This is a genomic window from Microbacterium sp. (assembly GCF_035556355.1).
Taxonomy (GTDB): Bacteria; Actinomycetota; Actinomycetes; order Actinomycetales; family Microbacteriaceae; genus Microbacterium.
In genome coordinates this window covers 1-115,343 of sequence record NZ_DATMFG010000018.1, presented here as the reverse complement: position 1 = coordinate 115,343, position 115,343 = coordinate 1, and the positions used below count along the sequence as shown (strand labels likewise).

Here is a 115,343-nt window from a genome sequence, read left to right as displayed (position 1 = left end):
GATGGATCGTGTGCGCGAGACCGGTGACGTGGTGACGATGTTCGCCGCGGAGTACTTCGTCACCGTGGACCGGGCCCGCCGCGAGGCGCTGGAGGATGCGGCCCGGTATGGGCGGGAGCTGACCGGGGTGGTGGAGCGGGGCATCCGGTTGGAGTTGGCGGCGGGGATGCGGATCACCGAGCACGCCGCCGGCGACCTGATCCGGCGAGCGGAGGCGCTGGTGCACCGGTACCCGGACGCGTTGGAGTCGCTCAGCAGGGCGCGTATGACGGTGGCGCACGCGGAGTACCTCGTGGACCGGCTCGACGAGCTGGAGCCTGCTGTGCGTGACGGGTTGGTCGCGGAGGCGGTCGCGCTCGCCGAGGAGCTCCCGGTGGGCTCGTTCCGGCGTGCGCTGCGCAAGCTGATCGACACGCACCGGTCGGCGACGCTGGCGGAGCGGCATGAGGCCGCGGTGGTCAAGCGTCGTGTGGTGGTGGAGCACGCGGATGACGGGATGGCGTGGTTGAGCGCGTACCTGCCCGCGGTGGAGGCGCACGCGATCTACGGGCGGCTCACCTCCATCGCGAAGGCCATCAAGACCCACGACGAGGCAGCGGCGACGCCTCGGCAGGACGCCACGAGCCGCGACTGCGACGCGGCGCCGCCGGATGAGGATCGCACGATCGACCAACTCCGCGCCGACGTGTTCAGCGACCTGTTGATCGAGGGTGACACGACCGTGCATCCGGTCGAAGCGCGCGGCATCCGCGCGACGGTCGCGGTCACCGTACCGGCGCTCACCCTGCTCGCCGAGAGTGACTCCGCCCGTGCGGCGGCGGGGCTCGCGCCGGCGGTGGTGGAGGGTGTCGGTCCGATCCCGCTGGATCGTGCCCGGGTGTTGTGTGGGGGTGCGGACGGGTGGATGCGGATCCTCACCCACCCCGAGACCGGAATGGTGCTCTCCGTGGGCCGCACCCAGTACCGGCCTCCGCCGATGTTGCGGAAGCTGGTCAGGTGGCGCGCCGACCGGTGCATGGCTCCCGGATGCGGCATCCCCGCCAGCAGATGTGAGATCGACCACACCGTCGCGTGGGAACACGGCGGGAACACCGCGCTCGACAACCTCGCACCCCTGTGCAAAGGGCATCACACCGTGAAACACCACGGCGGGTGGCAGGTCAGACAACTCCCCGACACCGGGGGTGCCCTCGAATGGACCTCACCCGCAGGGCGACGGTACGTGGTGCAACCCGAACGCCGCGTGCCGGTGTTCCACCCCGCCCACACCAACGACGCCCCCTTCTGACCGCACCCAGCGGCAGTGACGCACGGGGCCCAATATGTCGCGGGCTGAGGCTGGCTACGCCGTGCCGCGGGCCCTGGTCACTGCGGCATCACGCGGCTGTTGCCGGGCGCCGCACGCGCTCGGCGAGGATCGCCCGCCGACGCGAGCCGACGCGCGTGACGAACAGCGTCGCCTCCTCCGGCCCGCGCAGCTTGAGCGCCGTGCGGTAAGCGGCCGGATCGATGTCGACACCGCGCTTCTTGATCTCGAGCTTCCCCACGCCCCGGTCTCGAAGCGCCCGCGAGAGCTCCTTCGTGGCGGCCGGCAGCTCGTCGACCACACGGAACGTCGATACGAAGGGGCTCGTGAGGGCGGCATCCGAGGTCAGGTACGCGATGTGCTCGTCGAGCATCCCCGCATCGAGCGACCGGGCGACCTCGCCGATCAGGCGCGCTCGGATCACCGCCCCGTCGGGCTCGTGCAGGTACGCGCCCAGCGGCCGTACGGGCTCATCCGGGGCATCCGTCGCCGCGGTGAGCTCGTGGGCGGTGTCGTCGCGGATGACGAGCGCGGCGCGCCGCACGCCCTTCCGCGCGAGCGTGCCCGACCACAGGACGAGCTCGATCGTGGAGCCGTCCGCGCTGACCCACTGGGCTTCGACATCGTCGGGGATGACGTCGCGGTCGAGCGCGGGTCCGAGCTTGATGCCGGTCGGCATGCGCGAAGCGAGGTCGAACGCCCAGTCGAGCGGCGGCGACCAGTCCTCGGGGCGTGTGCGCGAAGTCTCTCTGTGCCCCGCGGTACGGCGCGCGGGATCGAGCCACACCGCGTCGACGCCGTCGAGGTCCGCCTCCTCGGCGCGCCCCTGTCGCACCGACACCTGGTCGCCGAAGGGGGCGAGGTTGTACGCGGCGATCGCGGCCGTGATCTCGTCGGCGTCGACCGCCCGCACGTTCAGGCCGAGGGCGGCGAAGCCGAGCGCGTCGCCGCCGATGCCGCATCCGAGGTCTGCCACCGTCTCGACGCCTGCGTCGCGGAAGCGTCCCGCGTGCTTCGCGGCGACAGCCAGCCGCGTCGCCTGCTCCAGCCCCGCCCGTGTGAAGAGCATGCGCTGCGCGAACTCGCCGAACTTCGCCACGGCCCGGTGACGCAGCCGCGTCTGTCCGACGACCGCCGACACGAGATCGGGGGAGTGACCTTCCTTGCGCAGTCGCGTGACGGCGGTCGCGACATCCGCCGTCGACTCGATCGGTTCGAGGCTGTCGAGCAGACGCAGACCCTCGGGGGTCAGCAGCGCGGTGAGCTCGGCGACGTCCATCCGGCCAGCCTACGGCGGCTCGGCGTACGGCATCGTCGGCGGCCGCTTCGGCGATGTCGGGAACTGGCACTCACGTTGCATGAGTGCCAGCGCATCCATAGACTGCTGTTAGCACTCTCAATGTGAGGGTGCTAACGAGTCTTGAGTCTCAAAGGAAAGCAGAGGTAGACCCGTGTCGGTTTCCATCAAGCCGCTCGAGGACCGCATCGTCATCAAGCAGGTCGAGGCCGAGCAGACCACCTCCAGCGGTCTGGTCATCCCTGACACCGCGAAGGAGAAGCCCCAGGAGGGTGAGGTCGTCGCGGTGGGCCCGGGCCGCATCGACGACAACGGCAACCGCATCCCGCTCGACGTCGCCGTCGGCGACCGCGTCATCTACAGCAAGTACGGCGGGACCGAGGTGAAGTTCGGCGCGGACGAGTTCCTCGTTCTCTCGGCTCGCGACGTGCTGGCGGTCGTCGTCCGCTGATGCCGTCGCGCGCGTAGCGCGTTCTGCGAAGAGGGTCGGATGCTGCGGCATCCGACCCTCTCGCTGTCCTCGGACGTTTCGCCTGTGGCCGAGATCGCGCGAGTGACCATTGCCCGGCGCTCGGGTATACGGAGCGCGCAATCTCGGCGGGTGGGCGGGAGGGGCCGACCAGCGGTGCACGCGTCCTAGGCTGGGCCGGTGACCCACGACGTACCCCCGACCCGCGGCGAGGACTCCGCCATGCCGCAGCCGACGGGGAGGGCGGAGACTGCGGGGCCGGAATCGTCGGGCGAGGCATCCGGTGCCGGTCTGACCGACACGGGGGCGATCCGTGCCGCGGAGGCACACGCCGCCCGCGAGCGCACGCTCGGCGGCGTGTACGCGTTCACGGCGTACCTGCTGTGGGGCTTCATGCCCCTGTACTTCCTCGTGCTCGCGCCGACGGGGCCGTGGGAGATCGTCGCGTGGCGAGTGATCCTCTCGCTCGTGTTCTGTGCCCTTCTGCTGACGGTGACCCGCACGTGGGCGCGCCTGTGGCGCATTCTGCGGAACAAGCGGCTCGTGTGGTGGACGGTGCTCGCGGGCGGTCTCATCTACGTCAACTGGCAGGTCTTCCTCATCGCGACGCTCACAGGGCACGTCATCGAGACGAGCCTCGGGTACTTCATCAACCCGCTCGTGACGGTGCTGCTCGGCGTGCTCGTTCTGCGCGAACGCGTCACGGTGACGCAGTGGGTCGCGCTCGGCATCGCGGCCATCGCCGTGATCGTGATCGTCGTCGGGTACGGCTCGTTCCCGTGGATCGCGCTCGCGCTCGCCTTCAGCTTCGGCATCTACGGGCTGGTGAAGAAGCAGATCGGTCCGTCGGTCGACGCGGTGAGCGGCCTCACTCTCGAGTCGCTGTGGCTCACGCCGATCGCGATCGCGCAACTCGTGGTGGTCGGCCTGACGACCGGGATCACGATCGGCCAGGTGAGCGTCGCCCACACTCTGCTGCTCCTGTGCGCGGGGGCTGTCACGGCGACGCCGCTGCTGTTCTTCGCCGCCGGGGCCCGTCGTGCGCCGCTGACGGTGCTGGGCCTCATGCAGTTCGTCGCGCCGGTGATGCAGTTCATCACGGGTGCGTGGCTGCTCGGTGAGCCGATGCCCACGGAGCGGTGGATCGGCTTCGGCCTCGTGTGGGTCGCCCTCATCGTGCTGACGGTGGACTCGCTGCGCAACGCACGCCGGGCTCGTGCGGCCGTGTCGGACGTCGGCGCGATCACCTGACCCGGACACGGCCCCGGGGGCCGGCGGGGTCAGCGCACGAGCCGCGCGATGGCTTCGCTCGCCTCACGGAGCTTGACTTCGGCCTCCTCGCCGCCAGCCTTCGCCGCGTCGACGACGCAGTGCCGCAGGTGGTCGTCGAGCAGTCCGAGCGCGACGGCCTCGAGCGCGCTTGTGAGCGCGCTGACCTGCGTGAGGATGTCGATGCAGTACTTCTCGTCTTCGACCATCTTGTGGATGCCGCGCGCCTGGCCCTCGATGCGCTTGAGGCGGTTGAGGTACTTGGCCTTGTCGCTGATGTAACCGTGGTGGCTGTGCTCGGACGGGGTGGCAGCGGCGGGGACGATGTCGACGGGGCCGATCGTGGTGTCGGTCATCGGGGTGCTCCTTCGGTGCGGTGCGCGAGCGCGGCGGCGGTGCTCGCGGCGGGGGTGATGTCGAGTCGCCGCAGCAGCTGTGCATTGACGGCGACGACGATCGTGGAGAGGGACATGAGGATCGCGCCGACCGACATCGGCAGCACGAAGCCGAACGGTGCGAGCACGCCCGCGGCGAGAGGCACCGAGATGAGGTTGTAACCCGCGGCCCACCACAGGTTCTGCTTCATCTTGCGGTAGCTCGCGCGCGAGAGCTTCATCACCGACAGCACTGCGCGGGGGTCGTCGCCCGCGAGGATGACGCCCGCGGACGCGATCGCGACATCGGTGCCGGCGCCGATGGCGATGCCGACATCGGCCGCCGCGAGGGCGGGAGCGTCGTTGACGCCGTCGCCCACCATCGCGACGCGACGGCCTTCGGCGTGAAGTTCGGCGACCTTGGCGGCTTTGTCTTCGGGCCGGACTCCGGCGAAGAACCGACGGATGCCGAGCTCGGCGGCGACTGCACGGGCGACCGGCTCCGCGTCGCCGGTGATCATGACGACCTCGACTCCGACGGCGTGGAGGGCCGCGACGGCCTCGCGCGACTCGGGGCGGATCTCGTCGTCGAGGCGCAGGGCGCCGATCACCTCGCGGTCGCGGAGGACGTGCAGGACTGTCGCGCCGTCTTCGTGCCACGCGGCGGCCTCCGGCAGCTCGGACGCTCCGTGGTCGGAGAGGAGGCGGGGGCCTCCCACCCGCACTGTCCGGCCGTCGACGCTCGCGCTCACGCCCACCGCTGGGGAGGACGCGAAGTCCGAGGCATCCGGGATCCGCAGACCGCGATCGCCCGCGAAGCGCACGATGGCGCGCGCGAGGGGGTGCTCGCTGTCGGATTCGGCCGCGGCCGCGAGCGCGAGCACGTCGTCCTCACGCGTGTCGTCGGTCGTGGCGATGCCCGTCACAGCGGGCTCGCCCTTCGTGAGGGTGCCCGTCTTGTCGAACAGCACGGCGTCGACGGTGCGCATCGCCTCGAGCGAGAGGCGATCCTTCACGAGGACGCCGCTGCGCGCCGCGCGCTCGGTCGCGATCGCGACGACGAGCGGGATGGCGAGGCCGAGGGCGTGCGGGCAGGCGATCACGAGCACCGTGATGGTGCGCACGACCGCATCGTCGGGCATGCCGATTGCGGTCCACACGACAGCGGTGATGAAGGCGGCGCCGAGGGCGAACCAGAAGAGCCATCCCGCGGCGCGGTCGGCGAGGCGCTGCGCGCGTGACGTCGAGCTCTGTGCCTCGGCGACGAGGCGCTGGATGCCGGCCAGCGCTGTGTCGCCTCCGACCGCGGTGACCTCGACGCGCAGGCCGGAGTCGGTCGCCACGGTGCCCGCCGTCACCTGGTCGCCGACGCCGCGCGCGACGGGGCGCGACTCGCCCGTGATCATGGACTCGTCGACGTCGGCCGTTCCCTCGATGACGCGGCCGTCCGCGGGGATGCTCGCGCCCGGGCGCACGAGGACGACATCGCCGACACGCAGATCGGAGGGGGAGACCGTGACGATCTCGCCGTTCTCGATGCGCTCGGCGACATCGGGAAGGAGCGCCGCGAGCGAGTCGAGTGCGGAAGACGTCTGCGCGAGCGATCGCATCTCGATCCAGTGCCCGAGGAGCATGATCACGATCAGGAGTGCGAGTTCCCACCAGAAGTCGAGCTCGGGGTGGAGCAGGCCGAGGCCGGCGCCGAGAGACGCGAAGAACGCGACCGTGATCGCGAGCCCGACCAGCAGCATCATGCCGGGACGGCGTGCGCGGAGTTCGCTCACGGCACCCACGAGGAACGGCGAACCGCCCCACACGTACATCACGGTGCCGAGGACCGGAGGGATCCACGCGACGATCGCCGCATCGGGCAGCTCGTACCCGAGGATCATCGCGAACACCTGCGAGAACCCGACGACCGGCACGGCAAGCGCGAGCATGATCCAGAACAGGCGCCGGAACTGTGCGACATGGTCGGCGCCGTGGTGCGCGTGGCCGTGGCCCTCGTGGGCGCCGTGGCCCTCGTGGGCGCCGTGACCCTCCTGGGCGCCGTGACCCTCGTGGGCGTCGTGAGCTGAGGCGTGGTGCATGTGCTCGCCGTGCGCCTGCTCGTGCCCTGCGTGTTCGTGCTCCGTCGGCATCGTGTGGTCGGTGTGGCCTGCGTCCGCCGCGTGCACCGCGTGCGCCGAATGCGTCGGGTCGTGCTCGCTCATGCTCACTTCCCCTCGCTCCTGCTGCCGCGGAATCTCCGCAGCCGCAGGCTGTTGCCGACCACGAACAGGCTCGAGAACGCCATCGCCGCGCCCGCGATCATCGGATTGAGGAGCCCGAGCGCCGCGAGCGGGATCGCCGCCACGTTGTACGCGAACGCCCAGAAGAGGTTGCCCTTGATCGTGCCGAGCGTGCGGCGCGCGAGGCGGATCGCCTCGGCGGCACTGCGCAGGTCGCCGCGCACGAGGGTGATGTCGGAGGCCTCGATCGCGGCATCCGTGCCCGTTCCCATCGCGAGGCCCAGGTCGGCCTGCGCGAGCGCGGCGGAGTCGTTCACACCGTCGCCCACCATCGCGACGACACGGCCCTCGCCCTGCAGCCCGCGGACGACCTCCGCCTTCTCGCTCGGCAGCACTTCGGCCACCACCCGGTCGATGCCGACCTCGGCTGCGACACGCTCGGCGGCCGCGCGGTTGTCACCTGTGAGCAGCACAGGCTCGAGGCCGAGGGAGCGCAGCTCCGCGACCGCCGCTGCGCTCGTCGTCTTCACGGTGTCGGAGACGACGAGGATCCCGCGTGCGACGCCGTCCCACGCGACGACGACGGCCGTGCCGCCGGCCGCTTCAGCGGCGGCGTGCGACTCGGCGAGCGTCTCGTCGAGCCTGACGCCCCACTCGCGCAGCAGCGGCGGGCGACCCGCGACGACCTCGTGCCCGTCCACGACGCCGGACACGCCGAGGCCTGGCGTGCTCTGGAAGGCCTCGACGGCGGGCAGGGTGCCCACCTCGTCGGCGGCGGCCGCGGCGATCGCTCGGGCGATCGGGTGCTCCGACGCGGCCTCGAGCGCTCCGGCGAGCCGCAGCAGTTCCTGTCGATCTACGCCCGCAGCGCCTATCACGTCGGTCAGCGCCATGCGCCCGGTCGTCACGGTGCCCGTCTTGTCGAGAACGATCGTATCGGCGCGTCGTGTCGACTCGAGGACCTCCGGACCCTTGATGAGGATGCCGAGCTGTGCGCCGCGACCCGTGCCCACGAGGAGCGCGATCGGGGTGGCGAGGCCCAGCGCGCACGGGCACGCGATGATGAGCACCGCGACGCCCGCGGTGAATGCGCTGCTGACCGGGAAGCCCAGCAGCAGCCACGTCGTGACGGTCGCGACGGCGATCACGAGCACGATCGGGACGAACACGCCCGAGATGCGGTCGGCGAGACGCTGCGCGTGGGCCTTGCCCGACTGGGCCTCCTCGACGAGGCGCGCCATCTGCGCGAGCTGCGTGTCGGCGCCGACGCGCGTGGCGCGCACGACGAGTCGGCCGCCCTCGTTGACCGTCGCACCCAGCACGGAGTCGCCGGGCTCGACCTCGACGGGGACCGCTTCGCCCGTCATCGCGGACGCATCGACCGCAGAAGTCCCCGAGACGACCACGCCGTCCGTCGCGACCTTCTCGCCGGGGCGCACGACGAACTGGTCCCCGACCCGCAGCTCCCCGATCGGGACGCGCACCTCGACGGTCGATCCGCCGTCGCCGCGGAGCACCGCGACGTCTTTGGCACCCAGGTCGAGGAGTGCGCGAAGCGCAGCACCGGCCCGGCGCTTGGAGCGCAGTTCGATGTAGCGCCCCGCGAGCACGAACGTCGTGACCGCCGAGGCGACTTCGAGGTACATCGCCGACTCGGCGGCGCCCGGGCGGATGATCCACTCGAACGACTCGGTCATTCCGGGCATCCCCGCCCCGCCGAGGAACAGGGCGTACAGCGACCACACGAACGCGGCGGAGACACCGAGCGAGATGAGGGTGTCCATCGTCGCGGCGCCGTGTCGCAGGTTGATCCACGCGGCGCGGTGGAACGGCCACGCCGCCCACATGACGACCGGCGCCGCGAGTGCGAGCGACGCCCACTGCCAATACGTGAACTGGAGCGCGGGCACCATCGCGAGCACGACGACCGGCACCGAGAGCACGATCGCGCCGATGAGCCGCTGCCGCAGCGACGACAGTTCGGGGTCGTCGGGCTCGTGTCGATCGCGCTCGTCGGCCGGGGGAGCGGGGACGGATGCCGTGTACCCGGCCTTCTCGACCTCGTCGATGAGCGCGGCCGCGTCGAGCCCGGGAGGGCCCTCGACGACCGCCTTCTCGGTGGCGTAATTGACGCTCGCCACGACGCCGTCGAGGCGGTTGAGCCGCTTCTCGATCCGCGCCGCGCACGACGCGCACGTCATGCCGCCGATCTCGAGCTCGAGACGAGCGTCGGAAGGCCGGACGACGGACATCAGGCGCGGACCGCGGAGTACCCCGCCTCGTCGACGGCGGCGATCACGGCGTCGTCGACGACGGGGGCTGCGGATGTGACGATCAGGCGGCCGCTCGCGGCGCTCACGTCGATCGACTCGACGCCGTCGAGCTTCGAGACCTCGCCGCGCACCGCGTTCTCGCAGTGGCTGCAGCTCATGCCGGTCACCTGGTACTCCGTCGTGATCATGTCTCTCCTCATGGATGCTGTGCCGGCTGTGCGCGGCGGTTGCGATTCCGAATACCCCCTGGGGGTACCTGCGTGGTGCAAGTCTACGTGAGCCTCAGACATTCCCGGGTCGCGGAATCCGCGGCATCCGCGGGGACGATCTCGACACCGTTACACATCGTTAACGAAAGGCAACATTGCCGACGCCGCGGTGCGGTTAGGTTAGGTGAACTGGGGCGGCTTCCCGAGGTCGCCCCGCGTTCATACACAGCAAGGAGCAACATGAGCGGCTTCATTCGTTCGCGCGCGGGGAAGGCGATCGGCGGCATCGCCGCCGTCGGAATCAGCGCGCTCTTCCTCGCCGGCTGCACCGGCACCGGTGGCGGCGGAGACGCCTCGCAGCCGGCGGATCAGGATCGTGACGAGCTCACCCTCAAGATCGGCACGGCTCTGCCCCAGACGGGCAACCTCGCGTTCCTCGGCCCGCCCGAGGAGGCCGGTGTCGCGTACGCGGCCGCGCAGGTCAACGAGGTGTCCGACACCACGGGCCTGACGCTCGAAGTCGTCTACGGCGACTCGGGCGACACCGACAACAAGGCGTACGAGACCGAGATCCCGCGCCTGCTCGGTGAGGACGTCTCGGCCATCATCGGCGCGGCGTCGTCGGGTACGTCGCTCCAGTTCATCGACCAGGTCGTCGGTGCGGGCGTCATCCAGTTCTCGCCCGCCAACACCTCCGACCAGTTCACGACGTACGACGACAACGGCCTGTACTTCCGCACGGCCCCGTCGGACGTTCTGCAGGGCGAGGTGCTCGGCAACCTGATCGCCGAGGACGGCAACCAGACGCTCGGCATGATCGTGCTGAACGACTCGTACGGCACCGGTCTCGCCAAGTACGTCACCGAGGCGTTCGAGGCCGCCGGCGGCGAGGTCGTCGCGGCGCCCACGTACAACACGGGTGACACGACGTTCGACGCCCAGATCTCCGAGGTCCTCGCGGCCGACCCCGACGCGATCGCGCTGATCACGTTCGAGGAGATCACGACGATCCTCCCGAGCCTGTTCGGTCAGTTCCCGGCCGACAAGCTGTACTTCGTCGACGGCAACCTGTCGAACTTCGGCGACGACTTCCCGCCCGGGTCGCTCACGGGTGCGAAGGGCACGCTCCCCGGCCTGTCGATCGACACGATCAGCGACTTCACGAACGCGCTCGACGAGTTCGTCGCGTCCGAGGGTATCGAGCCGCTGACCGAGTACAGCTACGCCGCGGAGTCGTTCGACGCGGTCATCCTGCTCGCGCTCGCCGCGCTCGCTGCCAACTCGACCGACCCGGCCGACATCGCTGCGAAGCTGATCGAGGTCTCGGGCGGCGAGGGCGACGGTGAGAAGTGCACCACCTACGCCGAGTGCGCCGAGATCATCATCGGCGGCGGCGTCGCCGACTACGACGGCGTGTCCGGTCCGATCACGTTCGACGAGGTCGGCGACCCGACCGAGGCGTCGATCGGCATCTACCAGTTCGGTGAGGACAACAACTACGCGGCCTACGAGGGCTGATCCTCTCTGACACACGGCGCCCTCGGGTCTTCGGACCCGGGGGCGCTGTCGTGTGCGCGCTTCGTCTCGCTGCGCTCGCTCAGCGACCGGAGAGAAGTGGAAGCCTCGCTCCTCGCTCAGCGCCGGACACGACGGAGGGGGCGGATGCCGCAGCATCCGCCCCCTCCGTCGTTCGAAGTCTCAGCGCCTCACGTGCCGAGCGTGCCGAGGTAGAGCTCGGTGACCTTTGGGTCGTTGAGCAGGTCGCGTCCGGTGCCCGTGTAGGCGTCGCGGCCCTGGTCGAGGACGTAGCCGCGGTCGCAGATCTGCAGGCAACGACGCGCGTTCTGCTCGACCATGATGCACGTGACGCCGGCCTTGTTGATCTCGGAGACGCGGATGAACGCCTCGTCCTGCCGGACGGGGGACAGACCCGCGGAGGGCTCGTCGAGGAGCAGCACCTTGGGGTCCATCATGAGCGCGCGGCTCATCGCGACCATCTGACGCTCACCGCCCGACAGCGAGCCCGCGCGCTGCTTGAGACGCTTGCCCAGCTCCGAGAAGATGCCCGTCACGAACTCGAGGCGCTCCTTGTAGATGCCCGGCCGCTGATAGAGGCCCATCTGGAGGTTCTCTTCGATCGTGAGACTCGGGAACACGTTGTTGGTCTGCGGGATCATGCCGACGCCGCGTGCGACGAGCTTGTTCGCACGCAGGCCCGTGATGTCTTCGCCCTCGAGCTCGATCGTGCCCTTGCGGACCTGCACCTGGCCGAAGATCGCCTTGAGGAGCGTCGACTTGCCGGCGCCGTTCGGGCCGATGATGCCGATCAGCTCGCCTTCGTAGGCCTCGAGCGAGCAGCCATTGAGGATGTTGACGCCCGGGAGGTATCCGGCGTGCACGTCCCTGATCGCGACGACCGGGGTGCTGGTGGCGGTAGGGGTGCTCACTTGCCCTCCTCCTGCTCTTCTTCTTCGGCGATGCCCTCTTCGACGATCGCGTCGGCGCTCGCGTCGGCGGATGCCTCGGCATCCGTCGTCGGGTCGGCCTGGATCACGTCGATGCGTCCGGTCACGACGCCGAGATCGAGCTCCTGGTGCGCACCGAGGTACGCGTCGACGACCGCGGGGTTGCGCATGACCGAGTACGGATCGCCTTCGGCGACGATGCGACCCTCCGCCATCACGACCACCCAGTCGGCGATGTGGCGGACCATGTGCATGTCGTGCTCGACGAACAGCACCGTCATGCCCTCGTCCTTGAGGTCGAGGATGTGGTCGAGCAGGGACTGCGTCAGCGCGGGGTTGACGCCGGCCATCGGCTCGTCGAGCATCACGAGCGTGGGATCGGTCATGAGCGACCGCGCCATCTCCAGCAGCTTGCGCTGACCGCCCGACAGGCTCGCCGCGAAGTCCTCGGCCTTGGTGTCGAGCTTGAACTTCGCGAGGATGCGCATCGCGCGCTCTTCGAGCTCGGCATCCTGCTTGCGCCATAGCGCCGGGATGAGGCTCGACCAGAAGCGCTCGCCGCGCTGCCCGTTGGCGCCCAGCTTCATGTTGTCGAGCACCGTCAGCAGGCCCAGCGCCTTCGTGAGCTGGAACGTGCGCACCAGGCCCATGCGGGCGACCTTGTAAGCGGGCATTCCCGACAGGGAGTGGCCGTTGAAGCTCCACGTGCCCTCGTCGGGCTTGTCGAAGCCCGTCAGCAGGTTGAAGAGCGTCGTCTTTCCGGCACCGTTCGGACCGATGAGCGCCGTGATCGCACCGCGCGGGATCTCGAGGTGATCGACGTCGACCGCGTTGACGCCGCCGAACGAGCGGCGCACGTTGTCGGCGACGATGATCGGGTCGACCTTCTTGCAGCCGGGCTCGGCGTCGCCGATGTGCAGGCCCGTGGTCTTGGGCCTCGGGATGGGCGAGGTCATCGTCGGCTGGGCGCCGGTCTGCGGGGACTCGGCGCCGACGGGCGTGGCGCCCGTGCCGTTCGGAGTGTCACTTGACAAAGGTCAGCTCCTTCTTGTTGCCGAGGAGGCCTTGCGGCATGAAGATCACCAGCAGCATGAGAGCGACGCCCACGAGGATGAAGCGCAGCGTTCCGGCCTGGATCTGGCTCAGGCCGAACAGCAGCCCCGCCGAGGCGAGCGCCGGGAGCACGTTGCTGAGGAAGGTCTGCAGCGCCCAGAAGATGAGCGAGCCGAGCAGCGGCCCGAACACGGTCGCCGCTCCGCCCAGCAGGAGGGCTGTCCAGACGAAGAACGTGAGCGAGGTCACGTAGACGCCGGGGCTCACGGCGGATGGCAGCGCGTACACGATGCCGCCGGCCGCGGCGAGGACGCCGCCGAGCACGAGTGCCTGGAGCTTGTACGAGAAGACGTTCTTGCCGAGCGAGCGCACGGCGTCCTCGTCCTCACGGATGCCCTTGAGCACGCGGCCCCACGGGCTGTGCGTGAGCATCCACACGACCAGCACCGCGATGCCGATCGTGACGAGGCCCATGATGCGCACCCACCAGCCCGTGTCGTTGTAGGTCCACGGGCCGAAGCCGTAGGTGCCCTCGGGGAGCGGGTTCGACGCGCGGAAGCTCGCGTGGTAGCCGCTCAGGCCGTCGGCCGAGCCCGTCACCTCGTCGAAGGCGGTCGTGAGGAACAGCAGTCGCACCACCTCGGCGGCCGCGATCGTCACGATCGCGAGGTAGTCGCCTCGCAGTCGCAGCGTCGGGATGCCGAGGATCAGTGCGAACACGGCCGCGGCCACGAGGCCGATGATCGCCGCGAGCCACCATTCGAAGCCGAAGGTGAGGATCGAGATCGCGTAGCCGTACGCGCCGATGGCCATGAAGCCCGCGATGCCCATGTTGATGAGGCCCGCGTAGCCGAAGTGCACGGCCAGGCCGAGCGCGGCGAGGGCGTACCCCATCGTCGCCGGACTCAGGATCGACGAGGCGGTGTTGGAGAGGATCTGCAGCCAGTCCATGGGGCGCCCTTAACCTATTCTCTCTCGCCGACCGAGGATGCCCTGTGGTCGGAACAGCAGGATGACGATGAGGATGAACAGTGCGCTCGCGTACTTGAGGTCCGCCGGGATCCACAGCGTCGACACCTCGACGAGGACGCCGACGATGAGCGCGCCGACGAGGGCGCCGAACGCGGTTCCGAGACCACCGAGCACGACAGCCGAGAACATCAGCAGCAGCACCTGCGCGCCCATGTCCCACTTGATGCCGGGTCGGTAGTACGCGTAGAGGATGCCGGCGAGGCCGGCGAGGCCGCCCGCAAGGGTCCACACGACCCGCACGACGAAGTCGACGTCGATTCCGGATGCCGCGGCCAGCGACGGGTTGTCGGAGATCGCCCGCGTGGCCTTGCCCAGCCGGCTGCGGGTGAGCCACAGCGCGAAGGCGACGATCACGACGATCGCGATGCCGATCGAGGCCATGTCGATCACGCTCAGCTGGACCGCACCGAAGAGCGGGATCTTCTGCTCGGACGCGCCGGGAAGCTGTCGCGTGCCGCCGCCGATGAAGATCTGGAAGGTGTAGCGCAGCGCGAGCGAGAGGCCGATGCTCACGATCATGAGCTGCACGAGGCCCACGCGTTTGCGGCGCAGCGGACGCCAGAGTATGACGTCGAGCACGAGGCCGAGCAGCGCGCTCAGGATCACGGCGAAGGGATACCCGAGCCACCACGGCAGCGCGAGACTCGCCGGACCGACGAGGAACACCGCCGCGATCGCGCCGAAGGTCACCATCTCGCCGTGGGCGAAGTTCGAGATGCCGGTCGTGCCGTACACAAGCGACAGGCCGACCGCGGCGAGTGCGAGCATGAGGCCGAAGCTGAGGCCCTGCACGACACGGGCGACGAGCTGGTCGAAGAAGCTCGTGACGTTGCGCTGGCCTTCGCCGATGAAGAAGTTGACCGTCACGCGGCCACCGGGGCCGACCGTGACCTCCTTCACGTTGGGCGTCTCGTCTTCGGGGTCGACGACGGCGATTCCTTCGGGGAGCGTCTCCTCATCGAGCGTCACCGTGTAGTCGGCGTTGCGCTCGGGAACCCCGACGCGCCATTGGCCGTTCTCGTTCGTCTCGACCTCCTGCTCGCCGCCGGGGCCGTCGATCGTCAGCCGCACGCCTTCGAGCGGCTCGCCGTCGAGCTGCACATTGCCGCTGATGCGGTACGGATCGTCATCGTCGGCGTACGCGGATGCGGCCGGCAGGAACAGCCCCAGCAGCATCATCGCGAGGGCCGCGAGCGCGACGATCGTCCGTGCGCTCGGACGGCGCAGAGCGGTCTCAGTCGTAGGACCCAATAGAACCTCCCATGTCGGCACCGCGCACCGAAGGTCCGGGTCGCATCGGCCGTGATGAACGACGGTACGAGAGTAATGTGTCGAGTCTGTTTCGCCCAATCACATCCGTGCGACGTGACCGAATCGGAACGTCGGGGGGTGGGGCATCCGCCATTCTGCGCCTTTCGGCGCACTCAGCCGGCGGGGAATCTTTTCCCAGGCGCCCCGCTTAGAATCAGGTACGGAGCGCCTCCGCGCACCGGCCGCCGCCGTCCACTCTCGAGCACCGCGCCCGATGCATCCGCAAAGTGCGCAGGAGAATCCATGGAGCACAACGACCCGTTCGGTTTCGTCGGACTCACCTACGACGACGTCCTCCTTCTTCCCGGTCACACCGACGTGATCCCGAGCGAGGCCGACACCTCTTCGCGCGTGACGCGCCGCATCACCGTGGCGACGCCGCTTCTGTCTGCCGCGATGGACACGGTGACCGAGGCGCGCATGGCGATCGCGGTCGCACGTGAAGGCGGCCTGGGAATCCTGCACCGCAACGCCTCGATCGAGGAGCAGGCGGCGATGGTCGACCGCGTCAAGCGCAGCGAGTCGGGCATGATCACCGACCCGATCACGACGACTCCGGACGCGACGATCGACGAGGTCGACGCGCTGTGCGCGAAGTACCGCATCTCGGGTCTCCCTGTCGTCGACGAGGAAGGGCGCCTGCTCGGCATCATCACCAACCGCGACATGCGCTTCGTGTCGGGCTTCGAGCGCCAGACGACGAAGGTGCGCGATGTCATGACCAGCGAGGGGCTGGTCACCGGTCGCGTCGGCATCGGCGCGAACGAGGTCATCGCGCTGTTCGCGCAGCACCGCGTCGAGAAGCTGCCGCTCATCGACGACGACGGCAAGCTCGCCGGCCTCATCACCATCAAGGACTTCGACAAGAGCGAGAAGTACCCTCTCGCTACCAAAGACGAGCAGGGCCGCCTCCGTGTCGGCGCGGCGATCGGCTTCTTCGGCGATGCGTGGCAGCGCGCCGAGGCCCTGCGCGATGCGGGTGTCGACGTCCTCGTCGTCGACACCGCGAACGGCCAGTCGGCCGGCGTGATCGAGATGATCAAGCGCATCAAGGCGGACTCGTCGTTCGACCACATCGACGTCATCGGCGGCAACGTCGCCACGCGCGAGGGCGCGCAGGCGCTCGTCGAGGCGGGAGCGGATGCCGTCAAGGTCGGCGTCGGTCCGGGCTCGATCTGCACGACCCGCGTCGTCGCCGGCGTCGGCGTCCCGCAGGTGACCGCGATCTGGGAGGCCTTCCAGGCCACGCGGGAGGCCGGCATCCCGGTCATCGCCGACGGTGGTCTCCAGTACTCGGGCGACATCGCGAAGGCTCTCGTCGCGGGTGCCGACACCGTCATGATCGGATCGCTGTTCGCCGGCACCGACGAGGCTCCCGGCGAGATCGTGTTCCAGGGCGGCAAGCAGTTCAAGCAGTACCGCGGCATGGGCTCGCTCGGAGCCCTGCAGACGCGCGGCAAGAAGACGTCCTACTCGAAGGACCGCTACTTCCAGGCCGACGTCCCCACCGACGACAAGCTCATCCCGGAGGGCATCGAGGGCCAGGTCGCGTACCGCGGTCCGGTTTCGGCGGTCGCGTACCAGCTCGTGGGCGGCCTGCGTCAGTCGATGTTCTACGTCGGTGCGCGCACGATCGAGGAGCTCAAGGCCAAGGGCAGGTTCGTGCGCATCACGGCGGCCGGGCTCAAGGAGTCGCACCCGCACGACGTTCAGATCGTGGTCGAGGCGCCGAACTACAAGAAGTGAGCCGGCTCGGCGGCGCGGGGCATCCGCCGCTACCCTGATCCGCATGATCAGGCAGCGCCGACACCCCGCCGCAACGCAGGGCGCGACGCGGCTCGAGGCGTTCACCGACGGGGTCTTCGCGATCGCGGCGACCCTGCTCGTGCTCGACCTCACGACGTACTCGCTGGGCGAGATCGACTCCGACACCGAGATGTGGGCCGCGCTCGGGCGGATGTGGCCCCTGTTCGGCAACTTCGCACTGAGCTTCGTGCTGCTGTGCCTGCTGTGGATGGTGCACGTCCAGCAGTTCGAGCATGTCGCTCGCGTCGACTCCGTCCTCGTGTGGCTCAACAGCGCCCGGCTGCTGTTCATCGTGCTCGTGCCGTTCGCGACGAACCTCACGACGGAGTACTCGGAGTACCTCGCCGGGCGGATCGCGATGCCGCTCGCCTTCTTCTTCTCGATCCTGTTCGGCTGGTTGCAGTGGATCTGGGCCGTGCGGCATCACGAAGTGATGCTTCCCGACCTGACCGTGGCGGAGGCGCGGTCGCTCGGCCGGGGAGCGCTCAGCGCCGTCATCATCGGCGGCATCGTGGTCGCGGTCGCGCCCTGGATCGGCTCCGTGGCCTTCGTGCTGTTCTTCTTCGACGGCGTCTTCACGCGCGTCCTGCGGGGCAAGACGACCTACTAGGTCGATCAGGGGTTCCGGATGCCGCGCCCCGGCGTATCGTCGGGGCTATGTGCCGCAACATCCACACGCTCCACAACTTCGAGCCCGCCGCGACGCCCGACGAGGTCCACGCGGCGGCGCTGCAGTACGTGCGCAAGATCGCCGGAACGACGAAGCCCTCCAAGGCGAACCAGGAGGCGTTCGATCGCGCCGTCCACGAGATCGCCCACATCACCCAGCACCTCCTCGACGACCTCGTCACGACGGCTCCGCCCAAGAACCGCGAGGTCGAGGCGGCGAAGGCGCGCGAACGCGCGGTGAAGTCCGGGCGCTACGCAGCCGCGTGAGGTGCGGCATCCGTCATTCCACTCCACCGGTCGTGATCGAGCGAAGCGAGACGAAACGCGCTGAGGTAGTCTGATCGGCTCCCCTCTCGGCCGTCGCGGTGCCGGGGGAGCAGACAGGGATCACCGTGGGCTACATCGACATCGCCTCCGTCTCGTTCGCCTTGCCGGACGGGCGACCGCTCCTGGACGAGGTCTCGTTCCGCGTCGGCGAAGGCTCGACGACGGCGCTCATCGGGCAGAACGGCGTCGGCAAGACGACGCTGCTGCGCATCATCCGCGGTGAGCTGGCTCCGCTGTCCGGGGCGGTCTCGATCGACGGCGGTCTCGGCGTCATGGACCAGTTCATCGGGCACGGCGAGCCCGGTGAGACCGTGCACGACCTGCTGATCGCGGTCGCGCCCGAGCGCGTGCGGCGCGCCGCGCGCGAGCTGGAGGACTCCGAGGCGGCGATCATCGAGCGCGACGACCTCGACACGCAGATGCGCTACGCGGCGGCGCTCGCGGAGTACGCCGAGGCGGGCGGATACGAGTACGAGACGGTGTGGGACACGTGCACCGTCGCGGCGCTCGGCGTGCCATTCCCGCGCGCGCGGTTCCGCGAGCTGACGACGCTGTCGGGAGGCGAGCAGAAGCGCCTCGCGCTCGAGGCCCTGCTGCGCGGGCCCGACCAGGTGCTGCTGCTCGACGAGCCCGACAACTACCTCGACGTGCCGGGCAAGCGCTGGCTCGAGGAGCGCCTGCGCGAGACGAACAAGACGGTGCTGCTCGTCTCGCACGACCGGGAGCTTCTCGCACGGGCCGCCGACCGCATCGTGACGCTCGAGGCGGGCGGCGCGGGGAGCACCGCATGGGTGCACGGCGGAAGCTTCGCTACCTACCACCGGGCGCGCGAGGAGCGCATGGCACGCCTCGACGAGCTGCGCCGGCGGTGGGACGAGCAGCACGCGAAGCTCAAGGCCCTCGTGGCCGACCTCAAGGTCAAGGCGGCTGCCAACGACGGCTTCGCCTCGCGGTATCGCGCCGCGCAGACGCGCCTGCGGATGTTCGAGGACGCCGGTCCGCCGCTCGAGCGCCCGAAGGAGCAGAGCCTCGACGTCCGTCTGCGGGGCGCCCGCACGGGGCGACGCGCGGTCGTCGCCGAGCAACTCGAGCTCACGGGCCTCATGAAGCCGTTCGATCTCGAGGTGTGGTTCGGCGACCGTGTCGCCGTGCTCGGCTCGAACGGGTCGGGCAAGTCGCATTTCCTGCGCCTGCTCGCGCGTGGCGGCACGGATCCGGATGCGCGGCTCGGCCACGTCACGTCGGTCGGCGAGACGCTCGTGCCCGTGCCGCACACGGGCCGCGCGATCCTCGGTGCGCGCGTCGTGCCCGGGTGGTTCGCGCAGACGCACCGGCACCCCGAGTTCGCAGGGCGGACGCTGCTCGACATCCTGCACCGCGGTGAGGACGCCCGCCCGGGCATGCAGCGCGACGCCGCGAGCTCGGCGCTGGACCGCTACGGCCTCGTCGCGCAGGCGCTGCAGACCTTCGACAGCCTCTCGGGCGGGCAGCAGGCGCGGTTCCAGATCCTGCTGCTCGAGCTCTCGGGCGCGACGCTCCTGCTCCTCGACGAGCCGACCGACAACCTCGACCTCGTGTCGGCCGAGGCGCTGCAGGACGCCCTCGCGCGCTTCGAGGGGACGGTCCTCGCCGTGACGCACGACCGGTGGCTCGCGAAGTCGTTCGACCGGTTCCTCGTGTTCGGGGCCGACGGCCGCGTCTTCGAGTCCGACGAGCCGGTGTGGGACGAAGGACGGGTCGCGCGGGCGCGCTGACGAAGGGTGGCGGATGCGGCATCCGTCGAATCCCCCGCGTGAGCCCGGGAACCCGCCCGGTAGGCTGGACAGGTGAGCATGGACATGGAACTGGGCCGCGCGAAGCGCGCCCGGCGGGCCTACACGTTCGACGACATCGCTGTCGTGCCGTCGCGCCGCACGCGCAACCCCGAAGACGTGTCGACGGCCTGGTCGATCGACGCCTTCCAGTTCGACATCCCGGTGCTCGGCGCACCCATGGACTCGGTCGTGAGCCCCGCGACCGCGATCAAGCTCGGCAAGCTCGGAGGCCTCGGCGTCCTCGACCTCGAGGGTCTGTGGACGCGATACGACGACCCCGAGCCGCTCCTTGCCGAGATCGCGTCGCTGAACGACGGCGACGCGACGAGGCGGATGCAGCAGCTCTACTCCGAGCCGATCAAACCCGAGCTCGTACGCGACCGCCTCGCCGAGATCCGCGCGGGCGGGGTCACCGTCGCCGGCGCCCTGACGCCGCAGCGCACGCAGGAGCTGTACGAGACCGTGGTCGCGGCGGGCGTCGACCTCTTCGTCATCCGCGGCACGACCGTGTCGGCGGAGCACGTCTCGAGCGTCGACCAGCCGCTCAACCTCAAGAAGTTCATCTACGACCTGGACGTCCCGGTCATCGTGGGCGGCGCGGCGACGTACACCGCCGCGCTGCACCTCATGCGCACGGGAGCCGCGGGCGTGCTCGTCGGGTTCGGCGGCGGCGCGGCGTCGACGACGCGCGCGACGCTCGGCATCCACGCGCCCATGGCGACCGCCGTCTCGGACGTCGCGGGTGCGCGCCGCGACTACCTCGACGAGTCGGGCGGGCGCTACGTGCACGTCATCGCCGACGGCGGCGTGGGAACGTCGGGCGACATCGTGAAGGCGCTCGCGATGGGCGCCGACGCCGTCATGCTCGGGGTGGCGCTCGCGCGCGCGACGGATGCCCCGGGCCGCGGCTATCACTGGGGTCCCGAGGCGCACCACGCGAAGCTTCCGCGCGGCCACCGTGTCAAGGTGAAGCAGGTCACCGACCTCCAGGCGCTCCTGTACGGACCGGCGCCAGTCGCGGACGGCACCGCGAACCTCGTCGGGGCGCTCAAGAAGTCGATGGCGACGACGGGCTACTCCGACCTGAAGGAGTTCCAGCGCGTCGAGGTCGTCGTCGCGCCGTACGGCGCCGGATGACCGATCCCGCCGGACCGGTGACGGTAGGCGACGCCGAGCCGGAGGTCTTCCCGCCCACACTCCGCGAGGTCATGCTGCGGCCGCGCTGGCTCGCGCTCCTCGGCCTGTGCCTCGTGGTCGCGGGAGTCTTCGCGTGGCTCGGGCAGTGGCAGCTCGGCCGCGCGATCGACACGACGCCGGCCCCTCCCGGGTCGACCGAAGAGGTGCGCCCGATCGCGGACGTCGTGGCGCCGGGGGAGTACCTCGCCGGGCCGCTCGTCGGGCAGCGGGTGACCGCGACCGGCACGTGGGTGCCGGGAGACTTCATCGTGGTGTCGTCGCGCTTCAACCACGGCGAGGAGGGCTACTGGGTCACCGGCCAGCTCCGCATCGCCGACACCGAGACGCCGACTTCGGTCGCCGTCGCGATCGGATGGGCGGCCACCGAGGCCGACGCTCTGGCGGCGATCGAGGAGCTCGAGGCGGAGGCCGCGGCGCCCTTCACGAATCCGTTCGCCGTCACCGGGAGGCTGATCTCCGACGAGGGCCCCGCCCTGCCGCCGCGCGGGGCCGACCCGCAGACGATGACGCGGATGTCTCCCGCGGCGCTTCTGTCGCGGTGGCACGACACCGGGGGGCTCGACGTCTACCGCCCGTACCTCGCGGCCGAGATCGCGCAGGGTCCGCTCGTCGACATCTCGTCGCCGGCGCCCGATGACGGCTCGGACCTCAATTGGCTCAACATCTTCTACGCCGTCGAGTGGGCGGTGTTCGCAGGGTTCGCGTTCTACCTCTGGTACCGCCTCGCGCGCGACGCGTGGGAGCGGGAGCTCGAGGAGCTCGCCGAGGGCGAGGGCGAGGGCGAGAGCGAGGACGAGAGCGAGGCGGAGTAGGACCCCTACGCCGGCGTCGCGGCGAGCAGCGCCTTCGCCGAGATCGACCGGCGGCGCGTCACCGCAATGAGCGTCGCGGCGAACGCGAGCAGCGACCAGATCGCGAGTCCCGCAACGCCCGCTCCGACACCCGACGCCTCGGTCAGCGCGCCCAGCATCGCGGTGTAGGCCGGGGCGGTCGGCAGCATGCCGGCGAGGTTCGACAGCACCCCCGGCACCGTCGAGACGATGCCGGTCGCGACCGCGAGCACACCCACGAGCGCAGCGATCCAGCGACCCGCGCCGCCGAACACCGCGACGAGTGCCTGGTTCACGGCGGCGAACGCGACGCCCGCGGCGACGCAGATGGCGGCGAAGATCGACCACTCCGCGAGGTCGTACGACGCGGCGAGTTGCACGACGCCCGCGACGAGCAGCCCCTGCAGGGCGCCCAGCCCAGCGGCCGGTGCGAGGGTGCGCAGCGCGAGCAGCGCCGACGGCGCGCGCGACGTGAGCGTGCGGCGCGTCACCGCCTGCAGCGCGACGAACGTGCCGAGCCCGCCGAACCACAGCGCGAGGGTCGCGAGCAGCGGGACGGCCGAAGCGCCGAACAGCGAGGCGCCCACGCCCTCCGCCTCGACCGGGGCGGCGACGACGTCGGCGAGGCTCGTCGCCTCGGCATCCGTGTACGACGGGAGCGACTCGGATGCCGTCGCCAGCCCGTCCGCGAGCTGAGCGGTGCCGTCGGACAGCTGCTCGAGCCCCGACGCGAGTCCGTCGGCGCCGTCCGCCGCGGAGGATGCGCCGCTCGCGAGCTGCGCGCCGCCCGATGCGAGCTGCGATGCGCCCGATGCGAGCTGCGAGACGCCTCCCGCGGCTTGGTCGGCTCCCCCGGCGAGGGCGTTCATCCCGCCCGCGACCTGCTGCATGCCGCCCGAGATCGCCTGCAGCCCGCCCGCGAGCTGCGGCAGCCGGCTCAGCCCCCCGATGCCCTCCGCGATCGTGTCGGACTGCCCGATGACCCCCTGCACGGTGGGCAGCGCCGCGTTCGCCTGGTCGGCGATGGCCGACAGCTGCGCGCAGAACTCGGCAGAGGCGCCCTGCGCCGCGCAGTTCGCGGCGAGCTCGGTGAGGGCGGTCGACGCATCCGTCACCGTCTTCTGGATCTCCTCCGTGTTCTGCGCGAGCTGGTTCGCCATGTCGACCATGTCCTGTGGAACCTGCGGTGCCTGCGACAGCCCGCCCGCGATCGTCGAGAGGTTGGTCGCGAGGGTCTGCGTGCTCCCGGCGAGAGCGCGCGCTCCGCCCGCCCACTCGCCGAGGCCGTCGCCGGCCGATCGGGCACCCCCGGCCCATGCGTTCAGGCCCGACGAGAGCTCGCCCGCGCCCGATGCCAGCTGCCGTACGCCGTCGGCGAGGCTCACGGCGCCGGATGCCGCGTCGCCGGCCCCGTCGGCCAGGTCCTGCGCGCCTTCGGCGGCCGTGCCGAGCTCGTCGCCGAGCGTCGTGAACCCGAGGAAGACGTTCTCGAGATAGACCGCCGAGAGCTCCTGGCCCATGAGCGAGGCCGCCGCCTGAGTCACCTGTGCCGTGATGGCGTCGTCGACGATGAGCGAGTCGGGCGCGGTTGCGACCTCGATCGTCGCGCGCTCGGGCGTCTCGCCCGGCTGTGTGGAGGTCGCAGCGGCCGAGAAGTTCGACGGGATCGTCACGACCGCGGCATACGTGCCGTCGGCGAGGCCCTCGGCCGCGTCCTCCGCGTTCGAGATCGTCCACGAGAGGTTGCTCTCGATCTCGTCCGAGCCCTCGACGAGCCCGGCGGTGAGCTGGCGCCCGAGGGGCACCGTCTGGCCGTCGATCGTCACCGGTTCGTCCTCGTTCACGATCGCGGCCGACATCGCGTCGAGGCGCTCGGCCGGGTTGTACAGGGCGGCGACGAGCACTCCGCCGATCACGACGGGCAGCAGCAGCACGCCGATGAGCGTCAGCCACGTCACGGGCCGGCGCGCGCGTGCGCGCTCGAGGGGGAGGTTCATGCGGTCACCTCTGGATTCAGAGCGGAAGACGAGCGGTCGAGGTCGAGCACGTCCGCGCGCGGACGGCGGGCCTCGACGAGGAGGGAATGCGCGGCGGCGGGGTCGGATGCCGCGACCACGACGGTCACCGGAGCGGCGTCGCGCAGCACGGCGGCCGCGCGGTCCCGCTCGGGCCCGGGGGCGATCGCGTCGGCGCTGTCGATCACGACGATGCGCGTGCCCCCGCGGACGGCCTCGCGCAGCTCGGCGACGGGATCGTCGGCGCCCGCGAGGGACGCGACGCCCACATGTGCGCGCACCCACGGGGCGCGACCTGGGAGCAGATGGCCCGCGACGCGCAGGCGACCCTCGGTGGGCTCGAGGCGCCCTGCGATCGTGAGGAGCAGAGCCGTGCTCGCGCGGGCGTCGGACGACGTGACGATGAGGGACTCGCCGGGCTCGACGCGGAGGTCGACGCCGCGGAAGATCGCGATGTCGTCGGCGCTCGCGCCGAGGTCCTCGGCGACGACCGCGGCGGTCGTGTTCGGCTCGGGCCAGTCGGCGAGTGAGAGCTCGCGCTCGACCGCCTCGCCCTCGATGTCGAAGTGGGGGAGCATCCTGTCGAGCCGGCGGGGCATCCACCACGCCTTGTCGCCGAGGAGCGTCATGACGGCCGGCACGAGGGTCATGCGCACGAGGAACGCGTCGACCGCGATGCCGACCGCCAACCCGAGCGCGATCGGCTTGATCGATGAGTCGCCTTCGGGCACGAACGCCGCGAACACGGCGAACATGATGACCGCCGCCGCGGTGACGACGCGGGCGGACGCCGTGAAACCCGACCGCACCGCGCCGATCGCGGTCGCCCGGTCGGCGCGTCCGCGGCGGGCGCGCGACGCGTGCACGTAGTCCTCGCGCATGCGCGACACGAGGAACACCTCGTAGTCCATCGCGAGGCCGAACAGCACGCCCATCAGGATGATCGGCATGAACGAGATGACCGGTCCGGTCCGCGTGACGTGCAGGAGGTCCGCGCCCCAGCCCCACTCGAAGACCGCGGCGACGACGCCGAACGCGGCGACGACCGAGAGCAGGTAGCCGAGCGCCGCCTTGATCGGTACCCAGATCGAGCGGAAGACCACCATGAGCAGGATCAGCGAGAGGCCCACGACGAACAGGCCGAAGGGCAGCAGTGCGGCGCCCAGTCGGTCGGAGATGTCGATGCCGACCGCTGTGAAGCCGGTGACCTTCAGCTCGACGCCGTATTCGTCCTCGAGCTCGACGGCGAGCGCGCGCAGGTCGCGCACGAGCTGCGCCGTCGCGGGGTCGTCCGGCGCGGTCTCGGGCACGATCTGGATGAGGCCCGTGTCGGCGGTCTCGTTCGGGGTCGCCAGTGCGACCTCCTTGACGCCGTCGACCTTCTCGACCTCGACGGCCAGGTCGTCCATGAGCCCGAGCGGGTCGGTCGAGGTGACGATCGTGCCGGTCATGATGAGCGGGCCGTTCGAGCCCGGGCCGAAGTGCTCGGCCGTCAGATCGTAGGCCTGGCGAGCCTGGCTCGAGGGCGGCTGCACGCCGGCGTTGGGCAGGGCGAGCGCGAGGCTCGAGGCGGGTACGGCGAGCACGCCCAGGCCGACGACGACGGCGATGGTGGTGACGAGCGGATGCCTCGTCACGAGCATCACCCACCGGTTCGGACGCTTCGCGGCGGATCCCCGCGGTCGCTCGGGGGCCGGGTCGGGGCCCGGCTCGGTGGCCTTCGTCTCCGGTCGCTGAGCCTGTCGAAGCGACCTCGTCCCCCGCTTCGGACCGAACCCGGCGCTCAGCGCCCGGTGCCCCCACCCCGCGACGCGGCCCTTCGCGAACCCGAGGAGCGCGGGCGTCAGCGTGACCGCGACGGCTACGGCGATCGCGACCGCGACCGCGGCGGCGATGCCCATCGTCGTGAGGAACGGGATGTTCGCGAAGGCGAGGCCGATGAGCGCGATGAGCACCGTGACGCCCGCGAACACCACGGCGGAGCCCGCCGTGCCGGTCGCCCGGGCGGCGGACTCCTCGGGCTCGACGCCCGCGCGAACCTGGTCCTGGTGGCGGGCGACGATGAAGAGGGCGTAGTCGATGCCGACCGCGAGCCCGAGCATGATCGCGAGCATCGGGGTGGTCGACGAGATCGAGGCGAACGCGGTCGACACGTAGATGAGCGCGATCGCGAGCCCGACGCCGATCAGGGCGCTCATGAGCGGGAACCAGGCGACTGCGAACGAGCGGAAGGTCACGATGAGGACGAACAGTGCGATGAGCACGCCGACGGCCTCCGTGATCGACAGCGTCGGGACGGAGATCGAGAAGAGGTCGCCGCCCATGGCCACGCGCGAGCCTTCGGGAAGCTCGGCGCGCAGGTCCGCGGCGACATCCTGCAACGCGGTCTTCGTCTCGGCGGGGACGTCGGTGGTCTGGCCGTCGAACTGGAGCCGCACGATCGCGGCCGCGCCGTCGTCGGACACCATGCCCGAGACCATCTCGTCGAACGGGTCGGTGACCGCGAGCACGCCGTCGAGGTCGCCGAGCTCGTCGACCGCATCCGCGATCGCCGTCGCGTACGGATCGTCGGACACCTGCGCGCCGTCGGCGGTGACCAGCACGAGCTGGGCGCTGGTGCCGCTCGCCTGCGGGAAGGTGCGGTCGAGAAGCTCGATGCCCTCCTGGGCCTCGGTGCCGGGGATCGTGAAGGTGTTGTCGGTGCCCTTCATGAACAGCAGCGCAGCGCTGCCCGCGATGAGCAGCAGCACCACCCACGAGACGAGGACGCGCCACGGGTGACGGTACGACCAGCGCCCGAGGGCATACAGAAGGGTGGACAAGAGCGCCTCCGTGCGAATCGATCAGCATGCATGGATACAGCGCTGTATCGAATACACGAGTGTATCGTAGGACGCGGATCGTCCCGGAACCCGGGAAGTTCGTGTGAACATGGTCGAGAGGAGGCCGCATGACCGACACTCGAGTCGCGGGCGGCGCCACGACCACCCGTCGGCGCGAGACTACGCGGCGGCGACTGCTCGACGCGGCGGCGCAGGTCTTCGCCGAGGTCGGGCTGGACGCGGCATCCGTCGAGGCCATCTGCGATCGCGCCGGCTTCACGCGCGGCGCCTTCTACTCGAACTTCGAGACCAAGGACCAGCTCTTCCTCGAGCTCGCGGGCGAGGTCGCGCTCGAGCGCGTCGAGGCCGTCCGGCGTCGCATCGCCGAGCTCGACCGCGAGGGGGCCTTCGCAGATCTGCCCGCCAACGCGTTCGCGATCGTGCAGGACGTGCTCGACGTGTCGGCAGACGATCGGCTCAGCATCCTGCTCATGAGCGAGATCCGCATCCACGCGCTGCGAAACCGCGAGCTCGCGGCCGCCTACCTCGCGCAGGACGAGGAGATGCGCCGCGCGATCGCGCGCATCATCGACGACATCGGCCGCACGAAGACGGTCAAGTTCCGGCTCCCTTCCGATCAGGTCGCGCGGCTCATGCTCACGGTGTGGGAGGGCGGGTCGGTGCGCGCGGCGATGGCGGGCCTCGACTACGAGGAGATGTGCCGCCGCACGAACGAGGAGCTCGCGCGGGTCGCGCAGCTGCTCATCGAGGTCTGATCCGAGGCGTCACCGCGCGGACTCGGCGAGCAGTCCATGGCACCGGGTGAGCCGGTCGATCCACCAGGATCGGCGATCGGCGGATGCCGCGAACTCGTCGAGCATCGCCGGATCGGGGGCCACTCGGCCGACCGGCAGCACGCCGTCGCGCGGGCGGAGCGGCGGGGAGGCCACATCCGCCGCGAGCAGTGACGCGGTGCCGAGCCCGCAGTCATACGGCAGTTCGGGGAGCGCGGCCGCGAGGTTCGTGCCCATCGCGAGCCCGACCGAGGTCTCGAGCGCACTGGAGACGACGGCGGGAAGCCCCGCCTCGGCGACCATCTCGAGCGCCCTGCGCACGCCGCCCAGCGGCTGAGCCTTCACGACGAGGACGTCCGCAGCCCCGGCGCGCGCGACGGCGAGAGGGTCTTCGGCCTTGCGCACGCTCTCGTCGGCGGCGATCGGGATGCCGAGGCGCGCGATACGACGCCGCAGCTCGGCAAGCTCCTCGACCGTCGCGCACGGCTGCTCGACGTACTCGAGGTCGAACTCCTCCATGGACCGGACGGCGTGCTCCGCCTCGTCGACGTTCCAGGCCGCGTTCGCGTCGATGCGCACGCGGCCTTCGGGGCCCATCGCCTCGCGGACGGCGCGCACGCGCGCGACGTCGTCGGCGAGTCGCTGGCCCGCCTGCGCGACCTTGACCTTGGCGGTGCGGCATCCGTCGAATCTGGCCAGGACGCCGGGAACGGATGCGGCGTCGACGGCCGGCACCGTGGCGTTCACGGGCACCTCGTCGCGCACCGGGGTGGGCTGCGGGTTCCAGCCGTAGTCGATCGCCGCGGCGAGCCATGCCGAGGCCTCGCGGTCGTCGTACTCGGTGAACGGCGAGAACTCGGTCCAGCCCGCGGGGCCCTCGAGGAGAAGGGCCTCGCGCACATCGATGCCGCGGAACCTCGTCGCGAGGGGCAGGGCGACCACGCGGGCGGTCGCGAGCAGGTCGTCGAGGGAGGGGAGCGCGGTCACGATTCCATCCTGCCCCGACGCCACCTTCCGCGTGCCTCGTGTCGCCTGGCGACGCGATAGAACGATGTGCGCTTGACGATAGTGTGTGACACACAGTACAGTGTGATGCATGAGCGAGACCGAGGCCCTCGAGACGCACCTGCAGGAGCTGCGCCGCGGCACGGTCGTGCTCGCGTGTCTGCGTCTGCTCGAACGGCCCGGCTACGGCTACGGCCTGCTCGAAGATCTGCAGGCTCGCGGGTTCGACACCGATGCGAACACGCTGTACCCGCTCCTGCGGCGTCTCGAGAAGCAGGGGCACCTGACGAGCGAGTGGAACACCGACGAGGCGCGCCCGCGCAAGTTCTACCGCACGAGCCCCGCGGGCTCCCGACTCGCCGCCGCACTGACCGAAGACTTCCGCGCGATCGCCACCGCGATCGACGCGCTGCCCGCTCCGGGCGACGACTGATCGGAGAACGACATGACCGCCACCGTCACCCTCACCGGCCGCTACATCGATGCGGCGATGCGCACCGTGCCCGAGCGGCAGCGCGCCGACCTGTCCGCCGAGCTGCGCACCTCGATCGAAGATCAGATCGACGCGCGCGTCGAAGCCGGCGAGCCGCGCGAGTCCGCCGAGTACGCCGTGCTCACCGAGCTCGGCGACCCCGAGGTGCTCGCCGCCGGATACACCGACCGACCGATGTGGCTCGTCGGTCCGCGCTACTTCCTCGACTGGTGGCGCCTGCTCAAGCTGCTGCTCGCGATCGTTCCCGTGTGCGCCGCGTTCGGCGTCGCGCTCGGCCAGACCCTCTCGGGCGCCACCATCGGCGAGGTCATCGGCTCGACCGCGGCCGTCGTGTTCCAGGTCATCGTGCACATCGCGTTCTGGACGACTCTTGTTTTCGTCGTGCTCGAGCGCTCCGGCCACGCGCCCATGAACACGGCGAAGTGGAGTCCCGATCAGCTCCCCGAGCCGCGGCCCAAGGGCGCCGGCCTCGGCGACCTCATCGGCAGCCTCGTGTTCCTCGCGATCGCCGTCGGCGTCATCCTGTGGGACCACTTCATCGGCCTGGCCCCCCTGCACCCCGGACTCTCCTTCCTCGACGACGGCCTGTGGCCGTGGTGGATCACGGGCCTGTTCGTGATCATGGCGCTCGAGGCGCTGCTGGCGGTCGCGGTCTACGCGGCGCGCGGGTGGACGTACACGCTCGCGGTGTTCAACGGCGTCCTCAACGCCGCAGTCGCCCTGCCCGCCCTGTGGCTGCTGTTCGAGGGGCGCCTCATCAACCCCGAGTTCTGGCCGACCGTCGCGGGAGCCGACGGCGCGCAGGTGCACGGTGTCCTCTCGGTCATCGTCGGCTTCGTGATCGCGGGCATCGCGGTCTGGAGCACGGTGGACAGCGTGATCAAGGCGGCCCGCGGCCGGAACTAGGCTGGGCGGCATGGTCTCCGACTTGTTCGACGCGGCCGAGTGGGTCGTCGCTCCGGGCGCCGATGGCTACACCGACATCACCGCCCACGTCTCGACCGACGGACGCATCGCCCGCATCGCGTTCGACCGGCCCGAGGTGCGAAACGCCTTCCGCCCCCACACGGTCGACGAGCTCTACCGTGCCCTCGACACCGCGCGGCAGGACCCGCGCATCGGGGTGGTCCTGCTCACCGGCAACGGACCCAGCCCGAAAGACGGGGGATGGGCGTTCTGCTCGGGCGGAGACCAGCGCATCCGCGGACGCGACGGCTACAAGTACTCGGAGTCCGACACCGTGACGGACGCCGCGCGCGCCGGTCGCCTGCACATCCTCGAGGTGCAGCGGCTCATCCGGTTCATGCCCAAGGTCGTCATCGCGGTGATCCCCGGGTGGGCCGCCGGCGGCGGGCATTCCCTGCACGTCGTGTGCGACCTGTCGATCGCGTCGGCCGAGTACGCACGGTTCAAGCAGACGGATGCCGACGTCGGCTCGTTCGACGCGGGCTACGGGTCCGCGTACTTCGCGCGACAGATCGGGCAGAAGCTCGCGCGCGAGGTGTTCTTCCTCGCCGAGGAGTACTCGGCCCAGCGCGCGTACGAGATGGGCGCCGTGAACCGCGTCGTGCCCCACGTCGACCTCGAGCGCGAGGCGATCGCGATGGCCCGCACGATCCTCACGAAATCTCCGACGGCGATCCGCATGCTCAAGTTCGCGTTCAACGCCGTCGACGACGGTCTCGTCGGTCAGCAGGTGTTCGCGGGCGAGACGACGCGCCTCGCCTACGGCACCGACGAGGCCGTCGAGGGGCGCGACGCGTTCCTCGAGAAGCGCGAGCCCGACTGGTCGCCCTATCCGTGGTATTTCTGATGCCGCGATGAGACTCGAACCCGTCGTCGGCGACGACCCGCGCGAAATCCTTCGGGGTCTGCGCGCCGCACTGCACGGCGCGGGCCCCGCCATGGGCCTCGGGCTCGTGCACGACGCCCCCGGCGAGGTGCGCGCGGGAACGGCCGTCGTCGTCACGACGTCGGGGTCCACGGGGATCCCCAAGAGCGTGATCCTCAGCCGCGACGCCCTCACGGCGAGCGCACTCGCGACGTTCGCCCGCATCGGCCAGGGAGCGTGGCTGCTCGCGCTTCCGGCGGCATACGTCGCAGGGCTCCAGGTGCTCGTCCGCTCGATCGTCGCGGGCCGCGAGCCGGCCCTCCTCGCGGGCACGTTCACGCCGCAGGCGTTCACCGCGGCGGCTTCGACGATGGCGTCGACCGAGCGCGGCGAGCGCGTCCCGACCTACACGTCGCTCGTCCCGGCGCAGCTCACGAAGCTCCTCGACGCCGCCGACGAGGACCGCGCGGTGCTCGCCGCACTCCGATCGTTCGAGCGCATCCTCATCGGCGGGCAGGCGCTCCCGCCGGCCACCCTCGAGCGCGCGCAGGCCGCCGGCGTGCGCATCGCCCGCACGTACGGCTCGACCGAGACGAGCGGCGGATGCGTCTACGACGGCCGCCCGCTCGACGGCGTCGGCATCGCGATCGTCGACGGCGAGGTGCGTCTGTCCGGCCCGACGCTCGCAGACGGCTACTTCGGCGATCCCGAGTTGACCGACGCGGTGTTCCTGCGCGACGCGCATGGCGTGCGGTGGTACCGCACGGGTGATGCGGGACTCATCGAGGACGGCGTGCTCCGCGTGCGCGGGCGGCTCGACAACGTGATCGTGTCGGGCGGCATCAACATCTCGCTGGACCGCGTCGAACGCATCGTGCGGTCGGTGCCGGGCCTGGCCTCCGCCGTGGTGGTCGGGGTTCCGGACGCGACGTGGGGCGAGGCATCCGTCGTCGTCGCCTCACGAGGGGAGGCGCTGCGCCGAAGCGAGTCCGTCCAGCTCGAGGCGGCGCGGGCCGCGGTCGAGGCCGAGATCGGACCGCACGCGCGGCCGTCGCGGCTCGTGCTCGTCGACGAGCTCGCAATGCTTCCGTCGGGCAAGCCCGACCGCGAGGCGATCCGTCGCGCGGTGGCGTCGCTGCACTGACGACTCGTCACTCCTCGCCCGAGAACCACTCCGGCGTCTCGATGACGCAGAACCGGTTGCCCTCGGTGTCTTCCATCACGACGTAGTCGGCGCCGGGCGGGTAGCCGTCCCAGTCGACGTCGCGTGCGCCGAGCGAGCGCAGTCGCGCGAGTTCGGCCTGCTGGTCGGATGCGTACAGATCGAGGTGCAGGCGCGGCGGGTAATGCTGCGGATATCCGGTCTTCGACAGCGCGATCGACGCCCGCCCGTGGGGTCCTTCGGGTGGGTCGAGGATGACCCAGTCGTCGCTCGGCTCGCGGCGATCGACGTATCCGAGGGCCGTGCGCCAGAAGTCGCCCGCGCGGTCCATGTCTTCGACGGTGAGCACCGTGGTTCCGATCTCGAGCATGCCGTCATTGTCGATCCAACCCGCGACACGGGGCGAGGGGGTTGCGCTCACTAGGATGTGACCTCGTGGCAGGTACCAAGAGCAAGCACCGCAAGCGCCCGGGCCCGAAGAAGCAGCCGCCGCGCGGGAATCCGCAGAAGGCGCACGCGCCGCGCGATCCGCGGCGCGTCGAGCCGGCCACCTTCCGCGACTGGGTGGGTGCGGCGCGACTGCGCACGCTCCCGCTCGCGGTGACGCCGATCCTCATCGGCACGGGTGCCGCACTCCTCGTGGACCGCGCATTCCACTGGGTCATCGCGCTCGCGTGCCTCGCGGTCTCGGTCAGTCTGCAGATCGGCGTCAACTACGCGAACGACTACAGCGACGGCGTCCGCGGCACCGACGACCACCGCGTCGGTCCGGCGCGCCTCACGGCGAGCCGCAAGGCGAAGCCGCGCACGGTGCTCGCCGTCGCGCTCGTGTTCTTCGGGATCGCCGCGCTCGCGGGCCTCGCGATCACCATCCGCACGCAGCAGTGGTGGCTCATCGCCGTCGGCGTCGCCGCGATCCTGGCCGCCTGGTTCTACACGGGCGGCAAGCGCCCGTACGGCTACTACGGCCTGGGCGAGCTCTTCGTGTTCGTGTTCTTCGGGCTCGTCGCCACCGTCGGCACCACGTGGGTGCAGGTGCAGTCCATTCCGCAGGAGGCATGGTTCGGCGGCGTCGGCGCGGGCCTCCTGGCGTGCGCCGTGTTGCTCGCGAACAACCTGCGCGACATCGAGCAGGACCGCGCCGCCGGCAAGCGCACCCTCACGGTGCTCATCGGCCGGCGTGCGACGCAGGTGCTGTTCACGATCTTCGTGCTGGTACCGTTCCTCATCGCAGCGTGGCTCGCGGTGTTCTACGTCATCGCGTGGCTGTCGATGCTCGCGCTGCTCGCGGCCCTCCCCGCGATCCTCATCGTGTGGACGTACCGTCAGCCGCGCGAGCTCGTCGTGGCGCTCGGACTGACATCGCTCACGTCGCTCGCCTACGGCGGGTTCCTGCTGTGGGCGTTCATCGGATAGCGCGTCGTCAGGCCTGAGGGCGGTCCTGCGCGGCATCCGTCGTGGATCCGGCTTCGGGACCGGGCAGCGCTCCGTCTTCGACCTCTTCGTCGGACCGCTCGTCCTTCGACCGCGCGCGGCGCTCCGCGAGACCTGTGGTCACCTCGTCGAGCGGGCGGCGCAGGAAGATCATCGAGAGGCTCAGGCCGATGAGCGCGGCGAAGATCGCCGACAGCCAGTAGTACTCGCGCATGATCGGGATGAGCATGAAGATCCCGAACGGCACGAAGAACGCGAGCAGCCGCAGCACCGAGTAGACGAGGGCGGAGCGCGTTCGCATGCCTCCATCGTAGTTCGCCGGTCCGAGCCGCCTGTCCGGGAGGCTGGGCGGAGGCTGAGGGGTTCACGACGGTTCCATCACGACCGGCCGATTCCGGCCCCGCGCGCCTAGGATGGAAGACGTGACGAGGGTGCTGCTGATCGGGGCCTTGCTGGCCGCCGTGTTCTGGGTGTACAGCATCGTCGACTGCGCCATCCAGCCGCCGACGAAGCACCGCGGTGTGAGCAAGCCCCTGTGGATCCTCATCGTCGTGATCTTCCCCGTGCTGGGCGGCATCCTGTGGTTCGTCATCGGCCGTGCACGCGCGTCGCAGATGGTCGCGCCCCGCGCCCCCGATGACGACCCCGAATTCCTGGGTCGCATCGGCTCGATCTCCGACCAGGACGAGCGCATCCGCCGCCTCGAAGAGGAGCTCGCCCAGCTCGACGCCGAGGCCGATGACCCGCGCTGGAGCCCCCCGATCACCCCGGTCACGCCGCCGGCAGATCCGCCCGCCGCGACCCCGCCGTCACGCGGCACCGAGCCCGCCGTCGAGCGGCCCACGGATCGTCCGGGCGACGGCGAGGACGACCCGCGCGGCCACCGCGGCGCCATCTCCTGACGTGAGCGACGACCCCGAAGCCGCCGGCGAGCCCGGCGCCACCGGCGGCGATCCGCTCGCGGCGCAGACGCGCGGGGTCGAGTCACCGGCGACGGATGCCGCATCCGCCCTCCTCGGAGCCCTCGTGGAGCGGGGCATCCGTCACATCGTCGTGAGCCCCGGCTCGCGTTCGCAGTCACTCGCGCTCGTCGCCGCGGAGCTCGAGAGGCGCGGCGCTGTCCGTCTGCACGTGCGCATCGACGAGCGGATCGCGGGCTTCACCGCCCTCGGCATCGGGCGGGAGACGCGGATGCCGGCCGCCGTCGTCTGCACGTCGGGCACCGCGGCCGCGAACCTCCTCCCGGCCGCGCTCGAGGCGCACCACGCGGGCGTGCCGCTCCTCCTCCTGACCGCTGATCGCCCGCCGGAGCTGCGCGGCGTCGGAGCGAATCAGACCACACGCCAGCCCGGCATGTTCGCCCCGAACGTGCGGTTCGAGGCGGATCTCCCCGTGCCCGACGTCGTCGATTCGGACGGCGCATCCGACCAGAGCGCCATGTTGCGCGCGGTCGCCGCCGAGGCCGTCGACGCGGCGCTCGGCGCGGGAACACGCTCACCCGGTCCCGTACACCTCAACCTCCCGTACCGCGAGCCGCTCGGCGGCGACCTTCCGTCGTGGCTCACGGTCCACTCGGTCGAGCTCGCGACCGAGAAGCACATCGACCTCGACGTGGCGCCGATCGAAGCCGACCGCGCCGACGAGCCCTCCGGCGCGCTGTATCAGGGCGGTGGCGGCATCGGCGAGGCCGACGTCCCACCCGACCCCGACGGTCCGTTCGTACTCGAGCGCGGTCCGCGCACGATCGTGCTGGCCGGCGCCGACGCAGGGCCCGATGCCGAAGCCGTCGCCCACGCGGGCGGGTGGCCCCTCGTCGCCGAGATCGTGAGCGGCGCGCGCTTCGGACGCAACCTCGTGCACGGCTATCGCGCCCTCGTCGCCGATCCCGAGCTGGGTGGCCGCGTCGAGCGCGTCGTCGTGTTCGGGCATCCGACGCTCGCGCGCGAGACGGCTGCGCTCCTGTCGCGCGACGATGTCGAGGTGCTTGCGGTGCGCGGACCGGGGGAGCCCCTCAACCTCAACGGCGCAACGGTCGCGATCGACGAGGTCTCGGTCGCGACCGGTGAAACGGATCGCGAATGGCTGGGCACGTGGATGCGCGCGTCGCGCGCGGCATCCGTGGATCTCTCTCCTCCCGCTCCGGATGCCGCGGCCCTCGCGTCGACCGTGCCCAGCGAGCGGCTCGGGGCGATCTCGTCGGAGCTCGAGGTGTTGCGGGCTCCCGTCGACCGGACCGCGCTCGTCGACGCGGTGTGGCGCGCGACGTGGCCGCACGACCGACTCGTGTTCGGTTCGTCGCGGCTCGTGCGCGTCGCGGATGCGGTGCTCGGCGGCAAGCGCGTGCCCGTGCACTCCAACCGCGGGCTCGCCGGAATCGACGGCACGGTCGCGACGGCGGTCGGCGTCGCTCTCGCGAGCCAGGCCGACGGGCGTCCGGGGGTCACGCGTGTGCTGCTGGGCGACCTCGCGGTGCTCCACGACGTCGGCGCGCTGCTGATCCCGCCGCATGAGGACGAACCGCGCATCCAGGTGATCGTCGGCAACGACGGCGGCGGCACGATCTTCGACGGGCTCGAAGTCGCGGCGGTCGCGGACGACGAGGCGATGGACCGCGTGCTCTACACGCCGCACGGCGTGCGCCTCGAGCACCTCGCGCTCGCGTACGGGTGGGAGTACCACCGCGTGACCACGCGGTCGGCGCTCGACCAGGTGCTCACGTCGCCCGCGGGTGGTCGGCAGCTCATCGAGGTGCCGCTCGAGCGCTGACGTACGCCAGGATGAACGCATGACAGCGACGAGCCAGCGCTATTGGGACGCCGACGCCCACGAGATCCTGCGGGTCGACGAGGGATTCGTGCTCACGAGCGTCGATCCCGAGGCCACCCCGGGCTACTCCGGCGACAAGGAGCAGTCGGCCGAAGACCTCGCCGCCGGCGCCGAAGAGCTGAGCGAACTGCAGGAGCGCCTCTACGCGCAGAGCCGGGTCGACGCGTCGGATGCGTCGGTGCTGCTCGTGCTCCAGGCGATGGACTCCGCGGGGAAGGGCGGCATCATCCGGCATGTCGTCGGGTCGGTCGACCCTCAGGGCATCGCGCTCACGTCCTTCAAGAAGCCGACGCCCGAAGAGCTCGCGCACGACTTCCTGTGGCGCATCGAGAAGCGCGTGCCCGAGCCGGGGTTCATCGGCGTGTTCGACCGCTCGCACTATGAGGACGTGCTCATCGGGCGCGTGCGCGAGCTCGCGCCGCCCGAGGAGATCGAGCGACGGTACGGCGCGATCAACGCCTTCGAGAAGCGATTGACGGATTCGGGGACCCGCATCATCAAGGTCATGCTGCACATCTCGTACGAAGAGCAGCGCGAGCGCCTCATGGAGCGGCTCGACCGCCCCGACAAGCATTGGAAGTACAACCCCGGCGACGTCGACGAACGCGCGCTGTGGCCGCACTACATGAGCGCGTACCAGACGGTGTTCGAGCGCACGTCGACGGACTACGCGCCGTGGCATGTCGTGCCGGCGAATCGCAAGTGGTACGCGCGGCTCGCGGTGCAGGCGCTGCTGCTGGAGGCGCTCGAGGGCATCGACCCGCAGTGGCCCGCCGCGACGTTCGACATCGCCGCTGAGAAGAAGCGTCTCGCGGCGACGTAGCGCCGCCCCCGGAACGGCCTAAGGCACGATCCCGCGCGCGGCCCATGCGGTGGCCGAGAGGCGGAGCGGACCTTCGCCGATCAGCTCACGCGCACGCTCGCGTACGGCTGCGACGGTGTCGTCGTCGAATCCCGCGAGCTGCCCCGCCGTCGACCCGATCCCGAGCGTGTGCGGCTGCCACCACTCGTCGAAATCGGGGTGCTCGACCTCGACCATCAGTTCGCTCTCCGCGACGTCCAGGCATCCCGCATCCGCGAACAGGTCGACCAGATCTCCCCGGCTCGTGCCGGGCCGTGGGGCCGGCGGCCGCCTGTCGGTCACCTCCTCGACCGCGCGCAGGAACGGCGAGTACGGGCCGCGCGCGTTCTCGAGATCCCACACGCACGCCGCGACGACGCCGCCGGGACGCGTGACGCGCACCATCTCGCGGGCGCCGGCTGCGGCATCCGTCATGAAGTGGAAGACGAGCTCCGCGAGCGTCGCGTCGAACAGGTCGTCGTCGAAGGGGAGTGCCTCAGCCGTGCCGTGCCGCACGTCGGCCCAATGGAATCGGGCCGCGGTCGCCTCGACGAACTGCGGCGACGGATCGACCGCCGCGACCTCGGTCTGTCCGAACCGGCGGACCAGCACCTCCGTGAGGGCGCCCGTGCCGCATCCGACATCGAGGGCGCGGCCCGTCTCGGAGAGCTGCGCGAACTCGACCAACACCTCGGCGAGCGGGCGCGAGTACCGGCCCATGAATCCGTCGTAAGCCTCTGCCGCCACCGCGTCGAACGACATGGCGGCAGTGTAGGCCGGTTCGCGCCAATCGCGAATCGGAAAGTACTTGCGTGGACAAGTACTTGATGTGATACAGTACTTGCCATGACACAGGACGACGCCTTCTCGGCCGACCTGCTGCGCGGCCACACCGACACGATCGTGCTCGGTGTGCTGCGTCGCGGCGACCGGTACGGCTTCGAGATCTACAAGACCATCCGCGATGCGACGGGCGGCGAGCACGAGATCAAAGAAGCCACTCTCTACGCGACCTACCGCCGGCTCGAGAAGGACGGCCTGGTGGAGTCCTACTGGGGCGATGAGACCCAGGGCGGCCGCCGCAAGTACTACCGCATCACCGACGCGGGCCGGGCGGTCTACGGCGACAACGTCGCAGCGTGGGTCGCCACCCGCCGCGTGATCGACTCCCTCCTCGACGTGAAAGACACCGCTGATGACTGAGAACCTCCACATCCACCGACTTCTCGACGAGGCCTTCGCGGGCGTCGAGCTGACCCCCGACACGCAGGACCTGAAGGAAGAGGTGCGCGCGAACCTGATCGCACGCGCCGCTGAGCTGGAGGAGTCAGGCGTCTCACCCGAAGAGGCGGCGCGGCGGGCGGTCGCCGAGCTCGGCGAAGTGCGCGAGCTGGTGGGCGAGTCGGCCACGGCGACCGAGACGGATGCCGCGACCCCGCGCCGCGGCTGGGACGAGCTCATGCGCCGCCACCGCGTGAAGCCGAAGCCCGGCTTCGTCGTGCGTGCCGTCGTGTGGTCGATCGCCGCCGTCGTCGGCATCACGCTCGGGATCCTCGGCGCGACCGGGGTGCTGCCGATCCCGCTCGGCGCGCAGATCGGCCTCTTCGGGTTCGCCTCGACCGGACTCGCGCTCCTCGTGGGCGACTCGCTGTCGCAGGAGACCACGATGAACCACCCGATGCCGCAGAACCGCGCGGCGGGATACTTCCTCGCGACGCTGCTCGGGGCGTTCGGCCTCGGCTTCGCGGGGCTCGTCGCCTTCGGCTCGATGCCGCTGTGGGGCATCGTCTTCGCCGCGCTCGGGATCATCGCCGCGATCATCCTGTTCTCGTTCCTCCTCGCCAGCCAGACCAACCGGCACAAGGCGTGGACGCGTCAGATGGTGGCATCCGAGCCGCCCAACCGGTTCGAGCGCGAGCCCGAGACCGCCGCACGGTTCGGCATCTACACCGCGGTCATCTGGATCGTGACCTTCGGCGTCGTCGTGGCGCTCATCTTCACGGTCGGATGGTGGTGGACGCCGCTCGCGTTCCTCGCCGGCTTCGCGCTCATGATGCTCGTGCTCGCACGGATGCTGTTCGCATCCGACAAACGCTGATCCCCGCTCGCTGAGCGAAGGCGCACCACCCCCGGTCGCTGAGCGAGCGCAGCGAAACGAAGCGGGTCTCCCTTGGGTGTTTCGTCTCGTCGCTCCGCTCCTCGCTCAACGTCCGAGTACCTCGAGAACCCCAATCGAAAGAAGGGATGCTTCGCCATGCCTGAGAACACCACTCCGGCGATCGTCGCCGAGAACCTCGTGAAGGTGTACCGCGGCCGTGGCCGCAAGCCCGGCGTGCGCGCCCTTGACGGCCTGAGCCTCACGGTTCCCGAGGGCTGCGTGTTCGGCCTCCTCGGTCCGAACGGCGCCGGCAAGTCCACGACCACCAAGATCCTCACGACGCTGTCGCGTCCGACGAGCGGCACAGCGCGCGTCGCCGGTCGTGACGTCGCCCGCGAGGCCGACGCGGTTCGCTCCGCGATCGGCCTCGTGTCGCAGGGCGCGAGCACCGACCCGCTGCTGACCGCGCTCGAGAACCTCGAGATCGCGGGACGGATGCGCGGTGCCAGGCCCACCGACGCGCGGGCGCGCGCGACGCGGCTGCTCGACGACTTCGGTCTCGCCGATGCCGCGGCACGCCCCGTGTCGACATTCTCCGGCGGCATGCGCCGTCGCCTCGACGTCGCCGCGGCGCTCGTGCACCGCCCGCGCGTGCTGTTCCTCGACGAGCCCACGACCGGGCTCGACCCCGAGGCACGTGCGGCGATGTGGGCGGAGATCCGGCGGCTGTCCGCCGAGGACTCGCTGACGGTCGTGCTCACGACGCACTACATGGAAGAGGCGGACCGCCTCGCGGACGAGCTCCTCATCGTGAACCGCGGCCGCGCCGTCGTGCAGGGGTCGCCCGGCGGCCTCAAGGCGGCGCTCCACGGCGACTCGCTGCGCGTCTCGCTCATCGAGCCGGACCCGGCCGCCGTGCGAGCGGCGGTCGCCCGGGTCGGCGGCCTGCGAGACGTCGTGGTCGAGGCATCCGGTGTCGACGGCGTCCTCGTCGCGCGCGCCGACGACGCGTCCTCCGCCGTCGGCGCGGTCATCGCGGCGCTGGACGCCGCCGGCATCCGGTTCGGCCAGGTCTCCGCGTCGCACCCGTCGCTCGACGACGTGTATCTGCACTTCGTCGGGCACACGTTCGACCCTTCGACAAGCTCAGGGACCGGCGGCTCGCCGGTCTTCACGGAAGGAGAGGCAGCATGACCACCGTTGCGATCCCGACGACCGTCTCGGCGCCCGAGCGCGCGGGATGGTTCACCCAGACGGGGCAGGTGCTTCGGCGCTGGCTCATCGTGACCATCCGGCAGGTGTGGGGACCCGTGATGTCCCTCGTGCAGCCGATCATCTGGATCCTGCTGTTCGGGCAGGTGTTCCGCTCGCTGGGCGACCTGCCGCAGTTCGCCGCCGCCGCGGGAACCGGGGGGTACATCGAGTACCTCGTGCCCGGCATCCTGATGATGACCGTCCTGTACTCCGGCGCGTGGGCGGGCACGGGCTACATCGACGACATCAACTCCGGTGTCATGGATCAGTACTTGAGCTCTGCGATCCGCCGCTCGGCGATCATCACAGGACAGCTCACACAGCAGCTCATCGTGAACGTCGTGCAGTCGCTCGTCGTGCTCGGCATCGGCTGGCTCGGCGGGGCGCGCTACGCGGGAGGCGTCGGCGGACTGCTCGTCGCGCTCGCGGTGGCGACGCTCCTCGCGACGATCTTCTGCTGCGCGTCGACGGCGATCGCGCTCATCTCGCGCAACCAGATCGCGCTCATCAGCCTGTCGCAGCTGATCGTGCTCCCGGCGACGTTCCTGTCGACGACCATGATGCCGTCTGCGCTGCTGCCGGACTGGGTGGCCGCGGTCGCGCGCTGGAACCCGATGACGTGGGCGGTCGAGCTGGGCCGTGGCGGACTGTCGGGCGAGTATCCGGATGCCGCGTGGCTCCAGGTCGCAGGCCTCGTCGCGCTCGCCGCACTCGCGTTCACGTGGGCGGTGCGCTCGATCCGCGCGTACCAGCGGTCCATCTGACGCGTAGGAGGGGTGCCGATCCGCAGCCGCCGGGTCGGCACCCTCTGCTGTTCAGGCCAGCGCGTCGACGATCGGGCGGAACTTCACGCGCGTCTCGATGAGCTCCGCCTCGGGGTCGCTGCCCGCGACGATCCCGGCGCCCGCGTGCGCGACGACGGGGATCGTGTCGCTGTACTCCGCCTGCCGTTGCACGGGCCCCGACCCGATCTGCGCGCACCGCAGCGCTATCGCCCACTCGCCGTCGCCCGCCGCGTCGACCCAGCCCACGGGGCCGGCGTAGCGGCCGCGGTCGAACGGCTCGAGGCGGCGGATGAGCTCGACCGCGGCATCCGTCGGCGTTCCCGCTACAGCCGCCGTCGGGTGCAGGGCCTCGACGAGGTCGAGGGCCGAGGCGTGGTCGTGCAGCTCGCCGGCGACGTCCGTCGCGAGGTGCCACAGGTTCGGCAGCTCGAGCGTGAAGGGCTCGTCGTCGGCGCGAAGAGCGCTCGTGTGCGGGCGGAGCGCCTCGAGCACGCTCTGCACGGCGTACCGGTGCTCGTCGATGTTCTTGGCGCTGTGCGCGAGCTCGTCCGACGCGTGGGCGTCGTCGTCGGCATCCGTCCCGCGCGGGATCGTGCCGGCCAGCACGCGCGCAGTGACAGCACCGCCCGCCACCGTCACGAGCGTCTCGGGGCTTGCGCCGATGAGGCCGTCGACCGCGTAGGTCCACGTGTCGGGGTAGTCGTTCGCGAGAGCGCGCACGAGTCGGCGCAGGTCGGAGCCGGCCGGGATCGTTCCGACGAGATCGCGCGCGAGCACGACCTTGCCGACCTCCCCGGCGGCGATCGCGTCGAGCGCTGCGCGCACGGCGTCCTGATACCCCGCGGGGTCGAGCGCACCCGGACCGAGGGTGCCCGACCAGTACGGACCGTAGGGGACGGGCTCGATCACGGGCTCGGGACGGTCGTCGCCCTCCCCTCGGATGCGCGTGACCCACGAGCGCCCGCGGTGCCGCCCGACGATCGCGCGGGGCACGACGAGCCGGCTCGACGAGTGCGAACGGCGATCGAACACGAGCGCGCCGAACGCGACGAGCCCGGTGCCGGGGAGCCCGACCGGATCGTCGATCTCGGCCCCGGATGCGACGTGTCGCCAGGTCTCCGCCGGCGGTGGCACGCGGTCGGGGTCGAAACCGGCGGGAGCCGTGTCGCCGCCGCGCTCCATCCACGTGGCCGGGCCGCCGACGCCCACGATCCCGTCGGACCGGCGCAGCCACGCGAGGGGCTCCGCGGGGTCGGCGTAGGCGAGCAGATCCTCGACGGGTTCGATCTCCCGGGTCTCGACCACCAGTCGCGGTGGGCGCTGCGGGTCGATCACTCCTCCAGCCTACGTCCGCACGGGCATCGCCACTGTCCGCGGGCCGCGGCCCACGCATCCGGGGCCTCGGTCTCGAAGCGAGGGGAAGTCGCAGGACGAGGACCGGCCCGCGGCATCCGCCCTCATCTCGGTGCATGTCCTCGTTTCGCGACAGGGAGGCCGACCGCGACCTGAACCCCACGTCCGGGAGCGGTCCTAGACTGACCCGGTGAGCACGCAGACCACCCCCACGAAGCGGCCCGCACCCGGCACGCGCGTGATCTTCCGCTGGCGCAAGTGGGACGGCGGCACCCACTGGACGCACGAGTGCGTGTATCTCGGCAGCGACGAGTGGGGCGAGTGGTTCGGGCAGCCCGCGGGATGGCGCAGCCATCGCCCCGGCCGCAACGTGACCGCGATCAGTCCCAATGTGACGCTCATCCCCGCGAGCGGTGACTACGCGCTCACCCACAATGCGGCGCCCGCGACCTACCGCATCTACATCGACCTCGCGTGGGACGTGCACTGGGACGGTCCGGAGCCGACCGGCATCGACATGGACCTCGACGTCGTGTGGGCCGTCGACGAGCGCGGCCTGTTCATCGACGACCGCGACGAGTGGGACGAGCACCGCGTCGAATACGGGTACCCGCTCGATGTCGTCGAGCACCTCGAGTCGCTCGCCGTCGACCTCGAGGGGCGCGTGCGTGAGGGTGGCGCTCCGTTCGACCGCTCCACCGCGCGGCGTTGGCTCGACAGACTCGCGGCCGCCGTGCCCGCCTAGACTCGACGGGTGACCGCGAGCACACCCGAGCACCAGCCGAACCGCGCCGACCTGCACAAGGACCCGGCGCGTGTGAGCGGCATGTTCGACCAGGTCGCGCGCGGCTACGACCGCACCAACACCGTGCTGAGCCTCGGCAACGACCGCATGTGGCGTGTCGCGACGACGCGTGCCGTTGCCCCCAAGCGCGGGGAGCGCATCCTCGATCTCGCGGCGGGCACGGGGGCGTCCAGCGTGTCGCTCGCCCGCAGCGGCGCCGACGTGGTCGCGGCGGATTTCTCGCCCGGCATGATCGCAGAGGGGCGGCGCCGGCACGGTCCGGATGCGCCGGGTGGCGGCATCCGCAATCTCTCGTTCGTCGAAGCGGATGCCACGGCCCTTCCCTTCGGCGACGACGAGTTCGACGCGGTGACGATGTCGTTCGGCCTGCGCAACGTGAACGCTCCGAAGAAGGCGTTGCGAGAGCTGCTCCGCGTGACCAAGCCCGGCGGAAGGCTCGTGATCTGCGAGTTCTCGCACCCGCCGTCGAAGGCCTTCCGTGGGCTCTACCGCTTCTACAACGACCGCGTGCTCCCCGTCGTCGCGAAGGCGGTGAGCTCGAACGCCGACGCGTACGACTACCTGAACGAATCGATCAAGGACTGGCCCGACCAGCGCCGGCTGGCTGCGTGGATCCGCGAGGCGGGCTGGACGGATGTCGCGTACCGCAACCTCTCACTGGGCATCGTCGCCCTGCACCGCGGCGTCAAGCCCCGCGGCGATCGTTAGGCTGGAACGGTGACCCCCTCAGCGCCGGGCTCGCGTGTCGCGAGCAAGCTGGGCCTCACCGACCGCATCTTCGCCGGCCCGAGGTCCCGCCGGCTGATGGCGACCGTCGACGCGGGGCTCGAGCGCGTCGACGAGTGCCTGCGCACGGAGCTGCGCGTCTCGGACGCGCTCGCCGACGCGACCAGCCGCTATCTGTACGACGCAGGCGGCAAGCGCATTCGCCCGATCCTGGCGCTGCTGACCGCGCAGCTCGGCGAGGGCACGACCGACGAGGTCGTCCAGGCGGCGACGGCCCTCGAGCTGACCCACCTCGGATCGCTGTACCACGACGACGTCATGGACGCCGCCGACCGCCGCCGCGGTGTGCCGAGCGCGCACGCGGTGTGGGGCAACAACGTGGCGATCCTCACCGGCGACCTGCTCTTCTCGCGCGCGAGCCAGCTCATGGCCCGCAACGGCGAGCGCGCCATCCGGCTCCAGGCCGACACGTTCGAGCGACTCGTGCTGGGGCAGATGCACGAGACGGTCGGCGCGCAGCCCGACGACGACCCCGTCGAGTTCTACCTGCAGGTGCTCGCCGACAAGACCGGCTCGCTCATCGCGGCGGCCGCCGAATCGGGCGTCATCTTCTCGAACGCGCCCACCGAGCTCCAGAAGCCTCTGTCGGTGTTCGGCGAGAAGGCGGGCGTCGCGTTCCAGCTGCTCGACGACGTGATCGACCTCTCGCCCGACCCCGGCGAAACGGGCAAGGTGCCCGGCACCGACCTGCGCGCGGGCGTGCCCACGATGCCGTACCTCCTGCTCGGCCGCGCCGACGACGACGAGTCGCGTGCGCTGCGCAGCCGCATCGACGAGGGTGTCGCGGCGATCGCCGAGGGCGCCGACCCCGCCTTGCTCGACGCCGACCTGGCTCTCCTGCGAGATCACTCAGCAACCGCCGCTACGCTCGACCTGGCGAACTCGTGGTCGCGTGACGCGATCCAGGCGCTGGCGCCCGTGCCCGACGGGCCCGTGCGCGAAGCGCTCACGCGGTTCGCGCAGGCCGTCGCCGACCGCTCCAGCTAGTCGCGGCATTCGCGCTCTCCCTCTCCGGTCCCACGAGGACCGCGCCCCTTCGAAAGGACCCCCATGACCAAGCTCAGGCTGGCCATCGTCGGTGCCGGCCCCGCCGGAATCTACGCCGCCGACATCCTCCTGAAGGCCGAGCGCAAGTTCGACGTCTCGATCGACCTCTTCGAGCAGCTGCCCGCACCTTACGGGCTCGTGCGCTACGGCGTGGCTCCCGACCACCCGCGCATCAAGGGCATCATCACGGCGCTGCGTGAGGTGCTCGATCGCGGCGACATCCGCATCTTCGGCAATGTGCGCTTCGGCGAGGACATCACCCTCGACGACCTCAAGCGCCACTACAACGCCGTCATCTTCGCGACGGGTGCCGTGCACGACGCGTCGCTCAACATCCCCGGGATCGACGCGAAGAACTCGTTCGGCGCGGCCGACTTCGTGAGCTGGTACGACGGCCACCCCGACGTGCCGCGCGAGTGGTCGCTCGACGCCGAGTCGGTCGCGGTGATCGGCAACGGCAACGTGGCGCTCGACGTCGCGCGCATGCTCGCCAAGCACGCCGACGACCTGCTGCCCACCGAGATCCCCGACAACGTCTACGCGGGGCTCAAGGCCTCGAAGGTCACCGACGTGCACGTGTTCGGCCGCCGCGGTCCCGCCCAGGTGAAGTTCACGCCGCTCGAGCTGCGTGAGCTGGGCGAGCTGCGCGACGTCGACATGGTCGTGTACGACGAGGACTTCGACTACGACGAGGCCTCGAAGGCCGCGATCGCGAGCAACAAGCAGGTCATGGTGATCGACCGCGTGCTGCAGTCGTGGCGCCAGCGGCCGTCGGTCAACAACGCCGGCGGAACGGCGTCTCGCCGCCTGCACCTGCACTTCTACGCGAAGCCGGTCGAGGTGAAGACCGACGACGAGGGCCGCGTATGCGCGTTCGTGTACGAGCGCACCCGGCCGGACGGCGAGGGCGGCGTGATCGGCACGGGCGAGCTGCGCGAGGTGAAGGTGCAGGCGCTCTATCGCGCGGTCGGCTACTTCGGCTCTCCGCTGCCCGGTGTGCCGTTCGACAAGCGCCACGGAGTCATCCCCAACCACGAGGGCCAGGTGCTCCGCAAGGACTCGAACGAGCGCGTCCCCGGCGTCTACGCCACCGGCTGGATCAAGCGCGGTCCGGTCGGGCTGATCGGCCACACGAAGTCCGACGCGATGGAGACGATCCGCCACCTCATCAACGACCAGGGGTCGTGGTGGCAGCCCGTCGAGCCGTCCGAGGACGCGATCCCGAGACTGCTCGCGGAGCGCGGCGTCGTGTGGACCGACCTCGAGGGCTGGCATCGCCTCGACGGGCATGAGATCGGCCTCGGCGCGCCGCACGAGCGCGCGCGCATCAAGGTCGTGCCGCGCGACGAGATGGTGAGGATCTCTCGCGGCGAGTAGCCGAGGGCCGTTCGCTTCACGCGCGGCCGCGCGCAATAGGCTGACGCCATGGCGGAGGAGTGGCGCCCCGACATCCTGGGGGCCCCGTTCGAGCAGCTCACGCTCACGCTCGGGGAGGACGATGAGGGTCCCGTCGTCGCGACGCTCGTGCGGAGCATCCGCAACCCCTTCCTGTCGCTGTTCAGCCCGCTGCGGGACGTCGATGTGCTCGCGGTGCACGGGTGGTCGGACTACTTCTTCCAGACGGAGCTCGCGGAGTTCTGGAACCGCCTCGGAGCCCGCTTCTACGCGCTCGATCTGCGCAAGTACGGGCGAAGCATGCGCCCGGGTCAGACGCCGGGCTACATCGCCCGCCTCGATGAGTACGACGCCGACATCGAGGCGGCCCTCGACGCCATGGGGCACGGCGCCGGCGCGAACGGCTCGCGGAGGCTCGTGCTGCTCGGACACTCGACGGGCGGGCTGACACTGTCGCTGTGGGCCGCGCGCCACGCGGGCCGTGCCGCCGCCGTCGTGCTCAACGCGCCGTGGCTCGAACTCCAACTCGGGCCGGTCGCGCGGCAGGCGATCCACCCGCTCGTCGGCATCCATGCGCGCATCGACCCGCTCGGGCAGCAGCCGACCGTCGACATGGGGTTCTACACGCGCGCGCAGACGGAGGTCGGAGCGCTTCCCGTCCCGGGATACCGCATCGAGTGGCGTCCGCCGCGCGGATTCCCGATCCATCCCGGCTGGCTCGCGGCCGTGCTCGAAGGGCACCGCCGCATCGCGGCGGGCGTCGACGTCGCCGCGCCCACGCTCGTGCTGCTGTCGACCCGGTCGACGCCTCCGCTGTCGTGGAGTGAGGAGATGACCTCGAGCGACTCGGTGCTCGTGGTCGACGACATCGCGAAGTCGGCGACGAAACTCGGCAAGCTCGTCACGATCGCGCGCATCGACGGGGCGATCCACGACGTGTTCCTGTCGCGGCCGGCGCCGCGCGCAGAGGCGTACGCCGTGCTGAGACGGTGGATCGTCGGATGCCTCGCGGCGAGGCATCCGTGAGCCCCCGTCGGCGACCGGCGGACGTCTAACTCTCCGGTGCGAGCGCCAGCACGGGCGCGAGGTCGTCGCGGGTGAGGCTCATCCAGGGCCCCGCGGGGTCGATGAGCACGCCGTCGAGACCCGTCTCGGTCATGAGCACGGCTGCGAGCTGCGCGGGCGTCATCGGGACCGGCTGCGTGCCGCGATCGAGTGCGATGACCTCGAGCGGGTGCGAGAAGATCTCGAGCAGACGCTTGCCGTCGGTCGTGCGCGCCTCGGAGATGCCGGGGCCCTGCTCGGTCTGACCGACCGACACCCACAGCTTCGCGTCGACGAGAGCGCGGCCGATCTCGGTCGCCGTCTCGGGCGTGCGCTGACCCGAGACCAGTCGCTTGATCGGGAACTCCGTGCCGCCCGCCTCCTCGACGATGCGCTCGAGGAGTTCGCGCGGGATCACCGCGCGGCTCTGACCCGACGCCGGGTCGATGACGAGGCCGGAGTACCTGCCAGCGAGGACGTATCGGAACACGGATGCCACGGGCTGCGCCATCGCGGACGTTCCCGTGTCGCCGTCGGCGATCACGCTCGCGCGCAGCGCGCCCAGTCCGCTGTATGCGACCGCGAACTGCTTGTCTCCCGACGTCATCATCGCGAGCGGGAGGTTCTCACCCGCGGCGAGGAGTGCTCGTGCATCGCCTTTGACGCGGAGGAAGAGGTGCCCCTGCAGCAGCTGTCGCGCGACGGCCATGACGTCGCGGCCGGTCGCGTCGGCGGGCAGCTCGGCGAGGGCGTCGCGCAGGAGGACGTTGTCGGGGACCTGTGCTTCGGGCGCGCCGGGCGAGGGGACCGCTCCAGGCTCCTGCGGCACGGGCCGCGGGGGCTGCGCCGCGGCGGAGGCGGGGCGGCCGTAGGTCGAGACCGAGATGCCGACGTGGGGGACTGCGCCGGCGTCGGGTGCGCCGGCGCCGGGTGCGGCATCCGTGCCTGCTGCGTCCGTCTCGGACGGCGCCGCGGATTCGGGCTGTTCGTCGGGCGTGCGCTTGCCGCGCGAGAAGAGTGCCATCGCTCGAGCCTATGCGCCGCTCCTGGATGTCGCGTGCGGGTCAGCGGGGGTGCCGTGCGTCGGCGGGGCGTCCTAGGGTCGGAGCATGGCCTCGCCCCGCATCACCCTGACCATGCCCGGCCCCGACGGCGAACGCGAGGTCAGCGTGTCGAACCCCGACCGCGTGCTGTGGCCGCAGGTCGGCATCACCAAACGCGAGCTCGCCGAGTACCTCATCACGATCGCCGAGCCCTTCCTCGCCGCGAACGGGAACCGCCCCGTGTCGCTCGAGCGGTTCCCCGAGGGCGTCGACGGCGAGCGCTTCTACTCGAAGAACCCGCCCAAGGGCGCGCCGGCGTTCGTCGAGTCGCGCACCGTGACGTACAACAGCGGGCGGCGGCATCCGCAGATCGTGTTCACCGAGATCGCTGCGGCCGTGTGGGCCGTGCAGATGAACACGATCGTGTTCCATCCGTGGGCGTCGCTCGTCTCCAACACCGACAACCCCGTCGAGCTGCGCATCGACCTCGACCCGCAGCCGGGAACGGATTTCGCGGATGCCGCGGCCGTCGCCCCCGCGATGCGCGACGTGCTCGCCGAGGCGGGCTTGACGGCGTTCCTCAAGACGAGCGGAAACCGCGGCATCCACATCTTCTGCCCGATCGAGCCGGAGTGGGAGTTCCTCGACGTGCGGCACGCCGTGATCGCCGCCGGACGCGAGCTCGAGCGGCGCATGCCCGACAAGGTCACGATGAACTGGTGGAAGGAGGAGCGCGGCGAGCGCATCTTCATCGACTTCAACCAGGCGAACCGCGACCGCACGATGGCGGGTGCGTACAGCCCGCGCGCGCTGCCGCACGCGAGCGTCTCGACTCCGCTCACATGGGACGAGCTCGAGGCGGGCGTCGACCCGGCCGCGTTCACCGTGCGCACGATTCCCCGACGACTGGCCGACGTCGGCGACCCGTGGGCCGACCTGCTCGCGAAGCCGGGCCGCATCGACACGCTCCTCGAGTGGTGGCAGCGCGACCTCGACGACGGCCTCGGCGAGCTGCCTTTCCCACCCGACTTCCCGAAGATGCCCGGCGAGCCGCCGCGCGTGCAGCCGAGCCGCATCAACCCGGAGAACTGGCCCAAAGAAGAGGGATGACCGAGCGCTTCTCGCCCATCGACCGGCTCGTCGCCCGCGTGCTGCAGACCCCGTGGCTCACGAGGCTGCCGATCCCGCTGTATCGAGCCGGATTCGGGTGGATCTTCGGCGAGCGGCTCGTGATGATCGAGCACCTCGGACGCATGTCACACGAGCCGAGGTACGTCGTCGTCGAGGTGGTCGAGCGCGAGCCGAACGCCGTGCGCGTCGCGTCGGGTCTCGGCGAGCGGGCGCAGTGGTACCGCAACCTGCGCGCGAACGGTGTCGCGTACCTCAGCATCGGTCGGGCTCGCCGTGTGCCGGCGTCGGTGCGGATGCTCGACGCCGACGAGTCGCGGCGGGTGCTCGAGCGCTACGCGAGGAGGCATCCGCGGGCATGGAGGCACCTTTCGGCGGCGATGGACTACGCCGCCGGCGGCGAGGCGCGCATGCCTCTGGTCGAGTTCGGGCCGCCGGAGTGAGTCCGCGCGCGCCTGTGCGCGGCGCGTCGCGTGCGGGATACTCGCGATAGCCCTTGTCGCGACCCTTGCAGGAGGGGCCATGACCGCCGTGTTCGAGTTCTTGGCGCTGCATCCGGTGATCGTGCTGTTCCTGCTCATCGGGTTGGGTGCCGCGGTCGGACAGGTGCGCGTCGGGGGAGTGTCCCTCGGCGCCGTCGCCGTGCTGATCGTCGGGATGGCGATCACAGCGTGGGGCGTCGCGCTCGGCGTCTCGATCGAGCTGCCCGCCGCGATCGGTGACGTCGGTCTGGTGCTGTTCGCGTTCTGCATCGGGGTCATCTCCGGCCCGGGCTTCTTCAACGCGATGCGGTCGTCATGGGCGCTCATGCTCGTGGTCACGGGCATCCTCATCGTCGGCGCGGCCGTCGCCTACGGGCTCGGGGTGTGGCTGGGCGTGTCGCCCGTGACGATCGCGGGAACCTTCGCGGGTGCGGTGACGAACACCCCCGCGCTGGCGGCAACCGGCGGCAGCGCCGAGGCCACGGTCGGCTATGCGAGCGCGTACATCTTCGGCGTGATCGGGGCGATGATCGTGGCGGCGCTCGCCCTCCGTCACCGCGCGGAAGACACCGACCGCCCGGCGCCGCTCGTCGACAAGGCCGTCGAGGTCGACACGACCTCGATGCCGACCGCCGACGAGCTGTCGAAGCGCCACGGGCGGCGCGTGCTGTTCTCACGCGTGCTGCCCAAAGACGGCGAGATCGAGGCTGTCGGGCCCGACACGCCGCTCACGCCGGGGTCCGTGGTCAACGTGGTGGGCCCGAGCGACGCGGTGCAGGAGGTCAGCGACGAGATCGGCCACACGGCGGCGGTCGACATCGTCGGACAGCGCTCCGAGCTCGACTTCCGTCGCATCATCCTCTCCAACCCACGGCTGGCGGGCCGCACCATCGCGAGCCTCCATCTTCGGGAACGACTCGGCGCAACGATCGTCCGCGTGCGCCGCGGAGACGTCGACTTCGTCGCCACGCCGGACTTCGTCGTGCTGCAGGGCGACCGTCTGCGCGTCGTCGGCCCCAAGCGGTCGATGGCCGCGGTGTCGGAGTTCCTCGGCGACTCCGAGCGCGGCATGGCCGACACGAACCCGGTCGCGCTCGGCCTCGGCATCGCACTGGGTCTGGTCATCGGAGCGATCCGGATCCCGCTGCCCGGAGGCGGATACTTCGGCCTCGGCTTCGCCGCCGGCGCGCTCGTCGTCGGGCTCATCATGGGACGCATCGGGCGCATCGGTCCGCTCGTCACCGCATTGCCCAACACCGCCGCGAACGTCCTCGCCGAGCTCGGTCTGCTCATCTTCCTCGCCTTCGCGGGCACGAAGGCAGGATCCCTCATCGTCAGCGCGATCGTGTCGGGCGAGATCGTGACGCTCCTGCTCATCGGAGCGGTCGTCACCCTCGTCGCGATGCTCGGCACGTACCTCATGCTGCGCCACGTGTTCCGACTCGGCGGCACGCGGCTCTCGGGAGCGATCGCGGGGGCGCAGACGAACCCCGCGATCCTCGCATTCGCGAACAGCCGCACGGGCCACGACGTGCGGGTCGCGCTGGGGTACAGCCTGGTCTATCCCGCTGCCATGGTCGTGAAGATCCTGCTCGCGCAGGTGCTCGTGACGCTGTGAACCCCGCGCACGTCAGTCGAGCACGTCGGCGAGATCGTAGGCCGACACCGTCTCGAGTTGGTCGTACGTGCACGAGCGCGGATCGCGATCGGGACGCCAGCGCTCGAACTGCACGGTGTGACGGAAACGCCAGCCCTCGAGCTGGTCGTACCGCACCTCGAGCACGCGCTCCGGGCGCAGCCGCACGAACGATGAGTCGGCCCGCGACGGGGTGAAGCGCGACTTCTCGCCCTCGTTCCGGAGCGGGTTGCCGTCGGCGTCGCGCTCGACGAGCGGATCGAGCTCCTCGACGAGCTCGAGCCGCTTCTTGTTGCTCCACGCCGCGACGCCGCCCACCGGGTACAGCTCGCCGTCGTCGGAGTACAGGCCGACGAGGAGCGAGCCGACGCCCTGCCCGGACTTGTGCACGCGGTAGCCCATCGCGACGACATCCGCCGTGCGGACGTGCTTGATCTTGAACATCGTGCGCTTGTTGGGCGCGTACGGCTGGTCGAGGGGCTTCGCGATGACGCCGTCGAGACCTGCGCCCTCGAACTCGGACAGCCATCGCCGCGCGACCTCCGGATCGTCGGTCGTGCGCGTCACGTGGATGGGATGGGTGAGCTCGCCGAGCAGGTCGACCAGCTCGGCGCGCCGCGTCGCGAACGGCTCACCCTGCAGATCACGGTCTCCGCGCGCCAGCAGGTCGAACGCGATGAACATGGCCGGCGTCTCGACCGACAGCTTCGCGACGCGCGACGAGGCGGGATGGATTCGCTGCGTGAGCGACTCCCAGTCGAGGCGCTGCGAACCGGGCTCGCCCTTCGGCACGACGACCTCTCCGTCGATGAGGCACGGCTCGGGCAGCAGCTGCGAGAATGCGTCGACGAGCTCGGGGAAGTACCGCGTGAGCGGCTTCGCTCCGCGACTGCCGATCTCGACGTTCGAGCCGTCCCACGACACGAGCGCCCGGAACCCGTCCCATTTCGGCTCGTAACTGAGTCCGCCGGGCGCGGCGTCGGGCGGAGGCACCTCGGGGACCGACTTCGCGAGCATCGGCGCGGGGATGTCGTAGGGCATGCGTCCATCCTGCCGTGGCCCGCCGACGCGGCACAGGGCCCGCGTCACCGCCCGGTGTCGGAGACGACCGCGAGGCTGTCGGCGCGCACCCGGTGGGCGGCGCGGATGCGGCGCCCGCAGTCTCAGGAGGCGGAGGGGCTCGACGCGGCGAAGATCGCCGCCGCCTCGGCGCGGTTCGCCGCACCGACCTTCGCGAGGATCGCCGACACGTGCACCGAGGCGGTCTTCGGGCTGATGAACAGGCGCCGGCCGATCTCGGAGTTCGTGAGGCCCTCGGCCACGAGCTCGAGCACCTGCAGCTCGCGCGGGGTCAGGGTCGCTATGACGCCGGATGCCGCGGCCGCATCCGACCCGCCGAGTAAACGCGCGTGCGCACCCAGCTCCCTCGCCCAGCGCGCGACGCGCGCGACGCCCTGTGCGGGAGCCTCGTCGACGATGCGCTCGAGGATGTGCGCGGCTTCGTCGCGCTCGCCGTCCGCGATGAGCGCCTCGGCGAGACGCAGTCGCGCGACCTGCGCATGCCACGCGTAGAGTCCGCTCCCGGGCAACTCCGCGACGACCGCGCGCCAGCGCGCGACCCGCTCGTCGGGGGGTCCTGTGTCGCCGAGTGCGGCTCGCGCGTAGTCGACCCACCGGCGGTTGATCTCGTGATCGGGCCAGTCGTCGAGAGCGCTCAGCAGCCGCTCCCGCCCGTCCTCGTGCTCGTCGGGCGCGCTCGCGATGAGCAGGGACGCCGCGACGGCGGCGTATCGGCGTGGAGTGGGCTCGGCGTCGCCCTCGACGACCTCGAGCACGCCTGCGAGCGCCTCGCGGCGGCGTTCCTCGGCCTCGGGGGAGGGGCGGCCGACGGAGAACTCGAGCGCCGCGTCCGCTTCCTCGATACGCCACCAGGCGCGCTTCTTGGGTTTGAGGGCGGTGACCTCCGCCATCCCGCCGCGCTCGCTCGCGAGCAGCTCGGCGCGCGCGTCCGGCTGGTCGTTCCACGACAGGTGGTTGGCCACGACGCGCGCGACCCACGCGCGCGCGGCGCGGTCGGTGAGGCGCCGTGCGCGCGTCGTGTACGCGAGCGCGTCCTCCCACCGCCCGGCGGCGAGCAGTGCGAACGCGAGGCTCAGGGCGATCGAGGTGCCCGAGCCGCGCTCGATGCCGGCGCGGACGACCTCGGCGTAGTACCGCTCGCCGACTTCGGCCGCCTCCGCGAACCGGCCGAGGTTCGCGAGCTGATCGATGTGCGCGCTGCCGGCGTAGGCGCGCAGCGGCGGCTCGAGCCTGAGCGCCACGGCCCGCTCGAGCGGCGCGAGGGCGGCGGACTGGTCGTCCTCGTCTCCCGCGATGCGCCAGCTCTCGATCGTGAGCGCGACCGCGAGCGCGGCATCGTCCCCCGCCGCCTCGGCGAGCTCGATCGCGCGACGCGCATGCTCGGCGGCCTCCTGGCCGTGTTCGCTGATCGCGAGGTTCGACATGACCCGCGACATGAGCGCCTTCGCCGGCGCGGAGTCGATGCCCTCGAGCAGCCGCACGGCCTCCTCGAGGTCCTCGCGCTGGACGCGGTACTCCGCGTTGAACACGTGGACGAACCTCTGCCTCAGCAGCGCCGCGCGAGTGAGCGGGTCGTCGCCGCACACCGCGAGCCCTTCGTTCGCGGAGCGCAGCGCGCGTCGCGCGTCGCCCAGGTCGTGCCATGCCTGCGCCGCCTCGAGGTGCAGCGCCTGACGCGTCGTGCCCGCGCGCTCCTCGGCATCCGGCACCTGGTCCCACAGTTCCGTCAGGCGCTCCGCGAGCTTGACGGATGTCGCGGGCGCGAAGCTCGCGCGCGAGAGACGCAGCGCGCGCACCGTCGCGTCGAAGGCGGCCGTGAGGTCGCGCGCGGCGAGCCAGTGCTCGGCGACCGCCGACACGTCGTCGGGGGAGTCGTCCGGCCGGCTCCGCTGCAGGTACTGCGCGAAGGCGCGGTGCACGCGCACGCGCTCGCTGGGCAGCATCTCGCCGTGGACCGCTTCGCGCGTGAGCGCGTGACGGAACGAATAGCCCGCGCCGGAGGCCAAGATGACGCGCGCGTCGATCGCCTCGCGGAGCGCGCGGTCGAGCGTGCGGTCGTCGAGCGTCGACACCGCGGCGAGCACGTCGTGGTCGACGTGCATGCCGCCCGCGGCCATCGCGCGCACGGTCTCCTGGGCGGGGTCGGTCAGTCGCGTGTAGCGCGCGAGCACGAGGTCGCGCAGCGTGTCGGGGAGCCCGCGGTCGCCGAGGTCCACGAGCTCCTCGACGAGGAACGGGACCCCGCCGCTGCGCTCGGCGAGGCGCTCGACGTCCTGCGGATCGACGGCGTCGTCGGTGAGGATGCTCACCTGCTCGGCGACCTCGGCGAACGAGAGCGGCTCGAGGTCGACGCGCACGAGGCCGGGCGTGCGGTCGAGCTCGGCGAGCACGGGATGCAGCGGGTGGAACCGGTCGATGTCGTCGGACCGGTACGTCGACACGATCGTGAGGTGGCGGCCCCGGAGCGTGCTGGCGAGCGTCTTGAGGAGCGCGAAGGTCGCGGCATCCGCCCATTGCAGGTCTTCGATGACGATCACGACGTGACGTGTCGCCGACAGGTTCTCGAGCACGACCTCGATCGCCTCCGCGAACTCGCCCGCCTGCTCGTCGTCGCCAGGAGCCTCCCCTGCGAGGCCCGGCACGAGTGCGGCGAGCGCGGTCACCGCGGCGGGCGACCCCGCCGCCTCGCGCAGCGCGTCGGTGCCGACCTCGCCGTGCAGATCGCGCAGGATGCGGCGGATCGGCCCGAAGGGCGCGCCGATCGGACCGAGGTCGACGCACTGGCCGATCGCGACCACCAGCGGGAGCCCCTCGTCGCGGCGCGCCGCCGCCTGCGCGAGCAGCTCCTGCACGAGACGGGTCTTGCCGATGCCGGCTTCTCCTCGCACGAGCACGGCTCGCGGGCGTCCGCGACGGCCGTCGTCGAACGCGTCGAGCAGCGTGCGCAGCTCCGCGCCGCGGCCGACCATGACCGATGGAGTCCCCGTGGGGCGCATGAACATATCGTGTCACCTTCCGGCAAGCGGGGCAGTGGACCCTGAATGCGGCATCACGCGTGCTGCGGACGCCGCGTCCGGTCCCTGTCCGCCCCTCGTGACCGCGCACTCGGCGCCGCCTCCGCGGGAGAGGGTGCCGCCCGGGACGCGTCGGGCCCCTGCTGGCGTTCGCGCACCCGGAGCAGCAGCTCGTTCTCGCGCCGCAGAGCTTCGGTACGGCGCTCGTTGAGCACGCTCGCGGCGAAGACCATCTCGTTCATGTCGACCTCCGAGGGCCGGTGCACTGCCGGCCACGACACCTACGGTCGTCCCTAAGGAGGGGCGACCGTATCGGGCGAACGCCCTATCTTCGGCGGCGGGGCGCTCAGGCGCGCCGGAATCGGGCAGGCCGCGAAGAGCGGATCGGCCCGGTCGACGGTGCGCCCCGCATGGGCAGGATGGGCGTCGGGAGGACGACATGAAGGTCATCGACGCGGGCGTGTTCGCCGCCGCGACGCAAGCGAGCTACCGCGAGAATCTGCGGGTTCCGCACTTGAGCCTCGGCACGTACAGCATCCCGGCGGGAGCTGTCGATCCGCAGCAGCCGCACACCGAGGACGAGGTCTACATCGTGCTCTCCGGGCGCGCGAAGCTGTCGACACCGGATGCGGTCGCCGACGCATCCGCCGGTGCTGTGCTGTTCGTGCCCGCGGGCGAGGAGCACCGATTCATCGACGTAGAGGAGGACCTCACCGTGATCGTCGTGTTCGGTCCGGCCGAGCACACGCTTCGCGGGGAGTGACCCGCGCTGTTCGGCGTCGGGTCCTGCCGGGTGCCGCCGTCAGCCGAGGGTCGATGACAGGCGGCGGGCGACCTCGGCCGCCGGCATCCGTCTCGGGAAGACCGCGACCATGACGTCGTCGTCGGCGGGGGCGTCCGGCGGATCGGGATGCACGCCGAACCGGCGCATCGCGTTGTCGAGCGCCGCCTGCAGCACGGAGACCGGCACGCGCTTCGTGCCGCGCAGCAACCGCCGCAGCACGTGGTTGTGCACGGCCGTGACGAGCGCCGCAAAGCCGACGGCGTCGACGGGGTCGAGCCCGGGAAGCGCCTCGCGCAGGTACTCGTCGAACAGGCGCTCGTAGCGGAAGACCGCGACGATCTCGCGATTGCGCAGCGCCGGCACCTGCCGCACGACCGTGTAGCGACGGCGTGCGAGCTCGGGGTCACGCGCGAAGTGCCGGAAGGCGATGACGGATGCCTCGTACACCGCCTGCCACGGATTCTCGTGCGGCTTCGACAGGAACGCCCGCAGCTGTTCGAGCAGCGCCTCGTGGTCGGCGAAGATCACGTCCTCCTTGCCGCCGAACTGACGGAAGAAGGTCGAGCGCGACACGCCGGCGGCCTTCGCGATCTGATCCACCGACGTCTGGTCGTAGCCCCGCTCGGCGAACAGCTCCACGGCGGCGGCGATCACCGCCGTGCGCGACGCCGAGCTCTGTTCGAGGTCTGTCATCGGCATGAGCCTAGAGCACGGCTGTGCCGCGCGCCCGCGGGACGCGGCGGGTGGCTGCCGCGTGCCCAGCTCCGGAGTTTCGTGGCGCTGCCCGCGGAATCCGCCGATTCCGGAGGCGTGTGCCGCGGTGTTCCGGAGTTGTGCACGCGGATGCGCCACCGCATTGTCAAGCGGGTGGTGGAGGAACGGCGCGCGGCGTTGACTGGGCGCATGCCGTCACTGTGGCGCACCGGAACGCAGCCGATCGAGGGAACCGCGTTCGAGCCTGGGCGGCATCACGACGTCATCGTGGTGGGCGCGGGGCTGACGGGTCTGTGCACGGCGGTGATGCTCACGCGGGAGGGGCTCGACGTCGCCGTCGTCGACTCCGGGAGGGTCGCCGAGCTCGCCACGGGCGGCAACACCGGCAAGGCGACGCTCCTGCAGGGCACGCGCCTGTCGACGCTGCGCCGCGACCACCCGGCCTCGCTCGTGCGCGCGTACGTCGACGCGAACCGCGACGGACTCGAGTGGCTGGAGGCATTCGCGGCAGAAGCCGGCGTGCCCTGCACGCGGCGGACGGCCGTCTCATACGCACAGGCGCCGGCAGGCGCCGAGCGGGTCGAGGCCGAGCTCGCGGCGGCTCGCGAAGCCGGCTTGCCGGTGCGGCGGATACCGGGCCCCGACGGGGCGGGGACGGCTCGACGCGACATCAGTTCCCGTTCGCCGACGGCGTCGCGCTGGACGACCAGCTCGCGATCGACCCCGTCGTCACCGCGAACGCGCTCGCGCGGGAGTTCGTCGCGGCGGGGGGAGCGCTCCACACCGGCGTGCGCGTGCGTCACACCCACGCCGTGCCGCACGCGTGGATCGACACCGACGCGGGGTACGCGTCGGCCGACCAGATCGTGCTGGCGACCGGCATGCCGATCGCCGACCGCGGACTCTCCTTCGCGAAGGTGCGCGCGCTGCGGTCGTACTGCGTCGCGTTCGCATACGACGGCGAGCTGCCGGAGGGCATGTACATCTCGGTCGACGAGCCGACCCGATCGATCCGGCCCGTGAACCCGGATGACGGGCCCGCCGAGCTCGCGCGTCTCATCGTCGGCGGGAACGGGCACCCCGTCGGGCGCGGCGACTCCGAGAAGGACTGCGTCGACGACGTCATCGCGTGGACGCGCCGTCACTTCCCGGGCGCCGAGCCCGTCGCGACCTGGTCGGCGCAGGACTACGAGTCGCACAACCTCGTGCCGTTCGTCGGCGCGCTGCCTCGTGGGCTCGGCCGCATCCGCTTCGCGACCGGATACGCGAAATGGGGACTGACGAACGCCCCCGCCGCCGCTCTGCGGCTGTCGGCGGAGATCCGGCGCGTGCCGCGTCGCGAGCGGCCGTCGTGGATGGCGACGCTGGGGCGACGGCTCACCGTGCCGGCGGACCTCGGGCGCGGGGGCGTCGAGAATCTCAAGATCGGGTGGGAGGCGACCGCCGGATGGACCGGCGCGCTGCGCACGCACGTACCCGTGCCCGCTCCGCCCGAGGGGGAGGGGGTCGTCGCGAGCCGCGCCGGACACCCCGTGGGCATCTCGACCGTCGACGGCACGACGCGGGCCGTGAGCGCCGTGTGCACACACCTGGGCGGAGTCGTCTCATGGAACGACGCGGAGTGCACGTGGGACTGCCCGCTGCACGGATCGCGGTTCGCGCCCGACGGCACGCGCATCGAAGGGCCGGCGGTCGGCGACCTCGAGCGCCTGCCCCGCACGGGACGCCCGTCGGGAGCACGAGCCGACGAGTAGTAGGCTTGATGATCGGCCGATCTCTTGACATCGAGAGATTTTCTGCGGCCGAAGCCACGTTCGCCCACGAAGGACTGCACTGTGGATCTTTACGAGTACCAGGCACGAGACCTTTTCGAGAAGTACGAGGTGCCGGTGCTCGCCGGCATCGTCGCCGACACCCCTGAAGAAGCCAAGGCCGCCGCCGAGAAACTCGGCGGCGTCGTCGTCGTCAAGGCCCAGGTCAAGACCGGCGGCCGCGGCAAGGCCGGCGGCGTCAAGGTCGCCAAGACGCCCGACGAGGCATACGAGGCCGCGAAGGCGATCCTCGGCCTCGACATCAAGGGCCACATCGTCAAGCGGGTCATGGTGGCCGCCGGCGCGCGCATCGCCAAGGAGTTCTACTTCTCGGTGCTGCTCGACCGCGCCCACCGCTCGTACCTCGCGCTGTGCTCGGTCGAGGGCGGCATGGAGATCGAGCAGCTCGCCGTCGAGAAGCCCGAGGCGCTCGCGCGCGTCGAGGTCGACCCGCTCACGGGCATCGACCAGGCGAAGGCGCTCGAGATCGCGAAGGCCGCGAACTTCGACGACGAGCTCGCCCCGAAGGTCGCCGACGTCTTCGTGAAGCTCTACAACGTGTACAAGGGCGAGGATGCGACGCTCGTCGAGGTCAACCCGCTCGTGCAGACCGAGGAGGGCGACATCATCGCCCTCGACGGCAAGGTCACGCTCGACGACAACGCCGAGTTCCGCCACGCCTCGCACGCGCTGCTGGAAGACAAGGCCGCCGCCGACCCGCTCGAGGCGACGGCCAAGGAGAACGACCTCAACTACGTCAAGCTCGACGGCGAGGTCGGCGTCATCGGCAACGGCGCGGGCCTGGTGATGTCGACGCTCGACGTCGTCGCGTACGCCGGCGAGCGCCACGGCGGCGTGAAGCCCGCCAACTTCCTCGACATCGGCGGCGGCGCCTCGGCCGAGGTCATGGCCGCGGGTCTCGACGTCATCCTCGGCGACCCGCAGGTCAAGTCCGTCTTCGTCAACGTCTTCGGCGGCATCACCGCGTGCGACGCCGTCGCGAAGGGCATCGTCGGCGCTCTCGCCGAGCTGGGCTCGACCGCGACCAAGCCGCTCGTCGTGCGCATCGACGGCAACCGCGTCGAGGAGGGCCGCCGCATCCTGCAGGACGCGAACCACCCGCTCGTGACGCTCGCCGCCACCATGGACGAGGGCGCCGACAAGGCCGCCGAGCTGGCGAACCAGGCCTGATCCCGAAAAGGAACAACAGACATGTCGATCTTTCTTGACAAGGACTCCAAGGTCATCGTCCAGGGCATCACCGGCGGCGAGGGCAGCAAGCACACCGCGCTCATGCTGAAGGCGGGCACGCAGGTCGTCGGCGGCGTCAACGCGCGCAAGGCCGGCAGCACCGTGCTGCACACCGACAAGAGCGGCGCCGCCGTCGAGCTGCCCGTGTTCGGCACCGTCGCCGAGGCGATCGAGAAGACCGGCGCGGACGTGTCGATCATCTTCGTCCCCGCCGCCTACACGAAGGACGCGATGATCGAGGCCATCGACGCCGAGATCCCGCTGCTCGTCGTGATCACCGAGGGCGTTCCGGTCGGCGACACGGCCGAGGCGTGGGCGTACGCGAAGTCGAAGGGCAACAAGACCCGCATCATCGGCCCGAACTGCCCCGGCATCATCACGCCCGACGAGTCGCTCGTCGGCATCACACCCGCCAACATCACCGGCAAGGGCCCGATCGGCCTCGTGTCGAAGTCCGGCACGCTGACGTACCAGATGATGTTCGAGCTGCGCGACATCGGCTTCTCGACCGCGATCGGCATCGGCGGCGACCCCATCATCGGCACGACGCACATCGATGCGCTCGAGGCGTTCGAGGCCGACCCCGAGACGAAGGCGATCGTCATGATCGGCGAGATCGGCGGCGACGCCGAGGAGCGCGCGGCCGACTTCATCAAGGCCAACGTGACCAAGCCCGTGGTCGGATACGTCGCCGGCTTCACGGCGCCCGAGGGCAAGACGATGGGTCACGCGGGCGCGATCGTGTCGGGCTCCGCCGGCACCGCGCAGGCGAAGAAGGAGGCCCTCGAGGCCGCCGGCGTCAAGGTCGGCAAGACACCGAGCGAGACCGCCGCGCTCATGCGCGAGATCATCGAGTCGCTCTGACGCGAGATTCACGAGGGGTCGGATGCCGCGGCATCCGACCCCGCTGTCGTGCGGTTACAGTGGCACCATGCCGCTGACGGGAACATACGCACCGAGCAAGTCTGAGTGGGCCCGCAAGCAGGCCGAGCGGTACGAGGAGACCGGCGGAGCCGAGGCGAATGAGCTTCGCGGCAAGCCGATCATCGTGCTGACGACGGTCGGGGCGAAGACGGGAGCGCTGCGCAAGACCGCGCTCATGCGCGTCGAGCACGACGGTCGCTACGCGGTCGTCGCGTCGAAGGGCGGGGCGCCCGAAGAGCCGAAGTGGGCGAGCAACATCCGCAAGAACCCGCACGTCGAGCTGCAGGACGGCCCGGTCAAGAAGGACTACCTCGCGCACGAGGCCACGGGCGCCGAGCGCGACGAGTGGTGGGCGCGTGCGGTCGAGGCGTGGCCCGACTACGCGAACTACCAGAAGCGCACGGATCGACTCATCGCGGTGTTCGTCCTGGAGCCCATGGAGTAGTCCCGCTCCGGCCCCGATACGCGGCTCGCGCTGCCGAAACCTGCATCCGCCGTCGCCGTGACGGCACGCGGGTGCTGGTTTCGACAGCGCGAGCGCTGCGAGGGTCGTGGGTTACGCGATGCCGATCGCGGCCTCGATGGGGCCGCGTGCGAAGTAGATCGCGAATCCCGCCGCGACGACCCAGAGCAGCCAGTGCACGCGCTTCGCGCGGCCCGAGAAGGCGTTCACGAGCACCCAGCTGATGAAGCCCGCCCCGATGCCGTTGGCGATCGAGTAGGTCAACGGCATGACCGTCGCGGTGAGGAACACCGGCAGCAGGACGCGGAAGTCCGTGAAGTCGATGCTCTTGATCTGGGCGAGCATCAGCGCACCCACGAGGACGAGCGCGGCCGCCGCGACCTCGCCGGGGACGAGCGACGTGAGCGGCGTGAAGAACATCGCGAGCAGGAACAGCAGACCCGTCACGATGTTCGTGAGGCCCGTGCGGGCACCCTCGCCGATGCCGGAGCCCGACTCGACGAACACGGTCGCCGACGACGAAGACGTGCCACCGCCGACGACGGCGCCGACGCCCTCGATGATCAGCGCGGACTTGATGCGCGGGAAGTCGCCCTTCGCGTCGGCCAGACCTGCCTCGTTCGCGAGGCCCGTCATCGTGCCCATCGCGTCGAAGAAGTTCGAGAACACGAGCGTGAAGACGATCATCACGAGCGCGATGATCCCGACCTTGCCGATGTCGAAGCCGAAGTCGATCGCGCCGACGAGGCTGAAGTCGGGGAGCGCGAAGATGCCCGCCGCACTGAGGTCGAGGCCGAGCGCCTCGGGCCAGATCGCGTTGACGATGTAAGACACGATCGTGCCGCCGATGAGGCCGAGCAGCAGGCCGCCCTTCACGCGCAGCGCCATGAGGACGCCTGCGAGCACGAGCGTGATGATGAACATCAGCGTGCCGATCGACCCGATCGATCCGCCCACGCCGAGGTCGAGCGGCGGGGATGCGTTGCCCGTCGCGGTGACGAACCCGGCGTTGACGAAGCCGATGAAGGCGATGAACAGGCCGATGCCGACCGTGATCGCGAGCTTGAGCTGCACGGGCACGGCGTCGAAGATCATCTTCCGCAGACCCGTCGCGGCCAGCAGCACGATGATCAGACCGTTGATGACGACCAGCGCCATCGCCTCGCCCCACGTGACCTGTCCGACGACCGAGAACGCGACGAAGGCGTTGATGCCGAGACCTGCCGCGAAGGCGAACGGCAGACGGGAGACGAGACCGAAGAGGATCGTCATGACGCCCGCGGTGAGCGCGGTCGACGTCGCGACGGCGGCCGAGGAGAGCGTCGTGCCGTCGACATCCGGCGTCGACAGGATGATCGGGTTCAGGATGACGATGTAGGCCATCGTCACGAACGTGACGATGCCGCCTCGCACCTCCGTCCCGATGGTCGAGCCCCGGCGGGTGATCTCGAAGAAGCGATCGAGCGCGTTCTTCGGCTCTGCTTCGGGCGGTGCGGCGCCGCTCTCTTCGGCGGACTCGGGCGGTGCGGGCGGAGTGCTTGTCATACGGGGCCCTTCGGCTCTCAGGGAAGTTTCAGGTAGACGTTACCCCGCGAACGTCTCGCGAGTGTTACGGGGGCACGCGGCATCCAGTGGGTAGGGTCGATCGCGCATGCATCGCCTCGTCGTCGCCCTTCTCGCCGCCTTCGATGCCGCCGTCGCGGCGGCGGTCGGATTGGCGGCAGCCCTCGCGCCTCTCACGGTGCTGTTCGTGTTCGGTCTCGGCGAGGGGGCGGACTGGCGCGCGCTGTGGCCGGCCGGGGCGTCCGTGTGGCAGCTGGGGCATCTCGTCTCGCTCGAGATCTCGCTGCCCGGGGAGTTCTTGGCGGACGCGGGGATCGATGCGGATGCCGGAACCTTCGTGCTCTCGCTCGCCCCGCTCGCGTTCACGGTCTTCACCGCCGTGTTCGCGGCGCGCTCCGCGATCCGCGCGTCGCGTGCCGATGCGTGGGCGACCGGCGTCGTCACGGGTTCGCTCGTGTTCGCGGCGATCGCGTCCGCTGTGTGGGTGACATCGGGCAACGAGGTCGCGACCCCCGCCGCATGGCAGGCGATCGCACTGCCGGCCGCCGTGTTCGCGGTGCCCGCGCTCGTCGCCGCGGCGGTCACGGAGTGGAGCGAGGCGGGCGCGGGCTTGGTCGCCCGCCTCCGTGACCGCGTCGAGGCGTCCGGGAACGGCTGGGCGCACGCCCCGGCCCTCATCGCGCGCGGCACCGCGGTCGCCGTCGCGGGGCTCGTGGGTCTCGGCGGCGCCGCCGTCACGGTCTCGCTCGTCGCGCGCGGGGCCGAGGTCATCGCGCTGTTCCAGTCCGCGCACGTCGATGCCCTGGGGGCGGCGGTCATGACGCTCGGGCAGCTCGCCTATCTCCCCACGCTCGTCGTGTGGGGCATCGCCTTCATCGCGGGACCCGGCTTCGCGCTCGGCACGGGCACCGCGGTGTCTCCCGCCGGCACGCAGCTCGGGATCGTCCCGGGCATCCCCGTGCTCGGCGCTGTGCCCGAGACGACGTCGACGTTCCTGCTTCTGCTCGTGCTGCTGCCCGTGGGCGTCGGCGTGCTCGCGGGGTGGGTCGTGCGGTCGCGCATGGTCGCACCCCGCACCGTGGCAGGCGAACCCGCGCCGGTCCCGGCATCCGACCCCGAGCGCGACGCGGCGCTCGCCGCGCTGCTCGCGACGGGGGCGCCCGTCGAGGTCGCACCGGCACCCGAGCCCGATGCGGCGACGGATGCCGAGCCCGTCGTCCCGCGGGTCGTCGTGACCCTCGGAATCGCCGTGGCGACCGGAGCGATCGCCGCGCTGTTCGCGTGGATCGCGTCGGGGTCGGTCGGCCCGGGCCGCCTGGCCGAGGTCGGCCCCGCGCCGGGTGCCGTCGCGCTCGCGGTGGGGCTCGAGGTGCTCGTCGGCGCGGCGATCCTGATCCTGTCTCCGGTGCGAGCCCCGCGACGGCCGCTCACCGGGACTGCGGCCCGGGGGAGCGCCGAGGCCGACGGGTAGACTGGGCGCGTGCTCACGGTCGCCGTCCTCATCTCGGGCGGGGGGTCGAATCTGCGGGCCCTGCTCGACGCGGCGGCGGATCCCGACTTCCCCGCGCGCGTCGTCGTCGTGGGCGCCGACCGCGAGGCGGACGGATTCCGCCACGCCGAGGACTACGGCGTCCCGACTTTCATGGTCCCGTTCGAGCAGTTCCCCAGCCGTGAGGAGTGGGGCGAGCAGCTCGGCGAGCAGTTGGAGGTGTGGAACCCCGACCTCATCGTGCTGAGCGGTCTCATGCGACTGCTGCCGCCGTCGCTCGTCGACGCGTGGTCGCCGCGCGTCATCAACACCCACCCGGCTTATCTCCCCGAGTTCCCGGGCGCGCACGGCGTGCGCGACGCCCTCGCCGCGGGCGTCGACCAGACCGGGGCGAGCGTCATCGTCGTCGACCGCGGTGTCGACACGGGCCCGATCCTCGCGCAGGAGCGCGTGCCGGTTCTTCCCGGCGACGACGAGCATACGCTCCATGAACGCATCAAGCCCGTCGAACGTCGCCTTCTCATCGACGTCGTGCGCCGCATCGCGACCGGCGAGCTCGACCTCGCCGCTGCCGCCGCGGCCGTCTAGACCCCTTCACCCGAACCCGAGACTGCAACAGGAGCCACCATGGCAGGCCCGAGCCACGATCCCTCCCTCTACCGCGAACGCGATGTGGTCCCCATCCGTCGTGCCCTCGTGTCGGTGAGCGACAAGACCGACCTGCTCGTCCTCGCCGAGGCGCTGGCCGCCGCGGGCGTCGAGATCGTGTCGACGGGCGGCTCGGCCTCTCTGCTGCGCGACGCGGGGTACGCGGTGACGGACGTCTCGAGCATCACGGGCTTCCCGGAGTCGCTCGACGGGCGCGTCAAGACGCTGCATCCGTCGGTCCACGCGGGCCTGCTCGCCGATCTGCGTCTGGAAGACCACGAGCGTCAGCTCGACGAGCTCGGCATCCAGGCGTTCGAGCTCGTCGTGGTGAACCTGTACCCGTTCATGGAGACGGTCGCCTCGGGAGCGGCCGACGACGACGTCATCGAGCAGATCGACATCGGCGGTCCCGCGATGGTGCGCGCGGCGGCGAAGAACCACGCGAACGTCGCGATCGTCGTCTCGCCCGAGTCGTACCCCGCGATCATCGACGCGGTGCGCTCGGGTGGCACGACCCTCGCGCAGCGCCGACAGCTCGCGGCTCGCGCGTTCGCCCACACCGCCGCATACGACACCGCCGTCGCGACGTGGTTCGCCGAGGGCACGCTCGCCGAGGGCGTCGACCTGCCCAAGCACCTCACGATCAAGGCCGAGCGCCTCGCGATGCTGCGCTACGGCGAGAACTCCCACCAGCGCGCCGCGATCTACACGACGCTCGGCGGCCACGGCATCGCCCAGGCGAAGCAGCTGCAGGGCAAGGAGATGTCGTACAACAACTACGTCGACGCGGATGCCGCCCTCCGCGCCGCGTTCGACATGATCAAGCCCGCCGTGGCGATCGTGAAGCACGCCAACCCGTGCGGCATCGCGGTCGCGGCGCCGAACGCGCTCGACCCGATCGCGAGCGCGCACCTGCGCGCGCACGAGTGCGACCCGGTGTCTGCCTTCGGAGGAGTCATCGCGGCGAACCGCACCGTGACGCTCAAGATGGCCGAGAACCTGCGCGACATCTTCACCGAGGTCATCGTCGCGCCCGACTTCGAGCCGACGGCCCTCGAACTGTTCCGAGAGAAGAAGAACCTGCGCATCCTGCAGCTCCCGCCGGACTGGCGCCAGGAGCGCATGGACGTGCGCCTCATCTCAGGCGGCCTCCTGCTGCAGGACGCCGACCGCTTCCCCGACGACATCGAGTCGGTCGCGAAGGACTGGCAGCTCGTGTCGGGTGAGCGCCCGGCCGAGTCCGAGATGACGAACCTCATCTTCGCGTGGAAGGCGTGCCGCGCCGTGAAGTCGAACGCGATCGTGCTCGCGAAGAACTCCGCGACCGTCGGCATCGGCATGGGCCAGGTCAACCGCGTCGACTCGTGCCGCCTCGCGGTCGAGCGCGCCGGCGATCGCGCGGCCGGCTCGGTCGCGGCATCCGACGCGTTCTTCCCGTTCGCCGACGGACCGCAGGTGCTCATCGACGCCGGCATCTCGGCGATCGTGCAGCCGGGAGGATCCGTGCGCGACGACGAGGTCATCGAAGCCGCCCGCCAGGCGGGCGTCACGATGTTCTTCACGGGCGAGCGGCACTTCTTCCACTGAGCCGCGCGAGCGTTCGCCGGGGCATGCGGAGTTCTCCCCATCGCGGCGGCATGCGCGGCCTGCATAGTGTTGCGGGCGGGTGGAGGTCCTGCTGTGATGACGATGTTGCCGAATGAGCTCGTGGCGGAGCGCACCGCCGAATTCCCGACGGAGTTCGGCGGTGACGGTCGATGAGCGGCGCCGTCAGACCCATCATCCGCGAGGTGCGCGAGTCCGTGCTCAACGGGTTCACGCACGTCAAGGACAAGCTCCACCATCTCCTCGACAACCTGTCGGGTCACTTCGACGACGTGATGCGGGGCGTGCGCGACGTCGACGTCTTCGACGGCAAGCGCGACACGCCGAACCTGCCGCATTCGCATCGGCCCGGCTTCAACGCGGACGGCTCGATCGATCCCGAGGCCTTCCGGACGCCGAGGGACGGCGCGTTCTACTGGTCCGGCATGTATCCGCGCAACGGGCAGGAGATCGCCGGACGGATCGCGGCCGACAACAACGGCACGACGCTCGAGATGCTCATCGAGGCCAGGGGCATCGAGATGCCCGAGTGGGACGCCGACAACCCCGCTGCGGTCGCGACCTGGACCCAGGTGTCCGAAGCGTACGCCTCGGGCGCGTCCGGCACGGTTCGGGCGGTGCTGGGTGACAACATCCGGCCGGATGCCGTGTGGTGGGCGGAGCTCGAACGTCTCAAGTCGAACCCCGAGGTCACGCAGGTGGTGCGCATCGACCCCGATACCCTTATCCAGTCGGTGATCTGGCCGGAATGAACGCGATGGAGACGAGCGTGGAAGACGCACGGGTGAGCCAGGCGATTGTCGAGTACCTCGCCAAGGGGCGATCGCCGTTCCCGAAGTCGGATGAGGACGCGGTCCTCGCCTTCGCGGCCGGCGAGGAGCCGGAGGCGCTGCTGGCGCGGGTGAAGGCGCTCACCGAGGAGATGATGTCGATCAAGGTCGACTGGTCGACGAAGACCCTGTCCGAGGGCGGGCGCGAAGCGCAGCGGATCATGGCCGAGCGGCATCCGGAGCTCGGCGAGAACGCGCTCGAAGCGCTCTATTGGATGTTCACCTACAACTGGCGCTAGTCGGTCCGTCGGCCCTTCCGCGGTCGAGCTGCCGATTCACATCGCCGCGCGGCATGTGGGGAGAAGTACCCATGGTGCCCTCCGCAGGCGTTTCCGTACATTCGAGGCTGGAGGTCATGCCGTGGGAATGATGTTGCCGAACGAGCTTGTCTGGGTCATGGAGAAGCTCGGCTTCGAGTGGCCGGATATCGACGAGGACGAGGTCCGCAAGGGCGCCGTGCTGGTGCGCAACTTCGGGTCGGACCTCGAGTCGGTCGTCCAGGCCGTGGACCGCAAGATGAACGGCGATCTGGCGACGGCGCTCGGCGGTCAGTCGGGTCCGGCGACGCTGAGCGCGTGGAACACGAACCGGTCGCAGAACCTTCAGAAGCTGATCGACATCATGTCGCCCGCGGCGACGGCCATGGACATCGGAGCGGACGCCATCTTCGCCCTGAAGATGAAGGTGATCGTGGATGTGACGTCCACGATGATCACGCTCGTCGCGATGCTGACGAACCCCTTGACCGCCGCCGGCGCCGGTCCGATGCTGCTCATCAAGAAGAAGCTCCTGAACGCGGCGGTCGACATCGTGGTGGAGCAGCTGCTGAACCAGCTGGCTCCGATGGTGATCGAGCCGATGGCCGAGCATCTTCCTGCGGTGATCGACGCCATCCTCGATGCGCCCATGGTCGAGGGCGCGGTCGGGGATGCGGATGAGTTCCAGGCCGACCTGGCGGCGCTCGAAGAGGCGCAGTCGACGATGAAGCTGCACGGTGCGGATGTCGCGACGCTGACGTCGAACTTCTTCGCGGAGTTCTCCGCCCTCGACTTCGGGGGTGATGGATGAGGCCCGGAGATGTGATCAGAAGGGCAGCCGACGCCGTGCGCGACGCGGCGACGCACTCGAGCAGGCTTCGCGGCGTCGCGGACAACCTCGACAACCACCTCGACTCGGTCATCAAGCAGATCCGAGACCTCGACAAGTACGACAGCACGGTGACCAGGCGCGGTCGCAACACCAAGACGACATGGTGGGATCGCGAGACCGGGCGCCCCGGCTCGGAGCGCGGGACGATTCTCGACGACTTCGGCGGAACCGGTCGTGGAGACAACGCGACGGAGGTCGGCAACCTCGGCAACCCGAATGACCACGGCGGCCACCTCGGTGCGCACCGCTTCTTCGGCGATACGCCCGACGCCGGCATCATCCCGCAGGCGGGCAACCTCAACACCGGCGCGTGGAAGAAGATGGAGAACGAGTGGGCCGCCTGGGTCGGCAACGGCTACCAGGTCGACTATCGCATCGACGTGTACCCGCCCGGCGCCGTGCGTCCGGATGCCCTCGAAGTCGAGTACGTCGTGACGAACCCGAACACGGGCGAAGAGGTCTACCGGAACTTCCCGAGCTTCTGGAACGAGGCGGGCGAGAGCTTCGATCGCAAGTACTCTCGAGACATGCCCGGCCTTCCCTGACCCAGCCGATCCTAGGAGTACGCCTTGTCCACCAATGTGACCGCCGACCTCATCCGCGCGCTCATCGAGCACATGCGCGGCGCCGGCGACGACTGGCAGTCGTTCGCGATGGTGATCGAGTTCCGCGGCGACCAGCTCGCGGGGACGCACGGCTACGTGTACTCGGCGGACGGAAAGGCGGCACCGGTCGCTTCGCGTCCGACGGGCATCAAGCCGGCGCTGGACGCGTACACCGAGAGCTATTACAAGCCGGGTGAGGCGATGCCCGTGGCGATCCTCGTGCAGTTCGATCGCGCCAAGCGCGAGTACGAGGTGACCTTCGAAGACACGGATGCCTCGCGCTGGCAGGTGACGCCCGAGAACATCGCCACGATCGCCGAGCAGTTGCGGCCGAACTTCGACTGATCGCGTCGCCCGGCCGGGACGGCTCCCAGCGGGCGCGCGATCGGGGCTGGGTACTGTGGTCCGGGGCAACGGGCGTCATGAGGAGCATTCGGAGGCAGCCGACGGCATGATCTGGGAGATCGACGAGCAGGAGCGCGTCATCGAGGGGATCGACGCCTCCGGGCGCCCCGATCCCGCCTACGCGGCGGCCCTCGGCCTGGTGAACGCGCCGTACGGCCGTCGCGCGCTCGCGCTGGTGTGCGACCTCGCCGTCTGGACGGTCATCCAGCTGCCGCTGTGGCTCGGCGCGCTCCCGCTGCTCCTCAAGCTCGCCACGGGCGCAGTCTCGCCGTACGGCTTCGTCAACCATCCCGACTTCGTCCTCGGGATCGTGACGGCGAGCATCACGGTCGCGCTCACTCTCGCGTTCCTCATCGTCCAACTCGTCCTGCACGGGCGGCGGGGCCTGACGATCGGCAAGGCGGTCACCGGCATCCGCTCCGTGAATGTGCGCACCCTCGAGCGACCGGGCGTCGGCGCCGTGCTGCTGCGCTTCCTCATCGTCTTCGCCGCCGGCGTCGTGCCGTTCGGATCCGCCGTGTTCCTGCTGTCGCCGACGTTCGATCCCCAGGGGCGCGGCCGCGGCTGGCACGACAAGGCGACGAACGTGTGGCTCGTCGATGCGCGCAACGGGCTGAACCCGTACGACGAGAAGCGCATGCGCATCGCGCGCAAGATGGTGAAGGCGGAGCCCGTCGAGGAGAGGGCCGAGCTGCCGTCGCTGGCCACACCGCTCGATCCCGCACGGCAGCCCGAGTACCGCCCGGGGAGCCGGATCAGCGCCGGCGTGCTCGGCCTGGCCCGACCGCCCGAGACGCCGAAGGCCCAGGTGACGCCGGCGCCCCCGCAGGTGCCGGTTCCGCAGCCGAAACTCCCGCAGCCGCAACTGCCCGAAGTCGCGCCGCAGGAGGCGTCGCCGTCGACGACGCTCGTGCTCCGCCTGGACACGGGCGAGAGCATCCCCGTCTCCGGACCGATCCTCCTCGGACGCAACCCGGACGCCGCAGACCACCCCGGTGCACGGGCGATCCGGGTCGCAGACGGAAGCCGCACGCTCTCCAAGACCCACATGCTCGTGCGTCCCGTCACCGGAGGCCTCGAGGTGGTGGACTGCGCGTCGACGAACGGATCCGGGCTCATCCGGGCCGGCGTCGAACAGGGTCTCACCGCCGGGGTGCCCGTCCGCGCCGCCGACGGCGACCGGATCCGACTGGGAGACCGCACCGCGGACGTCGTTCGCGCATGACCCGCCGTTCGCGAGAGAACTGACATGAGACTGAAGCTGACACTGCACCGCCACACGACCGATCCCGTCGACATCGTGATCACGACGGACTCCACCGCGACCGCCGGCGACGTGGCCCGTCACATCGCCGAGGCCGACCCCGCCCGTTCGATCCCGTACGGCGAGGGTGACGTCCTGACCCTCGCGGTCGCACCGCCCACCGGCGAGCGCATGGTGTCGCTGCAGCCCGACATCCCGATCGGCGAGGCTCCGATCGGGTCGGGGTTCGCGGCATCCGTCATCAATTACGGTCCAGGGTTCGTCCCCGACGCCCGACGCGACATCGTGGGACTGCTCCGTGCGACCTCGGGGCCGCTCGCGGGCCAGGAGTTCCCGCTCGCCGCCGGCCGCGTGTCGATCGGCCGCGACCCGGCGAACGACATCGTGCTGTCCGACCCGATGGTGTCCAAGCGCCACGCGCGCCTCGAGGTCGGCGCGCACGTCGAAGTCGTCGACCTCAACTCCGCCAACGGCGTACTGGTGGACGGCGTCCAGGTGCAGCGCGTGCGGATCGAGGAGGGGACGCCTTTCGTCATCGGCGCCACGACGCTCGTGCTCGTGTTCGCGCGCACGTTCGACGGGTCCGCGGCCGAGGAGCCGATCATCGAACGCGGCGGCGGCCTGCTCTTCAACCGCAGCCCTCGCGTCGAGGTGCGCTACCCCGGCACGCGCTTCAAGCCCCCGCGGATCCCGACCGAGAAGATCGGCAAGATCTTCCCGTGGCCGATCCTGATCGCGCCGATCCTGATGGGCGCCGCGCTGTACGCCCTGAACGGCAACCCCCGGTCGCTGCTGCTGATCGTGATGACGCCGCTCATGGCGTTCGGCAACATCGTCAACCAGTCGGTGCAGAGCAAGAAGAGCGAGAACCACGAGTATCTCCTCTTCGAGCGGCAGTTCGAGCAGCTCGAGGAGGACTTCTTCCGCGGCAAGCCGGAGGAGGAGCGCGCCCGCAACGCCGAGGCGCCGCCGGTCGCCGAGGTCTTCGATCAGGCGATGCGGCTCGGCCCGATGTTGTGGACGAGACGGCCTGAGCACTGGAACTTCCTCGGCATCCGCCTGGGCAGCTGCCGACTTCCGGCCCGCAACGTGATCGACGACAACGACACCCCGGAGGGCCTGCCCGAGTTCATCGAGCGCGTGGAGCGGCTCCGCGCGCGCTACGAGTTCGTGGACGACGTGCCCGTGTTCGACACGCTCTCCGACGCGGGCTCGATCGGAATCGCGGGACCGCACGCGCTCGTCGCCGACACGATGCGCGGGATCGCCGTGCAGCTGTTCGGAATGCACGCGCCGAACGACGTCGTGGCGGTCGCGTTCTCCGACTCGACGTGGACTCCTGAGCTCGACTGGCTCAAGTGGCTCCCGCACACGTCCAGTGAGCGCAGCCCCTTCGCGCACGGTGCCCTCGCGGACTCCGCTCCGACGAGCGCTTCGCTGCTGAGTTCGCTCGAGGAGTACGTCAGTCGTGCCGAGGCTCGCTCCGACAAGGGCGAGAAGCGCGGGCCGTTCAAGGAGGACTGGAACCCCCTGCTGTACGGCACGGATGTCGCGCGCGCCGCCACGGAGCGGCAGAACGCACCGCAGGTGTCGGTGATCGTGTTCGTGACCGGCGACGCCCCCGTCGACCGCGGTCGCCTGACCGACGTGCTCGAGCGCGGCGCCGACCACGGCGTGCACGCCGTGTTCGTCGCGCCCACGGTCGAGTCGCTGCCGGCCGTGTGCCGCAGCTACATCGAGCTCACGACGAGCCTCGACGAGGCGCGCGTCGGGCAGGTGCGCACCGGGCAGCACTTCGAGGGTGTGCGCGTGGAGGGCGTGTCGAACGCGTACATGCAGATGTTCGCGCGACGCCTCTCGCCGGTCGTGGACGCGAGCACGGTCGTCCACGACGCATCCGACATCCCGAACTCGGTGATGTTCCTGCAGCTGGTCGACCGCGCGATCGCCGAGGACCCGACCGTCGTGATCGAGCGGTGGCGGCAGAACAACACGATCGTCGACCGATCCGCTGCTCCGCGGCCCCGGCTGAAGAAGGCGGGCACGCTGCGCGCGATCGTCGGACAGGGCGTGAGCGACGCGATGGCGCTGGACCTGCGCACGCACGGTCCGCACGCGCTCGTGGGAGGCACGACCGGCGCGGGCAAGTCCGAGTTCCTGCAGGCGTGGGTGCTCGGCATGGCCGCGGCCCACAGTCCCGACCGCGTCACGTTCCTGTTCGTCGACTACAAGGGCGGATCGGCCTTCGCCGACTGCGTCGACCTGCCGCACTGCGTCGGACTCGTCACCGACCTGAGCCCGCACCTCGTCCGCCGCGCCCTCACGAGCCTCCGCGCCGAGCTGCAGCACCGCGAGCACCTGCTCAACCGGAAGAAGGCGAAGGACCTCCTGGAGCTCGAGAAGCGGCAGGATCCGGAGTGCCCGCCGTCGCTCGTCCTCGTCATCGACGAGTTCGCCGCGCTCGCCTCGGAGATGCCGGAGTTCGTCGACGGCGTCGTCGACATCGCCCAGCGCGGCCGGTCGCTCGGGATCCACCTGATCATGGCGACGCAGCGTCCGGCCGGCGTCATCAAGGACAACCTGCGCGCCAACACCAACCTGCGCATCGCGCTGCGGATGGCTGACGAGTCCGACTCGCGCGATGTGGTCGACGACCCCATCGCGGCGAGCTTCCCCCCGACGATCCCCGGTCGCGCGATCGCCAAGATCGGCCCCGGACGACTGGTTCCCTTCCAGTCCGCCTACACCGGCGGCTGGACGGCGGACGACGAGAGCGCAGCCGCCGAAGTCCGGGTGTCGGAGCTCAAGTTCGGCGCCACGAGCGAGTGGGAGCCCGACCGGCCGCCGGAGTCGGATGCGCACGAGGAGAGCCTCGGCCCGAACGACCAGCGTCGCATCGTGTCGACTCTCGTCCGCGCCAGCGAATTGGGCGGGCTGCCGCGTCCGCGTCGCCCGTGGTTGGACGAGCTTTCGACGCTCATCGACCTTCGGGACCTGCCGAACGACGGCGACACCCGCATCCCGATCGCGCTCATGGATGTGCCGGAGAAGCAGCTGCAGATGCAGGCGGCGTTCGTCCCCGACCGGGACGGATCGCTCGTCGTCTACGGAACGTCGGGCTCGGGCAAGTCCACCGTGCTCAAGACGATCGCCACCGCGGCGGGCATGCGGCCGGACCGCGGACGCGTGCAGGTGTACTGCCTCGACTTCGCATCCGGCGCGCTCTCGTCGCTGGCCGCGCTCCCGCACGTGGGGTCCGTCGTCGACGGCGGCGACGGCGAGCGCATCCAGCGCCTCCTCCGCACGCTCGACAAGGAGCTGGACCGTCGCGCGGCGGCCTTCTCCGCGGCGAGTGCCGCCTCCGTGCAGGAGTACCGGGAGCTCGTCGATCCGTCGATGCCGCGCATCCTGCTGCTCATCGACAACTACCCGGAGTTCAAGAAGGACTGGGAGGTCGCACCCGGTCGCGGCCCCTTCTACCGGATCTTCATGCGGATCCTCGGCGAGGGACGCACGCTGGGCGTTCACACGGTCATCACCGCGGATCGCGGCAACGCCGTGCCGAGCGCGGTGGCCGCGAACATCTCGCGCCGCGTCGTGCTGCGGATGGGCGACAACGCCCAGTACATGCTGCTCGGTGCACCGCGCGACGTGCTCGACGAGCAGTCGGCACCCGGCCGTGCGGTCATCGACGGCCACGAGGCGCAGATCGCCGTTCTCGGCGGCACGTCGAACGTGGTCGAGCAGACGAAGGCACTCACCGCGCTCGGCGACCGCCTGCGCGAGATGGGCGTTCGCGACCTGCCTGAGATCGGCGCCCTCCCGACGATGGTCCGGACGACGGAGATGCCGTCGCGCGTGGACGGGATGCCCGTGTTCGGCGTCGCCGACGACACGCTCGCGCCTCGAGGCTTCGAGCCGCTGGGGTCGTTCGTGATCTCGGGTCCGCCGCAGTCGGGTCGCACGAACGCGCTCAAGGCGCTCATCGTCGCGATGGAGCGCTTCGATCCCGACCTGCGCCTGTACCACTTCGGAAGTCGTCGCGCCGAGCTCAAGGACTTCCGTCCGTGGGTGCGCAGCGCCACGAAGCCCGACGACGAGAAGGAGCTGGCGGCGGAGCTGGCGGAGCTCGTGGTCAGCGACGCCCCCGGCAGCCGCATCCTCATCGTCATCGAAGACATCCCGCACCTCGCGGACGGCCCTGCCGACCGCCCGATGCGCGCGCTGCTGCAGGCGATGCACAACAGTGAGCACATGCTGATCGCCGAGGCCGAGATCACGCGTGCGAGCGGCAGCATCGGCGTGCTCGGGGAGTGGAAGACGGGTCGGCAGGGAATCGTGCTCAAGCCCGACACGTACGACGGCGAGACGCTGTTCAAGGTCCCGTTCGGTCGCGTCAAGCGTTCGGACTTCCCGGTCGGCAGAGGCATCTTCGTGCAGGCGGGTCGCTCCGTCACGATGCAGATGCCGCTCGTCGCGGAAACCGCCGGCAGCGGGGCCACGAGCCCTGTCGCCGAGCCGGCGGGAGCCCATGGGTAGTTCTCCCCATGGGCGCTGCGGACGGCGTTCGCTAGCCTCGACGGGGTAAGGCCGGAACGGCCTGAATATGACGAACGCTGGGAGGCGGGTTTCATGGCCGGACACGATTTCGGTGCAACGTACAGCGAGATGGAGAGCGCGGCGCAGCGACTGCGCGACGGGCGCCAGAGCATCACCGACACGCTGAAGGAGCTTCAGGGCGTCATCGACGACCTCGTGCAGGACGGCTTCAAGACCGAGAACGCGTCCGAGGCCTACTCGACCGCGTACTCGGAGCTGACCAGCTCGCTGGACGACGCGTCGGAGGCCGTCAACGACATGGCCCAGGCGCTCGACCGCATGGCCGACTCGATCCGCGACAAGGACGCGGAGCTGGCCGGCGGCTGATCACTCGAACGTGCAGAGGTCGTGGTGCCGGGGCGGAGAACCGGCACCACGGCCTTTCGCGTGATGAGAGGCTTGTGAAGATGTGCAATACGAACGGAGCGGTGAGCGGATGACCCCGGGGCAGAGCTACTGGTACAACCTGTCGACGCAGTCGGTGCAGCGCGCCGATGAGCGGCCGTCCGAAGACACACTCGGCCCGTTCGCGACCGCGGAGGAGGCCGAGGAGTCGCCGGCCGTGCTCGTCGAGTACGCGCGCGCGTGGCTCGAGAGCGAAGAGAGCGAGCCCTTCCGTCAGATGGCCGCCGAGAACGGCGACGACGTCGACTACGCGTGATCCGGTGACGAGGACGGTCCGCCGCCGCGCCGCGGCACTCGCCGTCGTGGCCGCCGTCGCGGTGCTCGCCGGGTGCGGCCCCGCTCTTCCCGGCACGGTCGTCCCCGGCACGCAGATCACCGTGGGGTGGAACGGCGAGCTCACCTCGCTGAACGCGGCCGCCGCGCCGACGCCGGGAAACCTGGAGATCGCGCAGGCGATCCGCGCCGACTTCGGTGACATCGTCGACGGCGAGTTCGTCCCCGACGAGGGCTTCGGCACGGTCTCGATCCTCGACGACGACCCGTTCACCGTGCGCTACGACCTCGGCGAGCCGAGCTGGTCGGACGGCATCCCGCTCGACGCCGCCGACCTGCTCCTGGGGTGGGCGGCATCCGCCGGATACTTCGCAGCCGACGCGGACGACGCCTCCGAGACCGAGCCGGATGCGTCACCGGCCGTTCCGACCGTGGACGAGTTCGCACGCGCGATCGAGGTGGAGTTCCCGCATCCGACGAACACATGGCAGAGCGCCGTCACCGTCCCGGTCGCGGCGCACACCGTCGGCGGGCGCGCGTTCGGACTGGACGACGCCATGGAGGCGAAGCAGGCCGTCATCCGTGCGATCCAGGAGGCGGATGCCTCGGCTCTCGCCGCGATCGCGGAGGTGTGGCACAACGACTTCACGATCGCCGAGGACGGCGCCGTCCCCGCCGACGTGCTCGTTTCGAGCGGGCCGTTCCAGGTGCAGGAGGTCACTCGCGCCGACGAGGGCCAGACCGTCACGCTGGTGCCCAATCCGGCATATCGGGGCGCGGTGACTCCGCAGGTCGCGCGGATCGACCTCGTGCCCGCGGGCGACGACCCGGTTGCGGCGATCGGCGAGAGCCTCGACGTCGTGCAGGTCGACCCGGTCGCTGCGAACGCCGCGCCGATCCACGAGATGGAGCGGCGGGACCACACGATCCAGACGACGCACGACGGAACCGTGTGGACCGTGTTGCTGGCTCCGACCGCCGTGTTCGCCGACGAGGCCGCGCGCGCGGCCTTCCTTCGCATGGTGCCGGCGTCCGACCTCGTGGGTCGCGGCGGCGGTGCGTGGTCGTCGGCCTACACGTCGACGACGTCTCTGCTCGCGGCGCCGGAATCTCGTGCTTTCGACATCGTGAGCGAGGACTCCGGTTTCGCGACCGTGCTCGGCAAGGCCGACGACCCCGCCCTCGAGCGCGCCGCCGCCGGGGTCGCCGAGGGCGCGACGGTGTGCGTGCTCTACGACCGGCGCAGCGAGTTCGCCGCCGGCGCCTTCGCCGCGCTGCGGGACGCCGCCGGGACAGCGGGCTGGAGCGTGGCGGACTGCGGCAGCGACGACGCGGCCGTCGCACTCGATCAGGGCGCGTGGAACGCGGCGATCGTCCGCGTGCCGCTCCCGCAGACACCGGCGGACGTCGCCGCGCTGTGGGGGAGCGAGGGCGCTGCACCTGTCGTCGCGCGCGCCGACGCGGATCGCGATGCGCTCATCGCGCAGCTCGCGCAGACCGTCGACGTGTACGAGGCGAGGGACGTGCTGGCGCAGATCGAGGCGACGATCGTGCGTGCGGCGGTCGCCCGTCCGTTCGCCGTGAACCCGCGCGTGACGGTGCTCGATCGGGATGTGACGGGCGTGACCGCTCGCAGCGGCGCGGACGCGCCGCTCACCCACTCCGTCGCGCAGTGGGCGGTCGTCCCCTGACGCCTCAGGTCGTGGGGCGACCGTACTCCTCGAGCCAGCGCAGCCACACCTCGCTCACCGTGGGGTAGGCCGGAACGGCGTGCCACAGCCGGTCGAGGGGCACCTCGCCGACGATCGCGATCGTCGCGGAAGGCAGCAGCTCCGCGACATCCGGTCCGACGAATGTCGCGCCGATGAGCACGCCGCGCTCGGTGTCGACGATCGCGCGGGCCTTGCCGCGGTAGTCGTCGGCGTAGGTCGTCGCGCCCCCCAGCCACGACAGGTCGTAGTCGAGGACGTGGATGCTGCGCCCCGCGGCGCGCGCCGCCTCCTCGGTCATCCCGACCGACGCCACCTCCGGGTCGGTGAACGTCACCTGAGGCACGTGGTGGTGGTCGGCAGTCGCAGCATGGACGCCCCACGGGCCGTCGTCGACGCGCTTGCCGGTCGCGCGGGCCGCGATCACATCGCCCGCGGCACGCGCCTGGTACTTCGCCTGGTGGGTGAGCAGCGCGCGGTGGTTGACGTCGCCGACACCGTAGAGCCAGTCGGTGCCGCGCACGAGGAGCGTGTCGTCGACGTCGAGCCAGTCACCGTCGGAGATCCCGAGGTCGAGCGCGTCGAGTCCGAGATCGGCGGTGCGCGGCATCCGTCCCGTCGCGACGAGCACCTCGTCGGCGACGACCCGCCGACCGTCCGACAGCTCGAGCTCCTTGCCCTTCTCGCCACGGCGGGCCCCGGTCACCTCTGCGCCCGTGAGGATCGTGACGCCGGCTGCCTCGAGGGACTCCTGCACCAGCTCGCGGGCGAACGGCTCCATGGCGCTGAGGAGGCGTGAGCGCACGACCATCGTCACTGCGGCGCCGAAACCTGCGAAGAGTGTCGCCATCTCGCTCGCGACCGTGCCGCCGCCGAGGATCGCGAGACTCTTCGGCACATCCCGCACGCTCGTGGCGTCGCGGCTCGTCCACGGCTCGATGTCGAGGAGGCCGGGGATGTCGGGGAGCAGTGCGGCGGAGCCCGTGGCGATCGCGACCGCGTGCCGCGCCGTGAGGGTCGTCTCACCGTCGGAGCCCGTGACGACGACGCGCTTCGGCCCCGTGAACCGCGCGTGTCCGCGTACGAGGTCGATGCCCGCCGAGTCGAGCCACTTCACCTGCGACGCGTCGTCCCAGTCGTGCACGATCGTGTCTCGGCGGGAGAGGGTCGCGGCGACGTCGACGACGCCGGTGACCGCCTGCTTCGCCCCTTCGACACCGCGCGCGGCGCGCACCGCGGCATGACTTCGCAGGAGCGCCTTCGACGGCATGCACGCCCAGTAGGAGCAGTCGCCGCCGACGAGCTCCGACTCGACGATGACGGTTCGAAGCCCGCCCTGCGTCGCCCGGTCGGCCACGTTCTCGCCGGCCACGCCGGCTCCGATCACGATGAGGTCATACTCGCGCTCGCTCACCTCGCCCACGCTAGCGATTCCGGCAGGGGGAGAGGGCGGTGTCCGCCGACTCCGCCCGTTCGATACACCCGAAGCGAGCGATCGCGCAAGGGGGTGGCGCACGTGATCTAAACCGGTTTAGCATACCGGCGAACACCGGAGCGCCGGGCACCGTCACGAAGGAGTGAGATGGCCGAGGCATCGCGTCCCACGATCGCCGACGTCGCGCGCCGCGCGGGCGTCAGCAAGGGGCTCGTCTCGTTCGCGCTGAACGGCAAGCCGGGCGTCTCGCCCGCGAGTCGCGAGCGCATCCTCGCGGCGGCGCGCGAGCTGGGCTGGACCCCGAGCATGCGGGCGCGGTCGCTCAGCGTCGGGCGCTCCTTCGCGTGCGGCCTCGTGATCGGCCGGAGTCCCGACGTGATCGCCGCCGACCCGTTCTTCCCGTCATTCATCGCGGGCCTGGAAGACGTCTTCTCCACCTCGGGGCTCGTGCTCGTGCTCGCAGCCGTCACGCCGGGCCGCCATGAAGAGCAGACGTACCGCGACCTCGCCCACGACAAGCGCGTCGACGGCGTGATCCTCACCGACCTGCGCGTGGGTGATCCCCGGATCGGCATCGTCGATGGCCTCGGCCTCTCCGCGGTGACGCTCGGCGTGCCCGATGTCGACAGCCCGTTCTCATCCGTCTCGGTCGACGACGGTGCCGGCATCCGCCACGCCGTCGACCACCTCGCCGATCTCGGTCACGGTGAGATCGCGCACGTCGCGGGCCCCGAGACGATGCTTCACGCCGCGCGCCGCGCGCAGGCGTTCGCCGAGACGGCGCGGGCGCACGGAATGCGTGCTCGCATCATGACGACCGACTTCAGCGCCGCCGAGGGTGCGGCCGCCACTCGCGCGCTTCTCGAAGGCGACGAACCGCCGACGGCGATCGTGTACTCGAACGACCACATGGCCGTCGCGGGGCTCGGGATCGCCCAGCGTCTCGGACTCACCGTTCCGCGCGACCTGTCGATCACAGGCTTCGACGACACCGACCTCGGTCGCCACCTGCACCCCGCGCTGACGTCCGTCGCGACGGATGCGCGCGCATGGGGCGCGGTCGCGGCGCAGACCATCCTCGAGGCGCTCGCCGGCACGCCCGCGAAGCACCTCGACCTCGACGAACCGACCCTCGTGATCCGGGAATCCACGGGGGCGGCCCCACGTCGACCGCGACGTTCGCGCGGCTCGACAGCCTGAACCACCGGAGAAGGAGCAGAACATGAGACGCGTCATCATCACGGCGGCAGGAGCGGTCGCGGCAGCCCTCGTCCTCACCGCGTGCGGCGGGGGAGGCGGCGGGGGCGGCGGAGACATGGAAGCCCGCGGCGACATCACCATCTGGTACTCGAACAACGAGGCGGAGATCGCGTGGGGCAAGCAGATGGTCGAGGCGTGGAACGCCGACCACCCCGACGAGCAGATCAAGGCGCAGGAGATCCCCGCCGGCGCCTCGAGCGAAGAGGTCATCGGCGCCGCCATCACGGCGGGCAACGCGCCCTGCCTCGTGTTCAACACGTCCCCCGCGGCCGTCCCGCAGTTCCAGAAGCAGGGTGGGCTCGTGAACCTCTCCGACTTCCCCGACGGCGACGACTACATCCTCGAGCGCAGCGGTGAGGTCGCCGAGCAGTACCGCTCGGAGGACGGCGGCTTCTACCAGCTGCCGTGGAAGGCCAACCCGGTGATGATCTTCTACAACAAGACGATGTTCGCCGACGCGGGGCTCGACCCCGAGAACCCGTCGCTGTCGACCTACGACGAGTTCCTCGAGACGGCGCGCACCCTCAAGGATGCGGGGGTCGCGCAGTACGCGATCAACCCGGCGCCGACGAGCGAGTTCTTCCAGTCGTGGTTCGACTTCTACCCGCTGTACGCCGCACAGACCGGCGGCACGCTGCTCGTAGAGGACGGCCAGGCGACGTTCGACAGCGACGACGGCCGCGCCGTCGCCGAGTTCTGGCGCACGCTCTACGAGGAGCAGCTCGCGGGGCAGGAGCAGTACCAGGGCGACGCATTCGCCGACGGCTACGCCGCGATGGCGATCGTCGGTCCGTGGGCCATCGCCGTCTACGGCGACTCGGTCGAGTGGGGCGCGGTTCCCGTCCCGACCGAGGCGGGGACGGCTCCCGAGGAGACCTACACCTTCAGTGACGCGAAGAACATCGGCCTGTTCACGGCGTGCGAGAACAAGGCCACCGCGTGGGACGTCCTGAAGTTCGCGACGAGCGAGGAGCAGGACGGCATCTGGCTCGAGACGACGGGACAGATGCCGCTGCGGCAGAACCTCACCGAGACCTACCCGGACTACTTCGAGGCGAACCCCGCCTACGAGCAGTTCGGCGACCAGGCGTCGCGCACCGTCGAGGTGCCGAACGTGCCGAACTCGGTCGAGGTGTGGCAGACCTTCCGCGACGGCTACTCCGAGTCGGTCATCTTCGGCGAGGTGCCCGTCGACGAGTTCCTGACCGACGCGGCCTCCCGTATCGACGAGCTGGTCGCGCAGGGCTGACATGAGCGCGGATGTCGCGGGCGCCGTCGGCCGGACGGGGGACTCCTCCGACCGGCCGGCCGGCGGCGGCCCACCCCACGCGGCGCCGGCGCGCCGTGATGAACGCGGCGGCAAGCCGCGTCGCGGCCTGACCCGCATCCTCGGAGCACAGCCGCACGGCCTGCTCTTCTCGGCGCCGTACATCGCCTTCGTGATCCTGGTGTTCGCGTGGCCGATCGTGTTCGCGGTGTGGATGTCGTTCCAGGACTACTTCTTCGCCGCCCCGGGCGCCGACGTCGACCGGCCGTTCGTCGGCTTCGACAACTACGTCGCGGTGATCAACGACCCCAAGGTGTGGCAGTCGTTCCGCAACGTGGGCGTGTTCCTCATCATCAACGTGCCGCTCACCGTCGTGCTGTCGATCATCCTGGCGACGGCGCTGGACCGCATCGTGCACGCGCGCACGTTCTTCCGGGTCAGCTACTACGTGCCGTACGTGACCGCGTCGGTCGCGGTGGTCGCGGTGTGGCTGTTCCTGTTCTCGCAGCACGGGCTCGTGAACCAGATCCTCGGGCCGCTCGCGCCGAGTCCGTCGTGGCTCATCAACTCGGCGCTCGCGATGCCGACGATCGCACTGTTCGTCACGTGGAAGGGGCTCGGGTTCTACATCCTGCTGTACCTCGCGGCGCTGCAGAACGTGCCGCGCGAGCTGTACGAGTCCGTGTCGATGGACGGGGGCGGGCGCATCCGTCAGTTCTTCACGGTCACCGTGCCGGGCGTGCGGCCCGCAACGCTGCTCGTCGTGCTGCTGGCGACGATCACGGGTGCGAACCTCTTCACCGAGCCGTACCTGCTCACCGGCGGCGGCGGGCCGAACGGTGCCTCGGCGAGCCCCGTGCTGCTGATCTACCAGCGGGGCATCGAGCAGGGCAACCCCGACGTCGCGGCGGCGATCGGCGTGATCCTGATCATCTTCGTGCTCATCATCGCCGCGCTGCAGCGGCGCTTCGTGGGAGGTGACGAGTCATGAGGCGCATCCTCGGGAGCAAGATCACGCTCTACATCGTGCTGGGCCTCGGGGCGCTCGCGTTCCTGTTCCCCTTCTACTACATGGTCATCGGCTCGCTGCAGACGAACGTCGATCCCACGCCGGCCGGCGCATTCCCCAACCCCGACAACATCACGTTCGCGAACTACGTCGCGATCAACGAGCGGATCAACCTGCTGCAGGGGCTCGCCAACTCGGGCATCTTCGCGGGGGGTGTCGTGCTGGGAACGGTCGTGTTCGGCGTTTTGGCCGGCTATGCGCTCGCGGTGCTGCACTGGCGCGGACGCGGCGCGACCTTCGCGCTCGCGCTGCTCGTGCAGGTCGTGCCGTTCCAGCTGCTCATGATCCCGCTGTACGTCATGATCGCGCGCGATTACGGCATGTCCGACACCTACATCGGCATGATCCTGCCGTTCTTCATCAACTCGACGGCGGTCGTGCTGTTCCGGCAGTACTTCCTGCAGCTGCCGAAGGACCTGTTCTCGGCGGCGCGCATCGACGGCGCGGGCGAGTTCCGCATCCTGTGGAGCGTCGCGCTGCCGCTCGTGCGGCCCGCGCTGCTGACCGCCGTCCTGCTCACGTTCATCGGCCCGTGGAACGAGTTCCTCTGGCCATTCCTCATCACGAAGGAGGCGTCCATGCAACCGCTCGCCGTCTCGCTGGCGAACTTCATCAGCAACATCGCGGCGTCCACCGCGAATCCGTTCGGAGCCATGATGGCGGGCGCCGTCGTGCTGGCGGTCCCGGCCGTCACGCTCTTCATCATCTTCCAGAGGTACTTCACCTCGAACGAGCTCGGGTCGGGGGTGAAGGGATGAGCGCCGCATCCGTGCCCTACAAGCTCACGCGCGTCGGCGTCGTCATGACTCCGGATCCCGACGACCCGAACGAGGCCGAGGGGGTGCTCAACCCTGCGTCCGGTCGCGGCCCGGACGGAGAACTGTACCTCCTGCCGCGCCTCGTCGCGGCGGGCAACGTGTCGCGCGTCGGTCTCGCGCGCGTGCTCGTCCAGGACGGCGCACCGGTCGGGGTCGACCGGATGGGCGTCGTGCTCGAGCCCGATCGCGGGTGGGAGCGCGGCGCCGACAACGCGGGCGTCGAGGATCCGCGCGTGACGTTCATCCCCGCCGTGGGCATGCACGTCATGACGTACGTCGCGTACGGGCCGCTCGGTCCGCGCACGGCGCTCGCTGTGTCGGAGGACCTGCGCACGTGGCGGCGGCTGGGCCCCGCGCTCTTCCGCTACGACGACGCGCTCGACATGGACCTCAACCTCTTCCACAACAAGGACACGGTGTTCTTCCCCGAGCCGGTCACGACCCCCGACGGCACGACCGCGCTCGCGGTGCTCCATCGCCCGATGTGGGATCTCGGCGAGACGAAGCCCGGTCAGGGCATCCGCGTCCCCGCCGGGGTCGAGGACACACGCCAGTCGATCTGGATCAGCTTCGTGCCGCTTGCGGCGGTCGCCGCCGACATCACGGCGCTCACGCTGTGGGAGCAGCACCGCTTCGTCGCGGGCCCCGAGTTCGCGTTCGAGGAGCTGAAGATCGGCGGGGGACCGCCGCCCCTGCGCGTGCCCGAGGGGTGGCTCGTGCTGCACCACGGCGTCACGGGCGTGATCGACAACGCGTTCGCCCAGCAGCAGCGCGTGAACTACGCGGCCGGGGCGCTCCTGCTCGACGCCGACGAGCCGTGGCGCGTCATCGCGCGCACGCCCGAGCCGCTGCTCGCGCCCGAGACCGACGACGAACGCAGCGGCATCGTGCCGAACGTCGTCTTCCCCACGGCGATCGAGCGGATCGAGGACCGCACGTTCGTCTTCTACGGCATGGCCGATTCGAAGATCGGCGTCGCCGAGCTCACCCGAACCGACTCGGGCGCGCACGCCGCGCCCTGATCGAAGGAACGAACATGAACCGGATGCTCCGTCCCGCCCGCACGCGCGCGGCGATCGGCGCGGTGGCCGCCGTCGCCCTCGCACTGTCGCTCCCGGGGGCGGCGCTGGCCGCACCACCGGCCCCGGCGCAGGCGGTCGGCGGGCAGCTCACGAACCTCGCCCACCTCGACTTCCTGCTCGACGAGGCGACACCGCCCGCCGACGTGGAGGGCCACACGACGTACCGTCTCGCGGAGGAGCCCGTGCTCGTCATGCCGTGGACGTACGCCGACGCGCGCCCGGGCGGCACGTTCGAGCGCGTCGGCGGCGGCGGTCCGCCCGACCCCGTGACCGGCCACTGGAAGCAAGGCGCCTACAACGCCGACGACATCGCGCGCGCCGCCGTCGTGTACGTGCGGCACTGGGAGCAGACGGGAGACGACGCGAGCCGTGACAAGGCCTACGAGCTGCTGCGCTCGCTCGCGTACCTGCAGACGATCGACGGCCCGAACGCGGGGAACGTCGTGCTGTGGATGCAGCCGGACGGCACCCTCAACCCATCGGCCGAGCCGGTCGAGCTGCCCGACCCGTCGGACTCCGGCCCGAGTTATTGGCTCGCGCGCACGATCTGGGCGCTCGGGGAGGGGCATGCCGCGTTCGCGGACGCCGACCCGGACTTCGCGGCGTTCCTCGACGAACGTCTCGCGCTGGCGATCGAGGCGGTCGATCGCCAGGTGCTCGTCCGGTACGGCCGATGGGCCGAGGCCGACGGCATGCGCGTACCGCGATGGCTGATCGTCGACGGAGCGGATGCCTCGGCAGAGGCGGTCCTCGGTCTCGCCGCGCATGTCGAGGCGCAACCCGGCGACACGGCCGCCGCGGAGGCGCTCCGCAAGCTCGCGGAAGGCATCGCGGCGATGAGCGCCGGCGATGAGCGCTCGTGGCCGTACGGCGCGCTGCTGCCGTGGACGCCCGCGCGCTCGCTGTGGCACGCGTGGGGCTCGCAGATGCCGGCGGCGGTGGCTGCGGCATCCGTCGCCCTCGGCGACCCCTCGCTCGTCGTCCCGGCCGTTCGCGACTCAGCGTCGTTCACGCCGACGCTCATGACGGCGGGCGGTCCCGACAACGGGTGGATGCCGACCCCGACCGAGCGTGTGCAGATCGCATACGGCGCGGACTCGCGCGTGCAGTCGCTGTTCGCCGTCGCCGACGCGACCGGTGCGCCCGGGTTCACGGAGCTCGCCGTCATGCAGGCGGCGTGGTTCTTCGGAGCGAACCACGCGGGAGAGCCGATGTACGACCCCGCGACCGGCGTCACGTTCGACGGACTCGAGGCGGACGGCCGCGTCAACCGCAACAGCGGCGCCGAGAGCACGATCCATGGACTGCTCACGATGCTCGCACTCGATGCGCGGCCGGGACTCGGCAAGCGGGCATCCGCGCTCACCGAGGTCGCCGCGCGCGAGGGGCTGCGGCTCGTTCAGGCCGAGAGCGGAACGACGACCGGCGGAACCGTCACGACGCCCGAGGCATGGACGGGGGAGTCGCTGTGGGCGGGCGATGCGCTGACGCTGCCGCGTGGCGCGAGCGCCGTGTTCGACATCGGCACCGATTCGACGCGCCGCTGGGTGGAGCCGGTGGTGTGGTCGACGCCCGGTGAGTCCAGCACTTCGATGTGGCGAGCGGGCAACGTGCCGCTCGGCGCGCTGCACGAGCAGGGGCCGGATCAGGGCGTGTCACCCACCCCCGGCGTTCTGTGGCCGCGATCGCTGCAGCACTCCGCGCTCGACGACCGGTCGGCGCTGCGCGTCGACGTGCGGGCGGGCGAACTCGTGCTGGACGGCATCCTCGTGCGACCGGTCATCTCGCGCCTCGCGCTCGCGGGGGAGGGCGGCCGCACGGAGCTCGTGCATTCCAGCGCGGCTGCGCCGCAGCCGACGCGCATCGGCGCGGAAGGGACCACGACACACGTGATCGTGTTCGACTCGCGCGGGGGGCAGGTGCGGGACACGACCGTTCGCGGATCGCGGACGATCGTCGTGCCGGCCGGCGGGTTCGCGATCGCCACGTCGTGAGAGTGGTGCCGGAGCGTCGCGGGGGCGGCGCTCCGGCACCCGTTCGCGCGGTGGCGAAAGGCGCCGCCTACGCCATGACGGCTTACGCGAGCCCCGCACAGCCGTGTCCGATTTCCGCCAGCCCACGTCGCTGGGGCGTGACAGGCTGGACGCATGACGACGACCACCCCGCGTCCCGCGATGACGTTCGACGAGCGCTATCGCGCGATCGACTCGCGCGACGCGCGGTTCGACGGGCAGTTCGTCACCGCCGTACGCTCCACCGGCATCTACTGCAGGCCGAGCTGTCCCGCGCGCACGCCGAAGCCGTCGAACGTCACGTTCTACCCGACGAGCGCGGCCGCGCACGAGGCGGGGTACCGTGCGTGCAAACGGTGCCTCCCCGAGGCGGCGCCCGGCTCCCCCGAGTGGAACCTGCGCGGCGACACCGCGGGGCGCGCGATGCGGCTCATCGCCGACGGCGTGGTCGAGCGCGAGGGCGTTCCGGGGCTCGCCCGACGCCTGGGGTACTCGCCGCGCCACCTGACGCGACTGCTCACGGCCGAGCTCGGCGCCGGTCCGCTCGCCCTCGCGCGGGCGCAGCGCGCGCACACCGCGCGCATGCTGCTCGTCGGCACCGACCTGACGGCGGCCGACGTCGCCTTCTCCGCGGGATTCACGAGTGTGCGTCAGTTCAACGACACCGTGCGCGAGGTGTTCGGCATGTCGCCGCTCGAGCTGCGGGCGCGTCGCCGGATGTCGCGCAACGGCGCATCAGGACACGCCCTCGGTGCGATCGACCTCGTGCTGCCGCACCGCGGACCCCTCGACGCCGAAGGGCTGTTCGCGTGGATGAGCGCGCGGGCGATTCCCGGCGTCGAGCGCGCGACGCCGACGAGCTTCGCCCGCACGCTGCGCCTTACCGGTGGCCCCGCGTGGTTCGAGCTGCGCGTCGACGACGCGGGCCACGTGCGCCTGCGCGCGCGGCTCGCGCACCTCGGCGATCTCTCCACGCTCGTCGCGCGGGCCCGACGTCTGTTCGACCTCGACGCGGACCCGCTCGCGGTCGACGAAGCGCTGTCGCGGCATCCGGAGGTCCGGCCCCTCGTCGCGCGCGTCCCCGGAATCCGAGTCCCCGGCGCGGCCGATCCGCACGAGATGCTCATCCGCGCGATGGTCGGCCAGCAGATCACCGTCGCCGCCGCGCGCACGGCGCTGACCGCGCTCGCGGATGCCCTCGGCGAGCCCGTCAGCGGTCTCGGCGACGACGGCGACGCGACCGTGCGCCTGTTCCCCACGATGGCGGCGATCGCCGAGCGGGGTCCCGAAGTGCTCCGGGGCCCCGCAGCCCGCATCCGCGCCCTCACCGGCGCCGCCGCGGCCCTCGCCGACGGCACGCTCACGCTCACCTCGGGCGACGACAGCGCGGAGCAGCGCGCGGCCCTCCTCGCCCTGGCGGGCGTCGGCCCTTGGACAGCCGACTACGTGCGCATGCGCGTGCTCGGCGACCCCGACATCACCCTCCCCGGCGACGTCGCGGTGCGCTCCGGCGCGGCCGCCGCCGGCATCCCCGCCGAGCCGAGAGCCTTCAGCGCGTGGGCCGCTCGAACGGCGCCCTGGCGCAGTTACCTCACCGCCCACCTGTGGCGCAACGCCCCCGTCCGGCCGCGCTCCGCGCGCCGCCGCACCGAGACCCCGAAGGACGAATCATGACCGCCACCCTGCAGACGATCGAGACCCCCGACGGCGCCTTCACGATCCTCGCCGACGACCGGCAGCGCGTGCTCGCCTCCGGCTGGAGCGCCGATCCCGACGCGATCCTCGCACGCGTGCGTCGCGCGCCGTCGTCGGTGACGGAGGGCGAGACGGATGCGGCCGCCGCCGTCCTCGCGTACTACGACGGCGACCTCTCGGCGATCGATGCGGTCGAGGTGGAGCAGGACGGCACGCCGCTCCAGCTCGAGGGCTGGCGCGCGCTGCGCTCGATCGAGCCGGGGCATCCGCTCACCTACGCGGAGTTCGCGGCGCTGCTCGGGCGACCGTCCGCCGTGCGCGCGGTCGCGGCGATCTGCGCGCGCAACGCGCCCGCGCTCTTCGTCCCGTGCCACCGCGTGCTGCGCACCGGCGGAGCGCTGGGCGGATTCGCGTGGGGTGTCGACGTGAAGCGCAGCCTCCTCGCGCGCGAAGCCGCCGCCTGAGCTTGCATTCATCCTTGCGCTCAGCGAACTCCCAGGTATAGGCTGGAGGGCTGTCGCGCTTTGCGTGGCACTCAGCCGGATCCAGAGGAGGACGCCATGCACACGGCCGTTATCGTCGCCCAGTTCGCATACGTCGCTCTCGGCATCCGTGTGGACCGCCCTCGCCTTCAGGGATAGCTCGCCGCCGGCTTCGCGCCGCTCGGCATATCGCCTCAGTCAGGAGCGTTCCCTCTCGTATCGAGAGAATCCGCCCCTCGTCGCGCTCTTCGCGCGCCCTTACGCCCCGACCGGGGCTCGCATCCACCGTCCCACCAGGACCCCGCAAGGATCATGACCACCACCGCTGAACCGCAACGGTCCCGCCTCTCCACCCCTCGTGCCCTGGCGCGGCTGCTCCCGTTCGCCAAGCCCGTCCTGCCGCGTCTCGTGCTCGGCGCCGTGAGCGCGCTGCTGGCGAGCCTGCTCGCGCTCGGCATCCCGCTCGTGCTCGAGGCCGTCGTGCGCGGTCCGATCGCGTCGGGCGACCTCGCTCTCATCACATGGGGCGCCGTCGCCGTGCTCGTGCTCGGGCTGCTCGAGGCGTTGATGGTCTGGGCCCGGCGCTGGTTCGTGATCGCGCCGGCGACGGAGGTCGAGTACGACCTGCGCACGGCGTTCTATCGCCGTCTGCAGCGTCTGCCGGTCGCGTTCCACGATCGGTGGCAGTCGGGTCAGCTGTTGAGCCGCATGATGCAGGACATCAGCATGATGCGCCGCTGGATGGCGTTCGGCGTCATCCTGCTCGTCGTCAACGCCCTGACGATCGCGGTGGGCCTCGTGCTGCTGTTCCGCTGGCACTGGCTGCTGGGCACGGTGTTCATCGTGTGCTCGCTGCCGATCTGGTACGCGGGCTATCGCTTCGAGAAGACGTACGGCACGCTCACGCGCCAGAGCCAGGACCAGGCGGGAGACCTCGCGACCTCGGTCGAGGAGAGCGTGCACGGCATCCGTGTGCTCAAGGCCTTCGGCCGCGGCAAGCACGCGCTTCAGAAGTTCACGCGCCAGGCCGAGACCCTGCGGCGCACCGAGCTGCGCAAAGCGGGCGCCGTCGGCTGGATCTGGTTCTGGCTCGTGCTGCTGCCCGACATCGCGTTCGCGCTGTGCCTCGGCGTCGGCATCTTCCTCAACGCGACGGACCAGTTGAACGTCGGCGAGCTGTTCGCGTTCTTCGCGATGGCGACCGTGCTGCGCTGGCCGATGGAGTCGATCGGGTTCCTCTTCTCCTTCACGCTCGACGCGCGCACCGCGACCGACCGCCTCTTCGAGGTGTTCGACGAGCCCAACCCCATCACCGACCCCGAGTCGCCCGTCACGCTCGACCGCGTGCGCGGCGAGCTCGCGTTCGAGAACGCGCACTTCCGCTACCAGGACGCGTCGCCGAACGAGCGGGACCTGCTCGACGGCATCGACCTCGTGCTGCGGCCCGGCGAGACCATGGCTCTCGTCGGCCTCACCGGCTCGGGCAAGACGACGCTCACGACGCTGCCCGCGCGCCTGTACGACGTGACGGGCGGGCGCGTCACGCTCGACGGCGTGGACGTGCGCGACCTGTCGCTCGCCGAGCTTCGCCGGCACGTGGGCATGGCCTTCGAGGACGCGACGCTGTTCTCGCAGTCGGTGCGCGACAACGTGCTGTTGGGTCGCGAGGACCTGGAGCCCGGCAGCCCCGAGGCCGAGGCCGTGCTGCGCGAGGCGCTCGAGGTGGCGCAGGCGGGCTTCGTGTACGACCTGCCCGACGGCCCCGACACGGTCATCGGGGAAGAGGGCCTGAGCCTCTCGGGCGGCCAGCGTCAGCGGCTCGCGCTCGCGCGTGCCGTCGCCGCCCGTCCGTCGGTGCTCGTGCTCGACGACCCGCTGTCGGCGCTCGACGTCGACACCGAGGCGCTCGTCGAGGACGCGCTGCGCGAGGTGCTGCACGACACGACCGCCCTCGTGGTCGCGCACCGCCCGTCCACGGTGATGCTCGCCGACCGCGTCGCACTGCTCGAGGGCGGGCGCATCACGGCGGTCGGCACGCACTCCGAGCTGCTGCGCGAGAGCGAGCACTACCGTCACGTGATCTCGAGTCTCGAGATCGACGAGGCGCGCAAGCGCGCGCTCCACCACGAACAGGAACCGCTGGAGGTGAACCTGTGAGCACCACCGTCGTCGGAACGAGCGGCGAAGACCGCTCCGATTACACGCGCGAAGAGAGTCGCGCCATCCGACGGCGCTCGCTGCGCCTGCTGGGATCGCTCATCTCGCCGGTGCGCTGGCAGCTCGTGCTCGCGGCGGTCGTGCTCGTCGTGTCGACCGTGCTTCGCGTCGTCGGTCCCGCGCTCATCGCATACGGGCTCAACAACGCGCTCCCGGCCGCGGTCGAGCGCATGGACTGGATGCCGACGATCCTCGTCGTGGCCGTCTACCTCGTGTCGGCCCTCGGCGGTGCGGCCCTCATCGGCTGGTACGTCGTCGTCGCGGCGCGGCTCACGCAGGCTGTGCTGCTCGATCTGCGCAAGCGCATCTTCCTGCACACGCAGCGGCTGAGCCTCGAGTTCCACGAGTCCTACACGTCGGGTCGCATCATCTCGCGTCAGACGAGCGACCTCGACACGATCCGCGAGCTGCTGGACGGCGGTCTCAACGAGCTCGTGTCGGGTGTCCTGTACGGCGGTTTCACGCTCATCGCGCTGCTGCTGCTCGACTGGCAGTCGGGCCTGATCGTGGTCGCGATGGGGTTGCCGCTGTACCTGCTGATGCGCTGGTTCTACCGCAGCTCGCAGATCGCCTACCGCGAGTCGCGCGTCGTGAGCGCGAAGGTGATCGTCAAGTTCGTCGAGACGATGACCGGCATCCGCGCCGTCAAGGCGTTCCGCAAGGAGCCGCGCAACGACGGCGAGTTCGGCGGTCTCGCCAGCGACTACCGCGAGGTGAACATGCGGACGATCCGCCTGTTCGGCGCGTTCGAGCCCGCGCTGATGGCCGTGGCATCCGCTTCGATCGCCCTCGTGGTGCTGTGGGGCGGCATCCGTGTCGCCGACGGCGCGCTCGCGATCGGAACGCTGCTGGCCGCCGTGCTGTATGTGCGGAACTTCTTCTCGCCGCTGCAGGAGGTCGCGTTCTTCCTGAACTCGTACCAGTCGGCGACGGCGGCGCTCGAGAAGGTGTCGGGCGTCCTGGAGGAGGAGCCGACCGTTCCCGACCCGACCGACCCGGTCGACCTGTGGTCGGCGCGCGGCCGCGTGACGTTCGACCACGTGAGCTTCGGCTACTCGAACGACCGCGTGATCCTGCCGGACTTCTCGCTCGAGATCCCGGCCGGCCAGACGGTCGCCCTCGTGGGCACGACGGGCGCGGGAAAGTCGACCCTCGCCAAGCTCGTGTCGCGGTTCTACGACCCGACGCAGGGGACGGTGAGCCTTGACGGCGTGGACCTCAGGCGTCTGCATCCGAAGGATCTGCGCCGCGCGATCGTGATGGTCACGCAGGAGGCGTATCTGTTCAGCGGCACGGTCGCCGACAACATCGCGCTCGGCAAGCCGGATGCGACGCTCGACGAGATCCGCGCCGCGGCACGGGCGGTGGGGGCGGATGCCTTCATCGAGCGCCTGCCGGACGGCTACGACACCGACGTGAACAAGCGGGGCGGTCGCGTGTCGGCGGGTCAGCGGCAGCTGATCTCCTTCGCGCGCGCGTTCCTCGCGAACCCCGCTGTGCTGATCCTCGACGAGGCGACGGCGTCGCTCGACATCCCGAGCGAGCGGATGATCCAGGAGGCGCTGCAGACGCTCCTGGCCGACCGCACGGCGATCATCATCGCGCACCGCCTGTCGACGGTCGCGATCGCCGATCGCGTGCTCGTGATGGAGCACGGTCGCATCATCGAGGACGACACCCCCGAGAACCTCATCGCGGGAACGGGCAAGTTCGCGCAGCTGCACGCCGCATGGCGCGAGTCGCTCGTGTGAGCCCTGTCGCCCGACGCTGACGCCGGGGTGCGGCATCCGCTGTATCGTGTCGCCGTGCCGTTCACCGACCTGACGCTCGACGACCTCCGCACCTACCGACCCGACCTCCCCGAACCCGCCGATCTCGACGCCTTCTGGTCGACCACGATCGCCGAGGCGCGGGCCGCGGGCGGCGGCTTCGACCTGTCGCCCGCCGACACCCCGATCACCGAGCTCATCGTCGAAGACCTCGTGTTCCCCGGCTTCGGCGGAGAGCCGGTCCGTGCATGGGTGACGAGGCCGAAGACGGATGCCGCCCTCCCCGCCGTCGTGGAGTACGTGGGATACGGCGGCGGTCGCGGCCTTCCGGGGGAGCGGCTGCAGTGGGCGGCGGCCGGCTTCGTGCACGTGCTCATGGACACGCGGGGGCAGGGGAGCGCGTCGGGCACGGGCGGCGACACCGCCGACCCGCACGGCTCCGGACCCGCGATGCCCGGCTTCATGACGCGCGGCATCCTCGACCCGGAGACGTACTACTACCGCCGTGTCTTCACCGACGGCGTCCGCCTCGTCGACGCGGTGCGCGAGCTCCCGTTCGTCGACGGGTCACGTGTCGCGGTCACCGGCGGCAGCCAGGGCGGGGGCATCGCGATCGCCGTCGCGAGCCTCGTTCCCGACCTGCGCGGCGCGATGCCCGATGTGCCGTTCCTGTGCGACTTCCCTCGCGCCGTCGCTCTCACTCCGCGCAATCCGTTCACCGAGATCACGCAGTTCCTCGGCGTGCACCGCGACCTGACCGACCAGGTCTTCCGTACGCTCTCCTACTTCGATGGGGCCGTGCTCGCGCGCCGCGTGACCGTGCCCTCGCTGTTCTCGGTCGCGCTCATGGACGACATCGTGCTGCCGTCGACGGTGTTCGCCGCGTACAACCGGCTCGCGGCGCCGGATCGCGAGATCGTCGTGTACGCCTACAACGGGCACGAGGGCGGACAGGCGCACCAGTGGGTGCGGCAGGCGCGCTGGCTGCGCGAGCGGCTATGACGACGGATGCCGCGCCCGCGGCATCCGCTCAGAGCTTGATCTCGGCGATGACCTCGCCGTACTCGGTCTCGCCGACAGGCGTGAAGCCGACGCGCTTGAAGAACGCCTCGGGCCCGCCTTCGCCGGCCTCGTAGATGACGTTCACCTTCTCCATGCCGCGCTTGCGCGCCTCGTCGAGCAGCGCCTCGACCGCGAAGCGTCCGACACCGCGGCCCTGATCGTCGGCATCGACGTTGATGCGCCAGAGGACGGAGCGGAAGTGCTCCTGGGGGAAGTCGGGATCGAAGTTGGCGCTGACGAACCCGACGACGTCGTCGCCGTCGAGCACGACGCGCTGCCACGACGTCTGGGGGTTCACGACGGTGGCGGCGATGCCGTAGCTGACCGGCGAGAGGAACTCCTCCTGGCCGGGCTTGAGCGACATGTTGTTGACCGCGACGATCGTCGAGGCGGAAAGTTCTTCCAGTCGGAGCTCAGCCATTGCCCCAGGCTAATGGAGGCGCGCGGCATCCGGCCACGTCCTGCCGTGACCTTCATGGGGAATTCATGCAGCGCAAAGTATCTCGATATCAAGATACTTTTGCGATTGCGATAGGCTTGCACGACGCCCCGAAACGAAAGACGGAACCGGTGACCGACTCCACCATCATCTACACCTACACCGACGAGGCCCCGGCTCTCGCGACCGCTTCGCTCCTGCCGATCGTGCAGGCGGTGACCCGTCAGGCGGGGGTCGACATCGAGACTCGCGACATCTCGCTGGCGGGTCGGGTGCTGGCCGCGTTCCCGCAGCGACTGACCGCCGAGCAGCAGGTCGGTGACGCGCTCGCCGAGCTGGGCGGGCTCGCGACGCTGCCCGAGGCGAACATCATCAAGCTCCCCAACATCTCGGCGTCGATCCCTCAGCTGAAGGCCGCGATCGCGGAGCTTCAGTCCAAGGGCTACGACGTGCCGGACTACCCCGACGAGCCCGAGACGCTCGAAGAGAAGGACATCCGCGCGCGTTACGACCGCATCAAGGGCTCCGCCGTGAACCCCGTGCTGCGCGAGGGCAACAGCGACCGCCGCGCGCCGCTGTCGGTCAAGAACTACGCGCGCAAGCACCCGCACCGCAACAAGCCGTTCGCCGAGGGCTCCAAGACGCGCGTCGCGACGATGGGCCACGACGACTTCCGCTCGAACGAGCAGACGACCGTCATCCCGTCCGACGACGTGCTCACGATCCAGCACGTCGGCGAAGACGGCACCGTGACGCCGTTGAAGGAGGGCATCAAGGTGCTCCCCGGCGAGATCGTCGACGGCACCTTCCTCTCCGCGAAGGCGCTCGACGCGTTCCTCGGCGAGACGCTCGAGACCGCGAAGGCCGACGACGTGCTGTACTCGGTGCACCTCAAGGCCACGATGATGAAGGTCAGCGACCCGATCATCTTCGGTCACGTGGTCAAGGCGTACTTCGCCGACGTGTTCGACCGCCACGGCGACAAGATCGCCGAGGCCGGTCTCACGCCGAACGACGGCCTGGGCGCGATCCTGGCCGGTCTGGGCCGGCTCGAGGGCGGCGATGCGATCAAAGCCGCGATCGACGAGGCGATGAAGAAGGGCCCGCGCCTGTCGTACGTCAACTCCGACAAGGGCATCACGAACCTCCACGTGCCCTCCGACGTCATCGTCGACGCGTCGATGCCGGCGCTCATCCGCAACGGCGGCAAGCTGTGGGGTGCCGACGGCAGCGAAGACGACACGCTCGCCGTCATCCCCGATTCGTCCTACGCGGGCGTCTACCAGACGGTGATCGACGACGTCATCGCGCACGGGCCGCTCGACCCGGCGACGATGGGCACCGTGCCGAACGTCGGCCTCATGGCGCAGGCCGCCGAGGAGTACGGCAGCCACGACAAGACGTTCGAGATCGCGGCGCCCGGCCGCGTGCAGGTCGTGAACTCGGCGGGCGACGTGCTGCTCGAGCACACGGTCGACCGCGGCGACATCTGGCGCGGCACGCAGACGAAGGACATCGCTGTGCGCGACTGGGTCAAGCTCGCCGTGACCCGCGCGCGCGCGACGGGCGCCCCGGCTGTCTTCTGGCTCGACGAGCAGCGCTCGCACGACCGCGCGCTCATCGCGAAGGTGCGCGAGTACCTCGCCGACCACGACACCGAGGGCCTCACGATCGAGATCCTCGCGCCGGCGGCGGCGACGCAGTACTCGCTCGACCGCCTGCGCAAGGGCGAAGACACGATCTCGGTCACCGGCAACGTGCTGCGCGACTACCTCACCGACCTCTTCCCGATCCTCGAGGTCGGCACGAGCGCCAAGATGCTCTCGATCGTCCCGCTGCTCGCGGGCGGCGGGCTCTTCGAGACCGGTGCGGGCGGATCGGCTCCGAAGCACGTGCAGCAGCTCCTCGCCGAGAACTACCTGCGCTGGGACTCGCTCGGCGAGTTCTTCGCGCTCGCGGCGTCGCTCGAGCACTACGCGAACTTCACGGGCAACGTGCGTGCGCAGGTCCTCGCCGACACGCTCGATGCGGCGACGGGCACGTTCCTCGAGAACGACAAGTCGCCCGGCCGCGCACTCGGCACGATCGACAACCGCGGCAGCCATTTCTACCTGGCGCTCTACTGGGCGACCGAGCTCGCGAACCAGCAGGCCGACGCCGGGCTCGCGGCCGCCTTCAAGCCGGTCGCCGAGGCTCTCGCCGACAGCGAGCAGCAGATCGTCGACGAGCTGCTCGCCGTGCAGGGCTCGCCCGCCGACATCGGCGGCTACTACCGGCCCGACCCCGAGCTCGTCGAGAAGGTCATGCGCCCGTCGGCGACGCTCAACGCGATCGTCGACAACATCTGACTCCACGGTCTGCGACGGGGTGAAGCGGATGCCTCCGCCGAGGCATCCGCTTCACCCCGTCCTTGCGCCCGGCCGACCGACTGGTCGCCTCTGAGCCGACCCCGAGTGGCACGGGATCAGTAGTGCACCCACACCTCGGTGCCGTACGCCGACCACTCGTAGACGAACCTGGCCTCGTTGTCCCACATGTTCACGCAGCCGTGGCTCTGCGGGTACCCGAGCGACGAGCGCAGCGAGTTGGCGCCGTGGAAGCCGATGTCGGGAGCGAACCATGTGACCCACGGCACGTCGCGCACGCAGTACGGCGCACCCTCGAAGCACCCCATGCTCTGGATGCGCGAATACCCGTTGACCGTGAAGTGGCCCGTCGGCGTGGCCGAGCCGGGGAGGCCCGACGAGATGACGTGCGAGCTGACGAGGTTGCCGTTCTCGTAGAGGTAGGCGCGCTGCGTGCTGAGGTTCACCTCGATCGTGCGTGCGAGCGCGGTCGTCGTGAACGGGATCGTCGTCATGGGCAGTTCGTAGACGCCGTTCGCGTTCTGGATCTGCTCGGCGAACGCCGCGGCGATGCCGTCCGTGCTCTCGAGCGTGCGTCCCTCGACGCCCTCCGTCAGCGTCCGCAGCACGGTTCCGCTCGAGTTGGTCACGACCGTCGCGTTGACGGGTTCGCGGTTCACGAGAGCGGGGAGGGTCTCGACGAAGGCGTCGATCGCCTCCTGGTCGACCTCGATCGAGAACGTGCCGCGAGGGCCGTCGCCGAGCGTGATCCACGACGCCGCGAGGGCGCGGTCGATCGGGACGACCCGCTCGCCGCCGATGTAGAAGCCCATCGAATCGAGCATCGTGTTGAGTCGGTACGCGGTCGCGTCCGCGACGTACGTCTGCGTCTCGGCGTCGATCGGGGCCGCGACGGGATCGAACTCGACGTGCGTCTGGCCGGAGTCGAACGCATCCTGCAGGGCGGTGCGCACCGCGTCGACGTCGATGCCCGTGCCGAGGATCGCGGGCGTCACGACATATGACCCGGACTCGGCGTCGAACGCGAGCTGCGCGTCGACTGGGTCGGTGTAGAGCGAGGGCGCCGCATCGCGCAGCACGGCCTTCGCGACGTCGGGATCGAGCTGGACGACCGCCTGCTCGGGCTCGGAGAACCACTGGGTGGGGTTCCACATCGGATGCGCGTCGAACGCCTCGTTCGCGAGTTCGCGCGCGCGCACGCTCGCGGCGAGCTCCGCACCGGTGACCTCGACATCGCCGTCGGGGCCCGTGATCACGAGCGTCGTCTCGGCAAGGCGCGCGCTGACCGCGTCGGCTGCGGCCCCCGGCGTCATGCCGCCGACGGACACGCCCGCGATCGACGTGCCGGGTGCGATGAGGACGAGCGACGCTGCGACGAGCGCCGCGATCGCGAGGGCGACGGGGATCCCGATCCACCATCCCAGGCGGCGCTTGCGCCGCTTCGGCTCTGCGAGCGCCCACATCACCTCGGGCTCGGCGTGCGTCGCCGGTCCGGGAACCGGAAGCACCGTGGGGGCCGGAGGAGCGACGGATGCCGCGACCGGCGCCGCGGCGACCGCACCGACGGGCACGGGCTCGCTGATGGGCTCTGCGACGAGGTCGTCAGCGGCGGCGGGCTCGAGGTCTTCCGGCGCCGCGAGGGCGGCGTCGGGCTCGGGGTCGTCAGTGGTGACGTCATCCGGTGTGTCGGCCGATTCGGATGACGGATCGACGTCCGCAGCGTCGGGCTCCGGGTCCGGCTCTGCCTCGGCTTCCAGGTCCTGGGGCTCGCGCTCGGGGTCCGGCTCTGCCTCGGCTTCCACGTCCTGGGGCTCAGGCTCGGGGTCCGGCTCTGCCTCGGCTTCCAGGTCCTCGGGCTCGGGTTCGACGTCTTCGGTCTCAGCCTCGGCCGCGACGCCTTCGGCGATGGGGTCTTCGGTTTCGGCTTGGGGTTCGACGTCTTCGGTCTCGACGCCTTCTGTCGCGCCGTCGGCGTCTCCTACCTCGGCATCCGGGTCGACCGCTTCGCCCTCCGGCTCGGCGTCTTCGGCCTCACCCTCCGGCTCGGCGTCTTCGGCCTCGCCCTCCGGCTCGGCATCGGCCGCGGCGTCGTCTGCGTCGGAAGCGTCGGGCTCGGCATCCGCCTCGACCTCGGCGTCTGCAGCCTCCGCGTCCGTGTCGCCGTCGGCGTCGACTGCCTCGAAGTCGTCGATGTCGAGTTCGTCCAATGACGCCGTGACGTCGTCGTCGGGCAGGTCCTGCGCGCCCGCTTTTGTGGCGAGATCCGTCACGCCGTCACCCCCCGGTAGGCCGAATCGTTCTGCATATGGTAATGGACGCGCCTCGGGAGAGCCCTGGATGAGTCATTCACCGCACACATCCCGGAAATGGTCCATCGTGTCGCGGAACGTCGTGGCGAGCTCTGCGAACTCGCCCGACTGATCGAGATCGCCGTTCGCGAGGGACTCCAGCACGTCGCCCATCTGGCCGTACATCTGCTCGAGCGAGGGCAGAAGTGCCGCGACCTGGTCGTTCGTGATCTCGGATGCCGTCTCGCCGAGTCTCCCGGCGGCGGCGCGCATCGCCTCGACGACGGAAGCCGGGTCGTCCGCACCCGCGGTCTCGAACTCCTCAGCCGCCGCGACGACCGAGTCGCGCACGAGCGCGCAGGCGTCTTCGGTCGACTGGCCGGCGTCGCCGGGGCCGTCCGGGCCCGCTTCGACGGTCGTCGTCCCGGTCTCGGAGGGGGTGGGGGAGGCCGTGCACGCGGCGAGACCGAGCGTGGCGAGGGCGACGAGGACGACGGCGGCGATGCTGCGGTGCATGTGGGGGACCTCCAGCGATCCAGCGTAGGTGAGCGACGCATCCGTCAGCCCGCGGCCGGCGAGACGATGCCGATTTGTAACAGTTTTGTAAATGGTCCGTTCAAATCGGTTGCGGATGTTGCGCGGGAGTTAGTTCGTAAGCTCTACTAACAAACATGTCTGCATCGGAAGTGCAGCGCGGCTCTTCCACGACGACGTCCGCGCACCGAGAGGAACCCGCCGCCGTGCGCGACCGGGGCGTGAGAAACCTCCGCCGCGCCGCCAAGGTGCTTCCCGAGCACGCCCGCGCGCACAACCGCTCGCTCGTCCTGCAGACCCTCTTCCACAGCGGAGCGATGAGCCGTGCCGACCTGTCGCGCGAGACCGGGCTCACGCGCGTGACGATCTCCGACCTCGTCGCCGAGCTCATCGCCGACGGATTCGTCGCCGAGAAGGGCGTGCGCGAGGCATCCGGCCCCGGCAAGCCCGCGATGCTCGTCGACCTCGACCGGTCCGGCCACCGCATCATCGGCATCGACCTGTCGGGCAGCGACGTCTTCCGCGCCGCCGTGCTCGACCTCGACGGGAGCATCGTCGTGCGCCGATCCATCCCCGTGGCGGCGGGGGACGAACTCGTCGAGTCGGTCATCTCGCTCGTCCGCGAGCTCATCGCCGACTCGCACGCGCCGATCCTCGGCGTCGGCGTCGGCGCCCCCGGTGTGATCGACGACCGCGGCGTCGTGATCACCGCACCCAACCTGCGGTGGACCGGATTCGACCTGCAGACCACGCTCGAGAAGGCGCTCGACCTGCCCGTCGTCGTCGCGAACGACGCGAACGCGGCGGTGCTCGCCGAGTACACGTTCGGCGGAGCCGGCGACGACGTGATGCTCGTCAAGGTGGACCGAGGAGTCGGCTCGGGCCTGCTGTCGGGCGGGCGACCCATGCGCGGCGCCCGATTCGCCGCGGGTGAGATCGGCCACGTCACGGTCGGCACCGACGGCGGGCCGCTGTGCGCATGCGGAAAGGTCGGATGCCTCGAAGCGTGGATCTCCGTGCCGTCGCTGTCCGGCCGGCTCGCCGAGGCATCCGGCGATTCCGCGCGCGACGGCGTGCTCCGCGACGCGGGCGAGCGGCTCGGCATCGCCCTGGCGCCCATCGTCGGCGCACTCGATCTGTCGGAGATCGTGCTCTCCGGCCCCCCTGAACTTCTCGGCGGACCCCTCGCGGAAGCGACCGCCGAGACCCTCCGCACCCGGACGCTCGCCGAAGTCCACGAGGGCATCCGAGTGCGGATGACGGAGCAAGGCCAGGACATCGTCCTGCGCGGAGCGGCCGTCATGGTCCTGTCGGGACAGCTGGGCGTGTCCTAGACGCCACCACACCCCCTGGATGGGCCCGCCAGGTCCCATCCGAACCAAGAGAGAACGAGGGAATCATGAAGAAGACGCTCGGAGCCGTCGCCCTCCTGGGCGCGACGGCGCTTGCCCTGGCCGGCTGTGCCGGCACCAGCGGCGGCGGGAGCACCGAAGAGACCGGCGCGGAGATCCGCGTGTGGCTCAACGGGACCGACACCCCGCAGGAGGCGCGCGACTACCTGAAGGAGACGTTCGAGGAGGAGAACCCGGGCAACACGCTGGTCATCGAGGAGCAGTCGTGGGAGGGCCTCGTCGACAAGCTGACCACGAGCCTGTCGAGCTCGGACAGCCCTGACATCGTCGAGATCGGCAACACGCAGTCGCCGGCGTTCACGTCGGTGGGCGCGCTGCTGGACATCTCCGACATGTACGAGACCCTGGGCGGCGACGACCTGCTGCCCGGCTTCGTCGAGGCAGGCTCCTACGACGGCAAGTTCTACGCTCCGCCGCTGTACTCGGGCGCTCGCGTCGTGTTCGCCGACCCGGCGTTCGTGTCGGAGGCCCCGGCCACGCTCGAGGACTACATCGCCCAGGCGAAGGATCTCGCTGCGGCCAACCCCGGCAAGTCGGGCATCTACTTCGCCGGTCAGGACTGGTACAACGCCCTCCCGTTCATCTGGGAGAACGGCGGCGAGCTCGCCGTCGAGGACGGCGGCGAGTGGGACGCTCAGCTGAGCTCGCCCGAGTCGGTCAAGGGCCTCCTGCAGGTGCAGGACCTCATGACCACCGCGTCGGTCGCCCCGAAGGACGGTGACAACGCCGAGCCGTGGACCCCGTACTGCGAGGGTGCGGCCATCCAGTTCTCGGCGCCGAACTGGGCCCTGGGCCTGGCGAGCGCGTGCGAGACCGAGAACCCGCCGGCCGCTCCGTTCGTGTACGCGCTGCCCGGCGCCGACGGCGGTGCCGCCCAGGTGTTCGCCGGTGGCTCGAACATCGGCATCTCGGCGAAGTCGGCCCACCCCGAGCTCGCCAAGAAGGCGCTCGAGATCATCCTGAGCGATGAGTTCCAGACGATCTACGGCGAGAACGGCCTCATCCCCGCGAAGAAGTCGCTCGCGTCCACGCTCGGCGACTCGCCCGAGGCGCAGGCCTTCGCCGAGGCTGCGGGCAACGCGAAGCTCACCCCGGCTTCGCCGAACTGGGCCGAGGTCGAGGCTGCGCGCATCCTCGAGGACTTCTTCGTGAAGATCGCGCAGGGCGGCGACGTGCAGTCGCTCGCCGAGGAGGTCGACCAGAAGATCGAGGACATCCTCAACGGCTGAGCCGGCTGAACCATCCCGGGCGTCCGCGTCCGGAACCGTACCGGGCCGGCGGCTCCCACCGTCGCCGGCCCGGTGCTCTCACGATCAGGAGGACTCATGTCCACGCTGCCCAGCGACGTCGGCCCCGCGGTGAGCGCGGTCGACGGGGAGCGGCTCATCGCGCCGGAGGCGCCCGAACCGCCGAGTCGCCGTCGGCGATTCCGGCAGGCCGGGGGCTTCACGCCGTACGCGCTGCTGACACCGGCGCTCATCGCGCTCGTCGTGATCACGGGGTGGCCGCTCGTGCAGCTGCTCGTCATGTCGTTCCAGGAGTTCGGGCGCGCGCAGGTCTTCGGCGCCCCGCCCGAGTTCATCGGACTCGACAACTACCTCGAGGTCCTCGGCGACTCGGAGTTCTGGCAGGTCCTCGGCCGCTCGGTCGTCTTCGCGGCGGTCTGCGTCGTGATCACGATGGTGCTCGGCGTGCTCGTCGCGCTGCTGCTCAGGCGCCTCGGCGTCGTGCTGCGAACGCTCGTGTCGATCGGACTGCTCCTCGCGTGGGCGATGCCTCCGCTGTCGGCCACGATCGTGTGGGGCTGGATCTTCGACACGAACTACGGCGTGCTCAATCACATCCTCGCGAACTGGTTCGGCCTCGAGCAGTTCGTGGGGCACGCGTGGCTCATCAACCCCCTGAGCTTCTTCTTCGTCGCGACGATCATCATCGTGTGGGGCGCGATCCCGTTCGTCGCCTTCACGGTCTACGCGGGTCTCACCCAGGTGCCCGACGAGGTCATGGAGGCGGCTCAGCTCGACGGCGCCGGCAGCGCGAAGCGCTTCTTCCTCGTGGTCGTGCCGTACATCAAGTCGATCCTCATCATCGTCACGATCCTGCAGGTGATCTGGGACCTGCGGGTCTTCACGCAGATCTACTCGCTGCAGTCGATCGGAGGCCTCGCCGAGCAGACCAACACGCTCGGCGTCTACATCTACCGCGTCTCGCTCGGCTCGGGTGACTTCGGCGTCGGCGGCGCGATCTCGGTGATCGTCGTCCTGCTTCTCGTCGCGATCTCGATCCTGTACGTGCGCCGGAGCGTCCGCGAGGAGGCCCTGTGACCACCGCCACCCTCACCCCGCCGTCGGCGCCGGTCACCGCATCCGCGCCGGCCCGTCGTCGCCGGAGCCCGCGACGCCGCGTCCGCGGAGTCCTCGCCGGGATCGCCGCGATCGTCGTGTTCGTCGCATCCGTGTTCCCCGTCTACTGGATGGTCAACACGTCGTTCCAGCCGAACGCGCAGGTGCGCGGCAGCGACCTGCACCTCTGGCCCGACAACGCGACGCTCGACAACTACGTCAACGTCATCTTCCACTCGGCGCGCGCGCCGTTCCTGCCCGCGCTCGCGAACTCGGTCGTCATCACGATCATCACGGTCGTCGTCGCGGTCGTGTTCGCGTTCCTCGCGGCGATCGCGGTCACGCGCTTCCGGTTCCGCTCGCGCGCCGCGTTCATCATCTCGATCCTGATCATCCAGATGATCCCGGCCGAGGCGATGATCATCTCGATCTTCCGCCTCATCGACGGGTGGAACCTGCTCAACACCGTCATCGGCCTGTCGGCGGTGTACATCGCGACGGTGCTGCCGTTCACGATCTGGACGCTGCGCGGCTTCGTCAACGGCGTGCCCGCCGAGCTCGAGGAGGCCGCGATGATCGACGGCCTGAGCCGGTCCCAGGCGTTCTGGCGCATCACGTTCCCGCTGCTCATGCCGGGCCTCGTCGCGACGGGCATCTTCGGGTTCATCCAGGCGTGGAACGAGTTCGTGTTCGCGCTCGTGCTGAACCCGCGTCCCGAGGCGATGACGCTGCCCGTGTGGCTGCGCACGTTCCTCGACCCGAACGGGGGCATCAACTGGGCCGAGCTCATGGCGGGATCGACGCTCGTCGCGATCCCCGTCGTCGTGTTCTTCCTCTTCGTGCAGAGCCGCATGACCAGCGGCCTCGTGGCCGGGGCGGTCAAGGGCTGATGGGCGAGCAGGCGCAGGCCGCCTCCCGCGGGGAGGCCGGCCGATGAGGGTCGGGCTCGATGTCGGAGGCACGAAGACCGAGGTGGTCGCGGTCGACACGGAAGGCGTGGTCGCCGGTCGCGTGCGTATGGCGACGGGATGGGGGCCGGATGCGGTGACCCGAACGATCGTCGACGGCGTCCGTGCGCTCGGGGTGGAGGCCGGGATCGACCTCGGCGCGGTGCGCTCTGTCGGCGTGGGCATTCCGGGGCAGATCGAGCCGGGCACCGCGCGCGTCGTGCACGCGGTGAACCTCGGGGTCGAAGAGCTCGATCTCGCGGCCGCCGTCGGGCCGCAGCTCGGCGTGCCGGTGCGGGTCGAGAACGACGTCAAGGCCGCGGCGCTCGGCGCGTACGCGCTGCACGGCGGCACGGGAACCATGGCGTACCTCAACCTCGGCACCGGCATCGCGGCGGGCATCGTCGCCGACGGCGAGCTGTGGCGCGGCACGCGCGGCGCCGCGGGCGAGGTCGGCCACATCTCGGTCGACCCGAACGGCCCCGTCTGCCGCTGCGGACAGCGCGGATGCATCGAGGCGCTCGCCGGCGGCGGCGTCATCGCCGAGCGCTGGGGTCTGTCCGGCGCGCTTCCGGTGCGTGATGTCTTCGACGCGGCCGACGCCGGTGACACGCGCGCCCTCGAGCTTCGACGCGACCTCGCACGGGGTGTCGCAGCCTCGGTGCGCGTGCTCGTGCTCACGGTCGATGCCGACGTCGTCGTGCTCGGCGGTGGCATCACCGCCCTCGGCAACCGCCTGCTGGGCGACGTCGTGAGCGAGTTGCGCGCCAGCGCCGAGGCATCCGCGTTCATGCGTTCACTGCGCCTGGAAGACCGCGTCGAGCTCCTCCCCGCCGGTTCGCCCGCGGCCGCGCTCGGCGCGGCGCTCATCGGCGCCGCCCACGACCCCGAGGAGGCTCTCACCCATGGCTGAGGTCATCATCGTGTCGTCGGAGCAGGAGGCGGGCGCGATCGTCGCCGACGAGATCGTGCGGCTCATCCGCGCGAACCCCGAGACGGTGCTCGGGCTGGCGACGGGCTCGACCCCCCTGCCGGTCTACGAGGCGCTCCGCCCGCGGCTCGAGGGCGTGGATGTGTCGCGCGTGCGCGGCTTCGCGCTCGACGAGTACGTGGGGCTCGACCCGGCGCATCCGCAGTCGTACCGCTCCGTCATCACGCGCGAGGTGGTCGAGCCGCTCGGTCTCACGCCCGAGCTCATCCGGACGCCGAACGGCTCGCTGGACGGAATCGAGCACGCGGGTGACGACTACGAGCGCGCGATCGTCGAGGCGGGCGGCGTCGACCTCCAGATCCTCGGGATCGGGACGTCCGGCCACATCGGCTTCAACGAGCCGGGCTCGTCGTTCGCGTCGCTCACGCGCGTGAAGACGCTCATCGAGCAGACGCGTCTCGACAACGCGCGCTTCTTCGACTCCGTCGACGACGTGCCGATGCACTGCATCACACAGGGCCTCGGCACGATCCTGCGGGCGCGGCACCTCATGCTGCTCGCGTTCGGCGAGAACAAGGCGGATGCCGTCGCCGGCGCCGTCGAGGGTCCGGTGACGGCATCGTGTCCGGGTTCGGCGATCCAGCTGCATCCGCACGCGACCGTCGTGGTCGACGAGGCCGCCGCGTCGCGCCTCGAGCACGCGGACTACTACCGCTACGCGTACGCCAACAAGCCGGAGTGGCAGGGGCTGTAGCTCACTCCCTTCTCTCCTCGCTCGCCGAGTGCACGGGTTGCCGTCGAGTGCACGGGCTGTCTGCGTGGCGAGGTCGTGCACTCGACGCGAGGTCGTGCGCTCGGGGCTAGCGTGGGCCGCATGGAAGTGCGGGTGGCGCATCCGGATGAGCTGCCCCATGTCGTCGCGCTGCGCCTCGCGTGGGCGCGCGAGGGCGTGGGCGGGGGAGGGGGATTGATCCCGGCGCTCCGGGCCGAGGGTCCGGGTCGTCGAGTGCACGACTTCCCATCGAGTTCACGGCTTGCCCACGTCGCGAACTCGTGCACTCGGCGCGAGGTCGTGCATTCGCGGAGGGGCGGCCGCGTCCTAGGCTGAAGCCGTGGACGACGCCGCACCCGGACACGACGCGCTTCGCCGCACCCTTGTCGTCGGTGGCGCGCTCCTCATCGCGAGTGCCGTTGCACGCCTCGCGTGGCTGATCGTCGTGTCGCGGGGCGTGGCGGTCCCGCTCACAGCGCTGCACTGGAGCAGCACACTGGCGTTCTCCGCCGCGCTGCTGGTCTTCGCGTTCGGACTCCGCCGCAGTCCGTCCGGCAGCATCGTGGCTCGCCGCCGACTGGCTGTCACGGCGATGGTCGTGCTCGCGGCGTGGCCGCTCGTGGAGGGCGTCGTCTCATCGCGCCTGCCCTTTACACCCGGCACCGCCGACTTCCACAGGGGGATCGGCTATGCGTCCATTGCGGTCCAGCTCGGAGCGTCGATCGTCAGTGTGGTCGCGATAGCACGTGCCGGGGTCATCCGAGGCCCGTTGCGGTGGGCGCCAGCATGGGCCCTCGCGTCGGTGGCGGTCCCTCAACTCCTGATCCAGGTCTTCGGTGCAGCGTCGGGACCGGATCTGGCGGCATCCGAGACCGATGTGATCGTGACGGTCATGACTCTCGGGCAGCTCGCCGTCGTCGCGGCGCCGCTCACCCTCGGTGTTCTGTCGCTCATGCTCGCGAGCCGCAGCGCCGCGCGGGAGCACCCGGCGGTCGAGGTCTTCTCGTCGAGCAGATCCTGACGGGGCCTCGACGCCGGCATGTGCCGCGGGGCGGGGATCCCTTCGGCCGGATCGCCTCCTGCCGATGACGTCCTCCGGCGGTGGTCGCGCCGAGCAGAGGCGATGCCGCGAGGCGAGGGCATTTCGCGCTGAGATGTCCTCTGCTCGCGATATCCCCTCGCGCGGAAGGACCGCTGCGACGGGCGGCGATGAGGAGTCGGCTCAGCGAAGGAGATGGTGCAGACGTAGGACCGACGCCGCGAAGACGTCCTACGCCCAGACCATCTCCTACCGCGAGAACGCCCGCCCGCGACTCACGCCCACGCGTGCCGGATGAGGTGATTCCGGCTCAGCGGCGCGAGGGGAGTGTGCTCGACCTCGTCCTCGGCGAGCCACCGCAGCTCGGCGATCTCGGCGCTCGCGGCGGCGAACGGCCGGTCGACCCGCAGCAGGTACGCGTCGGCGACGACGACGTGGTCGGGCTCGTTGGCGGCGGCATCCGTGAATCGCCCGAGTGGGACGAACGACGCCGGATCCGCTTCGATCCCCGTCTCCTCGGCCACCTCGCGCACGGCGGCGTCGAGCGCCGACTCGCCGGGGTCGGGCTTGCCGCCCGGCTGCTGGAACACGGATGCGCCGCGCTTGCGCACGACGAGCGCCCGGTCGCCTGCGACCACGACGACCGCGCTCACGCGCACCTCGGGACTCACCGCGCGAACACCTTGCCGGGGTTGAGGATGCCGAGCGGGTCGAACACCGCCTTGATCTGCCGCTGCAGCTCCCACTGGTCGTCTCCGAGCTCGTCGGCGAGCCAGCGGCGCTTGAGCACGCCGACGCCGTGCTCGCCCGTGAGCGTTCCGCCGAGGCGAAGGGCCGCGCGGAACAGGTCGTCGGCGGCGTCCCAGATGTGATCCGGCGCCTCGACGATCCCGTGCACGTCGGGCACCGCCTCGAAGATGAAGTTCGGGTGCAGGTTCCCGTCGCCCGCGTGGGCCACGGTCGGGATCGTGACGCCGTGGTCGCGCTCGACGCGCGCGATCTCGTCGAACATCGCGGGGAGCATGCTGCGCGGCACGGAGACGTCCTCGATGAGGGCGGTGCCGAGCGACTCCATCGCCGGATGCATCATCCGCCGGATTGTGAGCAGTCGCTCGCCCTCCTCCCGGTCGTGCGACAGCGCGACGGCGCCGCCCGAGGCGCGCAGCACCTCGGCGATCGCATCCGCCTCGGCGACCGCTGCGGGCCCGTCGGTCTGGATCGTGAGCTGCGCCGCACCCGGTGTGGGTGGTTCGAGCTTCAGCAGCGCGTGGACGGCGGCGAGCGAGTGCGCGTCCATGAGCTCCATGATGGCGGGCTGCGCACCCGACGAGGTGACGGCGGCGGATGCCACGGCCGCCGCCCGCACGTCGGGGAACGTCGCGGCGATCGTGCACACCTCGCCCGGCACGAGCCGGCGGAGCTTCAGCGTCGCCCCGACGACCACGCCGAGCGTGCCCTCCGACCCGATCACGAGCGACGTGAGGTCGAGGCCCGTCACGCCCTTCACGGTGCGGTGCCCGAGGTGCAGAAGTCGGCCGTCGGCGAGCACGAGATCGACGCCGAGCACCGCATCGCGCACGACGCCGTACTTCGCGCACAGCAGGCCCCCGGCGCCCGTCGCGATGTTGCCGCCGACCGTCGAGATCGCCCGGCTCGCGGGGTCGGGCGCCCACCACAGCCCGTGCTCGGCGAGCGCCGTGTTGAGGTCGGCGTTGAGGATTCCCGGTTCGACCACCGCGAGGAGGTCGTCCGGACGCACCTCGAGGATGCGGTTCATCGCCCGCAGCGACAGCGCGATCTCGCCTTCGCCCGCGTTGGCGCCGCCCGCGAGGCCGGTCGCGGCGCCCCGCGCGACGACGGGTGTGCGGGTCTCGGTCGCGATGCGCATCGTCTGCTGCACGTCGACGATCGAGGCCGCGTTCACGACCGCGAGGGGAAGACCGGATGCGGCATGCCCCGATTTGTCGGCTCGCGCAGCCGCGAGCGCGTCGGGCGTCGTGTCGACGCGGTCTCCGAGGGCCGCGCGCAGCCGGTCGACGACGTCGACCATGGCTCAGGCGAACCGGCGGCGACCGGCGATGACGCCGACCGTCACCGCCACGACTCCGAAGATGAGCCCGACCCACGTCGCGCCCAGGCTCCACCAGGCGATCGTCGCGGACACGTACACGAGCAGTTCGACGACGGCGCGCACGAACGGATGCACCGCGAACACGGCGCGCGGTGAGACGAAGAGCGCCCACACCACGATCGCCACGGCCGGGGTGGCGATTCCGAAGACGATGTTCCACGGAAGGGGCCAGGAGACGAAGCCCCAGATCGCGAGGCTCGCGAACGCGAAGAGCTCGCACACGAATGCGAGGATGTCGATGCCCGTGATGCGGGGGACGGTGCCCGGCTCGGTCGTCGCGGGGGTGTTGTCGGGCTTGTCGGGCATGACCTCCAGTCTACGTCCGGGCACTGCCGCCGACCGCTTCGGCGGCCCCTGCTCAGCGAGGCAGCGCGGCGAGGATCGCGCGCAGGTCGACGAGGCGGCTCAGCCGTGTGGATCCGATCGGTCCGGCCCGGTCCGCGGTGACGTAGCGCAGACCCACGGACGCGTCTGCGAGCAGCTGCGGCAGCGTGGGGCGGATCGACGCGATGGCGCCACCGCCCCCGTCGAGTGTGATCCGCTGCTTGACCGATCCGGCGAGGAGCACCTCGACCGTCGAGCCTGCCGCACCCGAGACCGGGATGTGCAGCGTCAGACGCATGCCGGCCGAGAACTCCGGTGTCGCGCGCGACGGCGTCGGCACACCCGCGGGGAGTGGATCGACCGCCGGCGGGTCGGGGTCGGCCGCGGGCGGATCCGGGTCGACGGGAGTCGTGGGCGGGGTGCCCGGATCCGGATCGCCCGCGTCACCGCCTCCCGGGTCGCTCGGCGCCTCGGGCTCGGCTGCCACCGGCGGAGCCGTGCGGGGCGCGACGGGCTCCGTCACCGGCGGCGTCTCGTCGATCGGAGGGACCGGCCGGTCGGGGGTCGGCTCGGGCGTCGGCTCGTCGGGGGTCGGCTCGGGCGTCGGCGCTTCGGGAGCAGGCGTGACGTCGGGTCCGGTGGCGGGGCCGACGACGAGGTCGTCGAGCGACCCCCTCTGAGCCGCCGCCTCGGCGACGGTCGAGGACTGCTGCAGCGAGGGCAGCACGGCAGCCGCCGCCACGACTCCGCCGATGACCACGGTCGCGGCCACGGCGAGCGCCGCGATGCCGCCCGCGCTCGAGAGCACACCGCCGCCCGTCGCGCCGCCGGAGCCCACGGCCGAGGCGGCGCCGGACCCGGAAGCGCCGGTGGCGCCGGATGCCCCGCCGCCCGCCGCAGCGCCCACGGCGGGCGTCGCGACGATCGCGTCGGGCATCGCGGGGACGACGCCCGCCGCCATGGCGACGCTCGTCACGCCGCCCTGCAGCGACGCGAGATACGACGCAGACCCGGCCGCGCCCAGCACGAGCGGCAGCAGCACGAGCGCGAGCCGGTTCGAGACGTCGCGCGCCTCGGCCGCGACGATCGCGCAGCGCGCGCACTCCGCGAGGTGGGCCTCGACCTTCCCGCGGTCGCGGCGGCCGAGGTTCGAGCGGGCGTACGCTCCGAGGTGCTCGATCGTCCACTGACAGTCCGATCCATCGGCCACACTGCGCAGATGCGCCTGGATCCACGCTTCGCGCAGGCCCTCGCGCGCGCGGAACGCGAGCTGGCTGACCGCCGCCGCCTTCATTCCCAACAGGGGCGCGACCTCGGCGGGCCGCATCTGCTCGATCTCGGTGTACCAGAGCACCTCCTGCCAACGCGTGGGGAGGCTCTTGAACGCCTGTGCGGTGATCCCGCGATCGAGCGCGTCCTGTGTCGCCTGCTCGCCCGAGTCGGGGTCTTCGACCGCCTCGAGCTCGTCGATCGCGACCTCGCGTCGACTGCGCCCCCAGCTCGCCGCGGTGTTGCGGATGCTGGTGAAAAGGTATGCGCGGAACGACCCCGTGGGACCGCCGCCCTTGAGGATCGCCTGATAGATGCGCGCGTACGCCTCCTGCACGAGGTCGTCGGCGTCGAGGCTCGGCGAGACCGAGGTCGCGACGACGATGCCCGATCGGTAGTGGCGTCGCCACAGCTCGCCGAACGCCTCGCGGTCGCCGGAGCGTGTGCGGAGCACGAGGTCGGCATCCGCCGTCTCGGTGAACGCGGGGGGCGCGGTGTCGTGTCGGGTCATCTCTCACTCTCGGCGCGTCTCACGGCGCCGGCCGGGTCACCGGCGTCATTCACGAGACGCACGCAGTCGGGTCTGCGTTACGCGTTCCGACCATTCTCACGGTCTCACGGCGCGAGCCGCACCGCATCCCCATTCCAGCCCGATGAAAAAAATCTCAGGAGTCGCGTAACGGATGCCGCATCCCCGCGTCTCATGTGCAGAGACGTCGTTCGGGTCGGGGGGCTGACGCGGGCGGCGGTGCGGGGGGCGCGGGCGAGAGTCCGCGGCACAGGGCAGGGCCCGGAAGCGCTCGGGGGAGACGCTTCCGGGCCCCCCGTCTCTCCCCGTTCCGCCGTCCGCGTCAGACGGGTTCGCCCGCGACCCACACGCGCTGCACGCGCAGCTCTTCGTCGAGGAGCACCGCGTCGGCGACCGACCCGATCCCGAGCCGGCCGAGATCGCGGCGGCCGATCGCGCGGGCGGGGGTCGCGGAGAGAGCCGTGAGAGCGACGTCGAGCTCCACACCCGTCGCGACGACGTTGCGGAGTGCCTCGTCCTGCGTGAGCGTCGATCCCGCGATCGCCCCGCCGTCGGACAGGCGCGCGACGCCGTCCGCGACCTCGACATCGAGTCCGCCGAGCTCGTACCTCCCGTCGGAGGCACCCGCCGCCGCCATCGCATCGGTGACGAGCGCGATGCGCCCGGGCGCCGCGTCGAAGGCCACGGCGACGAGCGACAGGTCGACGTGCACGCCGTCGGGGATGAGCTCGAGCGTCACGCGGTCGTCCCGCAGTGCCGCGACGACCGGGCCGGGGGCGCGGTGGTGGATGCCCCGCATCGCGTTGAACGCGTGCGTCACGATCGTCGCCCCGGCGTCGAACGCTCGCGTCGCGGCATCCGCATCGGCATCCGTGTGTCCGATCGCGACGGCGACGCCCGCATCGACGAACCGTCGTATCGCGTCGTCCGCGCCGTCGAGCTCGGGCGCGATCGTCGCCTGACGGATCGTGCCGCGACCGGCCTCGAGCAGGCGGTCGACGGATGCCGCATCCGGCGCGCGCAGCAGCGATGCCGTGTGGGCGCCCTTGTGCCCGGGGTCGAGGAAGGGCCCCTCGAGGTGCGAGCCGAGGATCGTGGGGTCGGCCTCGGCGAGCTCGGCGACGATTGCGGCGCGCTGCGCGAGATCGTCGATCGACGCCGTCACGAGCGACACGACGGCGCGCGTCGTGCCGTGGGCGCGGTGCATCGCGCGGGCGGTCGCGATCGCGTCGGCGCCGTCGTCGTAGGTCGCGCCGCCGCCGCCGTGACCGTGGATGTCGATGAAGCCGGGGGCGAGGCATCCGCCCTCACCGTCCACCGCGTCGCGCGGTGCGAGCGCGCGCCAGCCGTCACGCGTGCCGCGGTCGACGACGACACCGCCGTCGATCGCGACCCACACGTCGTCGTCGCCCGACCACACGGAGTGGACGACGAGATCGACGCTCACTCAGACGCCCAGGGGATCTCGTCGGACGGGTGGAACGCGATGCCGAGGCAGGTCCACAGCGGTCCGAGCGCACCGACGCGCTCGCGGAACGACTCCCACGTGCGCAGGTCGCTGGCACCCGTCGCGGGCGACCACGCCGCCTCCGCCGCCGCCGCGATCCGCGGGAACGCCAGGTGGTCGATGTCGTCGGCCGAGCGGACGGTCTCGGTCCACAGCGGCGCCTCGACGCCGAGGATGTCGTCGTCCTCGATGCCGTCGATCACGTCGGACGGCTCCCACGAGTAGGCCTGCTCGACGCTCGTGGGGCCGTTCGCCCACGACAGCCCGAGCGTCGTCGACTCGTCGTACTTCATGTCGAGGTAGACGGCATCGGCCGGAGACAGGATGAGCTTCGAACCGAGCTTGACGAACCCGCGCGCGTTGTCGTCCATGCCCTCAGTCGGCTGCACGAAGCCCCAGTACTGGCCGATCGTGTCGTCGGACAGGTCGGGTGCGGCGCCGGCTTCATGCCATGCGATCGGGATCTTGTCGAGATCGGAGATGAGGCGGCTCGTGCGCTCGACGAACTCGGCGAAGTCCTCATCGGCCGTGCCGTGGGCCTCGTCGCCGCCGAAGTGCAGGTACGGGCCGGGCGTCATGCCCGCGAGCTCGCCGAAGACGTCCGCGACGAAGTCGTAGGTCGCCTCGTCGTGGATGCGCAGCGACGAGAAGCCGACGGCGATCCCCTGGTAGGGGACGCCCGCAGCGGGCAGATCGCCGCCGAACACCTCGATCGTCTCCCGCACGCGGTCGGTGATGACCGGCTCCTCGACGAGCTCGGGATACGCGAGCCCCACCGCGTGCGTGTGCCCCGGCATGTCGACCTCGGGGACGACGGTCATGTGACGCGACGCCGCGTACTCGACGATCTCGCGGTAGTCGGCCTTGGTGAAGAACCCTCCCGGGTCGCCGCCGACCGACGTCGCCGACGCGCGCTCCGTGAGCTCGGGGCGTGAAGCGAGCTGGATGCGCCACCCCTGGTCGTCGGTCAGGTGGAGGTGCAGCACGTTGAACTTGAGCCCGGCCGCGCGGTCGATGTAGCCCTTGACCGTCTCGACGGGGTGGAAGTGGCGGGCGACGTCGAGCATCACGCCGCGATACGCGAAGCGCGGGGCATCCGCGATCTCGACGGCGGGAACGACCCAGCGGCCGCCGTCCCGCGCGACGAGCTGTCCGAGCGTCTGCACGCCGTAGAAGAGCCCCGCGGCGTCGGCTCCCGAGATTGCGACGGATGCCTCGTCGACCGTCAGCCGGTACGACTCGGCGTCGCCCGACCCCTTGTCGACGTCGAGGCGGATGACCCGCGCGTCGTCCTCTGCGGACGCGGATGCCCCGACCTCGAGCCCCGTGCGCGCTTCGAGGAGCGCGGTGAGGACGGCGGCGGCATCCGCGTCGCCTTCGATGCGTACCTGCGCATCGAGCGGGAATGCGGCGGACTCGCGGGCGGAGATGGACGCGGGGGCGGGGACGACGGAGAGCTCGGTCACAGTGTCTCCATTCTGGGGTGCCGACGTGCACGCGGCCAGAGTCGCGCCCAGGGGTGATGCCCGGGGCGAAGGCGGTCCGTCCGCGACGACGAATCATGTAAAGAGCCCTAACAAAAGGGGTCGCGATCAGCCTAGCAGTGCGCTTTCGGCTATGCTTCCGGTGTCGCGACTGGCGTTGAGGTGGGCCCACCACCGGGGAGCGACCGTCACGGCACCGACCGCACGCCTGGGCCGGGCCACGGAACACCGTCGCTGCGCGACGGCCTCGACAACCGAGTTCTGC

At 70.8% G+C, this 115,343-nt stretch carries 100 protein-coding genes, 1 pseudogene and 1 riboswitch (1 of these 102 running past the window's edge); of the genes and pseudogenes, 69 read left to right on the top strand and 32 right to left on the bottom strand.

Going from position 1 to position 115,343, the window contains the following annotated elements:
• On the top strand, positions 1–1,288 hold the 3' portion of the coding sequence (locus VNR19_RS03915; protein ID WP_325724082.1) for an HNH endonuclease signature motif containing protein. Its footprint begins 47 nt before the window's first position; only the last 1,288 of its 1,335 coding nucleotides appear in the window; its start codon lies beyond the left edge, outside the window; its stop codon occupies positions 1,286–1,288.
• Between the two features lie 88 nt (positions 1,289–1,376).
• On the opposite strand, the gene VNR19_RS03910 is transcribed toward VNR19_RS03915, so the two are convergent.
• Positions 1,377–2,585: a class I SAM-dependent methyltransferase gene (locus VNR19_RS03910; RefSeq protein ID WP_325724080.1), complete on the bottom strand. Its 1,209-nt coding sequence runs from the start codon at positions 2,583–2,585 to the stop codon at positions 1,377–1,379.
• 172 nt (positions 2,586–2,757) lie between these two features.
• Here VNR19_RS03910 and groES point away from each other — a divergent pair, with 172 nt between their 5' ends.
• The gene (gene groES / locus VNR19_RS03905) at positions 2,758–3,054 is read left to right on the top strand and encodes a co-chaperone GroES (protein ID WP_325032458.1); all 297 of its coding nucleotides are present in this window, start codon (positions 2,758–2,760) and stop codon (positions 3,052–3,054) included.
• A 198-nt stretch (positions 3,055–3,252) separates the two neighbouring features.
• Entirely contained in the window at positions 3,253–4,323 is a 1,071-nt protein-coding gene (rarD, locus tag VNR19_RS03900) for an EamA family transporter RarD (RefSeq protein ID WP_325724078.1), read from the top strand.
• A 29-nt stretch (positions 4,324–4,352) separates the two neighbouring features.
• Here rarD and VNR19_RS03895 read toward each other — a convergent pair whose 3' ends face one another.
• Genes VNR19_RS03895 through VNR19_RS03880 form a run of 4 tightly spaced genes read right to left on the bottom strand, consistent with a single transcriptional unit; the run spans position 4,353 to position 9,407 of the window.
• Complete coding sequence (locus VNR19_RS03895) at positions 4,353–4,697, bottom strand: metal-sensitive transcriptional regulator (RefSeq protein WP_325724076.1); 345 nt, start codon at positions 4,695–4,697, stop codon at positions 4,353–4,355.
• Positions 4,694–6,928, bottom strand: coding sequence for a heavy metal translocating P-type ATPase (locus tag VNR19_RS03890; RefSeq protein WP_414684114.1), 2,235 nt, complete (start codon positions 6,926–6,928; stop codon positions 4,694–4,696). The genes VNR19_RS03895 and VNR19_RS03890 overlap by 4 nt, the downstream gene beginning before the upstream one ends.
• A 2-nt stretch (positions 6,929–6,930) precedes the next feature.
• Positions 6,931–9,198 carry a heavy metal translocating P-type ATPase gene (locus tag VNR19_RS03885; protein WP_325724074.1) on the bottom strand — a complete coding sequence of 756 codons (2,268 nt, stop codon included), beginning with the start codon at positions 9,196–9,198 and terminating at the stop codon, positions 6,931–6,933.
• Complete coding sequence (locus VNR19_RS03880; protein ID WP_325724072.1) at positions 9,198–9,407, bottom strand: heavy-metal-associated domain-containing protein; 210 nt, start codon at positions 9,405–9,407, stop codon at positions 9,198–9,200. Before VNR19_RS03880 ends, VNR19_RS03885 begins: the two co-directional genes overlap by 1 nt.
• Before the next feature lie 261 nt (positions 9,408–9,668).
• On the opposite strand from VNR19_RS03880, the gene VNR19_RS03875 reads away from it, so the two are divergent.
• Positions 9,669–10,946: an ABC transporter substrate-binding protein gene (locus VNR19_RS03875; protein WP_325724070.1), complete on the top strand. Its 1,278-nt coding sequence runs from the start codon at positions 9,669–9,671 to the stop codon at positions 10,944–10,946.
• 188 nt (positions 10,947–11,134) lie between these two features.
• Here the strand turns inward: VNR19_RS03875 and VNR19_RS03870 are convergent, their stop codons facing one another.
• The 4 genes from VNR19_RS03870 to VNR19_RS03855 form a co-directional block, all read right to left on the bottom strand.
• Entirely contained in the window at positions 11,135–11,875 is a 741-nt protein-coding gene (locus tag VNR19_RS03870) for an ABC transporter ATP-binding protein (RefSeq protein WP_325724068.1), read from the bottom strand.
• Positions 11,872–12,849 carry an ABC transporter ATP-binding protein gene (locus tag VNR19_RS03865; protein ID WP_325724116.1) on the bottom strand — a complete coding sequence of 326 codons (978 nt, stop codon included), beginning with the start codon at positions 12,847–12,849 and terminating at the stop codon, positions 11,872–11,874. Before VNR19_RS03865 ends, VNR19_RS03870 begins: the two co-directional genes overlap by 4 nt.
• Positions 12,850–12,916: 67 nt before the next feature.
• On the bottom strand, positions 12,917–13,897 hold the full coding sequence (locus tag VNR19_RS03860; protein WP_325724066.1) for a branched-chain amino acid ABC transporter permease: 981 nt from the start codon (positions 13,895–13,897) through the stop codon (positions 12,917–12,919).
• A gap of 9 nt (positions 13,898–13,906) precedes the next feature.
• Complete coding sequence (locus tag VNR19_RS03855) at positions 13,907–15,154, bottom strand: branched-chain amino acid ABC transporter permease (protein WP_414684117.1); 1,248 nt, start codon at positions 15,152–15,154, stop codon at positions 13,907–13,909.
• Between the two features lie 378 nt (positions 15,155–15,532).
• Here VNR19_RS03855 and guaB point away from each other — a divergent pair, with 378 nt between their 5' ends.
• From guaB to VNR19_RS03825, 6 genes are all read left to right on the top strand, one after another.
• Positions 15,533–17,035, top strand: a complete 1,503-nt coding sequence (gene guaB, locus VNR19_RS03850; protein WP_325724064.1) for an IMP dehydrogenase — start codon at positions 15,533–15,535, stop codon at positions 17,033–17,035.
• 43 nt (positions 17,036–17,078) lie between these two features.
• Positions 17,079–17,705 carry a TMEM175 family protein gene (locus tag VNR19_RS03845; RefSeq protein ID WP_325724062.1) on the top strand — a complete coding sequence of 209 codons (627 nt, stop codon included), beginning with the start codon at positions 17,079–17,081 and terminating at the stop codon, positions 17,703–17,705.
• 47 nt (positions 17,706–17,752) lie between these two features.
• Positions 17,753–18,031, top strand: coding sequence for a DUF2277 domain-containing protein (locus tag VNR19_RS03840; protein ID WP_325724060.1), 279 nt, complete (start codon positions 17,753–17,755; stop codon positions 18,029–18,031).
• 125 nt (positions 18,032–18,156) lie between these two features.
• The gene (locus VNR19_RS03835; protein ID WP_325724058.1) at positions 18,157–19,845 is read left to right on the top strand and encodes an ABC-F family ATP-binding cassette domain-containing protein; all 1,689 of its coding nucleotides are present in this window, start codon (positions 18,157–18,159) and stop codon (positions 19,843–19,845) included.
• A 78-nt stretch (positions 19,846–19,923) separates the two neighbouring features.
• The gene (locus VNR19_RS03830) at positions 19,924–21,042 is read left to right on the top strand and encodes a GuaB3 family IMP dehydrogenase-related protein (protein ID WP_325724112.1); all 1,119 of its coding nucleotides are present in this window, start codon (positions 19,924–19,926) and stop codon (positions 21,040–21,042) included.
• A gap of 71 nt (positions 21,043–21,113) precedes the next feature.
• Positions 21,114–21,914: an SURF1 family protein gene (locus VNR19_RS03825; protein WP_325724110.1), complete on the top strand. Its 801-nt coding sequence runs from the start codon at positions 21,114–21,116 to the stop codon at positions 21,912–21,914.
• 5 nt (positions 21,915–21,919) lie between these two features.
• Here VNR19_RS03825 and VNR19_RS03820 read toward each other — a convergent pair whose 3' ends face one another.
• A complete protein-coding gene (locus VNR19_RS03820) occupies positions 21,920–23,929 on the bottom strand; it encodes a YhgE/Pip family protein (RefSeq protein ID WP_325724056.1) in 2,010 nt (669 codons plus the stop codon).
• Positions 23,926–26,769, bottom strand: a complete 2,844-nt coding sequence (locus VNR19_RS03815; protein WP_325724054.1) for an MMPL family transporter — start codon at positions 26,767–26,769, stop codon at positions 23,926–23,928. Before VNR19_RS03815 ends, VNR19_RS03820 begins: the two co-directional genes overlap by 4 nt.
• A gap of 128 nt (positions 26,770–26,897) precedes the next feature.
• Between VNR19_RS03815 and VNR19_RS03810 the strand changes: the two genes are divergently transcribed.
• On the top strand, positions 26,898–27,545 hold the full coding sequence (locus tag VNR19_RS03810; RefSeq protein WP_325724052.1) for a TetR/AcrR family transcriptional regulator: 648 nt from the start codon (positions 26,898–26,900) through the stop codon (positions 27,543–27,545).
• Between the two features lie 9 nt (positions 27,546–27,554).
• Here VNR19_RS03810 and VNR19_RS03805 read toward each other — a convergent pair whose 3' ends face one another.
• On the bottom strand, positions 27,555–28,553 hold the full coding sequence (locus tag VNR19_RS03805) for an o-succinylbenzoate synthase (RefSeq protein WP_325724108.1): 999 nt from the start codon (positions 28,551–28,553) through the stop codon (positions 27,555–27,557).
• A 106-nt stretch (positions 28,554–28,659) separates the two neighbouring features.
• On the opposite strand from VNR19_RS03805, the gene VNR19_RS03800 reads away from it, so the two are divergent.
• Genes VNR19_RS03800 through VNR19_RS03785 form a run of 4 tightly spaced genes read left to right on the top strand, consistent with a single transcriptional unit; the run spans position 28,660 to position 32,036 of the window.
• Positions 28,660–29,001, top strand: a complete 342-nt coding sequence (locus VNR19_RS03800) for a PadR family transcriptional regulator (RefSeq protein ID WP_325724050.1) — start codon at positions 28,660–28,662, stop codon at positions 28,999–29,001.
• Between the two features lie 12 nt (positions 29,002–29,013).
• Positions 29,014–29,967, top strand: a complete 954-nt coding sequence (locus VNR19_RS03795; protein WP_325724048.1) for a permease prefix domain 1-containing protein — start codon at positions 29,014–29,016, stop codon at positions 29,965–29,967.
• A gap of 10 nt (positions 29,968–29,977) precedes the next feature.
• Positions 29,978–30,874, top strand: coding sequence for a 1,4-dihydroxy-2-naphthoyl-CoA synthase (locus VNR19_RS03790; protein ID WP_325724046.1), 897 nt, complete (start codon positions 29,978–29,980; stop codon positions 30,872–30,874).
• Positions 30,875–30,881: 7 nt separating this feature from the next.
• Positions 30,882–32,036, top strand: a complete 1,155-nt coding sequence (locus VNR19_RS03785) for an AMP-binding protein (protein ID WP_325724044.1) — start codon at positions 30,882–30,884, stop codon at positions 32,034–32,036.
• Positions 32,037–32,043: 7 nt separating this feature from the next.
• Here VNR19_RS03785 and VNR19_RS03780 read toward each other — a convergent pair whose 3' ends face one another.
• Complete coding sequence (locus tag VNR19_RS03780; RefSeq protein ID WP_325724042.1) at positions 32,044–32,424, bottom strand: VOC family protein; 381 nt, start codon at positions 32,422–32,424, stop codon at positions 32,044–32,046.
• 65 nt (positions 32,425–32,489) lie between these two features.
• Here VNR19_RS03780 and VNR19_RS03775 point away from each other — a divergent pair, with 65 nt between their 5' ends.
• Positions 32,490–33,470 (top strand): 1,4-dihydroxy-2-naphthoate polyprenyltransferase, encoded by a 981-nt coding sequence (locus VNR19_RS03775; protein ID WP_325724040.1) that lies wholly within the window; start codon positions 32,490–32,492, stop codon positions 33,468–33,470.
• Positions 33,471–33,477: 7 nt separating this feature from the next.
• Here VNR19_RS03775 and VNR19_RS03770 read toward each other — a convergent pair whose 3' ends face one another.
• A complete protein-coding gene (locus VNR19_RS03770) occupies positions 33,478–33,789 on the bottom strand; it encodes a DUF4229 domain-containing protein (RefSeq protein WP_325724038.1) in 312 nt (103 codons plus the stop codon).
• Between the two features lie 121 nt (positions 33,790–33,910).
• Between VNR19_RS03770 and VNR19_RS03765 the strand changes: the two genes are divergently transcribed.
• The 3 genes from VNR19_RS03765 (at position 33,911) to VNR19_RS03755 (ending at position 37,137) form a co-directional block, all read left to right on the top strand.
• Positions 33,911–34,390, top strand: coding sequence for a PLD nuclease N-terminal domain-containing protein (locus VNR19_RS03765; protein WP_325724036.1), 480 nt, complete (start codon positions 33,911–33,913; stop codon positions 34,388–34,390).
• A 124-nt stretch (positions 34,391–34,514) separates the two neighbouring features.
• On the top strand, positions 34,515–36,254 hold the full coding sequence (gene menD, locus VNR19_RS03760) for a 2-succinyl-5-enolpyruvyl-6-hydroxy-3-cyclohexene-1-carboxylic-acid synthase (RefSeq protein WP_414684116.1): 1,740 nt from the start codon (positions 34,515–34,517) through the stop codon (positions 36,252–36,254).
• Between the two features lie 19 nt (positions 36,255–36,273).
• Positions 36,274–37,137, top strand: a complete 864-nt coding sequence (locus VNR19_RS03755; RefSeq protein ID WP_325724032.1) for a polyphosphate kinase 2 family protein — start codon at positions 36,274–36,276, stop codon at positions 37,135–37,137.
• 18 nt (positions 37,138–37,155) lie between these two features.
• Here VNR19_RS03755 and VNR19_RS03750 read toward each other — a convergent pair whose 3' ends face one another.
• Positions 37,156–37,917 carry a class I SAM-dependent methyltransferase gene (locus tag VNR19_RS03750; protein ID WP_325032492.1) on the bottom strand — a complete coding sequence of 254 codons (762 nt, stop codon included), beginning with the start codon at positions 37,915–37,917 and terminating at the stop codon, positions 37,156–37,158.
• 84 nt (positions 37,918–38,001) lie between these two features.
• On the opposite strand from VNR19_RS03750, the gene VNR19_RS03745 reads away from it, so the two are divergent.
• From VNR19_RS03745 to VNR19_RS03730, 4 genes are all read left to right on the top strand, one after another.
• On the top strand, positions 38,002–38,358 hold the full coding sequence (locus VNR19_RS03745) for a PadR family transcriptional regulator (RefSeq protein WP_325032493.1): 357 nt from the start codon (positions 38,002–38,004) through the stop codon (positions 38,356–38,358).
• Positions 38,351–39,253: a permease prefix domain 1-containing protein gene (locus VNR19_RS03740; protein WP_325724029.1), complete on the top strand. Its 903-nt coding sequence runs from the start codon at positions 38,351–38,353 to the stop codon at positions 39,251–39,253. The genes VNR19_RS03745 and VNR19_RS03740 overlap by 8 nt, the downstream gene beginning before the upstream one ends.
• A 156-nt stretch (positions 39,254–39,409) precedes the next feature.
• Positions 39,410–40,447: an ABC transporter ATP-binding protein gene (locus tag VNR19_RS03735; RefSeq protein ID WP_325724027.1), complete on the top strand. Its 1,038-nt coding sequence runs from the start codon at positions 39,410–39,412 to the stop codon at positions 40,445–40,447.
• Complete coding sequence (locus tag VNR19_RS03730; RefSeq protein ID WP_325724026.1) at positions 40,444–41,271, top strand: ABC transporter permease; 828 nt, start codon at positions 40,444–40,446, stop codon at positions 41,269–41,271. Before VNR19_RS03735 ends, VNR19_RS03730 begins: the two co-directional genes overlap by 4 nt.
• Positions 41,272–41,322: 51 nt before the next feature.
• Here the strand turns inward: VNR19_RS03730 and VNR19_RS03725 are convergent, their stop codons facing one another.
• Positions 41,323–42,624 carry an isochorismate synthase gene (locus VNR19_RS03725; RefSeq protein ID WP_414684115.1) on the bottom strand — a complete coding sequence of 434 codons (1,302 nt, stop codon included), beginning with the start codon at positions 42,622–42,624 and terminating at the stop codon, positions 41,323–41,325.
• A 211-nt stretch (positions 42,625–42,835) separates the two neighbouring features.
• On the opposite strand from VNR19_RS03725, the gene VNR19_RS03720 reads away from it, so the two are divergent.
• The 5 genes from VNR19_RS03720 (at position 42,836) to VNR19_RS03700 (ending at position 47,704) form a co-directional block, all read left to right on the top strand.
• Positions 42,836–43,390 (top strand): DUF402 domain-containing protein, encoded by a 555-nt coding sequence (locus tag VNR19_RS03720; RefSeq protein WP_325724023.1) that lies wholly within the window; start codon positions 42,836–42,838, stop codon positions 43,388–43,390.
• Between the two features lie 9 nt (positions 43,391–43,399).
• The gene (locus VNR19_RS03715; RefSeq protein WP_325724021.1) at positions 43,400–44,158 is read left to right on the top strand and encodes a demethylmenaquinone methyltransferase; all 759 of its coding nucleotides are present in this window, start codon (positions 43,400–43,402) and stop codon (positions 44,156–44,158) included.
• Between the two features lie 9 nt (positions 44,159–44,167).
• Positions 44,168–45,223: a polyprenyl synthetase family protein gene (locus VNR19_RS03710; protein WP_325032500.1), complete on the top strand. Its 1,056-nt coding sequence runs from the start codon at positions 44,168–44,170 to the stop codon at positions 45,221–45,223.
• Positions 45,224–45,286: 63 nt separating this feature from the next.
• Complete coding sequence (locus VNR19_RS03705) at positions 45,287–46,660, top strand: FAD-dependent oxidoreductase (protein ID WP_325724019.1); 1,374 nt, start codon at positions 45,287–45,289, stop codon at positions 46,658–46,660.
• Between the two features lie 48 nt (positions 46,661–46,708).
• The gene (locus tag VNR19_RS03700) at positions 46,709–47,704 is read left to right on the top strand and encodes an alpha/beta hydrolase (protein ID WP_325724017.1); all 996 of its coding nucleotides are present in this window, start codon (positions 46,709–46,711) and stop codon (positions 47,702–47,704) included.
• Positions 47,705–47,729: 25 nt separating this feature from the next.
• On the opposite strand, the gene VNR19_RS03695 is transcribed toward VNR19_RS03700, so the two are convergent.
• Positions 47,730–48,746 carry an SseB family protein gene (locus VNR19_RS03695; protein WP_325724015.1) on the bottom strand — a complete coding sequence of 339 codons (1,017 nt, stop codon included), beginning with the start codon at positions 48,744–48,746 and terminating at the stop codon, positions 47,730–47,732.
• A gap of 85 nt (positions 48,747–48,831) precedes the next feature.
• On the opposite strand from VNR19_RS03695, the gene ligD reads away from it, so the two are divergent.
• From ligD to VNR19_RS03680, 3 genes are all read left to right on the top strand, one after another.
• Positions 48,832–49,875: a non-homologous end-joining DNA ligase gene (gene ligD, locus VNR19_RS03690; RefSeq protein WP_325724013.1), complete on the top strand. Its 1,044-nt coding sequence runs from the start codon at positions 48,832–48,834 to the stop codon at positions 49,873–49,875.
• Positions 49,872–50,336 carry a nitroreductase family deazaflavin-dependent oxidoreductase gene (locus VNR19_RS03685; RefSeq protein WP_325724011.1) on the top strand — a complete coding sequence of 155 codons (465 nt, stop codon included), beginning with the start codon at positions 49,872–49,874 and terminating at the stop codon, positions 50,334–50,336. Before ligD ends, VNR19_RS03685 begins: the two co-directional genes overlap by 4 nt.
• A gap of 79 nt (positions 50,337–50,415) precedes the next feature.
• The gene (locus VNR19_RS03680) at positions 50,416–51,993 is read left to right on the top strand and encodes an aspartate:alanine exchanger family transporter (RefSeq protein ID WP_325724007.1); all 1,578 of its coding nucleotides are present in this window, start codon (positions 50,416–50,418) and stop codon (positions 51,991–51,993) included.
• A gap of 12 nt (positions 51,994–52,005) precedes the next feature.
• On the opposite strand, the gene VNR19_RS03675 is transcribed toward VNR19_RS03680, so the two are convergent.
• The 3 genes from VNR19_RS03675 to VNR19_RS03665 all read right to left on the bottom strand — a co-directional run bounded on the left by VNR19_RS03675 (position 52,006) and on the right by VNR19_RS03665 (position 56,347).
• Positions 52,006–53,052 (bottom strand): ATP-dependent DNA ligase, encoded by a 1,047-nt coding sequence (locus VNR19_RS03675; protein WP_325724006.1) that lies wholly within the window; start codon positions 53,050–53,052, stop codon positions 52,006–52,008.
• Between the two features lie 122 nt (positions 53,053–53,174).
• Positions 53,175–56,093: a helix-turn-helix transcriptional regulator gene (locus VNR19_RS03670; RefSeq protein WP_325724005.1), complete on the bottom strand. Its 2,919-nt coding sequence runs from the start codon at positions 56,091–56,093 to the stop codon at positions 53,175–53,177.
• 47 nt (positions 56,094–56,140) lie between these two features.
• Entirely contained in the window at positions 56,141–56,347 is a 207-nt protein-coding gene (locus VNR19_RS03665) for a hypothetical protein (RefSeq protein WP_325724003.1), read from the bottom strand.
• Positions 56,348–56,544: 197 nt separating this feature from the next.
• Here VNR19_RS03665 and VNR19_RS03660 point away from each other — a divergent pair, with 197 nt between their 5' ends.
• Complete coding sequence (locus VNR19_RS03660; protein ID WP_325724001.1) at positions 56,545–56,868, top strand: cupin domain-containing protein; 324 nt, start codon at positions 56,545–56,547, stop codon at positions 56,866–56,868.
• A 39-nt stretch (positions 56,869–56,907) separates the two neighbouring features.
• Here the strand turns inward: VNR19_RS03660 and VNR19_RS03655 are convergent, their stop codons facing one another.
• Positions 56,908–57,582, bottom strand: coding sequence for a TetR/AcrR family transcriptional regulator (locus VNR19_RS03655; protein ID WP_325723999.1), 675 nt, complete (start codon positions 57,580–57,582; stop codon positions 56,908–56,910).
• 150 nt (positions 57,583–57,732) lie between these two features.
• On the opposite strand from VNR19_RS03655, the pseudogene VNR19_RS03650 reads away from it, so the two are divergent.
• The 5 genes and pseudogenes from VNR19_RS03650 to VNR19_RS03630 form a co-directional block, all read left to right on the top strand.
• Positions 57,733–58,182, top strand: a pseudogene (locus VNR19_RS03650) (FAD-dependent oxidoreductase); the annotation flags it as partial.
• Between the two features lie 215 nt (positions 58,183–58,397).
• Entirely contained in the window at positions 58,398–59,357 is a 960-nt protein-coding gene (locus tag VNR19_RS03645) for a Rieske 2Fe-2S domain-containing protein (RefSeq protein ID WP_325723997.1), read from the top strand.
• A gap of 81 nt (positions 59,358–59,438) precedes the next feature.
• Positions 59,439–60,605 (top strand): ADP-forming succinate--CoA ligase subunit beta, encoded by a 1,167-nt coding sequence (gene sucC / locus VNR19_RS03640; protein ID WP_325723995.1) that lies wholly within the window; start codon positions 59,439–59,441, stop codon positions 60,603–60,605.
• Between the two features lie 21 nt (positions 60,606–60,626).
• Positions 60,627–61,529 carry a succinate--CoA ligase subunit alpha gene (sucD, locus tag VNR19_RS03635; protein WP_325723992.1) on the top strand — a complete coding sequence of 301 codons (903 nt, stop codon included), beginning with the start codon at positions 60,627–60,629 and terminating at the stop codon, positions 61,527–61,529.
• Between the two features lie 67 nt (positions 61,530–61,596).
• Positions 61,597–62,034 carry a nitroreductase family deazaflavin-dependent oxidoreductase gene (locus VNR19_RS03630; RefSeq protein WP_325723990.1) on the top strand — a complete coding sequence of 146 codons (438 nt, stop codon included), beginning with the start codon at positions 61,597–61,599 and terminating at the stop codon, positions 62,032–62,034.
• A 111-nt stretch (positions 62,035–62,145) separates the two neighbouring features.
• On the opposite strand, the gene VNR19_RS03625 is transcribed toward VNR19_RS03630, so the two are convergent.
• Positions 62,146–63,597 (bottom strand): NCS2 family permease, encoded by a 1,452-nt coding sequence (locus VNR19_RS03625; protein ID WP_325723988.1) that lies wholly within the window; start codon positions 63,595–63,597, stop codon positions 62,146–62,148.
• 106 nt (positions 63,598–63,703) lie between these two features.
• Between VNR19_RS03625 and VNR19_RS03620 the strand changes: the two genes are divergently transcribed.
• The 13 genes from VNR19_RS03620 to VNR19_RS03560 all read left to right on the top strand — a co-directional run bounded on the left by VNR19_RS03620 (position 63,704) and on the right by VNR19_RS03560 (position 78,578).
• Entirely contained in the window at positions 63,704–65,086 is a 1,383-nt protein-coding gene (locus tag VNR19_RS03620) for a cell division protein PerM (protein WP_325723986.1), read from the top strand.
• Positions 65,087–65,095: 9 nt separating this feature from the next.
• Positions 65,096–65,692 carry a phosphoribosylglycinamide formyltransferase gene (gene purN / locus VNR19_RS03615; protein ID WP_325723983.1) on the top strand — a complete coding sequence of 199 codons (597 nt, stop codon included), beginning with the start codon at positions 65,096–65,098 and terminating at the stop codon, positions 65,690–65,692.
• Positions 65,693–65,731: 39 nt separating this feature from the next.
• A complete protein-coding gene (purH, locus tag VNR19_RS03610) occupies positions 65,732–67,339 on the top strand; it encodes a bifunctional phosphoribosylaminoimidazolecarboxamide formyltransferase/IMP cyclohydrolase (RefSeq protein WP_325723981.1) in 1,608 nt (535 codons plus the stop codon).
• 170 nt (positions 67,340–67,509) lie between these two features.
• Positions 67,510–68,109, top strand: a complete 600-nt coding sequence (locus VNR19_RS03605; RefSeq protein ID WP_325723979.1) for a hypothetical protein — start codon at positions 67,510–67,512, stop codon at positions 68,107–68,109.
• A gap of 32 nt (positions 68,110–68,141) precedes the next feature.
• On the top strand, positions 68,142–68,426 hold the full coding sequence (locus VNR19_RS03600) for a hypothetical protein (protein WP_325723977.1): 285 nt from the start codon (positions 68,142–68,144) through the stop codon (positions 68,424–68,426).
• Between the two features lie 130 nt (positions 68,427–68,556).
• Entirely contained in the window at positions 68,557–69,255 is a 699-nt protein-coding gene (locus tag VNR19_RS03595) for a WXG100-like domain-containing protein (protein WP_325724106.1), read from the top strand.
• Between the two features lie 11 nt (positions 69,256–69,266).
• A complete protein-coding gene (locus VNR19_RS03590; protein WP_325723975.1) occupies positions 69,267–69,881 on the top strand; it encodes a DNA/RNA non-specific endonuclease in 615 nt (204 codons plus the stop codon).
• A 24-nt stretch (positions 69,882–69,905) separates the two neighbouring features.
• A complete protein-coding gene (locus VNR19_RS03585; protein ID WP_325723973.1) occupies positions 69,906–70,286 on the top strand; it encodes a hypothetical protein in 381 nt (126 codons plus the stop codon).
• A gap of 106 nt (positions 70,287–70,392) precedes the next feature.
• Positions 70,393–71,571, top strand: coding sequence for an RDD family protein (locus VNR19_RS03580; protein ID WP_325723971.1), 1,179 nt, complete (start codon positions 70,393–70,395; stop codon positions 71,569–71,571).
• Positions 71,572–71,595: 24 nt separating this feature from the next.
• Entirely contained in the window at positions 71,596–76,149 is a 4,554-nt protein-coding gene (locus VNR19_RS03575; protein ID WP_325723969.1) for a type VII secretion EssC family protein, read from the top strand.
• A gap of 93 nt (positions 76,150–76,242) precedes the next feature.
• Positions 76,243–76,536, top strand: a complete 294-nt coding sequence (locus VNR19_RS03570) for a WXG100 family type VII secretion target (RefSeq protein ID WP_246301120.1) — start codon at positions 76,243–76,245, stop codon at positions 76,534–76,536.
• Positions 76,537–76,645: 109 nt separating this feature from the next.
• Entirely contained in the window at positions 76,646–76,870 is a 225-nt protein-coding gene (locus VNR19_RS03565; protein ID WP_325034253.1) for a hypothetical protein, read from the top strand.
• Positions 76,871–76,874: 4 nt separating this feature from the next.
• Positions 76,875–78,578: an ABC transporter substrate-binding protein gene (locus tag VNR19_RS03560; RefSeq protein WP_325723966.1), complete on the top strand. Its 1,704-nt coding sequence runs from the start codon at positions 76,875–76,877 to the stop codon at positions 78,576–78,578.
• A 4-nt stretch (positions 78,579–78,582) separates the two neighbouring features.
• On the opposite strand, the gene VNR19_RS03555 is transcribed toward VNR19_RS03560, so the two are convergent.
• Positions 78,583–80,010 carry a dihydrolipoyl dehydrogenase family protein gene (locus VNR19_RS03555; RefSeq protein WP_325723964.1) on the bottom strand — a complete coding sequence of 476 codons (1,428 nt, stop codon included), beginning with the start codon at positions 80,008–80,010 and terminating at the stop codon, positions 78,583–78,585.
• A gap of 168 nt (positions 80,011–80,178) precedes the next feature.
• Here VNR19_RS03555 and VNR19_RS03550 point away from each other — a divergent pair, with 168 nt between their 5' ends.
• From VNR19_RS03550 to VNR19_RS03500, 11 genes are all read left to right on the top strand, one after another.
• Complete coding sequence (locus VNR19_RS03550) at positions 80,179–81,231, top strand: LacI family DNA-binding transcriptional regulator (RefSeq protein WP_325723962.1); 1,053 nt, start codon at positions 80,179–80,181, stop codon at positions 81,229–81,231.
• A gap of 22 nt (positions 81,232–81,253) precedes the next feature.
• Positions 81,254–82,540, top strand: coding sequence for an extracellular solute-binding protein (locus VNR19_RS03545; RefSeq protein WP_325723960.1), 1,287 nt, complete (start codon positions 81,254–81,256; stop codon positions 82,538–82,540).
• A 1-nt stretch (position 82,541) separates the two neighbouring features.
• Complete coding sequence (locus VNR19_RS03540) at positions 82,542–83,549, top strand: carbohydrate ABC transporter permease (protein WP_325723958.1); 1,008 nt, start codon at positions 82,542–82,544, stop codon at positions 83,547–83,549.
• Positions 83,546–84,385 carry a carbohydrate ABC transporter permease gene (locus VNR19_RS03535; protein ID WP_325723956.1) on the top strand — a complete coding sequence of 280 codons (840 nt, stop codon included), beginning with the start codon at positions 83,546–83,548 and terminating at the stop codon, positions 84,383–84,385. The genes VNR19_RS03540 and VNR19_RS03535 overlap by 4 nt, the downstream gene beginning before the upstream one ends.
• On the top strand, positions 84,382–85,467 hold the full coding sequence (locus VNR19_RS03530; protein WP_325723954.1) for a glycoside hydrolase family 130 protein: 1,086 nt from the start codon (positions 84,382–84,384) through the stop codon (positions 85,465–85,467). Before VNR19_RS03535 ends, VNR19_RS03530 begins: the two co-directional genes overlap by 4 nt.
• Positions 85,468–85,481: 14 nt before the next feature.
• The gene (locus VNR19_RS03525) at positions 85,482–87,521 is read left to right on the top strand and encodes a hypothetical protein (RefSeq protein WP_325723952.1); all 2,040 of its coding nucleotides are present in this window, start codon (positions 85,482–85,484) and stop codon (positions 87,519–87,521) included.
• A 153-nt stretch (positions 87,522–87,674) separates the two neighbouring features.
• Positions 87,675–89,213: a DNA-3-methyladenine glycosylase 2 family protein gene (locus tag VNR19_RS03520; protein WP_325723950.1), complete on the top strand. Its 1,539-nt coding sequence runs from the start codon at positions 87,675–87,677 to the stop codon at positions 89,211–89,213.
• On the top strand, positions 89,210–89,698 hold the full coding sequence (locus VNR19_RS03515; protein ID WP_325723948.1) for a methylated-DNA--[protein]-cysteine S-methyltransferase: 489 nt from the start codon (positions 89,210–89,212) through the stop codon (positions 89,696–89,698). The genes VNR19_RS03520 and VNR19_RS03515 overlap by 4 nt, the downstream gene beginning before the upstream one ends.
• A 330-nt stretch (positions 89,699–90,028) precedes the next feature.
• Entirely contained in the window at positions 90,029–91,873 is a 1,845-nt protein-coding gene (locus VNR19_RS03510; protein ID WP_325723946.1) for an ABC transporter ATP-binding protein, read from the top strand.
• Entirely contained in the window at positions 91,870–93,684 is a 1,815-nt protein-coding gene (locus VNR19_RS03505) for an ABC transporter ATP-binding protein (RefSeq protein WP_325723944.1), read from the top strand. Before VNR19_RS03510 ends, VNR19_RS03505 begins: the two co-directional genes overlap by 4 nt.
• Before the next feature lie 54 nt (positions 93,685–93,738).
• Complete coding sequence (locus tag VNR19_RS03500) at positions 93,739–94,704, top strand: acetylxylan esterase (RefSeq protein WP_325723942.1); 966 nt, start codon at positions 93,739–93,741, stop codon at positions 94,702–94,704.
• Between the two features lie 28 nt (positions 94,705–94,732).
• Here VNR19_RS03500 and VNR19_RS03495 read toward each other — a convergent pair whose 3' ends face one another.
• Positions 94,733–95,185 carry a GNAT family N-acetyltransferase gene (locus tag VNR19_RS03495; RefSeq protein WP_325723940.1) on the bottom strand — a complete coding sequence of 151 codons (453 nt, stop codon included), beginning with the start codon at positions 95,183–95,185 and terminating at the stop codon, positions 94,733–94,735.
• Positions 95,186–95,334: 149 nt separating this feature from the next.
• Between VNR19_RS03495 and VNR19_RS03490 the strand changes: the two genes are divergently transcribed.
• Complete coding sequence (locus tag VNR19_RS03490; protein ID WP_325723938.1) at positions 95,335–97,551, top strand: NADP-dependent isocitrate dehydrogenase; 2,217 nt, start codon at positions 95,335–95,337, stop codon at positions 97,549–97,551.
• A gap of 116 nt (positions 97,552–97,667) precedes the next feature.
• Here the strand turns inward: VNR19_RS03490 and VNR19_RS03485 are convergent, their stop codons facing one another.
• Both VNR19_RS03485 and VNR19_RS03480 read right to left on the bottom strand, forming a co-directional pair.
• Entirely contained in the window at positions 97,668–99,839 is a 2,172-nt protein-coding gene (locus VNR19_RS03485) for a L,D-transpeptidase family protein (protein WP_325723936.1), read from the bottom strand.
• 72 nt (positions 99,840–99,911) lie between these two features.
• Positions 99,912–100,373, bottom strand: coding sequence for a hypothetical protein (locus tag VNR19_RS03480; protein WP_325723934.1), 462 nt, complete (start codon positions 100,371–100,373; stop codon positions 99,912–99,914).
• 155 nt (positions 100,374–100,528) lie between these two features.
• Between VNR19_RS03480 and VNR19_RS03475 the strand changes: the two genes are divergently transcribed.
• The 7 genes from VNR19_RS03475 (at position 100,529) to VNR19_RS03445 (ending at position 107,816) form a co-directional block, all read left to right on the top strand.
• Complete coding sequence (locus tag VNR19_RS03475; protein ID WP_325723932.1) at positions 100,529–101,725, top strand: ROK family transcriptional regulator; 1,197 nt, start codon at positions 100,529–100,531, stop codon at positions 101,723–101,725.
• 65 nt (positions 101,726–101,790) lie between these two features.
• On the top strand, positions 101,791–103,032 hold the full coding sequence (locus tag VNR19_RS03470; RefSeq protein WP_325723930.1) for an extracellular solute-binding protein: 1,242 nt from the start codon (positions 101,791–101,793) through the stop codon (positions 103,030–103,032).
• Positions 103,033–103,128: 96 nt separating this feature from the next.
• Positions 103,129–104,127 (top strand): carbohydrate ABC transporter permease, encoded by a 999-nt coding sequence (locus VNR19_RS03465; protein ID WP_325723928.1) that lies wholly within the window; start codon positions 103,129–103,131, stop codon positions 104,125–104,127.
• A complete protein-coding gene (locus VNR19_RS03460; protein ID WP_325723926.1) occupies positions 104,124–105,035 on the top strand; it encodes a carbohydrate ABC transporter permease in 912 nt (303 codons plus the stop codon). Before VNR19_RS03465 ends, VNR19_RS03460 begins: the two co-directional genes overlap by 4 nt.
• A gap of 43 nt (positions 105,036–105,078) precedes the next feature.
• Positions 105,079–106,005 carry an ROK family protein gene (locus VNR19_RS03455; RefSeq protein ID WP_325723924.1) on the top strand — a complete coding sequence of 309 codons (927 nt, stop codon included), beginning with the start codon at positions 105,079–105,081 and terminating at the stop codon, positions 106,003–106,005.
• On the top strand, positions 105,998–106,777 hold the full coding sequence (locus VNR19_RS03450; protein WP_325723922.1) for a glucosamine-6-phosphate deaminase: 780 nt from the start codon (positions 105,998–106,000) through the stop codon (positions 106,775–106,777). Before VNR19_RS03455 ends, VNR19_RS03450 begins: the two co-directional genes overlap by 8 nt.
• Positions 106,778–107,135: 358 nt before the next feature.
• Complete coding sequence (locus tag VNR19_RS03445; RefSeq protein WP_325723920.1) at positions 107,136–107,816, top strand: hypothetical protein; 681 nt, start codon at positions 107,136–107,138, stop codon at positions 107,814–107,816.
• A 293-nt stretch (positions 107,817–108,109) separates the two neighbouring features.
• Here VNR19_RS03445 and VNR19_RS03440 read toward each other — a convergent pair whose 3' ends face one another.
• From VNR19_RS03440 to VNR19_RS03415, 6 genes are all read right to left on the bottom strand, one after another.
• Positions 108,110–108,505: an NUDIX hydrolase gene (locus tag VNR19_RS03440; RefSeq protein ID WP_325723918.1), complete on the bottom strand. Its 396-nt coding sequence runs from the start codon at positions 108,503–108,505 to the stop codon at positions 108,110–108,112.
• Complete coding sequence (locus tag VNR19_RS03435; RefSeq protein WP_325723916.1) at positions 108,502–109,884, bottom strand: FAD-binding oxidoreductase; 1,383 nt, start codon at positions 109,882–109,884, stop codon at positions 108,502–108,504. Before VNR19_RS03435 ends, VNR19_RS03440 begins: the two co-directional genes overlap by 4 nt.
• Positions 109,885–109,887: 3 nt before the next feature.
• A complete protein-coding gene (locus VNR19_RS03430) occupies positions 109,888–110,271 on the bottom strand; it encodes a YrdB family protein (RefSeq protein WP_325723914.1) in 384 nt (127 codons plus the stop codon).
• A 52-nt stretch (positions 110,272–110,323) separates the two neighbouring features.
• Complete coding sequence (locus tag VNR19_RS03425) at positions 110,324–112,069, bottom strand: sigma-70 family RNA polymerase sigma factor (RefSeq protein ID WP_325723912.1); 1,746 nt, start codon at positions 112,067–112,069, stop codon at positions 110,324–110,326.
• Positions 112,070–112,409: 340 nt separating this feature from the next.
• The gene (gene nagA, locus VNR19_RS03420) at positions 112,410–113,534 is read right to left on the bottom strand and encodes an N-acetylglucosamine-6-phosphate deacetylase (protein WP_325723911.1); all 1,125 of its coding nucleotides are present in this window, start codon (positions 113,532–113,534) and stop codon (positions 112,410–112,412) included.
• Entirely contained in the window at positions 113,531–115,060 is a 1,530-nt protein-coding gene (locus VNR19_RS03415) for a beta-N-acetylhexosaminidase (protein ID WP_325723909.1), read from the bottom strand. Before VNR19_RS03415 ends, nagA begins: the two co-directional genes overlap by 4 nt.
• A 155-nt stretch (positions 115,061–115,215) precedes the next feature.
• A riboswitch (ZMP/ZTP riboswitch) is annotated at positions 115,216–115,299 on the top strand.
• The last annotated feature ends 44 nt before the right edge of the window (positions 115,300–115,343 follow it).

Coding starts and splice junctions, on each gene's coding strand:
- VNR19_RS03910 (WP_325724080.1), bottom strand. CDS start 2,585: ATGGACGTCGCCGAGCTCACCGCGCTGCTGACCCCCGAGGGTCTGCGT.
- VNR19_RS03895 (WP_325724076.1), bottom strand. CDS start 4,697: ATGACCGACACCACGATCGGCCCCGTCGACATCGTCCCCGCCGCTGCC.
- VNR19_RS03890 (WP_414684114.1), bottom strand. CDS start 6,928: ATGAGCGAGCACGACCCGACGCATTCGGCGCACGCGGTGCACGCGGCG.
- VNR19_RS03885 (WP_325724074.1), bottom strand. CDS start 9,198: ATGTCCGTCGTCCGGCCTTCCGACGCTCGTCTCGAGCTCGAGATCGGC.
- VNR19_RS03880 (WP_325724072.1), bottom strand. CDS start 9,407: ATGATCACGACGGAGTACCAGGTGACCGGCATGAGCTGCAGCCACTGC.
- VNR19_RS03875 (WP_325724070.1), top strand. CDS start 9,669: ATGAGCGGCTTCATTCGTTCGCGCGCGGGGAAGGCGATCGGCGGCATC.
- VNR19_RS03865 (WP_325724116.1), bottom strand. CDS start 12,849: ATGACCTCGCCCATCCCGAGGCCCAAGACCACGGGCCTGCACATCGGC.
- VNR19_RS03860 (WP_325724066.1), bottom strand. CDS start 13,897: ATGGACTGGCTGCAGATCCTCTCCAACACCGCCTCGTCGATCCTGAGT.
- VNR19_RS03855 (WP_414684117.1), bottom strand. CDS start 15,154: ATGCTGCTGGGGCTGTTCCTGCCGGCCGCATCCGCGTACGCCGACGAT.
- guaB (WP_325724064.1), top strand. CDS start 15,533: ATGGAGCACAACGACCCGTTCGGTTTCGTCGGACTCACCTACGACGAC.
- VNR19_RS03845 (WP_325724062.1), top strand. CDS start 17,079: ATGATCAGGCAGCGCCGACACCCCGCCGCAACGCAGGGCGCGACGCGG.
- VNR19_RS03840 (WP_325724060.1), top strand. CDS start 17,753: ATGTGCCGCAACATCCACACGCTCCACAACTTCGAGCCCGCCGCGACG.
- VNR19_RS03830 (WP_325724112.1), top strand. CDS start 19,924: ATGGACATGGAACTGGGCCGCGCGAAGCGCGCCCGGCGGGCCTACACG.
- VNR19_RS03825 (WP_325724110.1), top strand. CDS start 21,114: ATGCTGCGGCCGCGCTGGCTCGCGCTCCTCGGCCTGTGCCTCGTGGTC.
- VNR19_RS03820 (WP_325724056.1), bottom strand. CDS start 23,929: ATGAACCTCCCCCTCGAGCGCGCACGCGCGCGCCGGCCCGTGACGTGG.
- VNR19_RS03810 (WP_325724052.1), top strand. CDS start 26,898: ATGACCGACACTCGAGTCGCGGGCGGCGCCACGACCACCCGTCGGCGC.
- VNR19_RS03800 (WP_325724050.1), top strand. CDS start 28,660: ATGAGCGAGACCGAGGCCCTCGAGACGCACCTGCAGGAGCTGCGCCGC.
- VNR19_RS03795 (WP_325724048.1), top strand. CDS start 29,014: ATGACCGCCACCGTCACCCTCACCGGCCGCTACATCGATGCGGCGATG.
- VNR19_RS03790 (WP_325724046.1), top strand. CDS start 29,978: ATGGTCTCCGACTTGTTCGACGCGGCCGAGTGGGTCGTCGCTCCGGGC.
- VNR19_RS03785 (WP_325724044.1), top strand. CDS start 30,882: ATGAGACTCGAACCCGTCGTCGGCGACGACCCGCGCGAAATCCTTCGG.
- VNR19_RS03780 (WP_325724042.1), bottom strand. CDS start 32,424: ATGCTCGAGATCGGAACCACGGTGCTCACCGTCGAAGACATGGACCGC.
- VNR19_RS03770 (WP_325724038.1), bottom strand. CDS start 33,789: ATGCGAACGCGCTCCGCCCTCGTCTACTCGGTGCTGCGGCTGCTCGCG.
- VNR19_RS03755 (WP_325724032.1), top strand. CDS start 36,274: ATGACAGCGACGAGCCAGCGCTATTGGGACGCCGACGCCCACGAGATC.
- VNR19_RS03750 (WP_325032492.1), bottom strand. CDS start 37,917: ATGTCGTTCGACGCGGTGGCGGCAGAGGCTTACGACGGATTCATGGGC.
- VNR19_RS03745 (WP_325032493.1), top strand. CDS start 38,002: ATGACACAGGACGACGCCTTCTCGGCCGACCTGCTGCGCGGCCACACC.
- VNR19_RS03740 (WP_325724029.1), top strand. CDS start 38,351: ATGACTGAGAACCTCCACATCCACCGACTTCTCGACGAGGCCTTCGCG.
- VNR19_RS03735 (WP_325724027.1), top strand. CDS start 39,410: ATGCCTGAGAACACCACTCCGGCGATCGTCGCCGAGAACCTCGTGAAG.
- VNR19_RS03730 (WP_325724026.1), top strand. CDS start 40,444: ATGACCACCGTTGCGATCCCGACGACCGTCTCGGCGCCCGAGCGCGCG.
- VNR19_RS03705 (WP_325724019.1), top strand. CDS start 45,287: ATGACCAAGCTCAGGCTGGCCATCGTCGGTGCCGGCCCCGCCGGAATC.
- VNR19_RS03700 (WP_325724017.1), top strand. CDS start 46,709: ATGGCGGAGGAGTGGCGCCCCGACATCCTGGGGGCCCCGTTCGAGCAG.
- VNR19_RS03695 (WP_325724015.1), bottom strand. CDS start 48,746: ATGGCACTCTTCTCGCGCGGCAAGCGCACGCCCGACGAACAGCCCGAA.
- ligD (WP_325724013.1), top strand. CDS start 48,832: ATGGCCTCGCCCCGCATCACCCTGACCATGCCCGGCCCCGACGGCGAA.
- VNR19_RS03685 (WP_325724011.1), top strand. CDS start 49,872: ATGACCGAGCGCTTCTCGCCCATCGACCGGCTCGTCGCCCGCGTGCTG.
- VNR19_RS03680 (WP_325724007.1), top strand. CDS start 50,416: ATGACCGCCGTGTTCGAGTTCTTGGCGCTGCATCCGGTGATCGTGCTG.
- VNR19_RS03675 (WP_325724006.1), bottom strand. CDS start 53,052: ATGCCCTACGACATCCCCGCGCCGATGCTCGCGAAGTCGGTCCCCGAG.
- VNR19_RS03670 (WP_325724005.1), bottom strand. CDS start 56,093: ATGTTCATGCGCCCCACGGGGACTCCATCGGTCATGGTCGGCCGCGGC.
- VNR19_RS03665 (WP_325724003.1), bottom strand. CDS start 56,347: ATGAACGAGATGGTCTTCGCCGCGAGCGTGCTCAACGAGCGCCGTACC.
- VNR19_RS03660 (WP_325724001.1), top strand. CDS start 56,545: ATGAAGGTCATCGACGCGGGCGTGTTCGCCGCCGCGACGCAAGCGAGC.
- VNR19_RS03655 (WP_325723999.1), bottom strand. CDS start 57,582: ATGACAGACCTCGAACAGAGCTCGGCGTCGCGCACGGCGGTGATCGCC.
- sucD (WP_325723992.1), top strand. CDS start 60,627: ATGTCGATCTTTCTTGACAAGGACTCCAAGGTCATCGTCCAGGGCATC.
- VNR19_RS03630 (WP_325723990.1), top strand. CDS start 61,597: ATGCCGCTGACGGGAACATACGCACCGAGCAAGTCTGAGTGGGCCCGC.
- VNR19_RS03625 (WP_325723988.1), bottom strand. CDS start 63,597: ATGACAAGCACTCCGCCCGCACCGCCCGAGTCCGCCGAAGAGAGCGGC.
- VNR19_RS03620 (WP_325723986.1), top strand. CDS start 63,704: ATGCATCGCCTCGTCGTCGCCCTTCTCGCCGCCTTCGATGCCGCCGTC.
- purH (WP_325723981.1), top strand. CDS start 65,732: ATGGCAGGCCCGAGCCACGATCCCTCCCTCTACCGCGAACGCGATGTG.
- VNR19_RS03605 (WP_325723979.1), top strand. CDS start 67,510: ATGAGCGGCGCCGTCAGACCCATCATCCGCGAGGTGCGCGAGTCCGTG.
- VNR19_RS03595 (WP_325724106.1), top strand. CDS start 68,557: ATGTTGCCGAACGAGCTTGTCTGGGTCATGGAGAAGCTCGGCTTCGAG.
- VNR19_RS03580 (WP_325723971.1), top strand. CDS start 70,393: ATGATCTGGGAGATCGACGAGCAGGAGCGCGTCATCGAGGGGATCGAC.
- VNR19_RS03575 (WP_325723969.1), top strand. CDS start 71,596: ATGAGACTGAAGCTGACACTGCACCGCCACACGACCGATCCCGTCGAC.
- VNR19_RS03570 (WP_246301120.1), top strand. CDS start 76,243: ATGGCCGGACACGATTTCGGTGCAACGTACAGCGAGATGGAGAGCGCG.
- VNR19_RS03565 (WP_325034253.1), top strand. CDS start 76,646: ATGACCCCGGGGCAGAGCTACTGGTACAACCTGTCGACGCAGTCGGTG.
- VNR19_RS03550 (WP_325723962.1), top strand. CDS start 80,179: ATGGCCGAGGCATCGCGTCCCACGATCGCCGACGTCGCGCGCCGCGCG.
- VNR19_RS03545 (WP_325723960.1), top strand. CDS start 81,254: ATGAGACGCGTCATCATCACGGCGGCAGGAGCGGTCGCGGCAGCCCTC.
- VNR19_RS03540 (WP_325723958.1), top strand. CDS start 82,542: ATGAGCGCGGATGTCGCGGGCGCCGTCGGCCGGACGGGGGACTCCTCC.
- VNR19_RS03535 (WP_325723956.1), top strand. CDS start 83,546: ATGAGGCGCATCCTCGGGAGCAAGATCACGCTCTACATCGTGCTGGGC.
- VNR19_RS03530 (WP_325723954.1), top strand. CDS start 84,382: ATGAGCGCCGCATCCGTGCCCTACAAGCTCACGCGCGTCGGCGTCGTC.
- VNR19_RS03525 (WP_325723952.1), top strand. CDS start 85,482: ATGAACCGGATGCTCCGTCCCGCCCGCACGCGCGCGGCGATCGGCGCG.
- VNR19_RS03520 (WP_325723950.1), top strand. CDS start 87,675: ATGACGACGACCACCCCGCGTCCCGCGATGACGTTCGACGAGCGCTAT.
- VNR19_RS03515 (WP_325723948.1), top strand. CDS start 89,210: ATGACCGCCACCCTGCAGACGATCGAGACCCCCGACGGCGCCTTCACG.
- VNR19_RS03510 (WP_325723946.1), top strand. CDS start 90,029: ATGACCACCACCGCTGAACCGCAACGGTCCCGCCTCTCCACCCCTCGT.
- VNR19_RS03495 (WP_325723940.1), bottom strand. CDS start 95,185: ATGGCTGAGCTCCGACTGGAAGAACTTTCCGCCTCGACGATCGTCGCG.
- VNR19_RS03480 (WP_325723934.1), bottom strand. CDS start 100,373: ATGCACCGCAGCATCGCCGCCGTCGTCCTCGTCGCCCTCGCCACGCTC.
- VNR19_RS03475 (WP_325723932.1), top strand. CDS start 100,529: ATGTCTGCATCGGAAGTGCAGCGCGGCTCTTCCACGACGACGTCCGCG.
- VNR19_RS03470 (WP_325723930.1), top strand. CDS start 101,791: ATGAAGAAGACGCTCGGAGCCGTCGCCCTCCTGGGCGCGACGGCGCTT.
- VNR19_RS03465 (WP_325723928.1), top strand. CDS start 103,129: ATGTCCACGCTGCCCAGCGACGTCGGCCCCGCGGTGAGCGCGGTCGAC.
- VNR19_RS03455 (WP_325723924.1), top strand. CDS start 105,079: ATGAGGGTCGGGCTCGATGTCGGAGGCACGAAGACCGAGGTGGTCGCG.
- VNR19_RS03450 (WP_325723922.1), top strand. CDS start 105,998: ATGGCTGAGGTCATCATCGTGTCGTCGGAGCAGGAGGCGGGCGCGATC.
- VNR19_RS03435 (WP_325723916.1), bottom strand. CDS start 109,884: ATGGTCGACGTCGTCGACCGGCTGCGCGCGGCCCTCGGAGACCGCGTC.
- VNR19_RS03430 (WP_325723914.1), bottom strand. CDS start 110,271: ATGCCCGACAAGCCCGACAACACCCCCGCGACGACCGAGCCGGGCACC.
- VNR19_RS03425 (WP_325723912.1), bottom strand. CDS start 112,069: ATGACCCGACACGACACCGCGCCCCCCGCGTTCACCGAGACGGCGGAT.